Source organism: Pseudoalteromonas apostichopi (assembly GCF_030297135.1).
Classification (GTDB): Bacteria; Pseudomonadota; Gammaproteobacteria; order Enterobacterales; family Alteromonadaceae; genus Pseudoalteromonas; species Pseudoalteromonas apostichopi.
In genome coordinates, this window is the sequence record NZ_AP028065.1 from 1,384,112 (window position 1) to 1,499,454 (window position 115,343).

The window sequence follows — 115,343 nt, forward strand, 5'->3', positions numbered from 1 at the left end:
ATTTCAGCATCGGTAATAACCAAGCCTGAGTCAGCTGTCGATAAATCTATTGATGAAATACGTGCACCAACAACTTGAATAACTTCAGGGCCTGAGCTTGCAACACTTGCTAAATCAAAGTTTGCCTTTGAGTTAGCACCTAAAGAAACACGCACTTTGTCTTCAGCAACAATATTACCGTCTTTTAGAATCTGAATGTCATAGTTACCTGAAGGTAATGATGCAAAGCGGAACGTTCCATTTTCTGAAATATTTAAAGTACGTTCTAAACCTGTTGCTGGGTTTTTAACTTTTACAGTGTAAGAAGAGGTATTTGCCACATTCTGAACAGAACCAATTACGTCCGATGCAGATGCAGGAAGGGCTAAACCTAGCGATGCAGTAACTGCTATCGCTGTTATGCTTTTCCGAAACATTGATTTCATTTTTGTATCCCTGTTTAAATTATAATTATTTGCGCCTATAAAATAGGCACAATTACATTAGTAAAATGAAACAAGAATGTAAATTAAAAAACACAAATATATTACAAAAAAACCATATTTATTAGAATCAGGGACTAAATGTAACTTTATGTAATCACAGGGCTTTAACTGGTATAATTTCAGAAACATAAACAATACAGAGATGGATTATATTAAAAACATCAAAATAAACCAAAACATTTAACATTAAAACTAGCAAACTTTGATTCGGCATTCAGCTTAAACATACCTATTATTTAATAAAAAAGCCTAATACATAAATATTAACAATTACATTTTTTCACAAAAAAGGCCCTAACGGGCCTTTTTCAATATTCAACATTTAATTTTAACTCTGATATTGTGAATTAGTATTACTTAATCTCAACACGCTGTGAGCGCATAACAACTTCGTCATTCAGCTCAATACCGATCCCTGGCTCTTCTGATACTTGGAAGAAACCATTTTTAGGCTGTGGATCTTGAATACATAACTCACGGTTCCACTTTTTAATCGCATAGGTGTGATGTTCGTGAATTAAGAAGTTAGGAATTGCGGTTTCTAGGTGTAACGAAGCTGCGGTTGCTACTGGTCCACCACACACGTGAGCTTGAATGCGCACATCGAAAATATCTGCATAATCACACACTTTTTTAGTTTCGGTGAAACCACCACATAGACCTAAGTCTGGCTGTAGCACATCAATACTTTGATCTTCTAGGTATGGACGCACACCCCAGCGATTATACAAACGTTCACCGCCCGCAATTGGCACGGCAACTTTGTCGGCAACTTTTGCATGTAATGAATGATTTAAGTAGTTCACTGGCTCTTCGTAATACATACAATCGAACTCTTCAGCAATCTCACCTATTTGAATTGCTGATGTCGCACCTGGTAAGCTGTGACATTCAAAAATAATATCAACTTCGTCACCGACCGCTTCACGAATAGCTTGCATACGCGCACGATATAACTTCATTTCTGCACGAGAAATAATGTTAGTACGATCATAATAAGTATTGCCGTTTTTATCGTACTGAATTGGATCAACTTTTACCGCATCATAACCTTCAGCCATCGCCTTAAGCGCTGCTTCTGCGTATTCTTCTGGGTGAACAAGCGCTTTAAATTCGCTGTCCCAGTCAAACTGTAATTGTGATGCGTAAGTACGTAGCTTATCGTTAACTTTACCGCCTAATAGCTGATAAACAGGTAAACCTAATGCTTTACCTTTTATATCCCAAAGCGCAGTATCAATGGCGCTCATTGCTGCATACACAACAGGACCACCACCTAAACCCCAAAAGCTTTCGCGTAGCATTCGTGACCACAGTTTTTCTGTTTGAAATGGGTCATGACCAATTAAAAAGGCATCAGCCATTTCTTTGATCATTGCCGCTGCTGCGCTATGACCTAAATCATAAGCAAGACCCGCTTCCCCCACACCGCTAATACCTTCATCAGTGTGAATACGCACAAAAACAGGTGTCCAAGCTGGTCTTTCTGGACAATGAATATCGAACACTTCGACGCGATTAACTTTCATGGCTACTCCTTACTGAGCAAAACTAGGATCAAGACGATAAGCTTTACGTAGCATTGCTGGCCAAGCTAACTGGCCACCGGTGCTGCCGCTATGCACGACATTCGCTTGATTATAAATATTATCGATAATAGGTTGTGGTACTGGGATTGCCGTTTGGCCACTGGCTTGAATAGCCAATTGAATTTCACAGGCGCGCTGCAAATCATAAAAGCGCATAAAGGCATCACCTACTGTTGGTCCCACGGTTAAGCCACCATGGTTAACCAATAGCATGTGATTAGTGGTGCCTAAGTCATCCTGTAAACGCTTTTTCTCGTCACTGTTTACCGCTAACCCTTCGTAGCCATGATAAGACAATGATGGTAATGAGAACATTGAGTATTGGCTTAGTGGTAACAGGCCTTTTTCTTGCGTTGCAACGGCAATGGTCTCTTTTGTATGTAAATGAATTACACAGTGAGCGTCATCACGTACTTCATGAATAGCACTGTGAATGGTAAAACCTGCCGGATTAATTTTAAACGGCGTGTCATCAAGAATATTGCCAGCTAAATCTACCTTCACAAGATTTGATGCAGTCACTTCGTCAAAACTTAAACCAAATGCATTAACTAAATAGTGATCTGTGCCTGGTAAACGCGCCGATAGGTGGGTGTAAATTAAATCACCCCATCGAAAATGATCAACTAAACGGTAGCATGCAGCTAGATCAACACGTAGCTGCCATTCTTGTTCAGATACTTTATTTTTTAAATCGAGTTTTGGTAAGTCAAACATGGAAAACCTTGTATATGTGACACTGCACAAATAGATGTATAGAAGTCTAAATTACTATTAATGGATGATCAATAGTTGATACAAAAAGGCCACATCAATTGATGTGGCCTTTTTCACTCAATTAGCGCTTATTTTACTTGCGATAAGTAATCAGCAATTGCAGACATTTCTTCTTCAGATACATTTGCAACCATCGCTTTCATTGCAGCAGTCATACCGTTACTACGCGCACCTGATTTGATATCTTTCATTTGGGCTAGTAAGTACTCTTTATTTTGACCGTTTAACTTAGGGTACTGAGGCATGATAGGTGCTTTACCTTCTGCACCATGACAAGTTTGACAAAGCTTAGCTGTGTAAAGTGTTGCACCATCGGCAGCCATAGTATTAAAAGATAGGCTTGCAGCCATTGCAATGCCAGCCCCACATAAAATTTTCGTGATCTTGCTCATTTGTATCTTCTCTTTTTTGACGGGTTATTAAACATTTTCTTTAGTGTAGACCATGATTTAACAATATTGCACCCGAAAATTGTAATGGCAATCGAAACAATAACTACCAAATTAAATCATCAGGTACTTCAAAATCAGCATACGGATCATCTTCATCCTTTTGCTTATCTTCAGGCTCAACATGGAACACTATATAATCTTCGCTGACTTCAGCGACTTTTCGTGCTGGTTCGTCTTCCAGTACAAAAAATTGGCCTTCTAAAACACAAATTGCTAAACGGCCACCAGCTAGGGCCTTCTGTGTTTTTTCGTTTACTTCGAGCTCTTTCACTTTATTTTGATAAGTGAAGTTAAATGTACGATCTCCACGGATCTCTTCTTGATTGTGATGCTCTAAAATCTGCTTAACGCGAGCCACTTGCTCACGTTGTTTCTGCTCTTCTAAACGCGCTTGATTAAGCTCATCAGCTTTTTTCTGTTGCTCTAGCTTAGTTTGCTCTATATGTTTTTGTAGATCGCTAGGATTACTCGTTGCGCCTTTCTTTTTCTTCTTTTGCTGCTTGCGCTTCTCTGTTTTGGCTACTTTAGCTTTGTGTGACGTAGTAAGGCCAGCCTTAAGTAATTGATCTTGTAATGAACCCATGACGAAATTCCAATTTATTAATGCGTATTAGGGTTATTTTAATCAGCTCTGCCAACAAATAACAGTACTGAGCCCACTTGATTCACAGCAATCGAGTATATTGCAGTGAGATTAACACGCGATGAAATCATGACATATTGATTTAACGCAAGATTTATAATTTTAGTCGCCTTTGAACTTGTAAAAAACCCTGTACCCGATAAGCTAGGGCTTTTCCTCTCGGGAGCTTAAAATGCAGCTGCGACATTTGTTACTTTGCTCTGTATTTATTTTCTTTGTTTTATACGCCCCACAACCCTTGCTTGGATTATTTGCCAACTATTTTTCTGTATTGCCAGCCACTGCAGGTAGCTTAATGACAGCGACCATGCTGCCATTGGCTATCGCCCCTTTAGTGTATGGCTTGTTTTTAGCAAAACGAAATCCGTTAACAATTTTAAAGATTGCTATGTTTGTGCTAGCAATAAGCTGTGTCGCTTTTACCTTAGCACCTAGTTTTGAATTGCTATTACTGGTTCGCTTTATTCAAGGGCTCACTCTCCCAGCGGCTCTCACAGCCATGACCAGTTATATTGGTGTAACTTATCAGGCCGACCAATTACAGCGTAATATGACCCTATACATTGGCAGCACCATCGTCGGCGGTTACTTTGGACGTATACTCGCGGCCTTATTTACTGACTTTTTGAGCTGGCAAAGCTTTTATTATGTGATTGCGTTAGGGTTAGTACTGTTTGCAATCACCATTCCAAAATCAAGCAAAGGTGCGAGCATTCATGCAGCCAAATCGCCTCTGTTGTATCTAAAACAATTAAAAGATCCGCAGGTATTAAAGCTATATGGAGCGATTTTTTGTATGTTCTTTTGCTTTGCAGCGCTATTGAATTATTTACCTTTCATCCTACAAGACAGTTTTGCTATCACTAATACCCGAGATATCGGGCTGGTTTACAGCGGTTACTTGCTTGGTGCACTCGCATCCATAGCTACACCTTGGCTGTTACGAAAGTCATCAACACCTTGGCGTTTATTAACTTGGGTATTTGTATTCTATAGTCTGACCATGGTGCTACTGATGAGTCAGCAGTTAATACTTTTTGTTATTGCTTTTACCGGCTTTTGTGGCGCAATGTTCGTGATCCACTCAAGTGCGGCGCCATTAGTAAATAAAATCAGCAGTGCACCTGCAAGTGTCACCAATGGGGGTTATGTATCGTTTTATTACAGCGGTGGCGCACTCGGTTCGTTATTGCCTGGACTGGTATATCAGCAACACGGCCAAGTTGCCTTTATGACCGTGCTACTTTTAGTTTGCTTAGTGGGTTTAAGCTTAGTTTATTTGGCTGGAAGAAATACGATACGAGGCTGATGCCCAGTACTTGCAAAAAATAGCTCTAAGTCATCTTTTTTCATCAACCATGTCGCGGTATTTTCAAAAGGGTGACAATGAAAAAGCTCGTTGAACCAAATTTCTTGGTCTAGCCAAAGGGTAACATTATTTTGTTTGTCGTTTAAAAGTGCCAGCATAGAAACACAGCCCGGTGGCACTTTCAGATAACGCGCTAACCGCTCATCAGATGCAAATCCTAAACGAGATAACCCTTGCTGCTGAGCAATGGCTTTTAAGTCAAGCTGCTTGTCATGGGCAGTGATCACTAAAAAATGCCGCTTGCCTTCGTTATCTCGTAAAAACAGGTTTTTTAATCGTGTGCCCGGTCTATCGAGCATAAATTTATCGGCATCTAAACTACCATGTAACGGTGGATGCTCAATCACATCATAGTTAATATCTAATTGAGCTAGCGTAGCAGCTAACTTATTTTTATCTGCATACATTTACAAACAACGTCCTCGTAATTGCACACTTAAATCACGCCATAATACTTCGTCAATAACGTGTTTATCGTCGCAGTACTTCCGTTCTTTAAGTTCTTTATTTAATAATTCGACCGCTTGATCTTCGAGCATAAGTTTTAAGTTGCTCGATTCTTCAAATACTTCTTGCTCGGCAAAGTCTTTAAACTGCCTGCGTGTCATTGGCTTATCAAGGTTAATTGGCTGTCTTCCTTGTGCTTTAACTGACACCACATAGGCAAAAATTTTATTGCCTTGGTCGTCATTTTTTTCATAAAACTGCTTATTATTAATTTCAAATGGAGGTGCTTCTCCTTGGCTTGCGCAACCGGTAAGTAAAACAACCAAAAGCCATGCTATTTTTTTCATTATTGGATAAGCCTTGTACAGTGAATGCGCTTTAGTCTACCAAAAATAAAACAATAGAGTAAAAATTCGAACATTTTAAAAAAAATACTTGACCAAATATGTAAAAATATTTAAAGTTCACCCCGCTTGAGACGCAAGACTTAAGCATCCTGTATTTTAGGAATGTGGGGCTATAGCTCAGCTGGGAGAGCGCCTGCCTTGCACGCAGGAGGTCAGCAGTTCGATCCTGCTTAGCTCCACCACTTTCCTACCTTTCTTTAGGCAACCTGCCGAATTTAACAATCAAAACTAAGTTATCTAACCAATTTTTATATTTCTAGTCGTTTATACGTTTTACTTTATTAAAGTAAACTTGTTTTAGACATAAAAAAACCGAGCAGAGCCCGGCTTTTAAAATGATCACCTGTTATCGGTTACTCACGAATTTGACCTTCGCCATTCACTAAGTATTTTTCAGTCGTAAGTGACTCAAGACCCATTGGACCGTAAGCATGTAGCTTAGTTGTCGCAATACCAATCTCAGCACCTAGACCTAGCTGTGAACCATCAGAAAAACGCGATGACGCATTAACCATCACAACAGAGGCATCAACGCTGCGTTGGAATAGCTCAGCCGCAGCTTGGTCTTTAGTACAAATCACTTCAGTGTGGTTTGAACCAAACTTAGCAATATGATCAATTGCACCAGCAAAATCTGGCACAACTTTGATTGCGATTTCTAAATCTAAATACTCTTCACCAAATTCATCATCAGCAAGCACAGTAGCATTATCAAAGTATTCAGCAGCTTTAGCATCTGCGTTTACTTTTACGCCTTCTTGACGAAGTACCACTGCACATAGATTTAAAAACTCATCTGCAATATCTTGGTGTACCACTAAACCTTCTAGGGCATTGCACACACCGGTACGCTGAGTTTTACCATTTAATAATAAGTTGATAGCGACATTCAGATCAGCGTCTTTATCGACATAAAGGTGACAAACACCTTTAAAGTGCTGAATTACTGGAATGGTACTGTTTTCTGTTACAAAATTAATTAAACCCTCACCACCACGCGGGATGATTAAATCAATAGTGTCACGTTGTTGCATCAGTTCCATTAGTAGACCACGGTCTGGATCTGGGATCACTGAAATCAACGCTGCTGGTAAACCATGCTTCTCAAGTACTTTGTGCATCACACTAGCGATCGCTTGTGAACTACGTAGTGCTTCTTTACCACCACGTAAAATAACACCATTACCTGATTTAAAGCATAATGCACCAGCATCAGCCGTCACATTTGGACGTGCTTCATAAATCATGCACACAACACCAAGTGGTACGCGCATCTTGCTGATCTTGATACCATTCGGGCGCTCTGAAATTTCGCGTAATTGACCCACAGGATCATCAAGACTAACAATGACTTCAATACCTTCAGCCATCGCTTCAATACGCTCATCGTTAAGCGTTAATCGGTCAATCATAGATGCAGCAAGGTTATTATCACGTGCTGCCGCTAAATCGCTTTCGTTTTCTTTGATGATAAAGGCTTTGCTTTCACGTATTGCCTGTGCCATCTCAGCTAAAACTTGATTCTTAGTAGCAGTATCAAGTAAAGCTAACTGGGTTGCAGCTTTGGCAGCTTGACTCGAAATATCCGTAATTAAACTCATGACTTCTCCAATAATGCGATATCTTTCTCTGAAACAACTGGGCCGATTGAATCTTGCATTTTTTCGCTAAATTCACTTTGCTCGTTGTCAGCAATAAAATTCAATAAACAGCTACTGTAATTCGCTGTTGCTTTTGCTAGACGCGTACCATCATCACTACGAACTAGTATAGTATCGCCTACGCCAAATTCTCCGTGCACCGCAACGATCTCGTCGCTACGAATACAGCCGTCTTCATCTTTTAATGATTCATCAAATGAACCTTCGACTACAACCTCACCTTGCTCATTCGCTGTGTGAGTCATCCAATGCACAGCCTCTTGCATTGGTTTTTCATATGGTGTGAAGATAGTACCTGGGTTGTCACCCGCTAGTAGTCGATTAAACGTCTCTTCTTTAAAACCATTTAAGATAAAAGTTGTAATACCATGTGAAGTGGCTTTTTCAGCCGCTTCGATTTTCGTTTTCATACCACCTGTACCAACGGCACTGGTTGCACAACCGGCCATGGCATAAATTGATTCATCAATATTTTCAATTTCAGGAAGCAACACAGCATCTTCATGTAAATTCGGATTTTTGTCATAAAGACCATCAACATCCGAAAAAATCATCAATGCATCTGCATCCGCAGCTGCGGCGACCATTGCCGACAGGTTATCATTGTCGCCAACTTTTAAATCATCGGTCGTTACCGTGTCATTCTCATTAATGATAGGTAATACACCATGTTCAAGTAAGGTGAAAACTGTTTCACGAATACTGGTATAACGCTCACGGTCACGTAAGTCACCGTGGGTTAATAAAATCTGTGCCGAAGGAAAATCAAAAAATCGATCCCACATTGCCATCATTTCTGTTTGACCGGCAGCAGCCATTGCTTTTTTCATCGTCACTGAACGTTTTTCTTGTTCTGGGAATAAATGCGAACCAGCAGCTACCGAACCTGATGATACTAAAATCACTTCGATACCTTGCGCTCGACAGCGAACGATGAACTGTGCAATGGTCAGTAAATAACGTGAGCGACACCCGTCTTGTTCGGGTGCGATTAATGCGCTACCTACTTTTAGTACTATACGTCGCCAATTTAACTTTTGCATAACTGTTCAACTTTCCATTTTACTATCTGTTCAGTGCCAATTTGCCACTGATTAAAAGACTCGCGTTTAGCACAACTAAACGCACTGACTATTATCACTTTGCCAAACGACTTATCTATGCACACGACTACGCCACGCAAATACTGCGATTAGATATAGCACAACTTTTATTCAGTCAGTAGACCAAACGGTTATAAACCATAAGTTGATAAAAAAAGATAAGTGTTGTTTATGTATCGCTGTAAAAAGCTGTGTGCGGCTTTTATTAATAACAACATACATAGAGCCTATACAATCTGGTACACCAACAGATAGGGTGTAGATTGTATGACCGAGATTTAGCTGCCACGATGGGAGCTAAACATTGACCAGATAATGAACTTTAATTCTATTCAACACGTAATAAATACACACTGAACACTAACAAGCTCATTTCTATTTAATTAGAAAACAAAGTGTATAAAACACTAAAACTGTTACAAACAATTGATTATTTAGAGGTAGAACTCTGAAAGTATAAGACAACGCTTATAAATATTTAGATATCAAATTGTTTGAACACGAAATATAATACGGGAAATCAGGGTCAAAGATCAAGTGTAAAAAGTAATCATGGCTTTTATACTTACCATAAATGGTAAAAATAGACATTTTTTAACAGTAACTTAGGACGCAACATCTTCGATCTGATGATTTTTCATTAACAAATCAGATTTTTGTTTTCAAAATAGTCCAAAAAGTAGTAATAACGACTAAAATCGTATTTGAAGCAACAAGTTTGCTTGTATCCATGACGGTGAGTAGGCTTTAATAGATAAGTATTTTTTAAAAGTTCAGCGGCTGTTTATCGTCTTCAAACACGATTATCTAAGGTGTTGGTATTTTTTAAATAGTAGTAACTAAAGGATAATTCATTCTATGTCAGCAATTTATATAGCAGGGATCGCCTTGTGCTCTGTATTAGCACAGTGGGTAGCATGGGCGTTTCGTGTACCGGCTATTTTATTTTTACTACTAACAGGTTTAATACTTGGACCATTTAGTGGTGTGCTTGAACCTGACGCACTGTTAGGGGATTTATTATTTCCTGTGGTTTCTTTAAGCGTAGCGGTGATCTTATTCGAGGGTTCACTTACCCTGCACTTTAGAGAGCTCAAAGGTATCGGCAAGGTTGTTCGCAACCTCTGCTCCATCGGGATGATCACAACTTGCTTGGTGGTAAGCCTAAGTGCTTATTGGATTTTAGAGCTGAATTGGCGGGTTGCCGCTGTACTTGGTGCAGTTCTTGTCGTTACTGGTCCTACGGTTATCGCACCGCTGTTAAACTCTATGAGACCTACTCAAGATATCGATCGTATTTTACGCTGGGAAGGCATAGTAATAGACCCAATTGGCGCATTATTCGCTGTACTCGTATTCGAAGCTGTAATGCTTGTAGGTCAAGGCGAAGTACTAAGCCATACCATTATCGCCCTATTTAAAACTTTAGGGGTGGGTTTAACAATTGGTGTGGTTGCAGGTTGGCTTACTACATTACTGATACGCCGCGAATGGCTCCCTTTCGAATTACATAAATTTGGTATTTTAGCTTTAGTCTTAATTAGTTTTACTGTGTCTAACCACTTAAGTCATGAATCTGGTCTATTGGCTGTAACCGTATTTGGTATTTGGCTTGCTAATCAAGATGAGCTCGAAATTGACTCAGTACTTGAGTTTAAAGAAGACCTTTCGATGATCTTAATTTCATCGCTATTCATCTTACTTGCAGCCCGCCTACAGTTATCTGATTTAATGATGCTACATAGCGATGTATTTATTTTCTTAGCTATCGTGCTCTTCGTGGCACGTCCAGCATGCATTGCAATATCAACCTTTAAAACCGATTTACCGCTAAAGTCTCGCTTAGTGCTATCGTGGATTGCGCCACGAGGCATTGTTGCAGCGGCGGTAGGCTCTGTATTCGCTTTAAGTATGGTAGAAGCAGGCATTGCCGACGCCGAAAAAATAGTGCCACTCATATTCACTGTGATCATAGTAACAGTGGTACTACAAAGCCTGACAGCAACGCCATTAGCTAAACTATTAAAAGTACGCCAGCCTGCTCCAAATACCATATTAATTATTGGTGCAAACCATGTAGCACGTGCTATTGCTTGTGGCTTAAAAGATCAAAACATTCCGGTGCACTTGTCTGATCCTGCATGGGAAAACTGTAAAATGGCGCGCATGGACGGCTTACCTTGTTACTATGGTAACCCGCAATCAGAACATGCAGAGCGTTATTTACCATTAACGACGATTCGTAGCGTATTAGCGCTATCGCCTAACCGTCATCACAACGCATTGGGCGTGCAATATTTCTCGCATTTACTCGACGAAAAAGACGTGTTTTCACTGCGCTCTTCAACTAACCATGCTAAAGCAAACAAAGACAGTGCGACGTTCTTATCACGTCAGATTTTGTTTGGAGACAATGGTGCGTACGCTCGCTTAAGTAGCTTAATAGCCAAAGGCGGCAAAGTCAGTGCAACTCGCATTTCTGAGGAATTTAGTTGGGAGCAATACAAAGAGATCAATAGCGAAGCAATCCCACTGTTCATTTTAAATGGTGAAAAAAATGATGATGACGATTCGCCAATTAAAATTCGCCCATTTACGACAAGTATGGAAAAGACACCACAAGTAGGTGAGCGTATCGTTGCGCTACAACCACCTAAGTTGTCGGTGTTAAAAGACCCAAACAACGGCAAACCAAAAGAAAGTAAAGAAGAGAAATAATACCAATTCGCTTAATTAAATAGTCTATTTTGAGGCAAGAAAACCTTGTTGATAACAAGGCAAAAATTTCGTTATTTAGTTGTTCTAAATGAGAAATTTTTAACGCAGGTAGCGACAGGTTTAATCCCTCAAAATGATTAAGTATTATTGCGGATTGGTATAACAAGAGGCCAGCATCTGCTGGCCTTTTTATTTGTATGTTTCTACATAGGTAAACGCGCGCGCTCAACGACGCTGTCTGGCATCTTTTCAGCAAGCTTCGCTAGTAAGTTTTCGATTTTTTTGTGAGTAGCTTTATCAGCAACCATTGAATGAAATAACCAACGGTAGGCATCTTCATAATCACGTGGACTGCCATAACCTTGGTTAAACAGATTTACTAAACGCATTTGCGCTTTTAAGTTGCCTTGCGCAGACGCTTCACGCAGATAGGTTACCGCCATGGCTTTATCTTGCTGTACGAGCCGTCCTGTATCATAGTAGCGGCCAAGTTGCTCTAATGCAGCGCTTAGCCCTTGTTGAGCGGCCTGACGCATATAATAAACCCCTAATTCTACATTGCGGTCTACACACACCGCATAAGCTAACATATCACCATACAAGAACTGATACGATGGTAGTGCCATTTTATTGGCTCGTGCTTCGATATCTTGTACTAACTGGCAATCATCTGCCTTTACACGTGCTAGGTGTGCATTTTTATTGATCAAGCCAATTAACTCGCTCTCTGAGTACAGAGGTACTGCTGCAATGGGCTCTTCAGCCATGCTCAGGCTGGAAAAGAGTAATGTTAAAGGCAATAAAACACGCATCAAAATCACTTAAAAAAAGTCGGTCTTAGCAAATAATATACAATTATCATTCCAGAGTGAATTTTAGGCACAAAAAAAGCTGCCGAAGCAGCTTTTTTAGTCACTATGGCAATTATGCAAACGGGTTGCGTAATACCATCGTCTCTACACGGTCAGGACCTGTAGAGATAATATCAACTGGAACACCAGTGATTTCTTCAATACGTTTGATGTAATCAAGTGCCGCTTGTGGTAATTGATCAACTGACGTTACACCTACTGTGTTTTCAGACCAGCCAGGCATTTCTTCGTATACTGGCGTTACTTTCTCGTAACCTTCAGCAGCTAATGGTGTAACGTTCGTTACAGTGCCATCTTCTAACTGGTAACCAGTACAGATTTTTAATGTTTCTAAACCGTCTAATACATCTAGTTTAGTTAAACAGAAGCCTGAGATGCTGTTGATTTGAACTGCACGGCGCATTGCTACTGCATCTAACCAACCTGTACGGCGTAAACGACCTGTCGTTGCACCGAACTCATGGCCTTTATCACCTAAGTGCTTACCAACTGGATCTTGTTTATCAAGACCGTCATAAAGCTCTGTAGGGAAAGGACCTGAACCTACACGTGTCGTGTATGCTTTGATAATACCTAATACGTAATCAAGGTGTAGTGGACCAAAACCAGCACCAGTTGCTACACCACCAGCAGTCGTATTTGATGATGTTACGTACGGGTATGTACCATGGTCGATATCAAGTAATGTACCTTGTGCACCTTCAAATAAGATGTTATCACCAGCTAAACGAGTTTGATCAAGAAGCTCAGTAACATCAACAACCATTGCTTTTAAGATATCTGCGATAGCCATTGCATCGTCAAATGTCTTTTGGAAGTCAACTGGTTCAGCTTTGTAGTAATGCTCTAATGTGAAGTTATGGTATTCCAATACTTCTTTAAGCTTGCTAGCAAACTGTTCAGGGTTGAATAAGTCACCTACACGTAAACCACGACGTGCTACTTTATCTTCATAAGCTGGACCGATACCACGACCTGTAGTACCAATTGGCTTATCGCCACGTGCTTTTTCACGGGCTAAATCTAATGCAATGTGGAAAGGTAAAATTAATGGACATGCTTCGCTGATTAATAAGCGCTCACGTACTGGTACGCCACGCTCTTCTAGCATGCCGATTTCTTTCATTAATGCTTCTGGTGATAAAACAACACCATTACCGATCACACACTTAACATTGTCACGTAATACACCCGATGGAATAAGGTGTAAAACCGTCTTTTCACCGTTGATTACCAGAGTATGGCCTGCGTTATGACCACCTTGATAACGAACTACTAAAGATGCTTTGTCTGTAAGGAGGTCAACTACCTTACCCTTACCTTCGTCACCCCATTGGGTGCCTAGTACAACAACGTTTTTACCCATTGCAAATTCACTTAGAAAAAATTAGGACGAGATTTTATCAGAAAACGAGGTGAAAGATCACCCCGTTTAGCTTATTTTTTCTGCGCCTGAATTTTTACCTTCTTTAATAATTCAACAACTACAGGCAGAACAGAGGTTTATAAAAAAGTTGAGGATGAAAATTAATCATTCACAGAAACAAAAAAGCCCTACAAAATGCAGGGCTTTTCATCACACAAATTTTAATTACTGTGCTTTTGTACCTTTCATATAATTAAAGAAGTCGCTATCTGGTGAAAGCACCATCACGTCTTGTTTATCTTTGAAAGTCTTCTTATACGCTTCTAGGCTACGCACAAAACCAAAGAATTCTGCATCTTTGCTATAGGCATTCGCGTAAATAGCAGCGGCATCTGCATCACCTTGACCACGAACAGTACGCGCATTACGCTCAGCATCTGCAAGCATAACTGTGACTCGACGGTCCACTTCGGCACGAATCGTTTCAGCTTTTTCTTGACCTTCAGAACGGTGCTCTTTAGCTACCGCAGTACGCTCAGCTCGCATACGTTGGAAGATTGAGCTACTCACTTCTTGCGGTAAGTTAATTTGCTTTACACGCACATCAAGTACTTCAATGCCTAGCTCTTGTGCACTTTCAGAAGCTTGTACTAATGCTTCTTCCATCAGTTCACTACGCTCACCTGAGACAATTTCTCTGATAGTACGAGAACCAAAGTTAGTACGCAGGCCATTATTCACTTTTTGCTTTAGTAGTGTTTCTGCATATTGCTTATCACCACGAGCACGAAGATAAAAAGCACTAAAGTCATTAATTCGCCATTTTACATATGAATCAACGATTAAATCTTTTTTCTCACTTGTTACAAAGCGATCTGGTGCACCATCTAGCGTTTGAATACGTGCATCTAAACGACGTACTTGGCTAAAGAAAGGCACTTTTAAGTGTAATCCTGGACCATATACCACCGCGTTGTCATTACTATCTTTTTCAACTTTGCTGAATAACAGAACGATTGCCTTCTCGCCTTCTTGTACAACAAAAATCGAAGAGAAAGACAGCACAACTGCAAGGGCAAGTATTACTAAACTAAAATTTTTCATCTTGCTTATCTCCCCTCATTGAAACGGTCAGTTGCGAAACGGTCATTACTTGAATTTACCGTACTGTTACGTGAAGTGTTTATTTTGTTGCGAAGATCTTTAATATCACTTGAGCTTGGTAATGCAACACGTGTCGCTGTACCTTGTTTTTCCATGATTTTATCAAGTGGTAAATACAGCATATTGTTACCACCTTTCACATCAACTAACACTTTAGAGCTGTTACTTAGCACTTCTTCCATTGCATCAATATATAAGCGATTACGTGTAACTTCTTTTGCCGCTTGATACTCTGGTAATAGCTTTTCAAATCGAGCCACTTCACCTTGTGCTTCAAGTGTAATACGTTCACGGTATGCTTCGGCTTCTTGTGTCATACGTGTTACTTGACCACGAGCACGAGGTTCAATTTCACGAGCGTACGCTTCGGCTTCACGGATGAAACGCTCTTCATCTTCTTGTGCAGCGATAGCGTCATCAAAGGCATCTTTTACTTCACCCGGCGGACGTGAATCTTTAAAGTTCACATCGCTCACAATAATACCTAGATTGTAAGGCTCGATGATTTTGTTAAGCTCATCCCACGTTTGTTGACGCACTAACTCACGACCAGTCGTTAACACTTGGTCCATTTTTACATGGCCAATAACATAACGTAGTGCACTATCAAGCGCTTGTTGTAAGCTGTGGTCAGCATCAGTAACACTGAACTTGTAAAGGTGTGGATCGATAACACGGTACTGTACTTCAAACTCAACATTAACCACGTTTTCGTCTTCGGTTAGCATGAAGCCTTTTGCAGATAGAGAGCGAACCGCTTCTATATCAACCGGAATCACACGTTCAATGAAAGTCATTTTCCAACGTAAGCCAGGCTCTGCAATACGGTCATATTGTCCAAACTGTAAAACAATACCGCGCTCAGCTTCTTTTACCGTGTAAATACCACTTAATGCCCATACGATGATGGCAATAATGAGGATGAAAGAAATGCCTGCGCCGCCAAGTCCGCCGCCGCTTTTACCTGGTTTATTACCACCAAATAAACCGCCAAACTTGTTGCCGAACTTACGCATTACCTCGTCTAAATCAGGTGGGCCTTGATCTTTTCCGCCTTTATTATTCCACGGATCTTTATCATTGCCATTATTACCCGGTTCATTCCAGGCCATAGCTATACTCCATTGTTATCTAAATGAATTAGGTTAAATCTATCAAATCTACAGCGTTTCTCATACTAAAAAAGACAAATGCCGGTGATTTTTAATTAGTCACTACGAAAGAGTCGAGCTCTTGTCCCATCTCTTTTTTCAAGCGATTCCAGTCTGCCATTGGTAAGCGTACCGATAGTAACCAGTTTCCTTGTTCATCGAAACTCTCTTGATGAACTGCGTTTAAGTTAAATAATGCTGCACGAATACGACCATATTGTGGTGCTAATTTTAGTTCATCAGCAAACATCTTCTTGGCAAGTAACTCATTAATTGCCTCAGACAGTAGCTCACAGCCTACGCCTGTTCGCGCAGATAACCAAACTCGTACTGGTTGACCTTCATCGTTTCTATCTATACGTGGCGCAACGTCATCTAGTGCATCTATTTTGTTATAAACCAATAACTGAGGCACTTCATCTGCTTCAATTTCTTTTAAAACAGACTGTACTTGCTCAATATTTTCTTTTCGACGAGGGTCTGCCACATCAATAACATGTAGCTGCAAATCAGCTTCACGTGTTTCTGTTAAGGTTGCTTTAAACGCTGCAACAAGGTCATGCGGTAAGTGACGTATAAAACCTACCGTATCAGCTAAAATAACCGGACCTATATCACCAATATCCAACTTACGTAAGGTTGGATCTAGGGTTGCGAATAACTGGTCGGCTGCATACACATCAGAATCTGTAATGCGGTTAAATAACGTTGATTTACCAGCATTGGTATAACCAACTAGTGAAACCGTTGGAATTTCATTTCGCGTTCGTGCACGCCTACCCTGCTCACGTTGAACAGCGACTTTATCTAAACGGGCACGAATATTTTTAATTCTTGCGCGCAATAATCGTCTATCGGTTTCGAGCTGGGTTTCACCCGGACCACGTAAACCTATCCCCCCTTTTTGTCTTTCAAGGTGGGTCCAACCACGGATCAATCGAGTAGAAATATGGCGTAACTGAGCTAACTCAACCTGAAGTTTACCTTCGTGAGTACGCGCTCGCTGCGCAAAAATATCTAGGATCAAACTCGTACGATCAAGAACACGACACTGGCAAACGCGTTCTAAGTTGCGCTCCTGTGACGGGCTAAGTTGATGGTTGAAAATGATGACATCTGCATTGTGGATTTTGACAGTTTCAGCGATTTCTTCTGCTTTTCCGGTCCCGACGAAAAGTTTCGGATGTGGTGCTTGACGACTGCCTTGCACAATCGCCAAACTACTAACACCAGCAGAAGATACCAACAACTCTAATTCGTGGAGATCTTCACGATCCCCCTCTTTAGGTAAGTCGATATGAACTAAAACTGCCTGTTCGCCGGCTTCATAACGGTCAAACAAGCATTACGCTCCTAAGTTTAAAAATTTCCAGGTTCTTGCTCTTCTGAATCATCACTTCCTTGAACACCTTGGAAGTTAACAGAACGCGCTGGAACAACAGTTGAAATAGCGTGTTTATACACCATTTGATTAACGGTGTTTTCAAGTAAAATAACAAATTGGTCAAATGACTGGATTTTACCCTGCAATTTAATGCCATTAACCAAAAAGATTGATACTGGAATGCGCTCACGACGTAACGCATTTAAAAATGGGTCTTGTAACGACTGGCCTTTTGCCATGTTATTTTCCTTCGTTCTAGGTGTTATTATAATTAAGTAGCTGAACTAATTTAACAAAGCTAAAAAACTTTCAGCTACTACTAGCTTAGCGAACTTACTACACGTTGCAAGTTTTCTTCATCACCCGAAGTCAACCAAGTTACATCAGGCCAACCTCTTAACCAAGTCAGTTGTCTCTTGGCTAACTGCCGTGTGGCTGCAATACCGCGAAAGACCATTTCATCATAGTCAATTTCGCCAGCAATGTAATCCCACATTTGTCTATAACCCACACAACGAATCGAAGGTAGGTCTGGGTGTAAATCCTTACGTTTATATAGGGATGAAACTTCATTTTCAAACCCCTGATCGAGCATTATTTTGAACCTTTTCTCAATTCGCTGATGTAATTCACTGCGATCATCAGGCGCAATGGCAAATTGATGGAAAGTATAAGGAAGCTCAGGCTGTTTTTGTTTTTGCAGCTCAGTCATTGTTTTACCTGTTATACGATACACTTCCAATGCGCGATTAATTCGTTGCGAATCATTTTCGCTTATTTTTTGTGCTGCATCAGGATCAATTTTCACAAGCTCTTTATGCAAATGTGGCCAGCCTAACTGCTTTGCTTCTTTTTCAAGCTCGGCACGTACTTCAGGTGATGCCTCTGGTAGCGGTGATAAGCCATCAATAAGCGACTTAAAATACATCATTGTACCGCCAACCAATACAGGTACTTTACCTTGCTTATGAAATAGATCAATCTTTTCAATGGCATCACGGCGAAAATCTGCTACTGAATAACTATCTGCTGGGTCAATAATATCGATCAAATGATGCGGCGCACGAGCTAGCTCTTCTGCATTTGGTTTTGCAGTGCCGATATCCATATCTTTATAGACTAATGCTGAATCAACACTGATTACTTCTGTGTTTAAATGCTCACACAGCGAAATTGCTAAGTCTGTTTTCCCTGCAGCGGTTGGTCCCATTAAAAAAATGACGGGTAAGTTATTCAAGCCTAAATACCTTGCTTAGTTTAAAAACTGAGATAGATCTATTTTAACTGCTTTTTGACGTAAACGTTGCATAGTTTGTGGATTATTTTCTAACCGAGTCACTTGCTCCATAAAGGCTTGACTTGCGTAATAGCGTTTTGGAATTTGCTGTGTTAACCATTCTAGCCATTTATCCAGTGAACTTAGCGATGATTTGCAGCCGCTAATCAGGCACTCAATAGCATGACTCACATCAAGTAAATACACACAAGGCGGGAGCCTTTTAACCATCACAAATTGCTTTTCAATAACCAAATCAAAACCGAGTAAGGTAAACCACGACTGCTGAGCATTTAAGGCGCTAATGTCATCAGCACTTGCATTCACTCGCACAGGCAACAACAAAGCTTTGCCATCAAGACTGCCAGCTTGTTCTACTTGCACTTGCCAGTCGAGTGCTAAAGCATACTTAAAGTGCGCAGCAAATAGCTGGTTATCTTCACTAAATACGCATTCGCCTTCTCGTACGTGAATGAGTTTGGCAAGCTTAGCTTGCTCAGCAACCGGTGCTGCAATGCTTGGTTCAGGGCGTACTTGGTCAAAATGCGCGGCATGTTGCTCACTGATCCCTTGATAAAAAGCATTCACATCTTGATGCGATGTTTTACTGCGCCCTTGGCTGTCGCTACCAAAACCACCTCCAGAACGACCTGTTGTACCAGAATAACTTGTTAAACGTGTCGGTTGTAATTCAGATTTGGGGTAATCATACTGCTCTGCTGGCACTGATTGATTCAAACTTGGCTGCGTGCTGCTTAGGTTTGTCTCATCAAACGAAGCATGTTGAAAAGCAGTGTCATTATGTTCGGTAAAACCGGCTTCATGCTGAAGCGGCACTACAACTTGTTTTATTGCCTGCAGAATAAAATCATGTACTAAGCGACCTTGATGAAACCGTACTTCATGTTTAGCCGGGTGCACATTAACATCGACCTGGCGTGGATCAATATCAATATAAATTACAAATCCTGGAAGCTCTTCTGATCCAGCAACTTCTTCAAAAGCTTGGCGAATCGCATGCAAAATGAGTTTATCGCGCATCATGCGATTATTGACATAGGTATATTGAGTGCTATTTGCTGAACCCACTGGTAATACCCAGCCTCGTAGCATCAAGCCTGCTTCACCTGATTGAATATGCAAACCCTGCTCACTGAACGCCTTACCAGCAACTTGCGCTACACGTGTTATTGCGTGCTCAGGGTTTGGCTTTGCACGGTATTGACGCACAACTTTGCCGTTGTGTGTAAGAGTAATAGATACATCAAAGCGACTCAACGCGATACGCTTTATTAGCTCATCGATATGTGAAAACTCAGTTTTCTCGGTGCGAAGAAACTTTCGCCGCGCAGGGGTATTAAAAAATAAGTCTTTTACCTCAATGGTGGTGCCATCGGGATGTGCAGTTGGCTTGATTTGCACCGCCATATCCCGTCCTTCAGCAAACGCTTGCCATGCGGCTTCTTGTTGTTTTGGTTTTGAACTCAAAGTTAGCCGTGATACTGAGCTAATAGAAGCGAGTGCTTCACCACGAAAACCCAGTGAACAGATGTTCTCTAAATCATCAAGTGACTTAAGTTTACTTGTAGCATGGCGCGACAAAGCTAATGTCAGCTCATCTTTATTAATGCCCGAACCATTATCGCGAATGCGAATCAGCTTATGACCACCGCGCTCAATATCGATTTGAATGCGCGTTGCGCCGGCATCTAAACTGTTTTCGACTAGCTCTTTAACAACAGATGCGGGGCGTTCAACCACCTCACCCGCAGCAATTTGGTTAGCCAATCGCGCGGGTAGTATTTCTATGCTCATAGTGTTCCTAACACGAAAATTGACTAGCTTTGAGGAATATCAAGCTCTTGACCAATAAACAAGGTATTCGATTTTAACTTGTTGGCCGTTTTTAGCTTACTAACAGAGGTGTTGTATCTGCTTGCCAAAATACTTAACGACTCACCGGGACGTACTTTATGTTTAGTCGGAAACTGCGCTTTTAACTTAGCAAATAACGAGTCATCTGGCGGGTTTTGCATATAGTAATTTTTAATCGAAGTGAAAATTGCTTTTGCTAAACGCTCCTGATGCTGCGCCGTTTTTAGCATTCGCTCTTCGCGCGGGTTCGAAATAAACCCTGTTTCTACCAAAATAGACGGAATATCCGGTGATTTTAATACTGCAAGACTCGCCGCTTGTGGACGCTTCTTATGCATTTTAGCAACTTTTCTTAATTCGCTAACCACTTCTTCCGCAACACTAAAACCAGTTTTCATTGAGTGATCCATCGACATATCTAGCAGTGCTTGTGCTAAATATTTTTCGCTAGCAGTATCTTTTAACACCCCAGCAGCACCACCTAAAAGCTCTGAGTGTTTTTCTTTATCCTCAATCCATTTACCAATTTCAGAATTAGCGCGACGCAGTGATAGCACCCAGACAGAAGCACCGTTTGGCTGTGGGCTGGTAAATGCGTCAGCATGAATCGACACAAAGAAGTCTGCTTTTTTCTTTCGAGCAATGCTAGTACGGGTGTTTAAATTGACAAAGTAGTCACTACGGCGAACCATGCGCGAAATCATGCCTTTTTCAGCATCTATCATTCGCTCCAGGCGCTTCGCTATTTGCAGCGTGATATCTTTTTCATACGTGCCTGACGGACCAATTGAGCCCGGGTCTTCACCACCATGGCCTGCGTCAATCGCAATGACGATATCGCGTTCTTGATGAAGCTCACGCTTTTTAACACTGGTATTGGTTGAAGCAACTGGTTCTGCCTTCGGCGTTTTATCCACAAGGTCAACCACTAAACGGTGTTTATATGGATCGGTCGGTAATAAAGCAAACACGACTGGTTTACTGGCACGAGCTAGTTCAAAAACAAAACGCACACTCTTGCTATCTTTTGGTTTTGAATAACGCAGTTTTGAAACGATCTGATGCTTTTTAGGAATAGCAGGCAAGCTATCTAGTTTGTCGGTATTTTTTAAGTCAATCACTAAACGAGCTGGGTTCTTCAACATGAAGTAGCTAAAATCTGGCTTATCGTTTAAGTCAAAGACCACACGAGTGCTGTCAGGTGAGGGCCACACACGTACGCTATTAATCGTATTTTGTGCAAGCGCAACTTGGCTCACAAACAAAAACATCAATATAGTTAATAGTTTAAATGTACAACGAGCCATTTTTACTAATACACCTTTATTTTTATATGTTTATTCTTACGCGCTCTTAAGTTGCTGAACAATTGCCTGACCACGGTCGGTTAAGCTGTTAATTAAAATAGCACGCGCCTCGCCTTCATAGCGCAGGGTGATATCAAGATCCGGTGTTGGAATAAATTCGCCGCCTTTTTCGGGCCATTCCACAACACAAATAGCCTGTGGTGAAAAATAGTCACGAATACCCATATATTCAAGTTCTTCAGGATCACCTAAGCGATATAAATCAAAGTGATAGACATCAGCTTTAGTTAATTGGTAAGGCTCGACCAGTGTATAAGTTGGACTCTTAACCTTACCTTGATGACCGAAACCTTGCACGATACCACGGGTTAATGTCGTTTTACCGGCACCTAAGTCACCATGTAAATAGATGACTGCTCCTTGCTCCATTAAGGCTGCAAGTTGCTTACCCATATTAACCGTTGCCGCTTCATCAGCGAGTGGAAAACCAACACTGTCGGTCATTATTACCTCATGAAAAACTAAAAACACATTACTTTATTAATCATACCAGAATATTTTTGTAAGGCGAGAGCCGCTCTTATGCCTAATTTGACAAAAAAAAGCCGGCAAAGTTGCCGGCTTTTTAGCTTAAACAGAATTTTGTTTACAGACCTAGCTTCTTCTCAAGGTAGTGGATGTTTGTACCACCGTTTTGGAAGTTCTCATCTGCCAAGATTTTCTTGTGTAGTGGTGTGTTGGTCTTGATACCGTCAATCACTAATTCGTTTAACGCATTGCGTGAACGAGCAATGGCTACATCACGGTTTTCACCATAACAGATCAGCTTACCAATCATTGAATCGTAATGAGGTGGTACGGTGTAATCTGCATAGATATGACTGTCCCAACGAATACCTAAACCGCCAGCAGGGTGGAATCGCGTGATTTTACCTGGTGATGGAATAAAGGTTTCTGGGTCTTCAGCATTAATACGGCACTCAATTGCATGACCACGAATAACCACATCTTCTTGTGTGAATGATAATGGCTGGCCAGCTGCAATTTTTAGCTGTTCTTTGATTAAGTCAACGCCAGTTACCATTTCTGTTACTGGGTGCTCAACCTGAATACGAGTATTCATTTCGATGAAATAGAACTCGCCGTTTTCGTATAAGAACTCGAACGTACCTGCACCACGATAACCAATTTCGATACATGCACGAGTACAACGGTCACCGATGAACTTACGCATTTCAGCTGTGATACCTGGCGCTGGCGCTTCTTCAACAACTTTTTGGTGACGACGTTGCATTGAACAATCACGCTCACCTAAGTGAACTGCATTGCCTTGACCGTCAGCAAGTACTTGAACTTCGATATGACGTGGGTTTTCAAGGAATTTTTCCATGTAAACCATACCATTACCGAAGAACTGCTTTGCTTCTTGCTGAGTAAGAGCGATTGAATCGATTAGTTCTTTTTCGCTGCGAACAACACGCATACCACGACCGCCGCCGCCGCCTGCTGCTTTAATAATTACAGGGTAACCAATACGTTTTGCGATTTGAATGTTGCGTTCGCTGTCTGCCGTTAATGGACCATCTGAACCAGGTACACAAGGTACACCTGCTTTACGCATCGCTTCGATTGCAGAAACTTTATCACCCATTAAGCGAATCGTGTCGCCTTTAGGACCGATAAACACAAAGCCACTTTGCTCAACTTGATCAGCAAAGTCTGCATTTTCAGAAAGGAAACCATAACCTGGGTGGATAGCAACTGCGTCTGTTACTTCTGCCGCTGCAATAATGCGCGGAATATCTAAGTAACTTTCAGTCGCTGATGGTTTACCAATACAAATTGTTTCATCTGCCAGTAACACGTGCTTAAGATCACGGTCTGCCGTTGAATGCACAGCAACAGTTTTGATCCCAAGCTCTTTGCAGGCGCGCAGTACGCGAAGTGCAATTTCACCTCGGTTTGCAATGACTACTTTATCTAACATAGAGTTGGCCTTTTGTTGCGCTATTATTCAATGATGAATAAAGGTTGATCGAATTCTACTGGCTCGCCATTTTCAACTAAGATAGCTTTTACTGTGCCTGCTTTATCAGATTCGATTTGGTTCATCATTTTCATTGCTTCAACGATACATAACGTGTCGCCAACATTTACTTTAGAACCTACTTCTACATAAGGTGCTGCTTCTGGAGAAGCCGCTGAGTAGAATGAACCAACCATAGGTGATTTAACTTGGTGACCAGTCGGTGCAGCTGGAGCAGCCGCTTCTGCTGCTGGAGCATCTGCTACTGGAGCTGGCGCCGCTGCAGGCGCAGGTGCTGCAAACTGTTGTGGAGCATATTGCATTGCAGGTGCTGCAGCCATGTTGTTACGATTGATGCGTACTGACTCTTCACCTTCAGTGATTTCTAATTCAGCAATACCAGATTCTTCTACTAGTTCGATAAGTTTTTTGATCTTGCGAATATCCATTGAACGACCCGCCTGTTAGTTATTTAAAAATTAATGTGTGTTTTGCAATTGGTTAACTGCAGCTTCTAGTGCCACCTTATAACCCATTGCTCCTAATCCAATAATGACGCCTTGTGCCACATCCGAAAAATACGAATGATGACGGAATGCTTCGCGAGCATGCACATTAGTTAAATGCACCTCGTAAAAGGGAATGTTTACACTGAGTAATGCATCCCGTAAGGCTACGCTTGTATGCGTAAATGCAGCAGGGTTAATAATAATTGCATCAACCTCTTGCCATGCATCGTGAATGCGCTCTATTAATGCAGCTTCACTGTTACTTTGGAAATGCGTTAAATCAACATTGAGACCTGCAGCAACCTGACTAAGTTCAGCTATAATCTCATCAAGAGATTGAGTGCCGTACTTTTCTGGTTCACGCTTGCCAAGCATGTTTAAATTTGGCCCATTTAGAACTAAAAGTTTGAATTTTGCAGCCATAATACGCGATATATCCTATAAGTAAGCAGTTTAACCATATTCATCATAAACCCACGCTTAACCTAAGCGTGCTGATGTAAAATAGCAACTATTTCTCACGTTAACCACCTATTATAGATATTTCGACGTAAATAGCAGCAAAATACTGGTCTAATCACTACCTACTTACGGCAAATGCAGGCATGACAAGGCACTCAAGTAAGTTAATCACTGTCTTTGCTTGTTGTGTAATTGAACATTTACAAGAAAAAGCGCTGATTTTTAGCTAATAAAAGCATTTTTCTTAGCTAGAAACAAAAACGCCACTCTAATGAGTGGCGTTTTGCTATTTTCCTGCACGTTTGCGTTTATTTGGCAGTATTTCTTACTTTTGCTAAATGTTCAGTAAAGTCTTTCGCGTTTAAAAACCCAGTTACACGTTGCTCTAAAAGCTCATTACCTTGGGTATCAAAGAACAAAATACTCGGTAAACCGAATACCGTGTACTCTTCCATTAATTCAATAGTTTTTGCATCACTTTCGGTTAAATCAATTTGGATTAACTCAAAGTGAGCAAACTGCTCTTGCACCTTAGCGTCAGGAAAGGTGTAGTGTTCAAACTCTTTACACGCAACACACCAATCAGCGTATAAATCGACCATCACTAAACGCCCTTCGCTACTTGCGGCAGCAATTTCTTCTTTCAATTCACTTAAATTAGCAACGTGTTTAAAACGATGTGTTTGTACGGCAGCTTCAGCAACCACCGCTTTACTAGGCCAGAAATAATTTTTCGTTAAACTAGCCCCTGTCACAACAAGTAATGTTGCAGCAAACCACAATGCTGTTTTTAGCTTGCCCTGCGATTGCGCACTTTGCCAGTGGTGTAAATACAGCGCTGTTGCAAGTGCTAATAAACCAGCCATCAACCAGATGAGTTCGATATCAATAATACGTTCAAGCAGAATAAGTGGCACAACCAGCATGATAAAACCGAATAAGGTTTTTACTTGCTCCATCCAACCACCGGCTTTTGGCAGTAATTTACCACCAGAAGTACCCAATAATAACAGTGGTAAGCCCATGCCTAAACTTAGTACATAGAGTGTTAAACCACCCACTAGGTAGTCACCACTTTGCGCCACGTAGAGTAAAGCAGCAGACAACGGCGCGGTTGTACAAGGTGAAGCTATCAAACCAGACAGTACACCCATCATAAATACGCCAACATAGTTGCCGCCTTTTTGCTGGTTACTAACCTGAGTGAGCTTATTCATCATGCCACTAGGTAATTTGATTTCGTACCAGCCAAACATCGACATTGCCAGCAATACAAACAAAATACTAAAGCTGATTAGCACCGTTGGATGCTGCAAATATCCTTGGACTTGACCACCTAATGATGCAACCACTAAGCCCAGTGCTGCATACGTAACGGCCATACCTTGTACGTAAACGAACGACAGCGAAAACGCTTTTTTGGTCGATAGATTCTGCTGTCCCGCGATAAGACTCGATAAAATTGGAAACATTGGAAATACACAAGGTGTAAAAGCAAGACCAACACCGACTAAAAAGAAAATAACAAGATTCGTCAATAAGCCTTGCGATGCCAGTTTATCGGTATATGACTGCTCACCAGCTGGTTTTGATGCTTCTTGAGAGGGCGCTGATGACGCTTCATTTGTATCAGCTGCTTGTGTTAATGCTGCTAATGCGTTCCCCGCATCTGCAGTCTCTGATACTCGCTCACCTGCAATCACAGATAACGGAATGGTTCTAACTTCTGGCGGATAACATAACCCCGCCTCGGCACAGCCTTGAAAACGAATTTTAACAACCGCCCCTTCAGTGACATTACTGACCTTAGTAACCACACTTAACGAGTCAAAGAAGACCTCAGTCTTACCAAAAAACTCATCTTCTATAATTTGCCCTTTACCAAGATCAGGTACTTCAATATCAGCGCCTTTAGCGATTATTTCGACTTTCTTTTTATAAAGGTAATAATCAGGAGCAATATCCCAGCCAATAAATAAGGTTTTGCCTTGCTGGTCAAAATCGAAAACAAAGGCCTGTTCAACCGGCAGAAATGTTTGCTCTGCGGGCTGCAGTAGATTTCCAAGTAAATTGTTATTACTTGCACTTGCCGGCACAAGCCACAGTGCACAAAGTAATAAAAGGAACGATCGCATTAATTAAGTACCTCATCCATCCAATTAAAATAGGCTAAATTGCCTGTAGCAACATCAACGACCTGAATTTCTGGTATCTCATAACTATGCAATTTCTTGATAGTTTGGATCACTTCATTCATTTTTTCTGACTTAGTTTTGATCAGTAACTTACTTTCTATAGCTTGAGTTATCTCGCCTTCCCACATGTAGATAGATTCAATTGTAGGCATAATGTTCACACAAGCCGCTAGCTTTTCTTTAACTAGATGTTGTGCCAACTGACGGGCTTCATCCTCATTTGCACAAGTAGTAAAAATAAGTCGAAAATGCGTAGTCATAAGGAACCTTTGTTTGATTACGTGAGTCGCACCATAGTAGCCGATAGTAACTATAATGTGTAGCGAGCAAGGCGATCCTAGGTTCCACCTTGAAAAATGACCTGCTCACCCCTATTTATATTTCACTGACTCGAAAGAGAATGACATTTTTTAGAGAGCCTTATGTTTAGATTTTTGTTTTTGTTATTTATTTTAGTGCCGATTGTGGAGATTGCATTACTCATTCAAGTGAGTGAAGTGATCGGTGGCTTTGCCACCATAGCGCTTGTGATTGTAACCGCGATTGTCGGTGCAAAATTAGTTAAGCAACAAGGTATAGGTGCGATTCAAAACGTGCAGTTACAAATGGCACAAGGGCAAATGCCTGCCAAAGAATTGTTTACGGGTTTATGTGTGATTATCGCCGGTGTTTTATTGATGACTCCGGGGATTATGACTGACTTTTTTGGCTTTTTATTACTCACCCCAGCAATACGAAACAAGCTAGCTGCAGGCCTTGCCAGTCAAGCCACTGTGCGCATGAGTTCGCAGACAAATCAAGGCTCTGCACACTTCCAATATCACAGTAAAACAACAACTCACGAAGAGCCAAACCACCAACCGACAACTATTGATGGTGAATTTGAGCGAAAAGATTAAAATTTTTTAATTTTTGTACTTGGATTTTTTTAAGCCACCCCCATTAATGAATGCAATGAAACGCAGCGGGTGGCTAAGCACTCCCCTGCAATAACACAAGATTTTTTCTGTACTGTTCAGAAACTGTTAGGAGAACTAAATAAATGAACATTCGTCCTTTACATGATCGCGTCATCGTTAAGCGTCTAGAAGAAGAAACTAAGTCTGCTGGCGGTATTGTATTAACTGGCTCTGCAGCTGAAAAATCAACTCGCGGAGAAGTTATCGCTGTTGGTAATGGCCGTGTTTTAGACAACGGTGAAGTAAGAGCGTTAGAAGTTAAAGCCGGTGACACTGTGCTGTTCGGCTCTTATGTTGAAAAAGTTGAAAAGATCGAAGGTCAAGAGTACCTGATCATGCGTGAAGATAACATTCTAGGCATTGTAGGCTAATCCTACTTTTCGTTTAGCAACCCGTTTACAGAATTTAAGAGGAATTAAATCATGGCAGCAAAAGAAGTACTTTTTGCAGGTGACGCACGTGGCAAAATGCTAACTGGCGTAAACATTTTAGCAAACGCAGTAAAAGTAACTTTAGGTCCTAAAGGCCGTAACGTTGTATTAGACAAATCATTCGGTGCTCCAGTGATCACTAAAGACGGTGTATCTGTTGCTAAAGAGATCGAGCTTGAAGACAAGTTCGAAAACATGGGCGCACAAATGGTTAAAGAAGTAGCGTCAAAAGCGAATGACGCTGCAGGTGACGGTACAACAACTGCAACAGTATTAGCGCAATCTATCGTAAACGAAGGCTTAAAAGCAGTTGCAGCGGGTATGAACCCAATGGACCTTAAGCGCGGTATCGACAAAGCAGTTACTGCAGCAGTTGAAGAGCTTAAAGCACTTTCTGTTCCATGTGCAGACACTAAAGCAATTGCACAAGTAGGTACTATTTCTGCTAACTCTGATAAAGAAATCGGTGACATCATTGCACAAGCAATGGAAAAAGTAGGCCGTGACTCAGGCGTTATCACTGTTGAAGAAGGTCAGTCATTAGAAAACGAACTAGACGTAGTTGAAGGTATGCAGTTTGACCGCGGTTACCTTTCTCCATACTTCATCAACAACGCTGAAAAAGGCGCTGTAGAGCTAGACAACCCATTCATTCTACTTGTAGACAAAAAAGTATCTAACATCCGTGAGCTACTACCTACACTAGAAGCAGTTGCTAAAGCAAGCAAGCCACTACTTATCATTGCTGAAGACCTTGAAGGTGAAGCACTTGCAACACTAGTAGTGAACAACATGCGCGGCATCGTTAAAGTGTCTGCAGTTAAAGCCCCTGGTTTTGGCGACCGTCGTAAAGCAATGCTTCAAGACATCGCTGTATTAACAGGTGGTACTGTAATTTCTGAAGAAATCGGTTTAGAGCTAGAAAAAGCAACTATCGAAGACCTGGGTACAGCGAAGCGCGTTGTAATCACTAAAGATGATACAACAATCATCGACGGTGCAGGCGAAGAAGACGGCATCAATGGTCGTGTTGCACAAATCAAAGCACAAATCGAAGAAGCGACGTCTGACTACGATAAAGAGAAACTACAAGAGCGTATGGCTAAACTAGCTGGCGGTGTTGCAGTAATCAAAGTTGGCGCAGCAACTGAAATCGAAATGAAAGAGAAAAAAGACCGCGTTGAAGATGCACTACACGCAACTCGCGCAGCGGTTGAAGAAGGTGTTGTACCAGGTGGTGGTGTTGCACTAGTTCGCGTAGCAAGCAAACTTGTTGAACTTGCTGGCGACAACGAAGACCAAAGCCACGGTATTAAAGTTGCACTACGTGCAATGGAAGCACCACTTCGTCAAATCGTAACGAACGCTGGTGACGAAGCATCAGTTGTTGTTAACTCAGTAAAAGGCGGTGAAGGTAACTACGGTTACAACGCAGCATCAGGCGAGTACAACGACATGATCGAAATGGGTATCTTAGACCCAACGAAAGTAACGCGTTCTGCACTTCAGTACGCAGCTTCAATCGCAGGTCTAATGATCACAACTGAAGCAATGGTTGCTGAAATCCCGAAAGATGAGCCAGCTGCTCCAGATATGGGCGGCATGGGCGGCATGGGTGGTATGGGCGGCATGATGTAATCACCCCTCCCAAGCACTTTGCTTAAAAAACCCAGCTCCGGCTGGGTTTTTTGCATTCATTTACTTGCTCTGTAAATAAACAAAGACCTTCTAACTTTACAAGTCATTTGAACCCGCAATAAATAGTTGCCTTTTCCTAATCACCCTTAATTTTGTATTTTACATACTTGTACCTAAGTATATACTGGTGCGAATACTACTAGAATGCTCCAAATACGTTCAGGATAACAATGGGTTCAGCTTTATCAAACGCCACTGTAATAACTTGCAATAGCGATCAAAATAATATTCATACTTTTATAAAAAATAGTACCGACTTCCTTCACTCTCGTGTGGAAAAACAACTAGGTGCAGTATTATTCGATAAAAATATGACCCAACAATCGTATTTAGAAATTTTAATCGCAATGCATAGTAGCTATTCTATTATGGAGGATGCTATATCAACCTATGGTGCCACAAAACATCTACTTGTTGGCCGCAGCAAGCTAAGCTGGTTAAATCAAGATATTGCTTATTTGCAAACATCTCAACACGCTCCACCTGTTAAATTATATAAACACGATGATTTAAAAAATATCTGCAACGTATCACATGCATTTGGAATGATGTATGTAATGGAGGGAGCCACCATGGGTGGAGGTCACATATTTAAAGCGCTTAAAAAGCATAATTGGATAAATGAGCTTGAAGGGATCCGTTTTTTTTATAGTTATGGTGAACTTAGGAATCAAAAGTGGGCTCAATTTATCCACGCACTAAAGCAGTATCATAACGACAACCCAAACTCAGCAGATGACATTTTATTGGGAGCAAATAAGGCATTTAGCTTAATCTCTCAAGCGCTTGGAGATATAAATTGAGCAATACATTTCAAGTCTCATTAGACAATTGCCATAAAGAACCTATTCATATTCCAGGCTCTATACAACCGCATGGGTACTTACTAGTTGTTGACCCTGAAACACTCAAAATATGCTATTTCAGCGAAAATATTTTATTGCTTTTAAATACACAAAAGGATCGCTTAGTAGGCTCACATATAACTAATTTCTTTGAAGCGAATACATCTAATATCATAGAAGAAAATAAAGCCCAAAAGGACTTTCATGCCATTAACCCACTCAAGATTGAGTTAAAAGGTAAATCGCCTGAGACCTCTATTAAAGGTGTTATTTCTCGTAACGATGAATACTTACTCATTGAACTTGAGTTTGATATAAAGAAAGAGCACTCAAGTATTGACCCCATGAATTACTTGATGAAGCAATCTCTTCACCTAATAGCTGACAAAAAAGAGCTAAACTCATCATTCGACACAGCAGTAGAAGAAGTTCGGAACTTAACAGGTTTTGATCGCGTTATGCTCTATCAGTTTGACCATGAATATAATGGTCAAGTCGTAGCAGAAGCCAAAAAAGATGAGTTAAACTCATTTCTACACCAGCATTTTCCTGAGTCAGATATTCCAAAGCAAGCACGCGCTTTATATTTGCGTAATCCTATAAGGTTACTTGCAGATGTGGATGCTGAAGTATCACCTATCTACCCACAAGACAAGCCTGTAGATTTAAGCACGTGTATAACCAGAAGTGTCTCCCCCATTCATTGCCAATATTTACGCAATATGGGTGTTAAAGCATCAATGTCTATCAGTATTATTATTGCTGGTAAATTATGGGGGTTAATTGCTTGTCACCACTATTCAAGCCATGTCGTCCCTTTTGAGGCACGACAAGTTGCACAGTATATGGGGTTGATGCTCTCATATATAATTTCCCTCAAAACACAATCAATCGAAGCGATTCAAGAAGCTAAAGCCACCGCCATCAGTGCAGAGATAGCAGAGCATATGTCTGAAGAAGTCTTTTTCATTGATGGCTTACGCAAACAAGTTCCTGCTTTACTTAGCATGTTAAGTGCTGATGGTGTTGCATGGCGGCTAGAAAAAGATATTGAAAGTTTCGGGGATGTACCCGCAAATGATGATATTTATCATTTATTTGAGTGGTTGAAAAGCAACCACTTAGAAGATGAACTGCTGTATCATAACTATCACTTGTCTAATGAAAATGCTGAATTTAGTAAGTTTGCTAATATTGCAAGCGGCGTACTTGCTATGCCTGTTTCTACTAATGAAAACCTATTTATTATGTGGTTTCGTAAAGAGGTGATTGAAACAAAAAATTGGGGGGGGAAACCTGAAAAGATAATCGAATTTCTTGACGACGGTAGTCACCGCCTTATGCCTCGTAGCTCATTTCGTTTATGGCAAGAGAATGTACGTAATAAATGCTCACCTTGGAAGGCAAACGAAATATCTTGCGCTATAAAGTTTCGCAATCATTTGGTTAATCATGTTATTGAAAAATCTGAGCGCCTTAAAAAGTTAAACAACTTATTAGAAACTAAAGTTAATGAGCGAACTATCGCTTTAAAAGCGGAAATACTCACTCGACAACAAGCCGAGCTTGACCTTGAAATCGCACTTAGAAAATCTGAAGAGTCTAACCAAGAGTTAGAACGGTTTGCTTTTGTTGCGTCTCATGATTTACAAGAACCCTTACGAAAAATACAAATGTTCGGCGATCGCCTGCAAAACTCTAAAGAACAGATTGGAGAAAGAAACGCTTCTTATATCTCTCGTATGATGGATTCTGCCGAAAGAATGCAAAAACTTATCAAAGGAGTATTGAGTTTTTCTAGAATCAATCGAAAAGGCGAAGAGTTTCGTCACTTTTCAGCATCAGATGTTTTTCATGATATTCTTGATGATCTTGAGTTAATTATCGCTGACAAGGACGCGGTGTTTCACATAGAAGACATTGGTGAAATCTATGGCGACAAACGACAAATCCAGCGTTTGTTTCAAAACTTAATTCTCAATGCGCTTAAATTTAGTCACCCACATCAAGCACCCATTATAGGGATTAAGTCAGTTGAGCGAACAGACGAGCATCTTGTTATCGCTGTCATTGATAACGGAATAGGTTTTAATAGCGAGTTTAAAGACAGAATATTTAACCTTTTTGAACGGGTTCACTCTAAACAAGCATACGAAGGAACAGGGTTAGGCTTAGCTATTTGTAAGAAAATAGTCGAACGACACCATGGGACAATTACAGCAGAAGCAAATATCAATGAAGGCTCTCAGTTTTACGTCACCTTACCACTAAGAGAAATAAAACTAAGTCAGTTTTAGTAATTTACCGCTACGATTGTGGCGGTAAAACTCTATTAATATGCTCTTTAAGTTGTCTAATTTCATTTTCAATAGACTCAAAACGCTGACTTTGCATATGTGAGTCTTGATCGGTTATAGAACTTATTTTTGCTTTTACATGCCAGATTTCTAAGATATCACTTCCCTGAATTGAATATGTTTTGTACTCAGGGTTATCACTCTTAAATAAGTAACTGACGGGGTCTGTCTTGTGGCTAAAGAGGCGTTTTGCGACAATGCCATCTTTAGTGACAGCAACACAAACTGAACCATTCTCTAACTGATTAATATCCTTGACTTGTTCAGTGATCAGCGTTTCTCTGGGGCGGATAGTTGGCATCATGCTATCGCCTTCAACTTCGAATAGTCGATAATTGCCATTTTCAAACCCCGGAATTTTATAAACATCCAGAGTTTTAATATAGTCTTCATCACTACACTGTTCTATATAACCAGCTTGAGCTTCTTCATTGACAAGTGGAATAAATGAAGTCTCTAAGGCTTTTTGATAACTCTGGAAACTCGAGTCATCAAATCCTTCTATACCAAAAATAAGCCAGTTACAATCTACATTAAACACTTTGCTGATTTTAATAATAGTACTGAGAGATAGGGTCGACTTGCCAGCCTCCAGTTGTGATAGAGCCCCCTGAGTTATACCTATTTTATCGGCAAACTCTTGTTGAGAAAGGTTCAAACTTTCGCGAAGAGCTACCACTCTATTAGTACTAGTAAGATTTACTGTCATTGGGTTATTAATAAACTTATGTTTGTATTATGGGTATAAGCAAGTTAATATAACACCTACTTAACTAAAGTATATACTATTCGATTAACTAATTATTTAATTTGTTGTTTTATTTATAAGTATCTACGTGAAAAAGATAAGCTAATCAGGAGTTGCTAATGTTTAACGACAAATTATTTATCAAAAAGTTACGCTCTGTGAGCTATATTTTAGTTGCGGATGATGACCTCGATGATCAAGAACTCATCCGTGATGCCCTGGTTGAAAATAATGTCGATGAAAATAAAATTCAATTTGTTGATGACGGCATGCAATTACTTGAGTCACTCGATAAAAATAAAATTCTACCAAGCCTTATTTTATTAGACCTAAACATGCCACGAAAGGGTGGAAAAGAAGCGTTAGTCGAACTAAAAAAATCGGAGCGTTACCGCCATATTCCCATCATAATTTTTACGACTTCTGATTCAGAAGTTGATATTAAGCAATGTTATAGCTTAGGTACTAACGCCTTTATGACCAAGCCTTCTAGCTATTATGATTTAGTTGATTCAATGAAAATGCTAACTCAATATTGGCTTGTTCAAGCTAGGATAGTCTTAGACTAAGGCGAAATATTTAGCCTTACCTGCTCAAGTCAGCACTGCTTGCCAATTCTTTTATCAGCTTCCTTACAACGACAAACAAATCACTCGGTAACATGCCTCTTTCGCCTTCACGCTCTGCGGCAATATCACCAGCTTTTGCATGTAAGGTTACGCCTAAGCAAGTTGCATGCTGAGGAGTAAGCCCCTGTGCGATCAGGGCCGCTATGATGCCTGTTAAAACATCGCCACTGCCGCCAACCGCAAGTGCAGGATTTCCATCTGTACACACCCATGTTTGGTTAGTGTCAGCAATTAAACTACCAGCACCTTTTAGTACACAAGTAGTGGTATAGCTATGTGCGAGCTGCTTTACCGCATGAAAGCGATTTTCTTCAATATCGCTTGCGTGACAATTGAGTAACCTTGCAGCCTCACCGGGGTGTGGTGTTATAACTGTATTAACTAATGGGAATGACGAAGCATGCTGAGCCATTAAGTTAAGTGCATCAGCATCAATCACCAGAGGTTTATTATTAGTGAAACAATACTGCATGACAGTTTCAAATGTTGTTTCTGACCAAGTGTCTTGTCCAAGCCCAGGGCCGATGGTGATACAACTTGCCCATTCTAATGCACTAATTAAGTTTGTATCAGTCACCATTAATTCTGGTCGGCCAATACTGACTGGCAAAATAGAACTGCTGTGAGTATAAACCTTCACCATACCTGCGCCAGTCCGAAGAGCGGCTTCTGCGGTCAAACGAATTGCACCCGCTGTCCCTGCGTTACCACCAATACATAGCAACTTACCATGGTTAGTTTTGTGACTGTTATTATCACGTCGAGAGAGCGGTGATTGACTTTGATAATTGATAAGCTCAGCAGTGGGTGCTGTCAGTTTTAAAAAGGTATCTCCAATACCTAAGTCAGTAAACTCAAGATTACCTGCATGTGCTCGTCCTTGCCCTGTCACTAAACCTTGTTTAATACCCACAAAGGTAACAGTGAGTGCCGCTTTTATTGCGATCCCCTGTATTACACCTGTGTCTGCATGAATGCCTGATGGTAAATCAATGGCAACAATCGGCTTTTGACTTTCATTAGCGGCTTTAATCAACTCTGAGAAAGGTTCGCGCACCTCGCTTTGAATACCTGTACCGAGCAAACCGTCAATGATGATATCTGCTTGTTCAATAGCGCTAACATCCGTTGTTATTGCTCCCCCAGCATTGAGCCAAGCTTGCTGAGCACTCAGCGCATCACCTTTGAGAGGTTTATCTTGTAAGCCAGCAATAACTGTAACCTGCTTACCCGCTTGTTTAGCTAAGCGGGCAACAACATAGCCATCACCCGCATTGTTACCAACGCCAGCTAATACAACGAATGTACTTGCTTTAGGAAAATAGCTGATAGCTTGCTGATAAGTAGCCAGCCCTGCTCGCTCCATAAGCTCATATAAAGTTACACCAGAGCGCTTAGCTGCTGGGCCTTCATTTTCACGAACTTGTTCTGCTAAAAATACCGACTGCGAGAGCACAACTGACATGTCTATCCTTAAATTGGCCTTTTAACCAGCATATAAGTACAGGCTAATGTAGTCAATGAGCAGCTTTAAGGAATAAAAAACGGCGCGTAACTTACATTACGCGCCGTTTCTTTAAAACTCGTAGTTACTTACTCTGTATCTGGCAAGTTACGGCCGTAGAAGATTTCTTGCATCTCGCGAGTCAGCTTTGAGTAGATAACTTCTTCTTCTTCTTCAGATAAATCCGCTGTAGAAACACCGAATAAATAAGTATTCAGGTCAGTTTCTTTTAACATCATCTTAGTATGGAACAAGTTCTCTTGATACACATTCACGTCCATCATTTGGTACGCTTCTTTAGTATCTTCAGTCATGTAGTTCTGAATTGAGTTAATCGCGTGATCGATATAGTGTTTAACACCATCTACGTCACGCGTAAAACCACGTACACGGTAGTCAATGGTTACAACATCAGACTCAAGGCTGTGAATTAAGAAGTTTAACGCTTTTAATGGCGAAATTATGCCACATGTTGATACTTCGATATCAGCACGGAACGTACAAATACCATCATCAGGGTGTGCTTCTGGATATGTATGAACACAGATGTGGCTCTTATCTAAGTGCGCTACAACTGTTTCAGGAAGAGGGCCCGGCGCTTCATCAACTTCATACGTCGTTTGCTGTTCAATTGGCTCTTCTGAGATCAAGATTGTCACGCTAGCGCCTTGCGGATCATAATCTTGGCGAGAAACATTTAGAATGTTTGCGCCAATAATATCCACAACTTCACCTAAAATATCGGTCAGGCGATCAGCACTGTACTGTTCGTCGATATATTCGATATATTCCTTACGCTGTTGTTCAGTCTTTGCGTAACAAATATCGTAAATACTAAAGCTTAAGCTCTTAGTTAAGTTATTAAAGCCATGAAGCTTAATTTTATCGAAGGGTTTATTCATGCTAAACCAACCTTAAAACGAGTGAACCTGCACCAGCAGAAATAAAAGTTCGCGGATTTTATACGAATTTTCTGCTCGGAAAAAGCGTTATTTTACCTGTTCTTGCACAACTTCATGACTATGCGTAATTTCTACTGTCTTATCAAGCATTAAGGCTACAGAGCAATACTTTTCAGCAGATAATTGAACGGCACGAGCAAGGTGCTTTTCTGAAACATTATCACCAGTGACCACAAAGTGTAGATTAATCTTGGTAAACACGCGAGGAGCTGACTCAGCACGCTCTGCTGTTAGCTTAACTTGCACATCAGAAAATGATTGTTTTGCTTTTTTTAAAATACTAACAACATCAACAGATGAGCAGCACCCAGCTGACATTAAGACCATTTCCATTGGGCTTGGCGCTGCGCTATCACTACCTGCATCAAAAACTACATTATGACCTGAATTTGAAAGGCCAATAAACGTATCGCCATCTACCCATTTTACATTCGCTTGCATGTGTTTTATCTCTTAAAGTTATTTTGTTTGATTGTAAGCAAGTCACTCACAGATGCAAGGGATAAAAGGTAAGCTATATGAAAGCGAGTAGCTTATTTCAAGCTACTCGCTGAAAGACTAGAATTTTGTAGTTATTTATAAATTATGCGCTTTCTACAACTGCGCTATCGAATAAGTTTTTCACTAATCCGGCAAATTCGTCAATAAAGGCATGTTGTTCAACGGTTACTGTGTGATTTGTAACGCTACTTAGCACTTCTTGTAAGTCGTATACAATACCGTCGACTTCACGGACAATTTGGCTGCGTTGTTCGGTATTAAGCTCTGTGTGTTGTTCGCAAAGTAACATGACGTTTTCTGCTATCACGTCTTCAATCAGCTCTAACACTGTTGGAGCTCCTGGTTTAATTTGACCCGGCTTCTCAAAAAGCGCTAAATTTTGAGTGAGATACATGACAAGATCATCATACCCTTGCCTATCTAAAACCATACGACTTCACACCTAATAAAAAACTACCTCTTTAGATTTAAGCAGAAAGCGCTTTTAATTGCTACCTTTGCCACGCATCTCATACAAAAAAAGCAGCCAAAGCTGCTTTTTATAGTTATTTACGATTACTAATCGATTTTTAAGCCTGGACTTAATGTCGCTGGCATCGCTACTTTTTCAAGCTCAACCGAAGCTACGGGGTATGCACAATAGTCAGCGGCATAATATGCGCTTGCTCTGTGGTTACCCGATGCTCCAATACCACCAAATGGAGCTGCACTTGATGCACCTGTGATAGGCCTGTTCCAGTTTACGATACCCGCACGAATACGACGTAAGAAATGGTCGTAATCTGCTGCGCTGTCACTCAACAAACCAGCTGATAAGCCAAAGCTAGTATCATTAGCTTTATCAATAGCGGCATCAAAATCGGTAAAGCGGAATACTTTAAGAAGAGGTCCAAAGTGCTCTTCGTCTGGGAAGTTAGCGACATTTGTACACTCTAAAATACCCGGTGTTACAAAGCCGGTATTCTCTTTGTGAGTTAGCTCAACTAACACCTCAGCGCCAAGCTCAACAAGTTGCTGTTGTGCTGTGACCATACCAGCTGCTGCCGCAGCAGAAATCATTGACCCGATGAAAGGTTGCTCTTCTGCGTCGTAGTCACCGACTTTAATAGCTTTAGTTGCTTTAATAAGACCCGCTAAGATGGCATCACCTTGCTCGCCCGCAGGTAAGAATAACTTACGCGCGCAGGTACAACGTTGACCTGTAGAGATAAACGCTGATTGAATAATATCGTGGATAGCCGCTTTAGTGTCAGCAACATCAGTAACGATAAGCGGGTTATTACCACCCATTTCTAGCGCTAAGATTTTACCCGGTTGACCAGCAAACTGTTCATGTAAAATATGGCCAGTGCGCGAAGAGCCAGTAAAGAATAAACCGTCGATCCCTTTATGAGATGCAAGCGCTTTTCCCGTTTCTACTTCACCTTGCACAAGGTTGATTACACCTGCAGGGAGACCCGCCTTTTGCCATAACTTTAACGTTAACTCAGCAACTGCTGGCGTTAACTCAGACGGTTTAAATACCACGGTATTACCTGCTAATAATGCAGGTACAATGTGACCATTTGGTAAGTGACCTGGGAAGTTATAAGGGCCAAATACAGCTACAACACCATGAGGCTTGTGGCGGATCATCGCACGACCTTGTGGCATTGGGTTTTCAACATCGCCTGTACGCTCTAAAAATGCTTTTTCAGAGATAGCAATTTTACCCACCATCGCACCTGCTTCAGTGCGTGTTTCCCAAAGTGGTTTACCTGTTTCTTGTGCGATAGCAATCGCTAATTCTTCGCTGTGCTCTTTAAGCGTTTCTGCGAATGTTTTTACAATCGCTAAACGCTCTGCAAATGTTTTATCAGCCCAGCTGTAAAACGCTTCACGTGCAGCAGCGACTGCGCCGTCTACTTGTTCAGCAGTGGCAGTATTTGCTTGCCAGATAACATCATTATTTGCTGGGTTTACAGATTGAAAAGTATGACCAAGGCCTGCTTGCCATTGACCATTAATAAATTGCGCTGCATGAGTCATTAATATGTCTCCTGAATTCTATAGTTCTGCTAGTGATACTGAATCACCCGCTTCTAAGTGAAGTGCTTTTGCTAATTCACTTGAGATTGTGATGCTCTCGGCATCGCATGATAGGCTAACTTGAGTCACGGTTGCTCTAAAATCAGCAATTTTATCATTTGCTAACAATACCGTGGTGTCGCCTTGGCTTTCACCTATTTCAACTTTAACCGTGTGGGCATTTCTTACTGTAGCAATGTTATCTACTTTTGCTTCAACAGTTGGGCCTGCATCAAAAATGTCTACATAACCATTAAAGGTAAAACCTTCGCTCTTTAATAGTTCAATCGCAGGGCGTGTGTTGTCATGCACTTGACCAATCACAGCTTGTGCATCTTTGCTCAGTAAGTTAACGTAAATTGGGTATTTAGGCATTAACTCGGCAATGAATACTTTCTGGCCAATACCCGTCAAGTAATCAGCCGTTGGAAAGTCCATTGAGAAAAAGTGCTCTTCTAGCCATTGCCAAAATGGGCTTTCGCCGCTTTCGTCTGAAACACCACGCATTTCAGCAATTACGGTGTCTGCAAAACGCTCTCTATGTTGATTAATAAACATAAAGCGCGCTTTTGAAAGCAATTTACCGTTATTGTTTTTACGGTAGCCATCTTTTAAGAATAATGTGCATAGCTCAGTTGCACCGGTGTAATCATTACACAGGGTTAAAATATCAACGGCTTTATACACGTCTAGCGTACGAGATGAATGAATAACTTTGCTTAAATGATAATGATAAAAAGCATCATCTAAACCAACAGCGGCTTCAATACCCGAAGTCCCTACAACTTCACCCGTTTCGCTATCTTCAAGAACAAACAAGTAACCTTCATCACCTGGCTGCTGCGCTGCTTTTGCAAATGAGCTGACAGAATGATCAATTTTCTTTTGTAATAACTCTTCATTATTAGGCAAAGACGTAAAGCCATGGCCTGACTCATCAGCAATCTTTACTAACGCTTGGTAATCGCTTTGCTGGATTGGGCGAAGGATCATCATAAGTCCGCTTGCTCCCTTATAAATAACGGTAAATTAAGAAATGTGGGCAAGCTTAGCTTGCCCTGAAATGACAGTTTCGTTTAGCTGTTAACGACTTTTGCAACTGCTTTTTCGAAACGAGCCATACCTTCGCGGATATCAGCTTCTGGAATTACAAGTGACGGAGTGAAACGAACAACATCAGCGCCAGCCACTAAAGACATAACGCCTTCTGCGGTACCAGCCACTAAAAACTCTTTTGCACGACCTTTGAATTGCTCTGTTACTACAGCACCAATTAATAGGCCTTCGCCACGGATTTCAGTGAATACATTGTACTTTTCGTTAATCGCAGTTAGTAACTCACGGAATAACGCTGATTTTTCTTTAACGCCATTAAGTACTTCTGGCGTATTAACAGTGTCGAATGCTGCTTCTGCTACTGCACATGCTAGTGGGTTACCACCGTAAGTAGAGCCATGAGTACCTACTTTTAAGTGCTTAGCAATATCAGTTGTGGTGATCATCGCACCGATAGGGAAACCACCACCTAACGCTTTTGCAGTCGTTAAGATATCTGGCGTTACATTTAGACCTTGATAAGCATAAAGCTCACCCGTACGACCAACACCTGTTTGTACTTCATCAAAGATTAGTAGTGCATTATGCTTAGTACATAACTCACGAACACCTTCAACAAACTCAGCTGTTGGAGAAATGATACCGCCTTCACCTTGCAGAGGCTCCATCATTACCGCACACGTGTTGTTTGAGATAAGCGCTTCAAATGCCGCTAAATCGTTGTAGTCACAGTGAACGATATCACCCGGTTTAGGACCGAAACCATCAGAGTATGCAGCTTGACCGCCTACCGTTACAGTAAAGAATGTACGGCCGTGGAAACCTTTGTTAAATGAGATAATTTGTGACTTTTGCTCACCAAAGTTATCAAGTGCAAAACGGCGTGCTAGTTTAAGTGCTGCTTCGTTTGCTTCTGCACCAGAGTTAGCAAAATACACTTTTTCTGCGAATGTTGCGTCAGTTAGCTTTTTAGCTAAGCGAAGAGCTGGCTCATTAGTCATGACATTTGATAAGTGCCAAATTTTTTCGCCTTGTTCTTTTAATGCACTTACAAGAGCTGGGTGACAATGACCAAGACAGTTAACAGCAATACCACCAGCAAAATCGATAAATTCGCGACCTTCTTGGTCCCATACGCGAGACCCTTCGCCTCGAACTGGAATAACACTTGATGGTGCATAGTTAGGAACCATTACTTGATCAAATAATTCGCGATTGACTGTCATTTTATATCCTCTTAATTGTAAGCACACACAGAGCAAGGTGGCGCTCTAAAGCCAAACCAAGCCATTTTACTTAGCCGATTGAGCTTAGCGCAAAATCACCAAAATAACTCTTTGGTTCAATTTTCATTCATCCATTATTCCAGAAAATTTTCGTCCTGTCTCTTAGAAAACTTTCATGTAGCCCTTGAAAATAAAGGGCTTGAGATATTTTTTCATGGATAGTGAATAACTATTTGAAGGCTGTTTTTTGGTCTAATTACTATAAAAAGGCGTACGGCTAGTGAGCCAAGCACAGGCTGATGACAAAAAATTTGTCGCTGCAGATTGATAAACAATGAATGAATAGTCGCAAAAAAATTAACAATTTTTTTAATTAATTTGAATATGAAAGCGATCAAAATTGCATTTTGCTAGCTGATTAAGTTCTTCCTTGGTGAAATCGAAGTGCGTAAACCAACGTTCAGTTTCGTCATTTTCGACCAATTGATGCTCATTTAAACTTAAATACTGCGCGTAACAACGAGCTTTTAAAATCACCTTAGTAAGTGGCAAATATTCATCGTTTTTAGCTAAGGGTGTAGTTAATTGCTGCATTACCGCATTAAATGGCAAATATCTAAAGTCCATTTGCTCAATCACGGTCGCTGTTATCTTCATCGACTGCTTATTTAGCAAGGTGCTTAAAAATAATGGATCAGGTTTTAGTTCTAATAAAGCAGTGTGTAAGTCTTTCTTTTGCTCATCACGGGCTTTCGTTACTTGACGCTGCCAAACTAATTCGAAAATACGAAGGTATATACGTACTAGCGCTATTTTACCCACATCGAGTAGCATACCTAAGGTAAACGCGTGCACCTCATTTACACCATTTAATTTAGCAAGTTCTTGAGCTGCAATCGCACACGCCATTGAGTTATCACGAAGTCGACGTTTTAGTAGTGGAAATGGCTCTGTGCTGTGTGGCATCCAATGGCGTACCGCAAAGGTTGGCACCACAAACTTTAAATTGTCTAAGCCTATGTAACGCAGCGCTAATAATGGATTATCAACTTGAACTGAAGTGTGTTTATTACGTTGTTTTCGATAAAAAGGTAAATTCACAAACGCAACGAGCTCACGACCTAACCAACTTAAGTCTTTAACTAATGGCTCTAGTCGACCCACTGAGGCTGAACGCACAGCTAGAATATCTAGAATAGCAGGTACACTGTCTTGGATACCGATAGTTTCGTGGATAACTGAATCAATATCTTCAAGCTGCTTTTGCATGGCAGCTTCAATTACTTGGTGTAACTGTTTACTCGCCTGAGCACGGTATTTATGGTGAGCTGTACTGCTCTTTTGACGCTTTTTCTCGGCAGCGACCTCTACTTCTAATAGAGTACGCTGCTCCATTGACTCGCCATAATCAATTTCTAAGGTATGAATAAAGCCAATTTGACGCTGTGCAAAACTGTGACCAAGCAAAAGATCGTGTGCGCGCTCATTAAGCACCATCGCAGTCCTTTGTTGTCGGGTTTCTTCGGTCATTTGCACAGGCGTATTGTCGTTCATATTTGTTAATTCACTAGCCTAAGGTTAGAAGCGAGTTAAAAAGTTAGCAAGTAATTCAAGCCCTTGTTGGGTCAAAATTGCTTCGGGATGAAATTGCACTCCTTCAAGTGCTAAATCATTATGCATGATCCCCATAATTTCATCAAAATCAGAATTTTGTTCTGTCCATGCGGTAATAGTGAAGTCACTAGGCAGGCTTTGTTTATCCACCACTAAAGAGTGGTATCGGCATACCGTCAGCGGGTTGGCCAAACCGTTAAACACACCTTGATTGGTATGCTTAACTAACGAGGTTTTCCCATGCATCACTTGCTTGGCACGAATAACATCAGCACCTAGAGCCTGAGCAATAGTTTGGTGCCCTAAGCAAATACCAAGAATTGGCAACTGCCCTTTTAATTGTTCAACCACTTGCAGAGAAATACCTGCTTCATTTGGTGAACATGGCCCAGGTGAAAGTACGATATGCTCTGGGTTAAGCTGTTTAATTTCAGCAATGCTAATCTCATCGTTTCGTTTAACTAATACATCTTGGTCTAAGCGCTGAAAATATTGCACTAGGTTGTATGTAAACGAATCATAATTGTCGATCATTAACAGCATTGCGTGTAACCCAAAATTACTCAGTCAAAATAATGAAGGCGCATTTTACCCCAAGCACTCATAAATGTCGGCAAAAAATGGTTTATTTCTCAGCGATTAAATGCGCTGTAAGGGCAGCTCTTTCTTGCTCATCAAGTTTTTTCGAGCATTTATTTGCAAAGTCATAACGAACTAATACCGTTTTACCAACTGCACAGCAATTATCTTGCTGCCAAGCTTCTTGGCGAAGTACAAATGAACTAGAACCGACATGCTCAACACTGGTTTTCACTGTAACATCGTGACCATAAAACAACTCACCCACAAAGCTTACTTCAACCTTGGCAATGATCAGTTTCCACTCATAAGGGTTTAAATCGGGCGTAAAAAACCTGAAAATAGGCGCTCGGGCGGCTTCAAACCATACAGGGAGTACGGTATTGTTGATGTGCCCTAGCACATCTGTTTCGCTAAAGCGTGGTGTGATAGTTTCAGTAAACATAGTAACCCTATAAAAAATATAAACTAAAGGTAGCTCATGACGGACTTTATTCGCGTATACGAAAACGCCCTCAGCAAAGAATTTTGCGACAACTTTATCACGGTATTTGAACAAAGCCCGCATTTAAAACAAGGCATTACCTCAGGTGGTGTCGATCTAGCGAAAAAAGACAGTCGCGATTTATACCTTAATAACCACCCTGAATACGCTGAGCAACTAAAGCATATTCAACAAACGACCGCGGGTTACGTCTTCAAATACCTTGAAGAGCATATTTTTATGATGATTGGTGCCTTTGGTTTAAAGGTTTACCATCCGCAAACGGGCAAACCTGTTGACCTAACACAAGACAATTTTGAAGAAGTCGGTAAACCACAGTTGCCACTATTAGTGCAGCAAATTTTCCGCATGGGTCCAATTCAAGCACAAAAATACGATATCAATAAAGGTGGCTACCCTTATTGGCATAGCGAGGTATACCCGCAAGCTGGCCATAACGAGGCCCTACATCGCGTGCTGTTATTTATGTTTTATTTAAATGATGTAGAGGAAGGTGGGGAAACTGAATTTTACTATCAACAACGAAAAATATCACCCAAACAGGGCTCTATGGTCGTAGCACCGGGCTACTTTACCCACACTCACCGTGGTAATAAGCCTATTTCAAATGATAAGTATATTTTAACGTCGTGGGTTTTATTCAACCGCGCAGAACAAATTTATGGACAACCACAATCCTGACGGTAAGCAATAATAATCTAAGCTAAAAGCTGTAAGTTTTAAGCTTTAAATTAAAAGAGCGCGGCATTTGATGCCGCGCTTTTTGTTTGCTTTGATAAATGAGAGCACAAGTAATGGCTATGTTCACTTGGAAATTTCTGTAACTACTAAATTTATGAAAATAAAATTTTAATTGCCGATTTCATGCATTTTGCACTTTATGAACCAGCTATTCTCATTCAAATGGCTTTAAACTGGCTAACTATCTTAATAGTTATCTTGTTACTTCCTTTAAATTTCACCATTGCTTCAGCACCTTTCAAGGCTTACAGCTTAATACTTTTAAAACGGCAAATAAATCTGGGCGCTGAGACCACCTTCTGGGCGGTTAAGTAGTTGTACTCGGCCGCCGTGCATATCGACAATACGTTTAATTATCGCAAGACCTAAGCCACTGCCTTCACTCCCACGAGCGGCATCACCTTGTTTAAACGGTTCAAATACGGTTTCAAGTTCGCTTTCAGGAATCCCCGGGCCGTGATCATTAACTACTACCATGGCAAACTTTTTATTACTGCTCACGCGGGTTTCGACCTCTATATCACCATCTGAATAGCGAATTGCATTTTCAATCATATTAGTAACAACACGCTTTATCGCCACCATACTTACTGGCACTTCGCTTAAGCTTGGATTCTCTTTAAAGGTAATAGTACGGTGATGTTTTTGTTCTGCTTCGACGACTTCAGAAACGATCGCATTTAAGTCTTCTAGCTCAAGTTCTTCGCGCTTGTGGTGACGTAAATATTCAATGAATTGGTCGATAATGGCGTTCATATCTTCAATATCATGAATGATCCCTTCTCGAAGGTAATCTTCATCATCCGACATCATTTCAGTCGCTAAACGAATCCGTGTAAGCGGCGTACGCAAATCATGAGAAACGCCTGCCATTAATAATCGACGGTCATTCTCAAGCGCAGCAATACCCCGTGACATTTGGTTAAATGCACGGGTTACTTCAATGACTTCAGTAGAGCCTTGCTCTTCTAATTTGGTAGAAAAGTCGCCCACTCCCACTTTAACAGCCGCTTGTTGCAACGCTTTTAAAGGTCTATTTAGATGGCGGGCAAACAACCAGCCACCGAGAACACTTAAAAAACCAATACTTGATAGATAAAAGGTTAAGAACTTTAGGTTGTTTTCTTGCAATCCAGTGAGCGGCACACGCACCCAGTAGCCTGGTGCTTGCGGTGCTTCAACCCAATAAACAAGAGGATCTGTTTGGCTAATACGCACCCGTGCAGAGCCGTTAAGCTCTTTCGACATGCTTCGCGATAGCATCGAGTATTCACGAGTTTCAGCCAAGCCTTCACTCATTGCTTGGCGCTGGGTCATGACTTCAATGCCGGTGATCTCAAAAAACTTGTCAGAGGCTTCCTTACTTACCTCAACCCCCTCTTCCCATTCAATAAACACGGTTTTCACCTGTTTAGATAGGATCAGGTTTACTTGTTCTATAGTTGGTTTAACAACATAAAAACTGACCGTGATATAAGAGACAATTTGATTGATTAACAGCAGGGCCGCAACCAAAAATACCGTTTGTCCAAACGCACTACGTGGAAACATGCCCATTACTGTTATTTTTCACCGTCTGGCACAAATACGTAGCCTAAGCCCCATACTGTTTGTATATAACGCGGATTAGCCGCATCGACTTCAATCATACGGCGTAATCGTGAAACCTGAACATCGATACTGCGCTCAAGCGCACTATAATCACGACCACGCGCTAAGTTCATCAGTTTATCGCGACTAAGTGGTTCACGAGGATGAGTTACCAACGCTTTTAATACTGCAAACTCACCACTGGTTAACGACATTGTTTTGTCACCATGGCTCATTTCGCGGGTCGCAAGGTTTAGCGTGAAGTCGCCAAAGCTAATTTCGTTTTCTTCAGCAGCAGGAGCCCCAGGCACTTCTTTAGCACGACGACGTAAAATTGCTTTAATGCGCGCTAACAGTTCACGCGGGTTGAATGGTTTAGGAATGTAATCATCAGCACCTAGCTCTAAACCGATTATGCGGTCAACTTCATCGCCTTTGGCTGTAAGCATTACAATTGGAATGTCATTTTCTTTTTGACGTAAACGACGGCAAATTGATAACCCATCTTCACCTGGTAACATTAAATCTAATACAATCAAGTGGAAATTTTCACGCTCCAGCAAGCGATCCATCTGCTCTGAATTTGCTGCTGTGCGAACAATAAAGCCTTGTTCTACAAGGTAACGCTCTAGCAAACTGCGTAAGCGCATATCGTCATCAACAACCAATACTTTTGTCGTTTCGTGTCCCATAACTTTCATTCTTTTTGTAATATGTTACTTATTAATATAAATGAAAAAGTTAAGAATAAAAATCGAATTACGCGCTTAGATTGTTACTGAACATTTCAAAATCTGACTCGACAAAGTTTATACTTTGCGGCTGGTTTTCTTTTTAGGCTAAATAAAAATGGCAAAGACAAATTTAATAACCCGAGAGGGGTATCAGCAATTACAACAAGAACATGATTACTTATGGCATGAAAAGCGCCCTGAAATTACTAAAATTGTTACTTGGGCAGCAAGCTTAGGCGACCGCTCTGAAAACGCAGATTATCAGTTTAATAAACGTGTTTTACGACAGATAGATCGCCGTGTACGCTATCTTCGTAAACGTATGCCAGATCTTAAAATCGTTGACTATAACCCGCAGCAAGCGGGTAAAGTGTTTTTTGGCGCTTGGGTCGAAATTGAGAATGAACAAGGCGATACAAAGCGTTTCCGCATTGTCGGTCCCGACGAAATTTACGAGCGCAAAGATTACATTTCTATTGATGCTCCTATGGCTCGAGCGCTACTTGGTAAACAGGTTGATGATGATTTTTCGGTGATGACGCCTGAAGGCGCAAAAGAATGGTATATCAACGAGATAACTTATCCTGATGCGAAATAATTTTTCCCAGAAAATTCAGAAAGCGTTAATTATTGATTGTTTAGTCTGAAAATGTGATCTATAACTAAAGGTACTCAAGATAAATCATTACTTGAGTTTTAGAAGGTAGTAAGTATGTCAAACGCAATACAACGCATCATGAGTAATGCCATTGTATTCGCACTATTAATAAGTGTGAGTTTGATATCTTACGCCAGTGATATAGAAAGCCACTCAGACAGTGTTACGCCAACCGCTCACTTTATTGCGTGCGATAGTGCAGAGCCTGCCAACTTAGATACCGACCTCGATAAACATACTTCTGCGTTCGTCGCTAATGTAGCCCAACCACTGCCAGATGCACGTATGGTTTCGTATGTTCACTCTTCTAATAAGGTGTCTGTTTATAGCGCGCACCAGCGAGGGCCGCCTGCTTTTAATTAACTTAAATTTTCAATTTCAGTTTTATTAAAATGTATGGTGACCAAAATGAATAATTTCAAAGAATTACGTCTTCAAGATATCTCTAATGGCGCATTATCTAATGCAGTGAATGAAGTTGAGCCAACACTAGATCTCACTTCTCCAGCTTTAAAAGTACTTAATAGCTTTACTAAAAAAGACCCTTTACGTGCACATTACGGCACCACAATTGTCGATGCGTTAAAGCAAACTAATAGCTGTTGCTCAGATTTTATTTTAGTTGTAGATAGCGAGGACAAACTACTTGGCCTTACATCTAGCGCTGACTTACAAAGCTCAAAAATTATGATTCTTGCACAGCGCTTGAACTTACACCGTGACGAAATCACCTTGCATGATGTGATGACTCCTCTTGGCAATTTAGCGGGGGTAAGCCTGCAAAGCATCAGCTATGCATGTATTGGTGATGCTCTACAAACAATGGAGCACCAAGGTATGATGTTCCTATTAGTAACCAGTGCTAAACAAGAAATTTGTGGTTTGATTTCAGCTCGTGAAATTGCTAAAAAACTACATATCCCAGTTAATATCAACCCAATTGCTAATAGCTTTAGCGAAGTATTACAACATGTGGATCACCCACACTAAGCATTAAAATCTGCGTTGTGTAAGACTATTTTTGCAGGCCTTAAAAGCAGTGCTTTTAAGGCCTTCTTATTGTGATATTATTCAGGCAATTAATCTTCAGTTTTACTGATTTTCTATTTTTAAAAAAGGTTTATGCATGAGCAATATCTCTGCACGCTTAGCGACCGAGCTAAATGCCCAGCAATCACAAGTTGTTGCTGCAATCAAACTACTTGATGAAGGTGCCACAGTCCCTTTTATCGCCCGTTATCGTAAAGAAGTAACTGGTGGCTTAGATGACACGCAATTACGTTTACTTGAGCAGCGTTTATCGTATTTACGTGAATTAGAAGAGCGCCGCAGCTTTATCCTTGCCACTATCGAAGAGCAAGGTAAGCTAACTGCCGAGCTAAGTGATGACATTAATAACGCTGACAGTAAAACTGAGCTCGAAGACTTATATCTGCCTTTCAAACCTAAACGCAGAACGAAAGGACAAATAGCTATTGAAGCAGGCATTGAACCGCTTGCCGATGCGCTATTTAATAACTCAAGCCTTGACCCAGAAGAACAAGCTAGTAGTTACATTAATGCTGAAGCAGGCTTTGCTGATACAAAAGCAGTGCTTGATGGCGCTAAATTTATTCTAATGGAGCGCTTTGCTGAAGACGCCAAATTACTTGCTAAATTTCGTAGTCATATTGCACAACACGGTCAAATTGAAAGTGCTGTAATCGCAGGCCATGAAAATGAAGGCGTGAAGTACCGCGACTACTTTGAGCATCAAGAACCGCTTAAGAAAGTACCATCACACCGTGCACTTGCTATGCTTCGTGCTCGTAATGAAGGCGTATTACAACTGAGTATCAACCCTGAGCCAAGCGCAGAAAATCCAGCGCAAGTATGCGCGCAAATGATTGCTGATCATTACCGCTTAGATGTTAGCAACTCTGCTGCAAGCAGTTGGCTAATGGGCGTAGTGCAATGGGCATGGAAAATTAAGTTAAGCCTACATCTAGAGAATGAATTTTTAGGTGCAATGCGCGAAAAAGCAGAAACCGGCGCAATTGACGTTTTTGCTAAGAACTTAAAAGACTTATTAATGGCCGCTCCTGCAGGCCCACGCACCACGTTAGGTCTCGATCCTGGTTTACGCACAGGTTGTAAAATTGCCGTTGTAGACAGCACTGGCAAGCTGTTAACAACACAAACGATTTTCCCGCACGCTCCACAAAATCATTGGGATAAATCGCTTCGTACTTTAGAACAATTATGTCGCCAGCATAAAGTTGAGCTAATTGCTATTGGTAATGGTACGGCTTCACGTGAATCTGACAAGTTAGTAGCAGAACTGATTAAAGCAAACAGTGAACTAAAACTAAATAAAGTAATGGTCAGTGAAGCAGGCGCATCTGTTTATTCAGCGTCTGAATTTGCAGCCAATGAGTTCCCTAACCTTGATGTTTCACTACGTGGTGCGGTGTCTATTGCGCGCCGCTTACAAGACCCACTTGCCGAGCTGGTAAAAATTGAGCCTAAATCAATCGGTGTAGGTCAGTATCAACACGATGTATCGCAAAGCCAACTAGGGCAAACGCTAACTTCAGTAGTCGAAGACTGTGTAAACTCTGTAGGTGTAGACTTAAACATGGCATCAGTGCCATTACTTACTCGCGTATCAGGCTTAAACAAAACGTTAGCACAAAATATTGTTAGCTACCGCGATGCGAATGGCTCATTTAGTAAACGTTCTGAACTGAAAAAAGTTGAACGCTTAGGTCCAAAAGCCTTTGAACAAGCTGCCGGTTTCTTACGTATCAGTACAGGTTCAGATCCTCTCGATAACTCGTCAGTTCACCCTGAAGCCTACCCTGTTGTTAAGCGTATTTGCGAGAAAAACAGCTTAGATGTAAACAGCCTAATTGGTAACTCTGACATCCTAAACAAGCTCGTTGCTAACGATTACACAGACGAAAAGTTTGGTTTACCTACCGTTACCGACATTATCAAAGAACTTGATAAACCGGGTCGTGACCCGCGCCCTGAGTTTAAAACAGCGGAATTTAAAGCCGGTGTTGAAACCATTAACGACCTTAAACCTGGTATGATTTTAGAGGGTGTGGTGTCTAACGTTGCTAACTTCGGTGCCTTCGTTGATGTGGGCGTACACCAAGACGGTTTAGTGCATATTTCTGCTATTACCAATAAGTTTATTTCCGACCCACGTGAAGTGGTTAAAGCTGGTGATATTGTAAAAGTAAAAGTAGTTGAAGTAGATGCTGCACGTAAACGTATTAGCTTTACTATGCGTTTAGACGATGATGTTGATACCAGCAATAAAGCCGCACCAGCGAGCAAACCTAAGCCTGCAGCTAAAGCGAAAAGCGCACCAAAGCAAAAACGCGAATTTGGTAATGTTGCGATGGGCAATGCGTTTGCAGATGCATTTGCCAATGCAAAAGTGAAAAAGTAATCCCCAAATAGATTAATCAAACTGGTATCAATCGATAATAAAAAACCGCGTGAGTTTAAACTTACGCGGTTTTTATTTTTATACCAACTCACTGAATTAAGTTCGTTGATATTAAAGGCTCTATAAACTGAGCCTTTATCACTATTACTTACGACGACGAAGTGCAAGTAATGGCAGTAGTAACACAATGAAGTGACCCATTGAGCCGCTTGAAGAGCTCTTTGTTTCCGCTTCAGTTTCTGGTGTTACTTGTGAAGCATATTCACAGCTACCATCATCTTCATTCGCTGTTGCATCATAGTTAGTCGCTGCTGCATCAGTACAACCAAGTTCTACACCATCAGATTCAACCATAAGTAAGAACTCTTTGCTTACTTTGTCAGCTGGATTTGCTTTGTCTTGTACTGTAACTGTTACAACAGTTTCACCATGGAAATGTGCATCTGGGATTAAGTTAAACGACATTCCGTCAACTTCAGCCGTTACATTCTCACCCGTTACCACAAGCTCATTTGGCGACTGATCTGCGTCAACAACCATCACATCAATACCATCGATACGGTCATTTTCGGCTACCGTCATATCAGCAATATCACTCATTTTCAGGTTACTTTGTACACCGATAGAATGCATTAATGAACCACCATCTTGGTTACCTAGTTGGTAATCAAGAGTGATATCTTGCATAGTACCTTTTGCATCAGGCATAACCGTTGCAGTAAAGTTAAACTCAACTTCACTTTGCTCTGGACCAACATAATCAAAACAGATCACTAAGTCATCTTGTAAGATCTTACCAAGGTCGTCATAACCAACCACATTGCTTAATGCACCGTCTTTAAAGCCAGCAGTTGTAGAATAAACACTGTCGCCACCTTCAATAAAGATGGTCCCTTCGTCAACACCTGCGCCTAGATTATCGTAGGCAAATATAGCTTCGAACATCCCTTCGTGGTCATCAATACCACTACGTAAAATCACTTCATAGTCGAACGTGTCACCGGTATTTTTATCAGTCACATTATCGAATTCCATGAATACGAGATCACCTAAGTCAGGACGCTCTTCTTTATATTGCGTAGCAATCGTTAAACCTGTTGGATCAGTTGGATGGCGAAGGTTTTCGATTTCAAATGAACCACGCCAGAAAGGTGCCAATGCTTCAACTAAGAAACCAGGACCACGATGCGCACTCATCATCCACCAGATAGGTGTGAATTGCATTGCACCTGTTGGATGTAAACGCACTTCGTTATTATTTACTTGATTGTAAACTTCAAACTTAGCGCCTTCTTTATAGAATAACCAATCGATTGGAACATCAAAATAAACGTTAGAGCCACCTTCGTACCAAGCAGCTTCCGGTTGAATGCGGAAATCACCCCATAAATCGATGTATCCCCCTGTTGAAAATTCATCAATCATTGGCGTTTTACACATCTCATTCGTGATATTGTTAGTTACCACATAATCACGTTGTACGTTGCGTGTTGCGTCTTGAGTACCTTGAATAGTTAACGTGTTACCTTCTACAACTAACGAAGCTTCAACTGCTTCATTGTTTGAAGTTAACGTTTCAGGCCAAACTTGCATACCATCAGGAATCGTTAATGACAGTGAATAGTCACGCGCTTTAGATTCATAGTTAGCTTTAAGTTTTACATTAACGTTAACTAGATCCATAGCGCGAGCTGTGTTTTGGTCGACATTTAAGGTAAGTGCTTCTGCATCACGCTTTAAATTAACCGATGTGAAACCAAGCGTGCCTTCAGCACCCTCGGCATTGCCTAATGCAAAGCCACCATAATAAACATCATTCGGCTGCGCATCTGGTAAATCCCAATTTACGGCAATTTCATAGTTACCATTACCACTGTGTTGCTGAGGCGCTGAAACACTGAACTCACCGGTATTTTGCTCTTTAACAATGGCGTAGTGCGTCACTGTTTGATAGCCTACATCACGTAAACCCGCAAGTGCAGCGGTCGCAAACCAGTATTTACCAGGCTTAGGATCGATAATATTACAGTAGTTATCTTCAACGCTGCTTGAAGAATAACAAATCATCTCTTCATTGAGTGCTTTGATTAATGCAGAAGAATCTTCCGCAATCTCTTCATCAGAAACCATGAATGAGCCGCTTTCATTAGCATCATAACCCACTATCAAGTGTGCTTTTTTAATCTGCCAACGTGGTTCAACAATATCTGCAAGATCTGTAGTTTGTTCAGTAGAAGCCACTTTAACCATTAAGCGCTTTGTACCTTCTGGTACTTCAAATGCTTGAATATCCCACGCTTTCTCAACACGATCTTTAGTTACATAAGGTGCAACACCCAAGAGGTTCGCAGTAACTTCTGTTGGTTTTACAAGGCCATAATAAGTCGGCGTAAATTCACTGTAGCTATCGGTATTAACAACGATTGATTCTGATGCACTTGCGCGTGCCATATCGATATCAACCATGGTTGGTAACTCATCAATGACGTTTTTCGCAACCAGAGTGAAGTGAGCGTCAGGTAAGTCGCCATCAATGTTCTTGAATAACACTTTACCGTTGAACCAAGCATCTTTATTTAAGATATTGTCCCAAGGTGCACCCTCTTCAACAGGATCAAGCTTAGACTCGATGATATTTGGCAACTTCATGGTGACCATCACATCTTGTGTTTCACCTGCTTTAAGTGTGAAATTACTTGGTGTTACGCTAACTTCTACACCAAAACTTTCTTCTTCGCCTTCAACAGCCCAGCCATAAGCCGTTGCATCCCAAGTACCATCTTTTGTTGCCTTAACGGTACGCATCCATGAACATTCTAATTCACAGTCTTGATTAACTAATGAAGGAAGGTTAAGCCATTCTACTAAACCACCATTACGAGGGTTCGCATTATGGTAGTTCTCGATAGTCTCATCCATAATAAGACCAGCATTGGCAGCTTGTGCTACATCAATCGCACCACCACCAGCCATAAAGTTATAGTATGGGTCAACTAGAGTAACACCATTAGAAATGCGTACTTTATTAGCCGTCATCATTAGTGCTGATTGAATTTCTGCAGGCGTCCAGTCAGGGTGCATTTGCATCAATAACGTCATTGCACCAGTAACATGTGGCGTAGCCATTGAAGTGCCACTCATGAATGTCCAATCTGATGCACTTGGGTAAGCTGTAAATGGTTGGTCATCAGCATTCGCTGCATAAATATCAACACCTGGAGCTGTCACGTCTGGAACTAGGTTATTGATGTAATAACTTGGCCCCATAGAACTAAAGACTGCAAGTTGATTACCCGCTTCCTCATCAAATGCATAGTTATTTTCTGGTTCGCCAATCGTTGCAATCGCAGCGCCATCAGGGTTGGCATTGACCCAATTACGAATTGTGAAACGGGCGCTAGATGGTAAGTGAATGCCCGGGATCACATAATTATCAGCAACAATGCTCTCAGCCGAGCTCGTGTTTAATAAGATGAAGCCTCCAGCTCCTCCAGCTGCAACATTCTTCGCTTTGTCTACACGAGCAATGTCACCACGTAAACAAACGACAATTTGATCAGCAGTAAATGTTCCTGTAGGGAAAGGTGCATTACAACTTGCTGCATTGTAATTATCATTTACGTTAGGGTCATCGTACTTTTCCGCAAGCACAACTTCACCTGTAATACCTCCAGAGAAGCTTTTACCAGTGTACTCGCCAGCATAAGGAGTGCGAGCACCTTGGAAGTTATTAATAGTTTTAACACCTAAATCCATCACGCGGTCATGAGTTGATGCACCCACAGTAGTTACCCAAGGTGATGTGTGGTCCGCTGAAATATAATAAGGACCTGAGTTACCCGCTGCCGCTGCCACTGAAATGCCCGCTTCACGTGCGCTTAAGAAAGCCATTTCCATTGGGTCTTCCCACGGGAAGCTTTCACTACCACCAATTGAGAAGTTAATTGCATCTACACCATCTTCAATCGCATCTTCAAATGCAGATAAAATAGCTGACTCAGGACAACCTGAGTAAGGATCGCCAGAACGGCCTGCATAACATACTTGGTATGAGATTATGTGTGCACGAGGAGCCACACCACTGGTACTTTCAAACGTAAATGGTAAGTTTTCACCATCACTTACTTTCTCACCTGTTGCAGCTTGAAGCGGTGTGTTTTCGATGTAATTACCCGCCGTAGTGCTTGCTGTGTGAGAGCCATGACCATTATAGTCTTCACCATTTTCAGGGCGGCGATCTGCACGTGCAAATTGATAATCAGCATTCATTGCTGTGACTTCTGGATACGAGCGAACACCAATTAGCTTGTCATTACATAGCTCAGGCTCTTCCTCACAGTCGCCAACAAAATTACCTGCACCTAATGGGTTTTTCTTACTATATTCTTCGTCGCTTGCAAATGCTGGATGGTCTGTATTGATACCTGTATCAATAATACCCACAACCATACCTTCACCTTTAACACCCACCGATGAAGCCGGTGTTGCACCCTGCCATAATTGATCAGCACCAATAAACTCAGGACCACGGTCTGTGCGTAATTCAAAAATACGGTTAGGAGTAATACGCTTTACGCCTGATTGTGTCGCAAGTAGCTCTGCATCAGCTTGTGTCATTTCGACCACTACCGCGTTATTTGCAAGAGTAAATTGCTTTTTAATCGCAATATTGGCACCTATTGCACGCGCCTTACTTAATACTGCTGTTTGACGTTGCTTTAAAAAACCTTGATACGCACGTACACTTTGCGACGCTGTATCAATACGCTCTCTAACCATTAAAGAGCGAGATTCAGTAATAGCTGTAGCGCTGAAACCTTGAATATCACCTTGATAACTTGCCACAGGCTCATCATGCATTTGCACAATGTATGTTTGAATTCCTGTCACCCCATCTTGAGGTTGAAAAACATGTTCCGGCTGCTGACTTTGATAGTGCTGGTTTAAGCGTTGAGCACTCCCTTTGAGTAAGCTTGGATGATCTTCGATTTTTTTTTCTTGTTGATAATTCGCGATATCTTCAGCTGTAAATGTTGGCTGATAAAAGCCTTTATCTGACACTTTGTTAAAGCCAGGCTCTGCCGCAGCATAACCTGTAGCGCCGACATACAAGGCTGTTAGTACGGCTACTGAGCTTTTCTTCAAGTGTGTGATTTTCTTATTGCAAGGTTGCATATGATTCCCACTGATTTAATTCTAAACAGCTCATAAGTTACTTGAGCTGACACACTAAATTATTTAGCAGGCAAACATATACAGAGAGGGGTCTGCATGGTCAAACCAAACTGTACACAGTTATGATACAAGGTTAACAACAAATAAACATGAGAGTGTTAATAACAAACGCATTGAAGGATGTTTATACAAAATGTAGCGTTTTGTACAAAATACGATTACAGAAACAAAGTGAGTAGTGAAAACAGCTAGGGAAAGGCATCCCTAGCAGCTAAAAAATTAGAAGTTATAACGAACCGAAAGTGCAAGGTCTGAGTAATCATTTGCATCACGATAGCTTGCGCTTATCAGCCAAGCTGGTGTAAAGGCATAGTTTGCCCCCACATGAAATACAGCATTATTTTCGCTCTCTTCGTCGTGCAAACGCTCGTAGCCAACGCCAGCGTTGATCTCAAATGAATCAGTTAATAGATGTCTGATTTGCGCGTTAGCAGACAAAATATCTGCGGTTTCTGAATTTGAGTGATTCTCTGAAAAGCTATTAAAAACTTGATCTTGGTATGAGACAACTTCTTTAAAATTAAGGTCAGTTTCTATCTTTAACTGGCCAATCTTTGCTGAAAAATCAACTTTAGTGCGATCGGATAGCGAATAAATATAACCTAAACCAATTTCGTATCGGGTCATGTCAACATCATAATCGAAAGTATAAGCTATGACAGTATCACCTAAATAATTATCATTGCTATCGTAAACACCTGAGCCATTGAATTCATTCGTTGCAGTCACATCATCATTTAAAATTGAATAATGACCTGTAACATACCAATTCTCAGCAAACTGCTTACTGAAATTAAAGCCATAACCTTTAGGAGATAGCTCATCGAAGTCATCAATTTCTGTCTTTTTATATCCGGCTTCAACAAAGTCATAGCTTAGAAGTGAGGTGTTTTCTGCCATGACAGCGGTAGAAGCAAGTGATAATGCGCAAGCAAGAAGAGTGTATTTCATTTGTTAAATCATCCTAATTATAAATCGTGGACAATCTACCAAAGCGAGCAAGGACCCGCAATGGAAACAATATTCGTTTTTGTAGTCTAAATGTAAGAAACTGTTAGAGTCATTAATAAATTAAGTGAGTAGTTATGTAGTATTTAAACTTCGTTAGCGACAAGTTTTAATCACAAAGTGATTAACTGATACTGTTAATTGATATTAGTTAAATAAAGGCAGAGAACTGGTTTTGGTTCGTGGGCGAGGTAGCCGCTTGATAAAAATTAGCAATACGTGCGGCACGCTCGTCTACTTCTACATCACGCTTGGCTGTTTTAGTTTCGCTGGTTTGAGTAGCGCTATCTTCGGCATACTCACTGTTTATTTTGAAGGTCGATTTGCCTGAGTCAGCATCGTCATCAACTGATTGACTGGCAAGCTCAGCTTGCGCTGCCATAAGCTTTTGTGTGGCATCGGCAGCAATTGAGCGATCAGCACTTGAAGGCTCTTGAGGTGCAAGCGCAGCTGCACGCACCGTTTGCATTTTTTCAATTGTAGCTTTTGGGTCGCCTTTGATTTCAGCAACGTCAATTTGCACCTCGCCGCCCACGGCATAGTTTGTACCATCAGGGCCGCGTTGATACTCATAACTTGGTGAGCCAGCATATTGCCCCCCTACGGTTGCATGCGCTTGTTCATGAATACGCACTTCGGTATCGCGGGCTTTTAGCTCTTTAATTTGCTCAGTGTCTTGTTGCTCTTGCTCTGCAACCTTTTGCTCTTTTTGCTGCTCTTGTTTAGCTTCTTGCTGTTCTTGCTCTGATTGTTCAGGCTCACCCTGCTCACCACCTTGCTGACGTTCTTCAATCACTTTGTCTTCAGCTAGACGACCTTTAGCATCATACGTACCAGCTTCAGAACCTGGCTGCTTGGTTTTGTCGCCATCATTCAGGGTTTTATTTTCTGCGTTACTCGGCTTGGTAGCAGCAGGAGGCGGGATCACTTCACGTAACTGATTATCACGGCGAGCACTTTCGGTGTGCACATTCGCTGTGTTGATATTAATCGAAGGAAACGGAGTGACGATATTCATAAGTACTAAACTTTAATATCTATTAATGTACCGAGCACTTCATCAGCAGTCTGAATCGTGTTGATATTGGCTTTTGCATTAAACTCTTCAACTTTTAAATTAACAAGCGACTCATCGATTGGGGCAGGTTGTGAAACTGGCGGAGTTACAGCTTCATTTGGAGTTGCCGCTTGTAATTGGCGTTGTTGAGCTAATTGGGCATCATCTTGCTGATCAATTGAGGCACGGCTAATCTCTGCGCTCGCCTTTTCGATACCTTGACTAGCACGGTTATAACCTTCTACCGCATTATTAAAAACAGAACTGATTGGCATAACACCCTCCAACAGTGAGATCTACTTGTTAAGTATCGCTCATAAAACGAGCAAAATAAAGCTAAATCCCGCTATTTTTCTGGCCTCTCAGCGAGTTTTGCTTAACACATTGATTTCAGTGCTGATATAAATGCTGCTTTATGAGAAATAAATGGCGCATGTGAGGCTTTATCTAAAACCTCATATTCAAACTGAGGCTGTAAAGCATGCATTTTTTCAATCGCACGATAAGGTACTAATGAATCTAAACGGCCGAAAATACCACGCACAGGTACGCTAAGGTTAGCGAATAGCTCACGCAAATCATCCTGCTGTAAAATGTCTAAGCCAGCACTTAAAGCCTGCTCTTGTGGCGCTGGATACTGGTTTAAAAGTGCTTTTAGCTGCTTAATATCGTCCCTAGCTGATTCACTGCCCATCGCTTGTATCGCCAAAAACCGTTCTATCGTTTTTTCTCTGTGGCTAACCAGCTGATCTTTAAAGGCGTTTAATACTTCAGGCTTGATACCCGGCCATTCGTCGGTTTGCGCAAAAAATGGCGTTGAAGAAACCAACACAACCTTTGCTACCTTGTCTGGCCAATGTGCAGCAATATACAAAGCAAAAAGACCACCTAAAGACCAGCCAACAAGAATAGACTTTTCATTTAGCTGTGTACTTAGTTGCTCAGCTGCAGCGTGCAAAGTGTAAGGTGTGGGAATAGACTGTGCGTTACCAAAGCCAGGTAAATCGAGACAACGGACTTCACCATCATGAAAAAACTCAAGCTCAGGTTTGATCACTTGCCAAACCCCTTGGTTCATTCCCCAGCCATGTAATAGCACCATCTCATTTTGCATAATTTGTATTTCCCAACCACACTTAGCGCTCATAATAGCGTTTAAAGGAATGAATGCAATGTCTCACTTACCTCATGCCTTAAAACTAGGGCTAGACGCACTATTCCCCAACTTTTGCATTAGCTGCCAAAATCACATACAGGCTGATCAAGCTTTGTGTCAGTATTGTTTAGATGACCTTAATTTATTTGACCTTACACGCCATCCAAATTTGTTACACCGACCAGATATATGTGATGCATTTCCTGATAGTAATTTTGATCATTTAATTGCCTGTGCTTGGTATCAAGCGCCTTTGAAACTTTGGCTCAAGCAATTGAAATTTAACGATCAGCAGTATTTTCGTGTGGCACTACAACAAGTAATAGAGAGGCAGCTGCAATTAGCTCGTCAGGTTAATATAAATTGGCCCGATCTTTTTATTGTGCTACCACTGCATAATCAGCGCTTTTTAGCACGCGGTTTTAATCAGGTAAGCCAAACTTGGCTGCCTGTTTTAAAAAAGCAGCAATGTACTGTTAGCTCAGCTCTTTACAAGCAAAAAGCAACCAAAGCGCAATCACAGTTAAGTAAAACGAAAAGAGTTAAAAATCTACAAAATGCGTTTGTTTGTCAGCAAGATTTAACAGGAAAAACCGTGGCAATTATTGATGATGTGATGACCTCTGGCGCAACCATAAATGCTGCGACAGAAGCCATAAAAAATGCAGGGGCTAAGCAAGTGTGGGCTATGCTCACTTGCTTAACTGGATTAGACAACCTGCGCTAAGATTAATTGTGATTATTTATCACCTGAGGCATGAAAGGCATTACCAAAGAATAATGCATTGCTCAGTAATCGGCTGGTACCATACCAATAACCACGGAACACTGGGTTATCGGTCATGCCTATCACACTCCCTTTACCATAAGAGTGCGCAATTAAGCCTGCCGCACCAGCTACTTGTTCTACGTTTACGTCATCAGTAAAGCCAGCTAAAAGCGGTTTATCTGTGTAAGTAAGCACGTTCACAAAAGGTGCGTCTGATTTCTCAAGTAGCCAAGTACTATTCTTAAACACAGGTAATGTATTGCGATTCAGCGAATACGTAAGTGGGTGAGATAAATCCACTGAAGTATTAAAAATAGCACCCGCAATACGCTGACGACCAGCTAAGTCATCTTTATCGGCATAGGTAAGCCCTGTTGTATCAAATGCACTGGCTACATCACGACGAGATAAGTAATTAGCCTTTAGTAGTTGCTGATCAGCTAAGAATTTAGCACCGCCTTTATGTCCCCAAATAACACCGCCTTTACGAACCCACGATTTAATAGCCACTTTAGTCGCATCATCAAGACGATTGAAATTTCCGTGCGCTAGAATAATATGACTGTAGTTTTCAAGGTCGATGCGATTTAAGCGCTCCATTTCGATAATGCTTGGCGCTGTGCCAACGAAACGATCTAAGTAATACCATACTTCACCAAGTTCATACTGGCTGGTTCCCTGACCTCCCACTAGTAATACTTTAGGCGCTTTCACAACCGCCATTGCACGAGAACCTAAATCAGCACCTTTAACCGTTAAGCCTGAGCTAATTGGTGTTATTTCAATGCCAAACTCATTCTGCGCTTGGTTTAAATAGCTAACCCAGTTGCTATCAGTTTGCAGACCTGCAGGAACAAGAATACTACCTGGCTCAAAAGCTATTTCACCTGAAGGCGTTTTTGCTGTAAGTGGGCTTAATGCCACCCGTGCTTTCACACCTTGTTCGAGTAAACTATTAAGCATTTTTGGCGCTAGGTAATCATCCCATTTGAATGCATAAGCATAGCTTTGTGGTAAAGCGGCAAAGCTTGATTTAACACTTTGCTGCCAAGGCATTTTGGCAACCTTTAAGCCCCAATTACTGCTTACCTTTGCAAATTCTAAATTAAAGGCATGAGCAAGTGTCCAGCCAGATACATCATAAAATGTATTATCGACAAAACGCTGTTGCTCACTAAAAATCGCTTTAATTAAACGAAATTGCGGCTGTGCTAAAGGCACATAATAGCTCTGCTCAGAAAAGCTTTGACCGTTCACTTTTAGCGGCTCTTCTAACATGTACGCATTGATTTGATGTTGTTTTAATAAATCAAGGAAGTACTTCATGCGACTTTGATCAGCGCCGCCTTTCACCACATACCCTTTAAAGTCTTCATCACCAGCAAGGTCAACAGCTTTGTTGTAAAATTTGGCTTGATAATCAAGTAAGTCTGTACGGTTATCAAGCGCGGCTTGGAACGTCGATAGGCTCGTTAATAACTGATTTTTAATCGTAAACGGGAAGCTTAATGGGCCGTTGATGGTTTCTTGTAAGTGACCACGTGAGCTCGCTTGTTCAAATAAAATACCTACACCGCCATTTACATCTGGGTAAGTTGAGCCTTTACCATAGTAAAAGTCATCAAAGCTTTCTTCAGTGAAATAAAGAGCATTATGCTCATCAAGTGTCTTTGCATGATAGTTTGCAATTGCTTTAGTTAGCGTGACATTTTCTTCAGGAGTGATTGGGTGCTTACGAGTTGGGATCCCAGGCTGGAAAAAGTATGTGCTGTTTGGGCCCATCTCATGGAAGTCAGTTAGGATATTGGGCTTCCATTGATGAAACTGCGCAATGCGTGCACGTGATTCAGGGTGCTGTAGTAACAACCAGTCACGATTTAAGTCAAATAAATAGTGGTTAGTACGGCTACTCGGCCAACTTTCAATGTGCTCGCGAGTTTGTGGATCTGATGATAACTGCATACCACGGTTACTATTCGCCCAATTTGCAAAACGTGCTAAACCATCTGGGTTCAATGATGGGTCTAGTAAAATAACCGTGTTGTTTAGTAAGGCATCTATTTCTGGGCCTTGTGCAGCGGCAAGGTAGTAAGCAACGAGTAGCGATGCATTACTACCTGATGACTCATTCCCATGAACACTGTAACCCATCCATACAACCGCAGGTTGTTTGCTTGAGTCACTCGTTCCACCATTTAAGCGAGCTAAGTGAGCCTTGCGGATTTGCTCTACCTGACCCAGCTTTTCTGGTGCTGTGATGGTTAGCATCACAAGCGGACGCTGTTCATGTGTGCGACCGATTACTTTGAAGTTCATTCGATTACTTTTTTCAGCAAGAATTTGCATATATTGCACAAGCTGATCGTGACGTACATGCCACTCACCCACTTCGTAACCTAGCACCTGCTCTGGGGTAGGAATAGTTGGGTCAAATTTCACATCTTCTTCAAAGTAATAAGAAAGAGGTTTTGCTAATGCGCTGACGCTCACTAGCATGGTTAATATTGTTATTATAAAACGCATAGATAGCACCCGTAATTATTTGATGTTTTAACGCTACCATTCGATAAAATAGATGCAACTTTTTACGCTCAACACTGGCGACAATACGATGAGCGGAGTATGATACTCAGTATCCGAGTAATTTAGTCAAGTATAGTCCGTTTTATGATCTCTATTTCTGAATCTGCACAATCTCATTTTGCTAAACTTTTAGCAGACCAAGCTGAACAAACGAACATTCGCGTGTTTGTAGTAAACCCAGGTACTTCGCAGGCTGAGTGTGGTGTTTCTTACTGCCCAGAAGACGCCGTTGAAGCGACTGATATTCGTCTACCATTCAATGGCTTTGATGCCGTTGTTGATGCAGAAAGCGCCCCTTTCTTAGAAGAAGCTGAAATCGATTTTGTAACTGACAAAATGGGAACTCAGTTAACACTTAAAGCGCCAAATGCAAAAGCACGTAAACTTAGCGATGATGCGTCACTGCAAGAGCGTGTTCAACACATGCTTGAAACTGAAGTTAATCCACAGCTCGCTAATCACGGCGGTCAAGTTAGCCTAGTAGAAATTACTGCTGACGGAATCGCAGTACTGCAATTTGGCGGTGGCTGTAACGGCTGTTCGATGATTGATGTCACACTTAAAGAAGGCATCGAAAAAGAAATGATCGCCAAGTTTGACGAAATCAATGGTGTAAGAGACATTACTGATCACCAATCTGGTGAACACTCTTACTACTAACTGGTATTTAAAGCATGCTTAAAAAATGGGTATTTCGCTTGGGTAGCGACCCCAAGTTAAGCTTAAAACGCTTTCTTCGCGGCCTAGCACTATTTGTGCTGGCCGTGATTTTTATTGCTATAGGTTATTATGGGCCCGCACTATTTCAATTAATTGGTCTGATCATTTTAGCTGTGGCGATATTCTTTGCAGCCTGGGGCTACTTAGGTATTTTTGCCAACCGCTTTGCACAAGTCTTAGAACGATCTTCACCGAAAGATCACGACCCGGATCTATGGAAGTGATTTAATCTAATAATTGCTGATTATTGATAATTTTACGGTAGCGAATCCACAGAGTTAACCCTCGCATCAACATAAAGCTCGTCATAGCAAACCACAAACCATGGTTCTGCCAGCTACTTACCAGCCAAAACAGTCCAAAGAAGCCCACCAAAGCACTAAATAGCATTGTATTTCGCATGTCTTTGGCACGTGTTAAACCCACAAATACGCCATCAAATAAGAAGCAACCCATCGCCGCAATAGGTAAAATAATGACCCAGGGAAGGTAAACAGTCGCGAGGCTGATAACCTCTGGCACATCGGTAAGTAAACGAATTATTGCCTTGCCAAAAAATAAAAATATAAGACTATAAAACACGGCAAATAACCCGCCCCAAAACAGGCTCAAATTAACCCATAGCTTAATCTGCTTAGTGCTTTGTTCTCCTTTAGCTTTTCCGACCTTAGCTTCACTTGCATAAGCAATACCATCAAGTGCAAAGCTCACCAACATTAAAAAGTTCAGCAATACAGCATTGGCCGCTAAAGTTGTTTCACCGATACGTGCGCCATAAAAAGTCATAAAGCTAAAACACAGTTGTAGCGCCAGTGAACGAATAAATATATCACGATTTAAATTCACTAAATCAAGTAACTTAGCAACACTTAACCATGCTTTCACGGCAAGGTTAACACCCTGCTTTTTGGCAAGTTGTGCAACTAACATAAGTGCAAAAACAAGGGCAGTATAATCAGCAATTAAAGATGCCCACGCAGCTCCAGCCACACCCCAATCAAGAAACACCACAAAATAAATATCAAGCACGATATTAGTAATATTGGTGATAAGTAATAAATAAAATGGCCCGCGGCCATAATGCACCCCTAACATCCAACCAAGTAAAACCAAATTACACAAAGCAGCAGGCGCACTAAAAATACGAATTGAAAAATAGCTATTTGCTTGTTCTAAAACAGCGTCATTGGCATTTGATAAATATGCCATTAAGGATTGAATAGGTATACTCAGCGCTATTAATAACAGCGCAACCGCTGTTGCTAGTAACAAGCTGCGCTTTAATAGCTCAGCGAGTAAGGTGTGATCGCTTTTACCATAGGCCTGTGCAACCAACCCTGTGGTGCTCATCCGTAAAAAACCTGCTAGCCAAAATAATAACGAGATAACTGCTGAACCGAGTGCTATACCAGCCAAATAGTGAGCGCTTCCTAAGTGACCGATTACAGCGGTATCAACTAAACCTAACATTGGCACGGTAATATTTGATAAAATCATCGGACCGGCTAATAACAGTAAACTTTTATGGTGTGCCTTATGACGTTTAAGAAAATGTTTCATTTAGTATTTGCAGTCCTGTTAGGTTTATCTTTGCGTGCCCATGGCGCTGTCATTCTACAGTATCACCACGTCAGTGAAACCCTTCCTGCGGTAACCAGTGTCAGCAGCGATACATTCACAGAACACATGCAATATTTGCAAGATAATAACTTTAAAGTTATTCCATTAGATGAACTCATCACCGCATTACAAGCCGGCCAGCCTCTGACAGATAAAACCGTCGCGATTACCTTCGATGATGGCTATAAAAATAACTATGAAGAAGCGGCACCAATCTTAGAAAAATTTGGCTATCCATATACTATTTTCGTTAATCCCGAGTTGATTGATGAAGGCAAAAGCTATGTTATGACATGGCAACAGTTAAAAGAGCTATCTAATAAAGGCGCCATAATCAGCAATCACACACAAGTCCATAATTACTTACATCGCAAACAGCCAGGCGAGAGTGAAGAGGCGTGGTTAGCTCGCACTAAAAAAGATATTCTATCTGCTCAGCAACGCATTAAAGAAGAAATTGGTCATGATTACAAATATCTTGCTTACCCTTATGGCGAGTTTAACAATTCATTACAACAGTTAGTTAAATCTCTAGGCTTTGTTGGTATAGGTCAACATTCGGGTGCTGTAGGTATCCATTCTGACTTTACCCGATTACCACGCTTTCCGGCGTCGGGCTTTTATTCAAAACTTGATACGCTTGCCACTAAACTAGACTCGCAAGCATTCACTATCAAACAGCTCACCTACTCAGATAGCGTAACGCATGAAAACCCGCCAAGTTTAAGTATGCAATTTGATATGCAAGACTTTCATAAAAGTCAGTTTGCTTGTTATGTCTCTGGAATTGGTCAAGCCGATTTAACGTGGCTTAGTAAAGATACGGTGAAGATCACCTCACCTGAAAAACTGAAAAAAGGCCGCTCTCGCTTTAACTGTACGGCCCCATCTATCGCGAAAAAAGGAAACTACTACTGGTTCTCACAACCTTGGGTTATTTTACCTTAACAGCTTGTTTTAGCATTTGTGCCGTTACCTTATCAAGACGAACCACTTCATTAGCCGCATTGAGCTCCACTGCGGCTTTTGGCATCCCCCATACCACAGACGATAATTCATCCTGAGCTATTGTGTAAGCCCCTGCTTGATTTAGGGCCAATAAACCTCTTGCGCCATCACTGCCCATACCGGTTAGTAACGCAGCCACTGTCGCTTTCGGACAGGCTACCTCCAAAGAGTTAAATAGCACATCAACAGAGGGACGATGTCGATTAACCAACTCACTCGAGTCAAGCTGACAAAACAAGCCGCCTGCTTTTTTTACAACACTCAAATGCTGATCGCCTGGTGCAATATATGCCCAGCCAGTTTGTAGCTTATCACCATGTTCAGCTTCTTTAACGTTGATTTTACAGGTTCTATCCATGCGCATCGCAAATGAAGTACTAAATACAGGAGGAATATGCTGTGTTATAACAATAGGTGGGCAGTTTTCTGGCATGCGTACTAGCACTTCTTTAATCGCTTCTGTGCCACCTGTTGAAGCACCTATTGCAAGCACGCTATTAGCTTTAAACTCAAGTGTTGCTAAAGAGCTATCGTCTTCAACTTTTGACTCTTTAAAGGCACGCACTCTAGCACCAGCTGCTGTTCGCACTTTTTGATGTAGTAAATGCGCATAACGTTGCAAATTTTCAGTGACATTAATAGTTGGCTTGGCAATAAAATCAACTGCACCAATTTCGAGGGCTTCCAAAGTGATTGGGGAGCCTTTTTGAGTAAGCGTTGAAATCATAACAACCGGCATAGGACGAAGACGCATCAAGTTTTTTAAAAAGCTTAATCCATCCATTTTTGGCATCTCGATATCAAGGGTTAAGACATCTGGATTAAGGCGCTTAATTAAATCTCGGGCTTGATAAGGGTCTTCTGCCGCACCAACGACTTGAATGTCTTGCGCTTGCTCGAGTACTTCCTTGAGTAAACCACGGATCAAAGCAGAATCATCAACTATGAGTACTTTGATCATATGCTCTCCTAAAATAATTCAATATCCGTTTCTGCATCTTGTTGCTCAATATCGTGTAAGTATTTAATTTCACGTTTCTCGAGTTGATCAGAGTGCAATTCACGCATCTTTTTAACCTGTGCCTTGCCTGTTTGTGGATCAAACATCACCTTACGTGGCCAAGGCCCGCCAACATCATGGGATACTAAATCTAAACCTTCTTCAAGTACATAGGCATTTGCAAAACGAATATTGCCAACACCAATATCTGTCATTGAACGAATAATTTTTCCACCACCAAATAGTTTAACTTTGAGATTGCGTCTAGAAGCACCATTTTTTAGGATTTCATTGATCAAGTATTCCATAGCCCAGTTGCCATAGCGGCAGTTAAGGCTGTGTGCGTTGCTAGGATCAACGCCTTTTTCTGCTGGTAGCATAAAATGGTTCATGCCACCAATGCCTAAACCTTCATCGTAAATACAGGCTGCAATACAAGAACCTAGCACGGTTGTGATCAGTTCATCTGATTTTGAAACATAAAACTCGCCAGGCAATACCTTAGCAACGACTTTGTGGCGCTTACCATCCCAAAACCGCTTAACGTGTTCAAAACCAGGCAATACAGGTTTAAAATGACTACTCATAGACCACCTTTTTGATAGATCGTTTGGCCTAAATTCTTAAACTCTTTGTGGTCCTTACCCAGTGTTTCGGAATGCCCTAAGAATAAGTGACCGGAATCGGTCAACAAATCATAATAACGTTTAAATAGGGTATCTTTGGTCGGCTTATCAAAATAAATAACAACATTGCGACAAAAAATAACATCAAACGGCCCTTTCATAGGCCAGCTCTGTAATAAGTTTAGACGTTTAAAAAAAATATTTTTTTGTAGTTCGGGTTTTACTTTATATAACTGTTCATCATGGCTTTTTAAAAACCAGCGTTTAAGTTGGCTTTTGTCTAAACCATTCACATTCGCTGCTGTGTACGTACCAGCCTGCGCTTTAGCGAGCACATTTGAATCTAAGTCAGTGGCTAGGATTTTCACATCCCAGTCAGATGGAAATAAACTGCTTAAGGTCATAGCAATAGTGTAAGGCTCTTCGCCGGTTGAGCAGCCTGCAGACCACACCCTTACACGTTTTTGCTTAGCATTACTTACCAGTAGTTTTGGTACTATGGTATTTTTTAGATAACTAAAATGATGGGGTTCACGAAAGAAAGAAGTCAGGTTAGTCGTTATTGCATTAATAAACTCACTGAACTCTTGCTCTTTGTGCTCTTCGAGAAAATCTAAGTATTCTTTAAAGTTCTTAAGCTTATGTTGGCGAATACGTCTTGCTAAACGCGAGTAAACCATCTCGCGTTTATGCTCCGCTAAGACAATGCCGCAAGCATCGTACACTTGTGACGAAATAGCTTTAAAATCACTATCCGTTAATAAAAACTCTTTCATGTGTTTGACCCTGCAGCTGTAACATTAGATGCAATTAACTAGTTAGAATTTTGTTGGGAAGAGTTTTAAAACTCTTCCCACTCATCACTAGGGTCAACAAAGTTATTGCCTTTTGGCGCCGAGCGTACTGGTGAGCTTGGCTGTTTAGCGGCAGGCGCTGAACTTGCACGGCTGGTTATATCCATCTCATTATTTGATAACGAGAAGAAGTTTAATAAGCGGCGCATATCATTCGCTTGCTCTGCCATTGATTCTCCAGCGGCAGATGCTTCTTCAACCAAGGCAGCATTTTGCTGAGTCATTTCGTCCATTTGGGCAATAGCTTTATTAACCTGCTCAATACCAGAGCTTTGCTCTTCAGATGCTTGGGCAATATCAGAAATCATCGCTGTAACTCTTTGCACCGCTGTAACAATTTCTTGTAATGTTGAACCTGATTCATTAACTAGTAATGTACCATCTTCAACTTTTCCAACACTGTCTCGGATCAATTCTTTGATTTCTTTTGCTGCAGCTGCTGAACGTTGCGCTAAGTTACGCACCTCACCAGCAACAACCGCGAAACCACGGCCTTGTTCACCTGCTCGCGCAGCTTCAACAGCCGCATTCAACGCTAGTAGGTTTGTTTGGAAGGCAATTTCATCAATTACACTGATAATGTCTGCAATCTTCTTACTTGATTCATTAATTGCTGACATACTGGTGACAGCGCGATTTACCACTTCACCACCTTTTTGTGCCTTAGTGCGTGTTTCTTCAGCAAGTTCATTTACTTCTTTTGCATTATCAGCATTTTGACGAACCGTACTGGTCATCTCTTCCATGCTTGATGCTGTTTCTTCAAGTGATGAAGCTTGCTCTTCAGTACGTTGACTTAAATCAGCATTACCTTGTGAAATTTCTTCTGCGCCACTTGCAACCAGCGTTGCTGAGGTATTAATGCGATTAATTACTTCAGTAAGCTTATCAGCCGTGGCATTTGCATCACGTTTTAGCTTGTCGAACGAACCTTGGTAGTCTTGCTCAATACGTTTTGATAAGTCACCGTTCGCCATGGCATCCAGCATGTTGCCAGTGTCTTTTACTGCATCATCAACAATGCTAACAAGGCTATTTAAGCCCTGCGCTAGACGTAAGAAGAAACCTTGTTTACCCGCTTCTTCAACACGCGCTTCTAAGTCACCACTCCCCGCAGCAGCGACGAGGCCTGCAATTTCTTTTTCAATAGCGACTTCCGCGGTTCTATCTTCCCACTCCACTACCGTACCAATACGTTCGTTTTCTGGGGTGAAAATAGGGTTTGCAACCAAGCCAAAAGTACGCCCACCCACTTGAATTTCAGTGCTATAAGTATCACTTAACTTAGCAAGCATGTTGCGTTGATGTGCTGGGTTCTTATGGAACACATCAATATTTTGACCAATCAAATTATTACTGTTGAAATTAGGTAAATCTTTTCTTAAATCACTTTCAGCAATCTTCATCATGTTCAGAACAGCTTCGTTCATGTAAATAATGTTGTTGCCAGAATCAGCAATCATGGTATTCGTTGCCACACGGTCAAGTGCACGACGTACTCGCAGGTTTTCTTCTGCTGCACGCTTTTCAGCTTCGGCTTTATTTACGCTATCAGTAATATCTTGCCACTCAACAATAGTACCTAAACGCTTACCTGATGCGCTCACCCAAGGTGTTGCAATCAAGCTAAAAATAAGCCCTGCTAAACGCAATGTAGTTTTGTATGGTTCAGATAATGTTTTTAGCAGCTCACGTTGGTGTGACGGTTGTTTATGAAAATCATCAACGCAGGTTCCAACTAGGTTTGCAACTGAAAAGCTAGGTAGCACAGTTTGTAACGTTGACTCACGAGCTTGCAGCATTTGCTTTACTTGCTCATTAACGAAAATAATTTTCAAATCGTTATCGGCAATCATCACATTTGCTTGGCATACACGCAGCGCATTTGATAAGTCAGCATCACGTTTTGACTGACGTTCAAGCTCTTTTTGTGGTGTAATATCGGTAGCAAGCTTGATGACTTTAGTGACATTGCCATTGCTATCAATAATCGGGTTATAGGTGCCTTGAATCCAAACTTGCTTGCCATTTTTACCGACACGCTTAAATTCATCAACAAAGAATTCACCGCTGCGTAATCGTTGCCAAAACTGTTGATATTCAGGGCTTTGCGACTCTTCTTCAGCAACAAACATAGAGTGGTGTTGCCCTTGAATTTCTTCGAGTTGGTACCCCATGGTGTTTAAGAAATTAGCATTGGCAGTAATGATCTGCCCCGATGGTTGAAACTCAATCATCGCTTGCGACTTTCTCAGTGCCGCAATAACTAAATCATTTTCCGACTCAACATTTTTAGGACTGCTAAACCATCCCATACCCTTCACCTTCTTGTTAATCTACCCAGTTAAATGTCCATTGTTTTTTGTAGGTCAAGTAATGCGACCATCTTCTCACCCACATTGACTAAACCCGCAACAAATTGCGCGTTGTCTGAGTCAGACAAATGTGGCACTGCCTTCGCTTCATGCTCTGCAATGCTATAGACATCCGAGACGGCATCAACTGCGATGCCCATAATTTTACATGTATTTTCAAGCTGTACTTTTAGAACGATTACAACGGTTAACGGCCCGTACTCTATGGCTGATATACCAAAACGAAGCCTTAAATCAATAATTGGCACTATAGTGCCGCGCAGATTAATAACCCCTTTGACGAAATCCGGTGAGTTAGGGATCACCGTAATTTCTTCCCAACTGCGAATTTCTTGCACCGTTAAAATATCTACACCGTACTCTTCTTCGGCCATAAAGAAGGTTAGGAATTGTTTTACATCTTGATCTTGTTCAAGAGTTAGCTTGTTATGCAGGTCGTCGTGTTGTGCAATCATGACGCCTCCAAATTCGCTTTTGATTCTATAATCAATTCCTGGCTCCCTGGCTTTCTAAGCCCAGATAATTTAATCAAACCACTAATATCAACAATCAAAGAAACACGACCATCGCCTAAGATTGTAGCCCCAGAAACGCCATCAACTTTTTGATAGTTTGCCTCCAAACTTTTGATTACGACTTGTTGTTGAGATAATAAGTCGTCAACTAATAAACCTACTTTTTGATTGTCGCTTTCAACAACAACCAGTAAGGTTTTATCAAGCGTTTCAATTGCCCCTTGGTGGTTAAAAATATTGTAAAGCCTTAAGATTGGAATATATTCATCACGTAAGCGCAGCACATCTAAGTCTTTACCAACCCGACTTACCTTACTGATATCGATTTGCAATGATTCGATAATCGAAATTAGCGGGATAATATAAGTATGCTCAGCAATACGTACTAACTGCCCATCTAAGATAGCCAATGTTAGCGGTAGGCGAATTGTAAATGTCGAACCTACGCCCGGTGCTGAAGCCACTTCCACAGAACCGCTCAACGCTTCGATATTGCGCCTTACTACATCCATACCAACGCCACGACCCGATAGGTCGCTTACTTGATCGGCTGTAGAAAACCCTGGTAAGAAAATCAGCTCGTTTACTTCGTTATCAGACAACTCATCAGTTTCTGAAATTAGGCCGTTTTTAATTGCCTTTTCACGAATTTTAGTGGTGTTAAGACCTTGGCCATCATCCATAATTTCGATAACAATATTGCCACCTTGATGAAACGCATTGAGCGTGACAGTACCAACAGGGTTTTTACCCGCAGCAACACGCTTATCAACAGTTTCTAAGCCATGGTCTAGGGAGTTTCTCACTAGGTGAACCATAGGATCAGAAAGCTTCTCCATCACGGTTTTATCTAGTTCGGTTTGCTCACCAAGTAACTTTAGCTCAACTTGTTTATCAAGCTTTTGCGAGATATCTCGCACTAAGCGAGGGAAGCGACTAAACACAAAGCTTATTGGCAACATACGAATACGCATGACGTTTTCTTGTAAGTCACGAGTATTATGTGCCAGTTGCGCTAAGCCCTCTTGTAGAGAAGCAATCGTCGCTTCAGTGATTTCTTGCTCACCCAATTGGCTTAACATCGCTTGGGTAATAACTAATTCACCCACCATGTTGATGAGTGAGTCAACTTTATCAATACCAACCCTGATTGAGGTTGATTCTGCATTGGCAGTAGTTGCTTTAACTGGCGCAGGCTTTTTGGTATCAGTAGTTGGTTTAACTACTGCAGGCTCAGCCTCTTTCGCTGGTGCTGCATCTTCTGTAGCAGTTTCAGCTGCCGAAATATCTTCATCACCAAACAAACCACCGCATAGCGTGATGGTAATATCAGCGTCATCCTCAACCCATTCAAAAATTTCTTCTATACAGCTTTGCTCTTTGTCTGTGGTTAAGAAAAAGCGCCACGATAAGAAACAATCTTCAGGGGCAAGGTTAGTGATATCAGGCACATCATCTTGAAAAGCTTGTGTTTCAAGTTCACCCAACTCCGCTAATTCACTGATCATGTACAGTGGTTCATTACCGGTTTTAAATAAATGATGGTGTGGTTTGAAATCGATTTGATAGGTATTAAAACTGTTTTCGCTGACAGCTTCTTGCGCTTGAGCAGGTTCTTTACTTGCAGCACGCATGCCGAGAATTTCTTCAAACTTAATACGAAGTTCATCAGCTTCAGTTAGGTCTGGCTGCTGCTCAGCTTGCAAAGTTCTAAGTAAAGCTCGTAAACAATCAACTGATTTTAAAAGTAAATTTACATGCTCAGCAGTAAGATCACGTGAGCCTTCACGGATTTGATCTAACAGGGTTTCGAGAACATGAGTAAAATCTGCAACGGCACTAAAACCAAAGGTTCCACTGCCTCCTTTTATCGAATGCGCAGCGCGAAAGATTGTATTTATTGTCTCTAAGTCTTCTTCGCCAGGTACTAAGTTTAATAACTCAGCCTCCATAGCATCGAGTCCTTCAAAGCTTTCTTCGAAGAATACTTCAAAAAATTGGCTTAGATCTATACTCATGCCCCGCTCCTATTATTAGCGAATCACTTTTTTCAATACCGCTAACAATTGCTCAGGATTAAATGGCTTAACAATCCAACCAGTTGCTCCAGCAGCTTTTCCTTCAGACTTTTTATCAAGCCCCGACTCTGTGGTCAGCATCAGTAAAGGTGTGAACTTATAATTAGGTAAGCTACGTAATTCACGAATAAGGGTAATACCATCCATTACCGGCATATTCACATCAGAAATAACTGCATCAAAGCCTTGTTGCTTTGCGATGTTTAATGCTTCACTGCCATCTTTTGCCTCTGTAACATCAAAGCCAGCTTTTTTAAGCGTAAAACCAACCATTTGGCGCATAGATGCAGAATCGTCTACTGCTAAAATTCTTTTCATAAAAACCTCTTAATTGGCATTCTCAAGCACAAGGTAATGACTTAAGCCCAAACTATTAATTGCCTGTAGCAAAGGTTTGCTCTCGCCAACCCAAATAATTTTGTGTTGCACAGAAAGCAAGTGCTTCTGTAATGCACATAAAAGCTGAATTGATGCTGTGTCAGCACGTGTCACTTCACTGATATCCAGACAAATATCATCATTTGCTGACAACTCTTGTAGCAAATCTTGATGGAGCGTTTCGACCTGACTAATAGCTAATTCTGTAGGGAGCTTTAACATTACTTCTTCTTTCCCTGCTTTAAACAATTCATAACAAAAGCTTAGACTGACTAAATAAAAATGCCATAATTTGAATCAAAAAATAGTAAAATTTTTTAGTAGCTTAGACATATATGTCAAAAAAGGAAGCTTTTCTTTTGCTGAAATTGACTCACCAAGCAAAGAAAATTTACTTTGCGTAATAATCTGCTATTTTTTTGAACTCATCAGTCAAAGTTGTGGCATTAATCAAGGGCACACTTCCTTGTTTAAATTCAGGCTTAAAAATGGCACGCACAGAACCATCACCATCAACCATCACCACAGAAGCACTATGATCAACGGCATACTCTTGCTGATCACTGTCGTTAATTGCGTAAATTAAGCCAAGCTCTCTAACAAAGGGGAAAAGTTGTTTGTGTGGGCCTGATACAGCAAGAAATTCAGGGTTAAAGTAATCAATGTAAGCTTTGCGTTTTTCGGTTGTATCACGCTTTGGATCAACAGCAACAAACCATACTTGCACTTTGTAACCTTGGCTTAATTGCTTTTGCACTGCAGTTAATTTCGCCAGTGTCATTGGGCAGATATCAGGACAGCTAGTGTAGCCTAAAAAGACCAAGTTCCAATGCCCTATAAATTGGCTATTATCTGCAGGTTTACCATGTTGGTCAGTTAATAAAAACGGACTAATCGGCTTTGCTGGCTCGTAAACGAGCGCTTCAACTTTAGGAGCGGTGTTATTTTTGCCACAACCGGTTACAAATAATACCGCACTGAAACATAAAAAAGCGACGATTCGTGTCATAAAACTAACCATTTATCAATAAATAAGGCGATAAAGAGTAGCATTAAATGCACAATTGAAAAACGAAATAAATCCATTGCGGTATCATCTTTTGGGGCAATTTTTAGTTTTAATGCCTTATAGATGAAGACCGCATTTAGAGCGCTTGCCCCTAGCAAGTAAATTAACCCTGACATACCAATTAGATAAGGCAGTACACATACCAAAGCTAGCAAAATGCTATAACCAACAACACAGGTTTTACAAAATTCAATACCGTGAGTAACAGGCAGCATAGGAATTTTTGCACGCTCATAGTCACTTTTACGCGCAATTGCTAATGCCCAAAAGTGTGGTGGAGTCCAAGTAAATATAATCATCACTAATAACCATGGCGCAGCAGCCATATGGCCCGTTTCAGAAACCCACCCTAAAAGCGGCGGCATCGCACCAGCTAACCCCCCAATAACAATATTTTGAGGTGTCGCGCGCTTTAAAAACGAAGTATAAATAAATGCATAACCAACGAGTGCAAACAAAGTAAGGATTGCCGTTAATGTATTTGCCCACACCATAAGCATAACAAAACCTAGCACACCGATGGTCGCCGCAAAGCTCAAAGCATGCTGTTTGCTTAGGCGCCCTTTTGCCACAGGGCGATGACGTGTACGTGCCATTTTACTGTCGATTTCACTATCAACAACATGATTGATTACAGCAGCAGCGGCCGATAACAAACCAATACCAAGCAAACTTGCAAGCTGTACAAACACTCCACGCCCAACATCGGGAGCCAATGCCAAACCAACCCAAGCAGTTAGTACAAGCATGGCAACTACTTTAAATTTACTGATAGCTAAGTAATCTTTAAGTAACTCTGAGCTTTGGCTAAATAATGATTTTTCTGTGCTTAGTAATATTGCCATCACAGCCTCCTAGGTTCTTATTTTCAAATGGAAGCATAGTCTTACCATGCTAAGCAGTAGTAGTGCGGCCATTAGATTGTGCGCAAGCGCAACACTTAATGGGAAGTGCCAATGCACAACAGCTAGGCCTAAACAGATTTGGCACAGCAAAGCGATTAATACGGTGACTGTGCAGTGCTTAATTTTTCGAGAGTAACATCTTGAATATATGCGCCACATGATCAGTGCTAACACCACACAAGTAACCAACGCCCAAATACGATGCAGTAAGTGAATTGACATACGCGCTTGCTGCGATAACACACCATATTCATAGGTACTGTGCTCGAGCGGCAGTTGAAAAACGCTCTTCAAAGAAAACGGTTGTCCGTAGCTACAAAGCGGTAAGCCATTACAATGCGGAGCGGCATAATTTGCAGCAAGCCAGCCACCCAACGCAATTTGCAGTATTAGTACCACCAAACCCACAAGCGCTAGACGATAGTATGGCTTTGCACCGCTATCATTACTCGCTACGGGTTTCGTTTTTAAGCGTAGATACAATAAAAACACCAACGACAAAATACTAAAACCGCCAAGTAAATGTCCCATTACAACCAAAGGCTGTAAGTTCATAGTCACAGTCCACATGCCCAATGCGGCTTGGAAGATCACCAGTAGTAATAGTGCCAGTGGCAATTTAACCGGCGTATTTGGATATTGGCGTTTTAACCATGCAAAAACAAACAAAGCTAAAATTAATAGGCCAAGGGCACCAGCAAAATAGCGATGGATCATCTCTTTCCAAGCTTTTGCTGCCTCAAACATCATATCAGGGTAGTTTTGTTCAACATGTAACAGAGCAGTTTCATGTTTTGGCACAGTTAAAAACCCATAGCAACCAGGCCAGTCTGGACAGCCAAGCCCAGCATCACTCAGCCGTGTATAAGCACCAAGCCCAACAACCAAGATAGAGAAGAAAACCGTAATTAAGACTAAATATTTATAATTTTTATACATCTTTATCCCCTTGATGAGGTTTAACTTGAACGCGCGTAGTTAAGTAGTTTTTTTAAGTCTTTAAGTAAGCCTTTTTGAATAAGTCTGTTTTGTTCAGGCTCAGCCTTGTAGGGGTAATGCAAAACCACTAAGCCCATGTGATCAACCAAATATAAATCTCCCGCTTTGAGCGCTGGACTTACCACCAATTGACGCCAGTTTGCCGATATCTGCTGTTGATTTGTCAGTACCGCCACATCCACTTTTTGCTGATTTTTACCTAAAGCGACGTATAGGTTATCTAGGCTTGCTAATTGGTTTTCACATACTTCATTGCACTCCTTTGGATAATTAAGCGCAATAGTCCATTGTTTGGGCTCACCTTGTTGCCAATCAGCTAATTTAACTTCTTCACTTAAAAGCTCACCATGATTACTCGAACCACTTGGTAACCACTCAAGCTTCAATGCTGCATAAGCAAGTGCCAGCGGCACAAAACAGCATAAAACGAATAAACTAAGCGGGTTTATTTTCATAACCTCTCCTTCTCATCGCAAAATAAGCAATAACCACACAAGCTAAGCCAATTAATAACCACTGTACGGCATAGGCGTAATGTTTATCTGGCCCCATCACGACACTCTGATAATGCGGAGTTGCGATACCATCAGCTTCATTGCGATAACCAATAAAGCCTTGTAAGGGCATTGCTAATTGAGTACTCAAAATTGCTAAATCAATACCTTGAATTCGCTTTGGCCACCCTTGTTCTGCACCAATCTCATCGGCAAGCGTAAAACCTTGCAAGTTGCCTTGTTTCAATTGCACTGTGGCCGTAAAACGTGTTGATTCTGGCCACACAACTGTTGGCAATTGGCTCCGGTTTGTAGGGGCTTTTAGCCAACCAAAGTTAACAATTAAAGGTGCGGTTTCACCTGCAATAGTCATAGCTACAAGTAAGTCATAGCCCACTTGTCCCTGATAGATTTGATTATCAAGCAGCCAGTACTGTTGTTTATTTACCTCGCCAGAGACCTTAACTTGCAAACCCGTTTTATTTAGCTCTGTAGGTAGACTTTGCAGCGCTTGCCAGCTCAAAATTCCTTGTTCTTTCGAAACGGCCAACTGGCTTAGTTGCTGCTGTTTTTGCTCGCCTCGTTGGTATTGCCAAACGCTTAGTCGTAAACAAATAAGCACTGCTAGTATCACAACGCAAATTGCGATAATTGAGCTAAGCTTTTGTTTACGCCATAAAATTAACTGCATTTGGATTACCTAATATGATTAAAATCATTATTGTTTTGTTATTACTTTATATTCTGTTCAACCTATTTAGAGCGCTGTTTGTGATGATGTCAGCAAAAGAGCACTCGAAACCTATGTCGCATTACCTAGGTCGTCGAGTGCTGTTTTCAGGTATTGTGCTGATCCTCATTATTGCCGCAATGAAATTGGGCTTTATTCACACCAACCCCTCGCCGCTTCACAAAGCTACAGCACGTACACAAATACAAATAAACACAACCACACCACATCAACAAAGTGCCAATACCAAGCAGCCGCTTGAAAGGCAAAATGCTTTTCACTCGTAAAGTGACCTTTAAAAATTCTTAGCAAAACCACGAATAAAATGATGGTTCCTAATGTCACGTGCATACCGTGAAAGCCCGTTAACAAGAAAAAGGTATTCCCATAAACACCCGCATCAAGGGTTAACCCTAAATCACGATAAGCATGCATATACTCGTAAACTTGTAAGCCAAGGAAAATCACACCTAACAGCACGGTTAAAGATAAAAATACCTTAAGAGCGCCGCGTTTATTATTTTCCATAGCAACATGAGCAAAGTGAATTGTGACCGAAGAGGTAAGTAGAATAAGCGTATTGATCAGGGGGAGACCTTGCCAGCCCATAGCCTGTGTTGTCTCGCCCGATGGCGTGGTTAACAGCGGCCATACAGCTTCAAAGGTTGGCCAGAGTACTTCGTTGGTCATGGCATTATTACCAGCGCCCCCAAGCCAAGGCACTGAAATCATTCGAGCGTAAAAAAGAGCGCCAAAAAATGCCATAAAAAACATGACCTCAGAGAATATAAACCAGCTCATACCTTGTCGGAATGAGCGGTCCATTTGTGCTGAGTAAAGCCCTTTATGAGACTCTTCAATAACGTTTTTAAACCAACTAAAAACCATATAAATTAATATGGCAATGCCAAGATACAATACATACTGGCCATTACTGCCTTCACCACTGACTTGCATCACAGTTAAACCAGCACCGACAGCAATTAAAAACATCGCGATGGCGCCCACTATTGGCCAAGGGCTTTGTGCTGGAACATAGTATTTTTCGTAGTTTTGATTCATTTTGTTTGCTCCCAATTAGCAATTAGCTTGGCGGCTTTTAATCGTTTTTAGCCACAACATGCCCGCTAATATCAAACACGGTATACGACAATGTCAGTTCCTCAACATCGTCGGGTAACTCAGTATCAACATAAAACAACAAGGTAAATTCCATTTCTTCACCGGCTTTCATTGGCTGCTGATCAAAGCAAAAACAGGCGATTTTATGTAAATACTTTGCCGCTTTTCCCGGTGATACCGATGGAATTGCTTGCATGACTTTGTCTTCATTACTGGTATTTTTTGCTGAGAATTTAACTTCACGCATGGCACCAGGTTGTACCGCCACGCTGTATTGCTCAGACTGCACCTTAAATGGCGCGCCGCTTTGAGCGTGAGTCGTAAAGCTGACATCAACTTGACGCTGTGTATTTATTGATTCACTCGCGTTCGCTTTTTCTAATGATGGCTTACCATTCAACCCTGTAACGTCGCAAAACACGTCGTAAAGCGGCACCATTGCAAAAGCAAATGCGAACATGAGCAAGCATGTAATCAGCAGTTTTTTTAGCAAAGGTGCATGGTTCATTACTTAATCTCCGGCGGTGTTTCAAAAGTGTGATAAGGCGCTGGAGAATCAACTTCCCACTCTAAACCTTCAGCTCCATCCCATACTTTGGCTGGCGCTTTCTCACCACCTCGAGCACATTTAAATACCACCAACACAAACAACAGTTGCGATAAGCCAAATGCAAAACCACCAATACTGATAATGGCGTTAAAGTCAGCGAATTGCAGAGCATAGTCAGGAATACGACGCGGCATACCGGCAAGGCCAACAAAGTGCATAGGGAAGAACAGCACGTTGACACTGATTAGCGATAGCCAGAAATGCCATTTCGCCAGCGTTTCGTTGTACATGTTGCCAGTCCATTTCGGTAACCAATAATAGGCTCCCGCCATAATTGAGAACACGGCTCCTGTCACGAGCACATAATGGAAGTGTGCCACCACAAAATAGGTATCGTGATACTGGAAATCTGCCGGTGTAATGGCAAGCATCAAGCCAGAGAAACCACCTAATGTGAATAACACAATAAAGGCGATGGCAAACATCATCGGAATTTCAAAGCTAATTGAACCGCGCCACATGGTGGCTACCCAGTTAAACACTTTAACGCCCGTTGGCACAGAAATGAGCATTGTGGCGTACATGAAAAACAACTCGCCGGCTACAGGCATGCCTGTGGTAAACATATGATGTGCCCAAACGATGAAGCTCAGCAGCGCAATGGATGAGGTTGCATACACCATAGAAGCATAGCCAAATAACTTTTTGCGTGAGAAGGTCGGCACAATAGTCGAAATAATCCCAAAGGCTGGCAAAATCATGATGTACACTTCGGGGTGACCGAAGAACCAGAAAATGTGCTGGAACATCACAGGATCACCACCACCGGCTGCATCAAAAAAGCTTGTTGCAAAGTATTTATCTGTCAGCACCATAGTGACAGCCCCAGCTAAAACAGGCATAACAGCGATCAATAAGAATGCTGTGATTAACCAAGTCCAAACAAATAGCGGAAGCTTCATCCAAGTCATACCCGGCGCTCTTAGATTGACGATAGTCACGATAACGTTAATCGCCCCCATAATTGAGCTAATACCCATGATATGTATGGCAAATACAAACAGTGCAGTGTTATCGTTACTATAAGTGGTGGAGAGTGGTGCGTAGAATGTCCAGCCAAACGCAGGACCACCACCTGGCATCAGTAACGAAGCCAACAGGATTAAAAATGCGAAAGGTAATATCCAAAAGCTCCAGTTGTTCATGCGTGGCAGTGCCATATCAGGTGCACCAATCATCATAGGCACCATCCAGTTAGCAAGCCCAGTAAATGCGGGCATAACGGCGCCAAATACCATGATCAAACCATGTACCGTGGTCATTTGGTTAAAAAAGTGCGGATCAACTAACTGTAATCCTGGCTGAAATAGTTCAGCGCGGATCACCATAGCCATCGCTCCACCAATCAAGAACATGGTAAGAGAAAAAATCAGGTATAAACTCCCGATGTCTTTATGATTGGTGGTGTAAAGCCAACGCTTAAAACCTTTAGCAGGATGATGATGATCGTGATGCGCATGCCCAGTTGCTTGCTCATTAATAACGTTACTCATTATTTCGCCTCCGCTGCTGCATCAATCGCGGCTTGAATTTGACTCGGTTGGATCACATCGCCGGTATCATTACCCCATGCATTTCGCTTATAGGTAATAACCGCAGCAAGTTGCTTAATTGAAAGCTGCTTATCAAACGCTTGCATCGCCGTACCAGGGCGGCCATGTAACACGATATCTATGTGATCTTTTACATCACCTAATACAATGGGACTGCCTTTAAGTGCAGGAAACACGCCTGGTAAGCCCATACCAGTAGGCTGGTGACATGCAGCACAACTTGCCATATACACTTGCTCACCTAAGACCATAAGCTCTTCTTTAGGTAATGTTTGATCAAGCAAAGCAGCATCAGCGGCTGCTGCATTAGCCTTTTCTTCCTTAGCATCTGCAAGCCAATTAGCAAATTCATCTTCAGGTAAGGCTTTCACCACAACAGGCATAAAACCATGATCTTTACCGCATAGTTCTGCACATTGACCACGGTAAACACCTGGTTCGTTAATACGTGTCCACGCTTCATTGATAAATCCAGGGTTTGCGTCCTTTTTAACTGCAAAATCAGGAACCCACCACGAATGGATAACATCGTCTGAGGTCATTAAAAAGCGGACTTTTTTATTGATAGGAAGCACTAGCGGTTTATCTACCTCAAGCAAATAATGCTCCGTTTTTTCTGCCTGATTGTCTATTTGATCTTTTGGTGTAGATAGGATTGAGTAATAGGCTATATCTTCACCCATATATTCGTAATGCCACTTCCATTGCGAGCCTGTCACTTTAATTGTGATATCAGCTTTAGAGGCATCTTCCATAGCAATGAGAGTTTTTGTGGCAGGCACAGCCATGGCTATTAAGATGACAAATGGAATGGCAGTCCAAAGTATTTCAACTTTTGTACTTTCATGAAATTGGGCAGGCTTGGCCCCTTTAGATTTACGGTGGTGTATTAAAGCCCAAAACATCACCGCAAATACGATGATGCCGATTACACAACAGATAATAAATATCGTCATGTGTAACTCATAAACATTATTACTTATATCAGTCACCCCTTTTCGCATATTGTATTGACTATTTGCCAATACAATTTCTGGGAGTGCAACCAATATAAGCCACAAGGCGTAACGCAGTTTACCCATGTGACGGCTCCTTTAGATGCTATTGCAAGACGCAAAGCGAAAAGGCGATACAGCAAGGTGCCCATTCGTTTTTTTTATTGTTCAGAGCGACTACGTATCATTTTAACTCACTTATGATACTGGCCCCCTGTCTAACACCTCGCACATTTTTGTGTCTTTTTATTAATCAGGTGTTAATACATTGCTTTAACCAATTAGTTAAAAAATGACCAATAAGCAAGTTTTAGTGATAATAAATGTTTATTTTGGTGCAGAAATAACAACTATAATCAGCGCGTTATTTAATGTTATGGTTTACGAAGAATATACAAAAAGAGAGGAAAACTGCGCCATATAAGGCTTTAAATAAAGAGTAAGGATTCACAAATCCTAATTAAGTGGCAAAATCACAATGGCGCACCAAATTGAGTCAATTTAGCGCACCAAATAAGGGACAACTACATCCAGTCAGCGTTACGAATGACTCCTACAGCTAACCCTTCAATATTGAAAGATTCATGCTCAAGGTCAACCTCAATAGGTGAGAACTCTTCGTTTTCAGCGTGTAAAAGTACTTTCCGACCTGCTTTTTCTAGCCGCTTAACAGTTACATCTTCATCAACTCGAGCTACAACAACTTGCCCATTTTCAGCAACTTGCGTTCTATGTACTGCAAGCAAGTCACCGTCCATAATACCAATATCTTTCATACTCATGCCATTTACACGTAGTAAAAAGTCAGCGGCTGGTTTAAATAACGTAGGGTCAACTTGGCAATGACTTTCGACATGCTCCTGAGCCAAAATTGGCTCACCAGCTGCAACACGGCCAATCAAAGGTAAACCTAACTGCTCAGGTTCATCTTCTTCAATCAACTGAATACCACGACTCGCTCCAGGCTTCATTTTGATCATGCCTTTTTTTGCCAGTGCTTTTAGATGTTCTTCAGCGGCGTTGGCACTTTTAAAACCCAATGTTTGAGCTATTTCAGCGCGTGTTGGCGGCATGCCTGTATCTTTAATAAAGACTTTAATTAGTTCTAAGATTTGCGATTGGCGTTTAGTTAATGGGCGCATACAACTGGTTTTCCATACAGTACATTTAACTGTGAGTATATACAGTTATTTGAAAATCGCAAATTTAAATTAACTCCATCATATTGCTACAAAACTAACATTGAACCGCAATGAAAGATGCCATAAGGTATTAGCTTTAATTCGCATGTTAAGGAAACACAATGAGTATTTGGCACCATCCAATCACGCTGGAGCAATGTAAAGACTTGGAACAAGGAGTAACCGGGCAAGGCACTTTAATGAAAACGATGGGTATTGAGGTGACTGAAATTGGCGATGATTATTTAGTGGCCACCATGCCTGCAATTCCTGAACACCATAACCCTATGGGCATGGTTCATGGCGGAGCAAACGTTGTGTTAGCAGAAACAGTGGCAAGCTATGCAGCTAACTTTGTGATTGATTTCAATAAATTCTATGCTGTTGGTCAAGAGATTAATGCCAACCACATAAAAGCGTCTCGAAAAGGGACATTAACGGCAACGGCCAGACCACTTCATTTAGGTAAGCGCACCTCTGTTTGGGATATCAAAATTACCAATGCTGCTGGGGAGCTGTGCTGCGTATCAAGAATGACCGCAGCAGTCGTAGAGCGCTAAATTCAGTTTACTTTTCGACTGGATAAATAGTAATTTCAATCCCTGCGCCAATTGCTGAGATACGTAACAAGGTATCTGCATGCAGGGGTTGGTTAAAGCACTTTGGCGAGTTACCCGATTCAAAACCTAAATCAAATGTACGTTTTGAACAAGATAACCACTGCTTTAATGCATTGCGCGAGCAAGATTCAATTAATTCGCAAAGCTGGTTAATCGCTTTGTCTGGAGAGCTGATATCTGCAGTTGCTTCAATGCGTGCAAGTTGACGGTATTCATCTTGGTCATAATGTAAAACCATAGCGTTTTTCTTCAAATCAGCAACAAGCGCACTAATATCGTGCTTTGATTCAAGCTCCAGATCTACATTTAAAAATTGAATTTCCGACATACTCTCGTTTTTATCCTCTATTGATATCGACTGAAACTTTAACTCAGTTTTGTATATATACCAAATCTAGAATACAGTTAATGCGACATTTTGCCGCATTGGCAATACAGCTAAACAACCTAAAATAGCGCCCATATAACAATAATAACGGGGTGGTAATGAATAAACGCATGTTCAAATATGCTCGTAAAGGGCATAAATGGCTAGGCTATTTACTTGCTTTGCAGATCTTTTTTTGGCTATTAGGTGGGCTTGTAATGAGTTCATTGCCGCTTGAAAAAGTGCATGGAAAACATCTAGCAAATCGCAGTCTAAGTAACCCTTTCTTAGTGTCAGACTACTCTGCTTCTATCGATAAAATAACGGCACAATTTGAACAAATTGAAAGTATCAAGTACAGCCACTTTTTAGAGTCGCCAATCATAGAAGTCACGGCACCGAGCGGCTCCTTTAATTTTGATGGCAGAACAGGTGATAAAATGCCTGCGCCGAATAAAGCACAAATAATTGAAAACGCGAGAACTCACTTACTTATTAACGCAAATATCACGCAAGCACAGCTGTTAACCAAAGGACCAAGAGAAGTGGCTCACAAGGCCAATGTTTGGCAAGTGAGTTTTGATGATTGGCTGACAACAACCTTATATTTAGATAGCCAAACCGGTAAAGTCATTACAGTGCGCAGCTCCCTATGGCGCATTTTCGACTTTTTCTGGATGCTACACATCATGGATTATGATGAGCGCGAAAACTTTAATAACCCACTTCTAATTAGCTTTTCGGCCACCAGCGTACTGTTTTGTATTACGGGGATTATTTTATTGCTACAGAACATTCGCTTAAAACGTAAAAAGCCTGCTAAACGTGCTGGTCAATCAAAATAGGGTTGCCATCTGGGTCGGTGATAATAAAACTCGCGTCACCGGCTTTTTGTATTTCTAACCCTTGTTGCTGAAAATGCGCGGCTAATTGCTCAAAAGTGGCAAACTCTACAAGTGCCTCAGCATTTTGATCCCAGCCTGGGTTAAAGGTCAGCATGGTTTTATCAAACATGCCTTGAAACAAACCTATTAAATGTTCACCATTTTTCATTATTAACCAATGCTGCTCGATTTCGCCGGCAAATTCTTTAAAGCCTAGTTTTTCATAAAACTGCTTTGAAGCATGGATATCTTTCACATTTAAACTTACAGAAAAGGCACCTAATAACATAGTTGTAATTCCTCTAATAAAACGGCCTAACAACTATAGCTGAGTTGAAAAACTTTTCCTTTTTAGAATAGTAGCTCTAAAATGGCTGCTCCTGTAGTTCACTGATGTGATGGATATGCGTTTATTTCTATATTTAACCCTTTGTTTAATTTTTACTTTCCCTGTATCCGCTAAACAATTTTCGAGCTTTTACAGTGCAAAAAAGCACTTAATTAAGAATCTACCGAGCAATAGTAAAAGCTTATATTGTGGCTGCGATATAAAGCGCCAAGGTAAAAAGCTTGTACCAGACCCTGAAGCTTGTGGTTATATTCCAAGAAACGCCATTACCCGCTCAGGAAACGAAAACGCTCGAGCAAAAAGAATAGAATGGGAGCATATAGTACCTGCGTGGGAGTTTGGTCATCAATTACAATGCTGGCAGGATGGCGGACGTAAAAACTGCATTAAGGTCAGTGAAAAATTTCGTCAAATGGAAGCCGACATAAATAACCTCGCTCCAGCTATTGGCGAGATCAATGCAGACCGTTCTAATTTTCGCTACGGAATAGTCGCAACATCTAGTGCCAGTTATGGAGCTTGCCCAGTAAAAATCGATTTTAAGCAACGTGTATTTGAGCCACCGATTTATGCAAGAAAGCAAATAGCCGATACCTACTTTTATATGCAAAAAACCTATGGCTTAAAAATATCTAACAAACAACGTAAGCTATTTGAGTCATGGCAGAAGCTCAAAGTAGCTGAAATTAGTAACCGTAAGTCTTTATAACTAAAAGCACATTCATTTACATTTGAGGCGCTACAATTTATTGCTTTCAGATACAGTAATTGCTAATTTTTAAGAAATACTATCGGAAAGGAAGCAAATATGTTTAACAATAATAAACTCGCCTTAGCAATATTTTTAGCAGTCTCAGGCGCGTCTCTATCTGGCTGCGGTGGCGGCGGTGGCTCTTCGAGCAATAACAACACAACAAACCCGCCACCAACAAGTTCAGAACCCACTTGGACCGCTGGTGTTTTTGAGCCATCAAGTGAATTTAAAGATCAATGCGCCGTACCACGAACAGGCAATGATCCTTATAACAATAATCAGCCTTACCCAGATACTGCTGGCTCTGAGTTTACCGAGAAGATGTGGTTACGTTCATGGAGTGACGAAACCTACCTTTGGTACGACGAAATAGAAGACAACAATCCTGATAATTTCAGCTCTGTCGCCGCTTATTTCGACCAGTTAAAAACATTCGAAACGACGGACTCGGGTTCTTTTAAAGATAACTTTCATTTTAGCAGACCTACTGAAGAGTATTTTAAAGAAGCTCAATCTGGGGTTGTTTCAGGTTATGGAATTAACTGGGTATTTATCAGTAATGTTCCGCCACGAGAGCTACGTGTTGCCTATTTAGAGGATGACTCACCTGCTGCAAATGCAGGGTTACAACGCGGTGATACTATTTTAATGGTTGACGACGTTAGTATTGACACTAATACCCAACAAGGCGTAGATATTTTAAATGAAGCGCTATTTGGGCCTACGGCCGGTGACGCCCATAACTTTGTTGTACGCAGTAATGATGGTACTGAAAAATCCTTTACTCTAGTAGCCGGTAATATTGCTCAAACGCCCGTTCAGAATGTTGATACCTTAACAACTGAGAACGGTACAAAAGTTGGGTATATGCAATTTAATAGCTTTATCAGCATTGCTCAACCTGAACTGATAAGTGCTGTGAATAAGTTCAAAGCTGATAATATTGATGAGTTGGTTATCGATTTTAGATATAACGGCGGCGGTTTATTAGCGCTTTCATCGCAGCTTGCATATATGGTTGCGGGTCCTGCTAATACCGATGATTTCTATTACTATCAAACGATTCAAAACGACAAACAGCCGCAAGATGATCCATATCCATTTATCGACCTTGAAATTGATTACTCTACCTACAGAACAACGGGTAATAGTCTGCCAGATCTAAATTTATCAAAAGTGTATGTGTTAAGTACCGATAACACCTGCTCTGCATCTGAGGCGTTTATTAATGGTTTAAAAGGCATTGATGCGGAGGTAATCTTAATCGGTGGCACCACCTGCGGGAAACCCTATGGTTTTACACCAACACATAACTGCGCAACCACTTATTATACAATCCAATTTTCAGGCGCAAACTATAAAGGCTTTGGGGAATACGCCGATGGATTTAAACCAACACCTTCCCCCCAGTTTGATGCGGACATAAAAGGCTGCGAGGTTACAGATGACTTTGATCACAAACTAGGTGATAGCGAAGAGAGCTTATTAGCAACCGCGCTTTATCACATTGAAAATAATACCTGCCCAATTGTGGTGGAGTCCTCAAGTGCTAAGCAACCAAGCTTTACATCACAAGCAATTCAAGAAACAGGGCTACCACTTACAATTAAGCAGCCGCTTTACAAAAATAATATGGATTTAACCCGTCCGCTACCAGCGAAGGAAGGTAATAATGAATAAAACACTGTTATTAACCTGCACTTTACTGGCAAGCTTAGCGGGCTGTAAAAGTACCCAAGCGGAGCAACCGCAAGATGCTACGCTTGTTCGCGTAAATCCAGGTGTGATTACGGAGTTACAGCAGGCTATTCAATCCGCCAAAGGTGGTGCTATCGTCACACTAGCCGACAATGTATTTACTAAAAGTTCAGAGCTATTGATTGATCACGGCACCAACAAAGGGCCGGATGGCCTCCCTATTATGGGCGCTCATGCAATTCCTTCTGAGAAATTTGTTTTACAAAAATCAGGTGAGCAATGCCTACTTTACTACCCTAAAAAAGAGCTACGTATTCCACTACCTAATGTAGAGTGCAAAGTAAACTAACAAAAGGCGCAGCAAAAGCTGCGCCTTTTTTCATTATAGCGTTTGGTGAGGTCCAAACACCTCATAATGAATTCGTTCACTTGCAACCCCTAAACTTAGCAGCTGCTCTTTTATCATTGCCATAAATGCGATTGGACCACATAGGTAAAAGTCAGCCTCGCTAATTGGTAAGTTATCAGCAATGTGATTTACATCCATTAAGCCCGCAAAGTCCCCTCCCTTGCCATCCTTAAACCAGGTAACACAATGTAATGAAGCGTGCGCTTGCTGTTGCTTAAATAAATACTCTTTAAAGGCAAACTGCGTTTGACTATCACAAGCATGCAAGTAATGGATTGGCTTGCTATGTTGATTGCTCAATAATGTTTCAAGCATCGCCATCAATGGAGTTTGACCAACACCCGCCGAAATTAGCACAATAGGGGAATCAATTTCACGAAGCACAAAATCGCCTGCGGGTGGATAAATTTCTACTTCATCACCCTCACTTAAACTGTGTAAATAATTAGACACTAAACCTTCTTTTTTCACGCTAATGCGATAATTGCGGCCATTACTTTGCTGCGATAAAGAGTATTGCCTAACTTGAGTTAAATCACTCTTCGCTGGCGTTACTTTAATCCCTAAATATTGACCCGGTAAATACGCTACAACAGGCTTTGCATCAGTAGGCGTTAATGTAAAACTACAAATTTGCGCAGATTCCATACGTTTTTCTGTAATCGTGAAAGTGCGGGTACCAAACCAGCCGCCCGTTGCCTTTTTGTTTTTTTGATATAACGCCATCTCCTCGTTGATACATACATCAGCCAATAGGGAATAGGCTTCACGCCAAGCATACTCGACCTCAGGCGTAAATTGCTCAGGCAGTAACTCTTTTAAAGTTGCAATCAAATGCCCACCAACAATGGGGTAATGTTCTGGCAAAATATGGTAACTGGTGTGTTTATGGTTAATACGCGCAAGCGTACCTTTCAATACTGCCAAATTATCAATATTTGCAGCATAGGCAGCCAAGGCATTAAACAACGCAAATTGTTGAGTACCTGATTGCTGGTGAGTCATATTAAAAATATTTCTAAGCTCTGGATTGTAGCTAAACATACGATCATAAAAATACTCAGTAACTTGAGGTCCTGCTTCTGCAAGCAACGGCAAAGTACTTTTAACAATCTGGATCGTTTTTTCAGATAACATAGTTTTTCCTATTAGAGAGTTTAACCGCGGCGACCATCAACACGACGATTCACTAAGATGGGCGCACAATGAAATAAAAATAAGCTAAAGCCAACAACCCACAACAAAGCACTTAACTGCCATGTAAGATGGTGACCTAAAAAAGGAGGAAGTACCGAGCGTACAATGGCAGCGAAAGCAATCAATACGAATGCCATACTAATAAACGTAGGGACTTGCAGTGCCCTGCCAGTATGGCCATGAGATACACGCACCATCATGGCAATTATCATCAAGCCAATGGTGCCGACAGTGATCAGGTGAAGTGCGTCTTTGAATAAAATACTGGCACTATAAAAACTTAATGCAATGAGTCCTAAACCCACAGATAAAGCCCAATAAGCTAAGTGCAATGACCAAAGCAGAGGTACTTTTAAAACCCCTCTTTGCCACCACAAAACACACCTTGTGGCATGTAAACTAGCAAGCCAAGCAAAAATCCAACCAGTGCTCATCGCACTAAAAAACAGCTGACTCATAAAGAACCATGTAATGGCAAAAAATGAGCTAAACACAACTAATTTATCAAGCTTTGGCGTTCTAACTTGCTCACTCAAGTTAAGACCTCGCGCGGTAAAAAACGGCACGACTCGACCAGCTAGAACGCCAACTAGAAGAGTCATGATCAGCACGCCAGTATCAACAACACTAAGCGCAAGCGACATTTTATTAAGCACAACTAAGCTCAAAAAAATCATATTTAGCGCACAAAGCAAAGATGTGATAACGATAAATAAATAGTTGTGGTTACTTTTCGCTTGTATCAGCATGTCAGCTAGAATAATAATCCCAGCCAGCCACCATGCTAGCTGCAATATACTTACAATATAAAGGTTTAGCTGTTCGACCCCAGCAATATCAATAAAAAAACTAAGCCTTGCAGCAAGCCAGATAACACTGAGCAAACAAAGCTTAATGCCACTGACACTAGGGACGCCTGTCCATGTTTGCGCAGCGGTTAGCAAAAATCCCATAGCAACTATGCCAGCAAAGCCAAACAACATTTCATGAGCATGCCAAAGGGTTGCCGGCAATGCTAAATACCAATGCGCAACTCCCGCCAAAATTAATAACCAGTAACTCATTGCAAACACAGCTAGAACACTAGCAGCCAAGAAAAAAGGCCTAAATGCTAATGCCCATAACGGCCACTGATTGATTTGATAAAATTTAATACTACTTGGCATAGGTTCAGTTAAGTTAATGACTTTCATTAGGGCTCTCAGCGTTTAATTTCCTTAGCTATTGCACAGTTCGAGCCAAAAATAAAAACCAATAAATATCAATACATTAAAATTAAATACTTGATAAAAATGTCAAAATGACACACTATCAAAAGCATCAAAAAAACATATTCAGGTCAAATTGACATGCCACTCAAAAAATCAATTCTTGATGTTGCACTTGCCCTTACGAAAGCAAGCAGTGTTGATCACAATTTCAGCTATTTATTGAGTTGCATTAATGATTGGGTTGAATGTGATGCAGTCGCCTTATTATTAAAACAAGGCGATGTATTAAAGCCCGTAGCCCAGCAAGGACTCTCGGACGATACGTTAGGAAGGCGTTTTAAAATTATGGAGCATCCTCGCTTATTTGAAATATGCCGAGGTACTGAGCCCCTTAAATTCGCCAAAGATTGTGGTCTCCCTGATCCCTATGACGGCTTATTAGAAAGCCAGCATGGCGACTTTCCAGTTCATGCCTGCATGGGCGTGCCGCTATTTAGCACAAAAGCTAGTAGCGAACTGCTTGGCGTTTTAACCTTTGATAGCTTAGATGAACATGCCTTTGACGCTTTAACTATTAACGAGCTCAATCAATTGAAACAACTTGCAGCAGGCTATGTTGAGCATGCCCTGACCTTGCAGCACTTTAGGCAACACGCACAGCATAGCCACCAAGTTGCACAGCAGCTTAATATCGAGGCACTCACGCGAGAAGGTGTTGAAATTATTGGCAATAGCCAAGCCATGACGACTCTTAAAAATGATATCCAGCTGGTTGCTGCCTCAGAATTTAGCGTATTAATTCAAGGAGACACTGGGGTTGGTAAAGAATTGGTTGCGCGTAATATCCATTTAAACTCTAAGCGCCGTGATATGCCGTTGATCCACCTAAACTGCGCATCATTACCTGAAAATTTGGCAGAGAGTGAGTTTTTTGGTCACAGTAAAGGGGCATTTACTGGCGCACATACTGCTCGTCAGGGTAAGTTTCAACTCGCCGATGGCGGTACCTTATTTTTAGATGAAATTGGCGAACTTCCGCTCGCTATGCAAAGTAAGCTATTACGCGTTTTACAAAGCGGTGAAGTACAAACGGTGGGGGAAGACCAAAGCCGCTATGTCGATGTCAGAGTGATTGCGGCAACCAACCGAGATTTAAAGCAAGAAGTAGCTGCAGGACGCTTTCGTGCAGACCTTTATCACCGATTAAGCGTCTACCCATTGCATGTTGCACCATTAAAAGAGCGCGATAACGATGTTATTTTACTCGCGGGTTTTTTTATTGAGCAAACGTCTAAAAAGCTTGGCATTAAACAACTTAAACTCAGTATTGATACACAATTACTACTACGCCAATATGATTGGCCTGGAAATGTGAGAGAGCTTGAACATGTCATTAGTCGTGCTGCACTCAAAGCAAAGCAACATCAATGGCAACAAAGCATTGTCACAATCGAGCCTCAGCATTGTGATATTGATAAAACTGCGATTGCTACACCAAGCCCAGATGCTGTTAACGAACAAAAAATCACTGGCTTATCGCTCAAAGAGGCAACCGATGCTTTTAGCTATCAGCTTATCATGCAGCAACTTGAACTACACAACCTAAACTGGGCTGCCACAGCGCGCAGTTTAAGCGTTGATAGAGCCAACCTTGTGCGCCTAGCCAAACGGCTAGGCATTAGCATTAAAAAATCTGTTTAAGCTTTTAACGCTTTAAAATAGGCTTTTAAAAGTTGGCTAAATGCTTGTACTTTGGCTGTGCGATGTACCAAATGGTGTGTCACCAGCCAAAGGTCTGTTGGCCAGCTCAGCTCTTTAGGAAGTACAGGCAGCAAATCAGGGTATTGGCTCGCCACTTCATGCTGTAAACCACCGATCCCCAAGCCTCTAACAATAGCCCGCGTGGCTTCCGAGGTTTCAGATACACGTAACTTAATTTGCGCTGATTCAATATGCTGATCAACCCATGCAAAATAAGGCACTTTACCGTTATAGCCAGCCACTCCAGAAACAAAACTATGCTGCTGTAACTGCTGAATATTCTTTGGCATGCCGTACTTTTCAATATAACTTTTTGAGGCATAAAACCCCGACGAAAGCTCAGCTAAATGCTGAGCAATATAGTCGCCTTCATCAGGGCGAGGGCCTGCTCGCACAGCGATGTGCGCCTGACCATGATCAAGGCGTAAACGGTTTTGATCAAGAATAACTTCGAGCTGCACTTGTGGATGCAGATTTTGAAACTGCTCACACACATCACTCAGCACATCAATAAAACCACTGACAGTGGTTAATAATAAACTCCCTCGCAACTGACTGTCAGCAGCAATTATATCGTTGTGAAGTTTATCAAGCTCAACGTTAATCGATTTAGCTGTAGCAAATAACTTAGCGCCAATTTCTGTCACTGTATAACCACGGGCATGGCGGTGGAATAGCCGCGCATCAAGGTTGTCTTCTAAATTATTAATTCGTCTTAGAACCGTGCTGTGATGAACCCCCAGTGATTCGGCAGCAGCGGTTAACGTACCGAGCCTTGCCACCTCGTAAGCAACTTTTACATCTTGCCAATCATCAAATTGAATCGCCATAGCGGCTCCTTGTGTGCATATACGCACATAAGTTTTGCGTTTATTGGGCTTTTCTGCAAGCTGTTTTTTGCTACAGTGAACGTATCAGCCGTGAGTGTATCAACAACAGTGAAGCTTAAAAAAGGAAGCCATCATGACAGCACCAAAAATTATTGCCCTAGCAGGCAGTCTACGTAAAGACAGCTTTAATCAAAAACTGATTAATGAAGCTGCACGCTTCGCCCTCGAAAGTGGTGCAGAAGTAGAAGTGATAAAACTAAGCGATTTAAACTTGCCTTTATTTGATGAAGATATTGAAGCGCAAGGCACGCCAGCTGGCGCACAATTGTTAAAAGATAAGCTTCGCGCTGCTGACGGCATTTTATTAGCTAGTCCAGAGTATAATGGTTCAATTACAGCACCACTTAAAAACGCAATCGATTGGGCATCCCGTACAGAGCAAGGCGCGGTTCCAGCATTTCGTAATAAAATCACGGCGCTTTATGCAGCTTCGCCAGGTGGTTTAGGCGGCTTACGAGGTTTAAATCACGTACGTGATATTTTATCAGGAATTGGCAGTATCATACTTGCTGATCAATTAGCAGTTTCTGCTATCCACACAAAACTAGATGAACAAGGCCGCATCAGCGATGCTGATACAGCCGAGCAAGTTGCGAGCCTTGCCCAGCAACTTGTGAGCGTAGCGAGCAAATTAAATAAATAATTGCTAACTTAGTTTTGTCGCTGCTAGCTTAGCAGCGATAAAATCTTCGTGGGTTACATACAGTAAGCTTGCAACGCGGCGAATAACCATTTCTTCATGCTTATCTAAATTGCCATCTGCGTAGGCTAAACGCCACAACAGCTCGATGATATCAATACGCTGCTCGGCACTGCATTGGGCATTGATTTGTTTTGAAAACTGAAAATAATCTATCGCATCATCAAGGTGCTGAGACGCACTTGCAACTAACTCTTGAACCTCTTCATCGGTAAGAGAAAAGTACTTCTTTAAGGTCTCATTCAGGGTCTGTTGCTCATCATCTTGTAACTCATCATCTGCTCGCATAACCTCAATTAATAACGCAGCAACGGCGGTTTTTAGGTCATGCTCAGAAATATTAGATTGGGTATCGTTCAAAGCTGAAAACAGCTGTTTTATTTTATTGAGCATCACATTTTCCCTTTTTGGGTGTTAAACTACATGTAAGACATAACGTTACCTTAGTTTGACTATGGATGCTAATTCAGGTTCAACATCACGATGAAACAAGGTATTAATCACATGGAGTTAAGTGTTTATGAGTGAAGTGAGAAGTACACAAGCACTATTAATCAGCGCCTTTTTAATATTAGCGGGGTGCAGTTATGCGCAAGCTGCAAAAGGCGAAACAGAAAAACTCTATGATTTTGACGAGAAAGTCCATTATAACCAAACTGCATTAGCCGACGGCCGCTACCACCTCGAAATTCAGTCTGACGACTACAAGCACTTTCGCAATCAAAGCGTATTCTTACTGCGCCATGCAAACCGCTTATGTAGAGACAAACCATTTATGCTAAGAGTGACTGATGGGGTGCAGGAGTATGAACGTTTTCCAACTAAACCACGCGCCTATCAGCCACCTTTAACGGTTGTTTTACAGTGTGAAGACGAAGCTAAATAATACTAGTCTTCATATCCCCACGGCGCGCTTGGCGGCGTGATAGGTTTAGTTAAGTCAAAATCAACGCGAAACTCACGTCCTTCACGTACTAAGCGATAAGTAAATTGCTTAGGATAAATATACATTTGCCACGTGTTACCCATTGATTGGGGAATACCTTGGCTAACAAACAACTCTTTTGAATATTGATCAGCCGGGAACGACTGCGCGTTAGCAAAGCCAGCATCAAGGGTATGACCACCATACATGGTTGATTTATCATCGCTGCCATCTTTATGGCGATGGTCATGCTTTAAACTCAAACCACTGCCAGTTTTTGTGATGATCCAAGTACGAGATGCATCATCACCCACATGAAATGGCACTTGTAACTCACGCTCGTTACAACGACGTACATGCATTACTAACTTTTTGCCCGCAAACGAGCTTGGACCAGCCACGTTATCAACGCTCACTTTACCTTCGTAAGCTTTACCGCAATGGGCTGCAATGTTGTCAAAAAAGCCATCATGGCTTGGAATTGACACTAACGGCGCAGGTCGTGCAGCCGCTACTAATGATGCTGCCACGAGCATCGATGCCACTAAGTATTTCATGGTGTGTTCCCTAAATAAAATTTTGCTTAGGCTAATGGTTTAAAGCTTAGAAAGAAAACAATTACGATAAATAACAAAAAACGCGGCCTTGGCCGCGTTTAGGTTCACATGGAAAAACAGGTTATTGCCAAGGGCGCTCTGCTGCTAGTTGCTTCTCAAAAGCACCAATTTGGCTGTTAAGTGTTTCAGTCACACCGATAAAATCTAAGCCACTTAATAAACGCTCTTTAATGTCATGGCGAATATCAAAGTGAATAGTGTCAAACTTATCGCTACGAAGTTGTTGGTTTTCTAAATCAACTTCGATATGAATATCATCATGCTGTTCACTCAGCACAAATAATTGCTCAAGTGTTTCTGCAGGTAATGCGATAGCAAGCATTTGGTTATTGCCGCAGTTATTAAAGAAAATATCGGCAAAACTTTCCGCTAAGATAACTTCAAAACCATATTGCTTTAATGCCCATGGCGCGTGCTCACGCGATGAACCACAACCAAAATTGTCGCGAGTTAAAAGAATTTGCGCACCTTGGTAACAAGGGCGGTTCAAAATAAACTCAGGGTTTGGCTCGCCGTTATCTAAATAACGCCAATCGTAAAAAAGCGCCGCATCAAAACCATCACGGCTGGTCGACGTTAAAAACTGCTTTGGAATAATTTGGTCAGTATCAACATTGTTTTTATCTAACGGGGCCATTAAGCCACTAAAAAATACGCTCATTAGGCTTCTCCTCTGATATCAACAAAACGACCGTGAATTGCCGCTGCCGCTGCCATTGCTGGGCTCACTAAGTGAGTGCGTCCACCGCGACCTTGGCGTCCTTCAAAGTTACGATTTGATGTAGAAGCACAGCGTTTACCGGCTTCTAATCTGTCGTCATTCATTGCTAAGCACATTGAACAACCAGGCTCACGCCATTCAAAGCCAGCTGCTTTGAAGATATCTGCAAGACCTTCGTCTTCAGCTTGTTTTTTTACAAGGCCAGAGCCTGGAACAATCAGTGCTTCAACACCCGCTGCAACTTGCTTACCTTCTACAATTTGCGCAGCAGCACGTAAATCTTCAATACGGCTATTCGTACATGAGCCAATAAATACGGTATCAACAGTTGCTGAAGACAATTTATCGCCAGCTTTTAAACCCATATATTTTAGTGCGCTGCGAATTGCATCGGCTTTAATTAGATCTGGCTCTTGCTCAGGATCAGGAATGAATTCATCTACGCCAATGACTTGCTCAGGGCTGGTACCCCAAGTAATTTGCGGTTGAATATCAGCAGCTTCCAATTCAACAACATGGTCAAATTGTGCGCCTTCATCTGTTTTTAGCGTTTGCCAGTAGGCAACAGCACTATCAAAGTCAGCACCTTTTGGTGCAAATGGGCGTCCTTTTAAATAATCATAAGTTGTTTGATCTGGTGCGATTAAACCCGCTTTTGCGCCCATTTCAATACTCATATTACAAAGCGTCATACGGGCTTCCATAGACAGCGCTTCGATTCCTTCACCACAAAATTCGGCAACATAGCCAGTACCACCAGCAGTTCCTAATTTACCGATCACTGCCATGATTAAATCTTTTGCAGTAACGGTTGGACGAAGGCGACCATTAATTTGAATTTTTAACGACTTGGCTTTTTTCTGCTGTAGCGTTTGAGTGGCTAGTACATGCTCAACTTCTGAAGTACCAATACCGTGCGCTAGTGCACCAAATGCACCATGGGTAGAGGTATGGCTGTCACCACAAACAATGGTTGTGCCAGGTAAAGTTATGCCTTGCTCAGGCCCCATTACATGCACAATACCTTGGTTAATAGAATTTAAATCATAAAGTTGAATACCAAACTCTTTACAGTTTGCATCCAGTGCCATTAATTGGTTTTTCGACACTTCACTGGCTGCATCTAATGAGCGGCTTTTTGTTGAAACGTTATGGTCCATGGTTGCAAAGGTCTTTTCTGGGCAACGTACTTTGCGGTTTTTCTCACGTAAACCAGCAAAGGCTTGCGGCGAAGTAACTTCATGAACTAGGTGACGGTCGATATAAAGTAAATCGGTTTGATCATTAATACTGGCGACTACATGAGCTTGCCAAATTTTATCGTATAAGGTTTGGGCCACTTGCTATTCCCTCATTTTAGTTACGCTGAGTGACGAGCTCAGCGCAAACAATTTTTAATTAAATACGTGCCACAATTGCCGCAGCAACATCACTGGTGGTGTATCCTGCATTTGGGTAGATATCTGGCGTACCAACACCGGCCTCAACCGCTTCTGCTACCGCTTTTTCAATCGTGCGAGCCGCTTCATCTTGACCTAGTGAGTAGCGCAGCATAAGCGCAGCACTTAAAATTTGTGCGATTGGGTTTGCAACCCCTTTACCCGCGATATCTGGTGCTGAGCCACCAGCAGGTTCATACAAACCAAAGCCAGACTGATTTAAACTCGCTGATGGCAATAACCCCATAGAGCCTGTGATCATCGCGCACTCATCAGACAAAATGTCACCAAATAGGTTATCGCAAAGTAGTACATCAAACTGGCTTGGCTGTTTCACTAATTGCATTGCCGCGTTATCAACATAAATGTAGTCTAGGCTTACTTCTGGGTAGTCTTTGCTCACTTCAGAGACCACTTCACGCCAAAGTACGCTGGTCGCTAATACATTCGCTTTATCAACTGAAGTAACGTGATTACTACGCAGCTTTGCAGCTTCAAATGCAAAGCGTGCGATGCGCTCAATTTCTTTACGTGAATAGGTCTGGGTATCGAAAGCTGCTTCTTGATCACCTTCGCCACTACGGCCTTTTTCACCGAAATAAATACCGCCGGTTAACTCACGCACACATAAGATATCAAAGCCTTGTGCACTGATATCTGCACGGAGCGGTGACGCAGCACTTAGTGCTGGTAATAATTGTGCTGGGCGTAAATTACAGAACAAACCAAAATGCTTACGCAGTGGCAGCAGTGACGCGCGCTCTGGTTGCTCGTTCGGTGGTAAGTTTTCCCACTTAGGGCCGCCTACCGAACCAAATAAAATCGCATCAGCATTTTCGCATGCGCTCAATGTGCTTTGCGGCAGTGCCTGACCAAACTCATCGATGGCAGCACCACCAATCGCGTGGTGATGACGAGTCAAAGTAAAACCAAATTTTTCGCTTACAGCATCCAAGACGGTTTCTGCTGCAGCCATAACTTCTGGACCAATCCCGTCGCCTGCTAATACTGCGATACTGTAATTCGATTGACTCATCCTGCTTTCCTCTGTTGTTTTAAATCAGACACTTTTTGTGCACGATAAATTAAGTTATAAACACGGATCATGGCGCGTACTGACGCTTCAACCACATCCGCTGCAATGCCCGCACCGTGATAAGGGCGACCATCGTATTTAGCAATAATGTTCACTTGCCCAAGCGAGCTGGCGCCTTGGCCTGTTGCTTCTAGGTTGTATTCAATCATTTCGACCGACATACCCGTTAAGCGCTCAATTGCTAAGAATGATGCTTCAACAGGGCCATTACCTGTTGCCGCCTCTTGCTTAGACTCGCCATCAATTGTCATACCGATTGTTGAGCTCGCTACTGATTGTGAGTTAGACGTAGAGTTAACAAATTCAAGTTGATACTTCTCGTCTTTATCTTTGATTTGATTGAAGTAAATCATCGCTTCTAAGTCGTAGTCATACACAGTGCCTTTTTGGTCTGCTAATGCTAAGAAGCTAGTGTATAAGCTATCCATGTCGTAATCAGATTTTTGATAGCCTAACTCCTCTAAACGATGCTCAATAACATGACGACCTGAACGCGAAGTCATGTTTAATTGGTTATTAGGTACACCGACACTTTCTGGCGACATAATTTCGTACGTGTTTTGCGCTTTTAATACGCCGTCTTGGTGAATTCCTGAACTGTGTGCAAAGGCATTTTCGCCGACAATTGCTTTGTTTGGTTGCACAGGCATATTACAAATCTTCGCGACTTGGCGCGAAGCACGATAAATTTCTTCACTGCGAATATCGGTATGCACTTTTAAGTGGTCTTCACGCATCTTCATGATCATCGCCACTTCTTCAAGCGAACAGTTACCTGCACGTTCACCAATACCATTAATAGTACATTCGATTTGACGCGCACCGGCTTGTACCGCAGCAATTGAGTTAGCAACCGCTAAACCTAAATCATTATGGCAATGCACACTTAAACGCGCCTTGTCGATGTTTGGTACATTGTTCATTAAGTGATGAATCATCGCTGCATATTCGTCAGGTGTTACATAGCCTACGGTATCAGGTAAGTTGATGGTTGATGCACCCGCATCAATGGCACTCTCAACGATGCGGCATAAATCCCAGTGTGGCGTGCGGCCAGCATCTTCACATGAAAATTCAACGTCATCCGTGTAGTTACGAGCAAGTTTAATCGACTTAACAGCCATTGCCGTTGCATCGTCTAAACTCATACGTAATTTGTGCTCAAGATGTAATGGGCTGGTTGCGATAAAAGTATGAATACGGCCCTGCTCTGCCGGGCGAAGTGCTTCACCACATGCTTCAATATCTTTTGCTACAGCACGTGCTAAGCCACAGATAATTGGCCCTTTCACTTCAGTCGCAATTCGCTGTACAGAGCGAAAATCTGCCGGGCTAGATACCGGAAAACCTACTTCCATTACATCCACATTTAAGCGGCTAATGGTATGCGCAAGTTGAATTTTGTCGTCTTCGGTTAGGCTTGCTTTTAATGCTTGCTCACCATCACGTAACGTTGTGTCAAAAATCCAAACCTTATCTTTCATAAACTGTCCTCGTTCCCAATGACCCATTAGCGAGATAAAAAAAACCCCGCGGTTGCGGGGTTTTTTAATGTTCTACAAATGCAAATACACTAAGCCCCGCTCACTGATTTAATCAGTAAGAGGTTTAGTTTTAATGTAATTGAATGTGTAATTTGCATCTTAATTTACTAAATGTGTGTTCAGTGGCTGTATTTTTAACATTCAAAAAACCAGCTTGCAAGCATAATTTTTCCACAAAATCGATTTTCAAATCCCAATTTTAGAAATAAAAATCCACAACAAAGCAATTAACGGGTTAATTAACCCAACTTAAATGTATTGAACGTTTAAAATTTCGGACGGTAAAGCTTCTATTGCTTAGATTAACTTTTGAGATTGATTACTATCACGTACATATAAAGTGGCACCGCGCGCAATGTAACGTAATTGCCAGATCAGGCGTTCAACCAGCTCTTCGCGCTGCGCCCCTTCAATATCGAGGGCCTCGGCACCGGCGTTAAATACCAAAGTCACCATAGCTTCAGCTTGGATATATGCATGAGTTGGATCGCATGGTGTTTCGCTTTCAAGATAATGTGCTAGTTCTAAAATGAAATGTTTAATCTCACGAGCAACCGCGGCACGAAATGCTTTTGAAGTCCCTGAGCGCTCTCGCAATAACAATCTAAATTGGTTGCTTGAGTTATCTATAAATTCCATAAAGGTAACGATTGATGTGGTGATCACACTGCCGCCACTCTCAATACGACGGCGAGCTTGGCGCATAAGTTGGCGAAGTGTTAAACCAGCTTCATCAACCATGGTCAATCCGAGCTCATTCATGTCTTTAAAGTGACGGTAAAAAGAAGTTGGTGCAATCCCTGCTTCGCGGGCAACTTCACGCAAGCTTAAATTAGAAAAACTATGATCAGCACTCAATTGATTGAATGCTGCTTCGATCAGTGCTTGTCGTGTTTTTTGTTTCTGTTGCGCTCTAACACCCGACATGGAAACTCCCAGAGTGAACTTTTAATAATTTTTTCGGTTAATGAGACAGTCTAATACTTGACGCGGAGAGAATGAAACACTATTTTAGCGTACAACTGTACGCCGAGATTTATTCAGATGAAAAAACCACCGATTATTTGGACCAATGTGCTATTTTTTAGCCTTACATTTTTGGCCGCGATCACCCTTGTTCCTTGGTATGGCTTTAGCTACGGATACACCAGTACACAGTGGATAGCCTTCGTTGGCTGTATGTTCTACGCCGGACTTTCTATTACTGCTGGTTATCACCGTTTATGGGCACACAAAGCCTATGATGTGCACCCTGTTATTGAAGTATTTTTTGCTTTAGGCGGTGCTTTTGCTCTGCAAAATAGTGCGTTGCACTGGAGTAGCGATCACCGTATTCATCATGGTCAAGTCGATGATCCAATCAAAGACCCATATGCCGCCACAAATGGTTTTTGGTATAGCCACATAGGTTGGATGTTACGTGATTATCAAGGCGAGCAATACGGGAACTATAGTAACTGTCGCGACTTACAAAAAAATAAAGTTGTTATGTGGCAGCACCGCCATTATATGAAGTTAGTCGTCGCGACTAATTTTGGTATTCCTTTATTGCTAGGTTTAATGCTTGGTGATGTATGGGGGATGTTATTACTGGTTGGTTTACTGCGCTTAGTATTAAGCCAGCATTTTACGTTTTTTATCAACTCACTTGCACACATCTGGGGCTCACGTCCATATACAGAAAAGAACACGGCGCGTGATAATGGTTTTTTAGCGCTATTCACTTACGGTGAAGGCTATCATAACTTCCACCACATTTTTGCAAGCGACTACCGTAACGGCATTAAGTGGTATCACTATGATCCAACGAAGTGGATGATCCGCTCTTTAGCTGCAATTGGCCTTGCTTCAAAATTAAAGCGCACACCTATTGAGCGAATTGAAAAAGCCAAAGCAGAAACCTTGATGAATAAGACCCAAGGTCGCCTCGCAAAATTGCCTTTAGCGCAAGATAAGCTTACATTATTACAATCTGAGTACGATTTACTGCTGAAAAGACTGCAACACTTCTGTGCCCTGCAAAAACGCGTGTTAGAAATCAAACGAAATAAAATGATGAAGCAGTGCGAAAAATCAGCATTAATGACACAATATCATGAGCTTGAAGCCGCTTGGGAAAACCAAAAGCAGGCTTGGCTTGCACTAAATGCGAGGTTGTTAAAAGCCTCTTTTAGTTAACATAGGAGCGGCTGTGGCCAAACAACAAGTAAAGCAAAAAGATACTCCATCTTATCAATATGATGCGATCATCATAGGTACAGGTCCTGGCGGTGAAGGTACCGCCATGAACCTATCTAAAAGCAACAAAAAAGTCGCTGTTATTGAGCGTCAAGAAGCAGTAGGCGGCGGTTGTGTTCACTGGGGTACTATCCCGTCAAAAGCATTACGTCATTCTGTGAGCCGTTATATTGAATATAAAGCAAACCCGCTTTTTAATATTAGTGAGCGCCCTAACCGCTTAACTTTCCCAGATATTTTGCGCCACGCAAGTAACGTCATTTCAAAGCAATCTAATTTACGTAGCAGCTTTTATGAGCGAAACCGCATTCATATGTATCAAGGTGATGCTGAGTTTATTGATAAACACACTATCAAAGTGACGCACCTAGACGGTTCGTTTGAAACTCTTACCGCACAAACGATTGTTATTGCTACTGGCTCGCGCCCTTACCGTCCACCGGGTGTAGACTTTAAACACCCACGTATATACGACAGCGATACGATTTTAGGCCTTGAAGATGACCCTCATCGTGTGCTGATTTATGGTGCCGGTGTGATTGGTTGTGAATACGCCTCTATTTTTAAAGGCTTAGGTGCCAAGGTTGACCTGGTGAATACCCGCGACCGCCTACTGGCCTTTATGGATGCAGAAATTTCAGATGCTCTAAGCTATCACTTTTGGAATAGCGGTATTGTTATTCGTCATAATGAAGAGTTTGATCGCGTAGAAACTCGCGATGATTGTGTGGTAATGCACTTAAAATCAGGTAAGCGCGTAAAAGCTGACTGTATTTTATTTGCCAATGGTCGTACTGGTAACACAGACACACTCAATCTTGAAGCTGTTGGCCTAAAAGCGGATGGTCGTGGCCAGCTTAGAGTGAATGAAACATACCAAACAGAAGTCGACAACATTTATGCTGTCGGTGATGTAATTGGTTACCCAAGTCTTGCCAGTGCGGCATTTGACCAAGGCCGTATTGCAGCCGATGCGATTGCATGTGGTAACTGTGATGAGAAGCTGATCATTGATATTCCAGCAGGTATTTATACAATTCCTGAAATGAGCTCAGTCGGTAAAACAGAGCAAGAGTTAACAGCAGCAAAAGTCCCTTACGAGGTAGGTCGTGCTCAATTCAAGCATTTAGCGCGTGCGCAAATTGCGGGCACTGAGGTAGGTAGCTTAAAGATTTTATTCCATGTTGATACCAAAGAAGTACTTGGCGTGCACTGCTTCGGTGAGCGTGCCTCTGAAATCGTTCACATCGGCCAAGCAATTATGGAGCAAAAGAACGGCGGTAATAACATTGATTACTTTGTAAATACCACGTTCAACTACCCGACCATGGCTGAAGCCTATCGCGTAGCCGCATTAAATGGTTTAAATCGTTTGTTTAAGTAACGAAAAAGCCCGCTTAATGCGGGCTTTTTTATGACTAGCTTTTGCTTATTTGTGGTATTTACCACTGAATTCATGAACGGCGTTGATAAATACACCTGCGTTTTCTGGGTCTACATCTGGTGTAATGCCATGACCTAGGTTAAATACATGGCCAGAGCCTGTACCAAAGTCTTCTAGGATAGTCGCAACTTCTTGGCGAATTCGCTCAGGCGTGCCATGCAGCATGGCTGGGTCCATGTTACCTTGTAGCGCTACTTTATCGCCAACACGACGTTTTGCATCACCGATGTTAATTGTCCAGTCTAGGCCTACTGCATCACAGCCAGTTGCTGCAATTGCTTCAATCCACTGACCGCCATTTTTAGTAAATAACGTCACTGGCACTTTACGGCCATCGTATTCACGAATTAAGCCATCAACAATCTTGTGCATGTATTGTAATGAAAACTCATTGTAGTCACGTGGGCTTAATACACCGCCCCATGAGTCAAATACCATTAACGATTGCGCACCCGCTTTAACTTGCGCGTTTAAGTAGTCAATCACTGAGTCAGCTAATTTATCAAGTAATAGGTGCAGGGTTTGCGGCTCTGCAAAAGCCATTTTCTTGATTTTACCGAATGTTTTGCTGCTACCACCTTCAACCATGTAAGTTGCAAGTGTCCAAGGTGAACCAGAGAAACCAATTAACGGCACTTCACCTTTTAATTCGCGGCGAATCGTACTTACCGCATTCATCACATAACCAAGCTCATCAGTTGGATCGATATTTGGGATTTTTTTAACATCTGCTAATGAAGAAATCGGACGTTCAAATTTCGGACCTTCACCTGTTTCGAAGTAAAGACCTAAGCCCATAGCATCAGGAATAGTTAAAATATCACTGAATAGAATTGCAGCATCAAGCGGATAACGACGTAATGGCTGTAACGTTACTTCACAAGCAAGTTCAGCGTTTTTACATAAACTCATAAAGTCGCCTGCTTGGGCACGTGTAGCACGGTATTCAGGTAAATAGCGGCCAGCTTGGCGCATCATCCATACCGGTGTGACATCAACAGGTTGCTTTTGTAGTGCACGTAAATAACGATCGTTTTTTAATTCGCTCATGCGTATAGAATCCTAGAACTGAATGAAATTGAGCAGATTGTATCACCATATTGCGCGTCTCACTATGGATAGATAATCAAGGCTAGATATAGATCATGTTTTTTAAGCCAGTCTAAGCCTACCGTGCGTTTTTTGCACAAAAACAAAATAAATTTAAAACTTTTCATTAATAAATTTGCAACATCCAAAAAAGCTTGGTATAACTTACCCCGCGTTAACAAAAACAATAATAAAAATCTTATAACAATAAGAACAACAATCTTCCCATAATAATAAGAACGCTTGTTTAACAAGTCTTAGAAAAAGAATTAAACCACCAACTTTGGTGGTTTTTTCTTTTCTAAATCAGTAATTTACACACCCATTCCTTAGATAAAAATTGCAAAATTAATACTAGTAGTTTTGAATCAATTCCCATACACTGCAATTAGAGAAAAAAAAGTCCACTCTAAAAAACAAGGGTGCTTCTTAGCCTATTCAATGCTAAAAAATATGCCTTTAGGATGACTTTTACAATCTGTTGCAATTAGACACTAAGAATTTAGTTGATCTTTGTGTCATATTTCCTTTTTATATATACAAAGGAAAACCTACTCAGCGAGGAGATGAAATATGCTGACGCGTTTGGAAAAAGCTCAACAAAAGTGGGGCGGTAGTCACTCTGTAATCGACAAATGGCTTACAGAACGTCAAGAGCTGCTTGTGTTGTTCTGCCGTATTGCAGGCTTTTCACCGTATGAAAAGAAAGATCACGCCCTTCCTGATCAACTGCAAATTCAAAACTTTTGCCAAATTCTGATGGATTACCTTTCTGCTGGCCATTTCGAAATTTACGACGACATTGCCAAAGCGTGTGAAGAAAAAGGCCCTGATAGCCAAAAGTTGGCTAATACCTTATATCCTCGCATTTCTGAAACCACAGATGTAGCACTCGATTTTAACGACAAATACGCAGAAGTAGAGCAAGACGACCTGCTTGATGAGTTTGATAAAGACTTATCAACGTTAGGTGAAGCCCTTGAATTACGCTTTGAATTAGAAGATGAGTTAATCGACAACTTATATTCAAATCACACCAGCTAACATCAGTTACACAGCAGAGAAATACTCTCTGCTGAAAGTTTCTTTTTGCCATCTCCAAAAGAATCATCTATTCCATTTCGTAACAAATATTTGAAATATTTTTTTCAATGCGATACTCATACTATAAAAACATGAGGCTCGCTATGAATAAACGGTCATTTTTAAAGTCACTCTCAATCCTTGCAGCAGGCGCAAGTCTAACATCAACTCCCTTAATGGCTGCACAAAATAGCAGTACCCAAACATTAATAAAGCCAAAAATACTGGCAAAGGGAGGCACTATAGGTGTGTGCAGTCCATCAGCAGCCACCGCGCAGCAGGCTGATATCGTACTAGCAAAGGGCGTTATAGAAGCATTAGGCTACAAGGCTAAGCTTGCACCAAACATTCTGGCAAGACGAGGGCACTTAGCTGGCACAGATGCAATGCGAGCTGGCGATTTGAATAGCTTATTCAGTGATAAAGAAGTTGATGCCATTTTGTGCTTACGTGGAGGTTCAGGGGCCGCCCGTATTTTACCTTTGCTTGACTACGCGATGATCCGTAACAATCCAAAACCACTGATGGGGTATTCGGATATTACTGCTCTGCACAACGCGTTACTCTCTCAAGCTGGATTAATCAGCTTTCATGGCCCAAATGCATCAAGTGACTGGAACCCTTTTCACGTAGCGCAATTTAAGAACATGTTCGAAGCGCGTAAGCTGATGTATTTCCAAAACTTACCAAAAGCCGATGATGAGTTAGTTAACACACAATATTTGACCCAAACGATTACTCCAGGTAAAGCTACTGGACAATTAATAGGTGGCAACTTAACGGTGCTGACTGCCCTTGCAGGTTCGGACTATTTACCTGACTTTAATGGCGTAATTTTATTTTTAGAAGATATCGATGAAGCGCCGTATCGAATTGACAGAATGATGAGTACACTAAAACTCATGGGCGCACTTGATAAGATTGCAGGCTTTGTATTTGGTGATTGTAATGACTGTAGGCCTGGCCGAGGTTATGGCTCATTAACCCTTGACGATATTTTTGCAGATCATATAAAACCGCTGGGAATTCCTGCTTATCGTGGAGCCATGATTGGCCATATTAAACGCCAATTTATTTTACCTGTTGGCACTTTGGTTGAGCTTGATGCAAATAATGGCACATTAAAAATGAAAGAAGCGGCATTTAGTTAATAAACTTCACGCGTAAAAAAAGGGCCTATAGGCCCTTTTCTAGTGAGTTAAATATTACTCAGCTGGAACAGCTTTATCATCGCTTTGGATTTCAAGTAATTCTACTTCGAAAACAAGCGTTGAGTTTGCTGGGATCTTACCAAGATCACGCTCACCGTATGCAAGATCAGATGGAATCGTGAACTTGTACTTAGAGCCAACTGGCATTAATTGTAAACCTTCAGTCCAACCAGGGATCACACGATTAAGTGGGAACGTTGTTGGTTCGTTGCGTGAGTAAGAGCTATCAAATTCAGTACCGTCAATTAAAGTACCTTTGTAATGTACTTTAACAACGTCAGTTGCTACTGGCTTTTCGCCTTCACCTTCAGTGATTACTTCGTACTGTAAGCCAGACTCAGTTACAGTAACGCCTTCTTTCTTCGCGTTTTCAGCTAGGAATTTCTCGCCTTCAGCTTTGCTCTTTTCAGCTTCTACTTTCGCTTTTTCTTCTTGCTTGGTACGAATGCTTTGATCAAGCGCCGTTAATACTTCACGAATTTTTTCGTCATCAAGTTTAGCGTTACCTGCTAGTGCGTCTTCAAAACCACGCTTAAGAAGTGCTTCGTCTAGTTCAACACCCAGTGCTTTTTTATCTGCAAGATCTTGGTTTAGGAAGTTACCAACCGACGCACCAATACCGTATGCTTGTTGTTGAGCTTCAGTCTCTAGTTTAACTTCAACTTGCTGTTCTTTTTTTGCTTCCTGATTACAAGCTGTTAGCGCTAAAACTGACGCTGCAATCAATGACAATTTAATCGTCTTTCTCATTTTATATCTCCGACACACTTTGCAGTTGTCAATTATTGTATTATTACTAGTTAAAGATTAACGACCTACATGGTAGGCTGCTTGTCTAATAACTAACGTCATGCAATTGCATGATCAGCGATTAGACTAACAACCTAGGCCTTCAACGAGACCTAGTCTAACCTCTCAATCACTAAGAGTTAAGGGGAAATACTCGTAATATGTCGATATTTCGTACTTTTTTGTATCTGCTCAGCCTTTGCTTAGTTGCAGGCTGCTCTGAGCAACATGAGCAATCTACTGCACGCTATGAGCATGCGGCTAGAGGAGCATTTGCTTCCGCGCTTTCGCACGATGGCAAATACAGCCTAATCTCATCAATACACCATGGGGTTGCACTGTGGGATAATCAACAGCAAGTGTTAAAATACCAATGGTTCCAACAACAAGCTCAAGATAGCCTCGTTCACACCGTAGCTCTTTCTTACGACAATAGCCATGCTGTTACCGCCGAGAAGTCCACATTCGCAGTGTGGGACATTGCTACGGGAAACAACACAGGTTATTACAAAATTCACGCCTCAACCATTAGAGATATCGCGATAAGTAACCAAGGGCGCAGCGTATTATACGGCCGCGCCGACGGTGTAGTCGTTTACCTCGACTTAGAGAGTGGAAGGCGCATAGAGTTCCTTGGTCATCAAGAAAAAGTTAATGTTGTTGACCTATCACCTAACGGCCACTACGCCATCAGTGGTTCAAATGACTACGTTGCTTACTTTTGGGATACTCGTACAGGGCAGGTGATCCATCGCTTTAATCATCCAAGTCGCGTTACTCAAGTCGCCCTTGATCCACAAGGTCGTTACGCATTTACCGCAGACAGTATGAAGCAAGCAAATGTATGGCGGCTGACTACAGGTGATCTTGTTAGCAAACTGGCGTATATTGCGCGTCAGAAAATTTTTACCGCCGTCCGTTTTAACGATGAAGGCACTTTAATTGCCACCGGTTCACCCAATCGATTAGTCGATTTATGGCAGCTTGAGTCTGGTAAAAAATTACAAACGTGGCAAGTTATTCCTCGTGAAGGAAGCCGCCCGAAATCAGCCGTGGTGTTAGATGTTGCGTTTACTGATAACAACCAAGCGTTATTAACCGAAAGCTCCAGCGGATTCGCTGAAAGTTTTAATCTAAGAGAATCAAATGAATACAATTGAAAATCGTCTAATGGAACTTGAAGCGAAAGTCGCTTTTCAAGATGAAACAATTGAAATATTGAATGATGAGCTTAAAGCGCACCAACAGCAGTTGGCAAAAATGAAACGCCAGACTGAGTTACTTGCAGAGAAGATCAAAGAATCACAACAGCCTTCTTTGATGTCGCAAATGCAAGAGCCGCCACCGCCGCACTATTAATTAGGTAGGATAGAGCCGGGAATTAATCGCCCGGCTTAAATACACCAATCACTTGCTCAAATTGGCGTGTTGAGGCTTGCACAGCCTGTTCTGGTTGCGTCATTTTGTGGCCACACTGTACGCACTCCACTTTTTCCACATCATGTTCTTTATAAAGCATCATAGTGTCCATAGCCTTACACTCAGGGCATGATGCGCCAGCAATAAAGCGTTTCTTTTGTCTCATAGATGATCTCCCGTGGCATGTAGGTGGCTATTTTAGCCTAATAACTCTCTGTTTGATACGATTGCGAAGCCTAATGTGATCCGTGTTATGATAGCGGCAATTTAATTAGTGCTGTGCAAGTAAACTTTCATGATCCAAATTTCAGACATCGAACTTCTACGTGGTGGTAACGCCTTATTAAAAGGTGCCTCTGCAACCTTATTCCCAGAGCATAAAGTCGGCCTTGTTGGCGCTAATGGCTGTGGTAAATCAACGCTGTTCGCGCTATTAAAGTCTGAATTGCAACTCGATGCCGGTGAATGCCAAATTCCTAAAGACTGGTCAATAGCCTCTGTAAAGCAAGAAACACCCGCGCTCGAAATCAGTGCCCTCGATTATGTATTACAAGGCCATCCTGAATATTACGCGCTAAGAATTGCACTACGCGAAGCTGAGCAAAATAATGATGGCGATGCGCAAGCTAAAGCACATATTGGCCTAGAACATATTCAAGGCTACAGCATTGAAGCAAAAGCCGGCGAACTGTTACACGGTTTAGGTTTTAGTAATGAGCAAATAGACAACCCGGTGAGCGCCTTTTCGGGTGGTTGGCGTATGCGCTTAAACTTGGCGCAAGCGCTTATACGTGATGCCGATTTATTGCTGCTGGATGAGCCAACCAACCACTTAGACCTAGATGCCGTGTATTGGTTAGAACGTTTTTTACGGGCCTACACAGGCACTCTGGTGCTCATTTCCCATGACAGAGAGTTCCTCGATGCCGTGGTTGACCAAATTTGGCACATAGACTCACAAAAAATAAACGTTTATAAAGGCAACTACTCGCAATTCGAACGTCAAAAAGCAGAGCGCTTATTACAACAACAAGCGATGTTCGAAAAACAACAAGAACAGATTGCTCACCTTGAAAAGTTTATTACTCGCTTTAAAGCAAAAGCCAGTAAAGCTAAGCAAGCACAAAGCCGCGTAAAAGCGCTAGAGCGTATGGAAAAATTGGCCCCAGCCCATGTTGACTCACCCTTTGATTTTGAGTTTGCTGAGCCAACGGCCCTGCCAAATCCATTAATGACACTCGACCAAGCCAAAGCAGGTTATGGCGACATCACCATTTTACATAGCATCAAGCTAAATCTTGTTCCAGGTAGTCGCATCGCCCTGCTTGGCCGTAATGGCGCGGGTAAGTCAACACTCATTAAATTATTAGCTGGCGATTTACAGCCTCAAGCTGGTGAAGTATTTCAGCATCAAGGCTTAAATATTGGTTACTTTGCTCAGCATCAGCTTGAGTCACTTGATTTAAAAGCCAGTGCTGTGACCCATTTACAACGTTTAAACCCGCAAGCTCCAGAGCAATCACTGCGTGACTTTTTAGGTGGCTTTGCTTTTTTTGGTGATAAAGCACTTGAGCCAGTTGCGCCATTTTCTGGCGGTGAAAAAGCCCGTTTAGTATTAGCCATGCTGGTATATCAAAAGCCAAACCTTCTGTTACTGGATGAGCCAACTAACCACCTAGATTTAGAAATGCGCCATGCCCTAGTGATGGCACTACAAGGCTTCGAAGGTGCTATGGTTACCGTATCGCACGACCGTCACATGCTAAAAAATACCGCTGATGAGTATTACCTCGTTGATAACGGCGAAGTAACACAATTTGGTTATGACCTTGACGCCTATTACCAATGGCTACTCAATGCTAACAAAGAAGCTGCTAAAAGCACTGAAGACAATGCCTCGAAAGCACATTCAAGCGTTAACCGTAAAGAGCAAAAGCGCTTAGAGGCAGAATTTAGAAAGTCAGTACAGCCGTTGAAAAAGCAAATCGAAAAGCTTGAAAAGCTACTTGATAAGTATTCTACAGAGCTTGGAGAAATCGAAAATGCACTTGCTGACAATGACTTATACAATGATGAAAATAAAGCCAAACTGACAGAGCTGCTTAGTAAACAAGCAAACTTAACCCCGAAGCTAAATGACGTTGAAGAAGAGCTACTCATGGCACTTGAAGAGCTTGAAGAAAAAGAGCAGGCCTTTGCCGATGAAAACGCTTAACAGCGAGGAATTTTGGCAGTTTGCATGTCAGCTTTACAGCAAAGATGGCATGCAAACAAAGCTACTAGACTATCAAAACCAGCAAGGCAAAAATGTGAACCTTTGCCTACTGCTTTATTATCTGGACTCATTAGAGCTTGCTGTAACCCCACCTCAACTAAGTGAGCTTGAGTCATGCATAGCCGAGTTTGACCAGCACGCTTTACAACCCTTACGTGCAACACGCGCCTACCTTAAAACTATACAAACCGAGCTTCCAGACTACCCCACTATTCGCAAAGAGTTACTCAGCGCAGAACTCAAGCTCGAAAAACAGCAACAACAATTACTTATAAACACATTAAATAGTATGACACTCTCTCGGTGTCCTAATACTAACAATATAATGCTATATATAAGCGATAAGCGATAAGCGATAAGCGATAAGCGATAAGCGATAAGCGATAAAATTTCTCCTACCATTTAATTAAAAATCAAGCTAACAACATTAAAAGACCATCCAATCGCTCTGCTTAACTCTCAACGCCCCCATTAAACTTGATCCAAATCAACTATTAAATCGCCTTAGTTAGCATCAGGAAAATTGCTTGATCTGGATCATATCAGCCGTCCTCAAGCCAGCCTATGATTAACTCATAGACATTAGGAGGCACAACCATGAACGTATTCTTCAGAGATTTTTTTAGCGACCCAGTTTTATTTATGTCATTCGGCATTTTGGCAGTTGTTATCGTTTTATGCCTTTTCTATGTTGGTTACTTTATTAAAAAAGTTCACGACGCAGAAGTTCCTAAGTAAGAATTAAGCACGACGCACAAAGCCCCTATTCAATTTATTGTTTAGGGGCTTTTTATTTGTATATAGCTAAAATCTCGCAGCGGTTCTCAAAAAGCAAAAACTTGCTACAATAGGCGCTTATTTTGTTTCGAAAGTGTCAGCTATGTTACCTGAGTTTAAGCCTGCGTGGTGGATGCGCAATCGCCATTTACAAACCATAATGCCGCGCTTTTTTCGCCCTTTTCATAATACCCGCTACGACTTATCGACAATCGATACCCCTGATGGTGACTTTTTAGAACTAGCTTGGGCAATCCCTCATAACGAACAAGCCCCACTCGCCATTGTATTGCATGGTTTAGAAGGCAACATAAATAGTTTTTATGCTAAAGGCATGATGAAAAAACTAAAGCAGCAAGGCTTTGCAGTGGTGTTAATGCATTTTCGAAACTGCTCACGCGAAGTTAACCGTTTAGCACGCGCTTATCACAGTGGAGAAACAGAGGACCTACGCTTTTTCATCAGCCACCTTAAGAGCAAATTTCCAAAACGCCCGCTTTTTGCTGTGGGCTTTTCATTAGGTGGTAATGTGCTTGCAAAATATTTAGGTGAGCAAGGTGCTAAATCGAACTTAACAGGCGCAGCAGTTGTGTCTGCGCCATTTGACTTGTCATCGTCTTGTGAAGTTATTCGCAAAAGCTTGGGCAAAATATATCAAAAGTATTTGCTCGACCGTATGAAAAAATCAATGCAAAGAAAGCTGCCACAAATCGAACAGCAAATTAACTTAACACCTGAAAAACTAATGGCGATTGATGACTTATGGCAATTCGATAACATGCTCACAGCACCACTACATGGCTTTGCTGGCGCTGAAGATTATTATCAACAAGCTAGCGCAAAACCATTTTTGAAAAGCATTGCAACGCCGACGCTTATTGTGCACGCCAAAGATGACCCTATGTTATCAATAAAAGCTGTGCCAGATAGCTTAGATGTGAGTGAACATGTTACGCTGCGCATCTCTGAACAAGGTGGTCATGTTGGCTTTATTAGCGGCAAAAACCCTTTTAAACCCAAGTATTGGCTTGAAAGTATTGTTCCAGAGTATTTTCAACAATTAATTAAGAAAGAGCAGCTATGATCATTCCTCACGACCGCCTTGATAAAGA

114 protein-coding genes and 1 tRNA gene (2 of these 115 running past the window's edge) are annotated in these 115,343 nt (G+C 41.5%); 38 read left to right on the top strand and 77 right to left on the bottom strand.

The features are described from left to right. From QUE86_RS06145 to QUE86_RS06165, 5 genes are all read right to left on the bottom strand, one after another. Positions 1–425 carry the 5' end (the start) of a TonB-dependent receptor gene (locus QUE86_RS06145; protein WP_130050397.1) on the bottom strand. Its footprint begins 2,596 nt before the window's first position, so only the first 425 of its 3,021 coding nucleotides appear in the window; the start codon lies at positions 423–425; its stop codon lies beyond the left edge, outside the window. Positions 426–838: 413 nt separating this feature from the next. After that, positions 839–2,014, bottom strand: a complete 1,176-nt coding sequence (locus tag QUE86_RS06150; protein ID WP_167658405.1) for a mandelate racemase/muconate lactonizing enzyme family protein — start codon at positions 2,012–2,014, stop codon at positions 839–841. 9 nt (positions 2,015–2,023) lie between these two features. Then, positions 2,024–2,791, bottom strand: a complete 768-nt coding sequence (locus tag QUE86_RS06155; RefSeq protein WP_130050395.1) for a class II aldolase/adducin family protein — start codon at positions 2,789–2,791, stop codon at positions 2,024–2,026. A gap of 128 nt (positions 2,792–2,919) precedes the next feature. Next, on the bottom strand, positions 2,920–3,243 hold the full coding sequence (locus QUE86_RS06160) for a c-type cytochrome (RefSeq protein WP_130050394.1): 324 nt from the start codon (positions 3,241–3,243) through the stop codon (positions 2,920–2,922). Between the two features lie 103 nt (positions 3,244–3,346). Further along, on the bottom strand, positions 3,347–3,886 hold the full coding sequence (locus QUE86_RS06165) for a DUF2058 domain-containing protein (RefSeq protein WP_130050393.1): 540 nt from the start codon (positions 3,884–3,886) through the stop codon (positions 3,347–3,349). A 232-nt stretch (positions 3,887–4,118) separates the two neighbouring features. On the opposite strand from QUE86_RS06165, the gene QUE86_RS06170 reads away from it, so the two are divergent. Beyond that, positions 4,119–5,255, top strand: a complete 1,137-nt coding sequence (locus QUE86_RS06170; protein ID WP_130050392.1) for an MFS transporter — start codon at positions 4,119–4,121, stop codon at positions 5,253–5,255. Here QUE86_RS06170 and QUE86_RS06175 read toward each other — a convergent pair. Next, entirely contained in the window at positions 5,222–5,722 is a 501-nt protein-coding gene (locus QUE86_RS06175) for a prolyl-tRNA synthetase associated domain-containing protein (RefSeq protein WP_130050391.1), read from the bottom strand. The genes QUE86_RS06170 and QUE86_RS06175 overlap by 34 nt on opposite strands. Beyond that, on the bottom strand, positions 5,723–6,109 hold the full coding sequence (locus QUE86_RS06180) for a putative periplasmic lipoprotein (RefSeq protein WP_130050390.1): 387 nt from the start codon (positions 6,107–6,109) through the stop codon (positions 5,723–5,725). It lies immediately after the preceding gene. A gap of 166 nt (positions 6,110–6,275) precedes the next feature. Here QUE86_RS06180 and QUE86_RS06185 point away from each other — a divergent pair. Further along, a tRNA-Ala gene (locus QUE86_RS06185) sits at positions 6,276–6,351 on the top strand. A gap of 171 nt (positions 6,352–6,522) precedes the next feature. Here QUE86_RS06185 and QUE86_RS06190 read toward each other — a convergent pair. Both QUE86_RS06190 and proB read right to left on the bottom strand, forming a co-directional pair. After that, positions 6,523–7,770, bottom strand: coding sequence for a glutamate-5-semialdehyde dehydrogenase (locus QUE86_RS06190; protein ID WP_286259943.1), 1,248 nt, complete (start codon positions 7,768–7,770; stop codon positions 6,523–6,525). Then, positions 7,767–8,873 (bottom strand): glutamate 5-kinase, encoded by a 1,107-nt coding sequence (gene proB, locus QUE86_RS06195; RefSeq protein WP_130050388.1) that lies wholly within the window; start codon positions 8,871–8,873, stop codon positions 7,767–7,769. Before proB ends, QUE86_RS06190 begins: the two co-directional genes overlap by 4 nt. Before the next feature lie 918 nt (positions 8,874–9,791). On the opposite strand from proB, the gene QUE86_RS06200 reads away from it, so the two are divergent. Continuing rightward, on the top strand, positions 9,792–11,651 hold the full coding sequence (locus QUE86_RS06200; RefSeq protein ID WP_250661334.1) for a cation:proton antiporter: 1,860 nt from the start codon (positions 9,792–9,794) through the stop codon (positions 11,649–11,651). A 203-nt stretch (positions 11,652–11,854) separates the two neighbouring features. Here QUE86_RS06200 and QUE86_RS06205 read toward each other — a convergent pair whose 3' ends face one another. From QUE86_RS06205 to cutA, 15 genes are all read right to left on the bottom strand, one after another. Beyond that, positions 11,855–12,463, bottom strand: coding sequence for a tetratricopeptide repeat protein (locus tag QUE86_RS06205; protein WP_130050386.1), 609 nt, complete (start codon positions 12,461–12,463; stop codon positions 11,855–11,857). 112 nt (positions 12,464–12,575) lie between these two features. Then, entirely contained in the window at positions 12,576–13,889 is a 1,314-nt protein-coding gene (locus QUE86_RS06210) for an adenylosuccinate synthase (protein ID WP_130050385.1), read from the bottom strand. Positions 13,890–14,114: 225 nt separating this feature from the next. After that, positions 14,115–14,993 carry a protease modulator HflC gene (hflC, locus tag QUE86_RS06215; RefSeq protein ID WP_130050384.1) on the bottom strand — a complete coding sequence of 293 codons (879 nt, stop codon included), beginning with the start codon at positions 14,991–14,993 and terminating at the stop codon, positions 14,115–14,117. A 5-nt stretch (positions 14,994–14,998) separates the two neighbouring features. Continuing rightward, a complete protein-coding gene (gene hflK / locus QUE86_RS06220; RefSeq protein ID WP_130050383.1) occupies positions 14,999–16,165 on the bottom strand; it encodes an FtsH protease activity modulator HflK in 1,167 nt (388 codons plus the stop codon). Between the two features lie 91 nt (positions 16,166–16,256). Next, positions 16,257–17,546: a ribosome rescue GTPase HflX gene (gene hflX, locus QUE86_RS06225; protein ID WP_130050382.1), complete on the bottom strand. Its 1,290-nt coding sequence runs from the start codon at positions 17,544–17,546 to the stop codon at positions 16,257–16,259. Positions 17,547–17,563: 17 nt separating this feature from the next. Beyond that, positions 17,564–17,827 carry an RNA chaperone Hfq gene (hfq, locus tag QUE86_RS06230; RefSeq protein WP_130050381.1) on the bottom strand — a complete coding sequence of 88 codons (264 nt, stop codon included), beginning with the start codon at positions 17,825–17,827 and terminating at the stop codon, positions 17,564–17,566. Between the two features lie 80 nt (positions 17,828–17,907). Further along, on the bottom strand, positions 17,908–18,825 hold the full coding sequence (gene miaA, locus QUE86_RS06235) for a tRNA (adenosine(37)-N6)-dimethylallyltransferase MiaA (protein ID WP_178926327.1): 918 nt from the start codon (positions 18,823–18,825) through the stop codon (positions 17,908–17,910). A 15-nt stretch (positions 18,826–18,840) separates the two neighbouring features. Continuing rightward, positions 18,841–20,679, bottom strand: a complete 1,839-nt coding sequence (gene mutL / locus QUE86_RS06240) for a DNA mismatch repair endonuclease MutL (RefSeq protein ID WP_167658410.1) — start codon at positions 20,677–20,679, stop codon at positions 18,841–18,843. A gap of 23 nt (positions 20,680–20,702) precedes the next feature. Then, positions 20,703–22,010: an N-acetylmuramoyl-L-alanine amidase gene (locus tag QUE86_RS06245; RefSeq protein WP_233786811.1), complete on the bottom strand. Its 1,308-nt coding sequence runs from the start codon at positions 22,008–22,010 to the stop codon at positions 20,703–20,705. A gap of 72 nt (positions 22,011–22,082) precedes the next feature. Next, entirely contained in the window at positions 22,083–22,550 is a 468-nt protein-coding gene (gene tsaE, locus QUE86_RS06250) for a tRNA (adenosine(37)-N6)-threonylcarbamoyltransferase complex ATPase subunit type 1 TsaE (protein ID WP_130050377.1), read from the bottom strand. Positions 22,551–22,692: 142 nt separating this feature from the next. After that, a complete protein-coding gene (gene accC, locus QUE86_RS06255; RefSeq protein WP_130050376.1) occupies positions 22,693–24,033 on the bottom strand; it encodes an acetyl-CoA carboxylase biotin carboxylase subunit in 1,341 nt (446 codons plus the stop codon). A 23-nt stretch (positions 24,034–24,056) separates the two neighbouring features. Further along, positions 24,057–24,521, bottom strand: coding sequence for an acetyl-CoA carboxylase biotin carboxyl carrier protein (gene accB / locus QUE86_RS06260; protein WP_130050375.1), 465 nt, complete (start codon positions 24,519–24,521; stop codon positions 24,057–24,059). 30 nt (positions 24,522–24,551) lie between these two features. Then, on the bottom strand, positions 24,552–25,004 hold the full coding sequence (gene aroQ / locus QUE86_RS06265; RefSeq protein WP_178926330.1) for a type II 3-dehydroquinate dehydratase: 453 nt from the start codon (positions 25,002–25,004) through the stop codon (positions 24,552–24,554). A 347-nt stretch (positions 25,005–25,351) separates the two neighbouring features. Beyond that, positions 25,352–27,178, bottom strand: a complete 1,827-nt coding sequence (locus tag QUE86_RS06270) for a protein-disulfide reductase DsbD (protein WP_286259960.1) — start codon at positions 27,176–27,178, stop codon at positions 25,352–25,354. Next, entirely contained in the window at positions 27,178–27,498 is a 321-nt protein-coding gene (gene cutA / locus QUE86_RS06275) for a divalent-cation tolerance protein CutA (RefSeq protein ID WP_130050372.1), read from the bottom strand. Before cutA ends, QUE86_RS06270 begins: the two co-directional genes overlap by 1 nt. A 162-nt stretch (positions 27,499–27,660) precedes the next feature. Here cutA and QUE86_RS06280 point away from each other — a divergent pair, with 162 nt between their 5' ends. The 5 genes from QUE86_RS06280 to QUE86_RS06300 all read left to right on the top strand — a co-directional run bounded on the left by QUE86_RS06280 (position 27,661) and on the right by QUE86_RS06300 (position 33,468). Continuing rightward, positions 27,661–28,137 (top strand): FxsA family protein, encoded by a 477-nt coding sequence (locus QUE86_RS06280; protein ID WP_130050371.1) that lies wholly within the window; start codon positions 27,661–27,663, stop codon positions 28,135–28,137. A gap of 143 nt (positions 28,138–28,280) precedes the next feature. Then, positions 28,281–28,568 carry a co-chaperone GroES gene (locus QUE86_RS06285; RefSeq protein WP_063701599.1) on the top strand — a complete coding sequence of 96 codons (288 nt, stop codon included), beginning with the start codon at positions 28,281–28,283 and terminating at the stop codon, positions 28,566–28,568. Between the two features lie 51 nt (positions 28,569–28,619). Then, positions 28,620–30,266: a chaperonin GroEL gene (gene groL / locus QUE86_RS06290; protein WP_130050370.1), complete on the top strand. Its 1,647-nt coding sequence runs from the start codon at positions 28,620–28,622 to the stop codon at positions 30,264–30,266. A 230-nt stretch (positions 30,267–30,496) separates the two neighbouring features. After that, a complete protein-coding gene (locus QUE86_RS06295) occupies positions 30,497–31,129 on the top strand; it encodes a biliverdin-producing heme oxygenase (protein ID WP_167658414.1) in 633 nt (210 codons plus the stop codon). Then, positions 31,126–33,468: an ATP-binding protein gene (locus tag QUE86_RS06300; RefSeq protein WP_286259965.1), complete on the top strand. Its 2,343-nt coding sequence runs from the start codon at positions 31,126–31,128 to the stop codon at positions 33,466–33,468. The genes QUE86_RS06295 and QUE86_RS06300 overlap by 4 nt, the downstream gene beginning before the upstream one ends. Before the next feature lie 10 nt (positions 33,469–33,478). Here QUE86_RS06300 and QUE86_RS06305 read toward each other — a convergent pair whose 3' ends face one another. Beyond that, positions 33,479–34,237 (bottom strand): XRE family transcriptional regulator, encoded by a 759-nt coding sequence (locus QUE86_RS06305; RefSeq protein WP_130050352.1) that lies wholly within the window; start codon positions 34,235–34,237, stop codon positions 33,479–33,481. 158 nt (positions 34,238–34,395) lie between these two features. Between QUE86_RS06305 and QUE86_RS06310 the strand changes: the two genes are divergently transcribed. Beyond that, complete coding sequence (locus QUE86_RS06310) at positions 34,396–34,845, top strand: response regulator (protein WP_130050351.1); 450 nt, start codon at positions 34,396–34,398, stop codon at positions 34,843–34,845. Positions 34,846–34,861: 16 nt separating this feature from the next. Here the strand turns inward: QUE86_RS06310 and QUE86_RS06315 are convergent, their stop codons facing one another. The 10 genes from QUE86_RS06315 to QUE86_RS06360 form a co-directional block, all read right to left on the bottom strand. Beyond that, positions 34,862–36,370 carry an NAD(P)H-hydrate dehydratase gene (locus QUE86_RS06315; protein ID WP_286259968.1) on the bottom strand — a complete coding sequence of 503 codons (1,509 nt, stop codon included), beginning with the start codon at positions 36,368–36,370 and terminating at the stop codon, positions 34,862–34,864. Between the two features lie 128 nt (positions 36,371–36,498). Next, positions 36,499–37,311 carry an adenosylmethionine decarboxylase gene (gene speD / locus QUE86_RS06320; RefSeq protein ID WP_130050349.1) on the bottom strand — a complete coding sequence of 271 codons (813 nt, stop codon included), beginning with the start codon at positions 37,309–37,311 and terminating at the stop codon, positions 36,499–36,501. Positions 37,312–37,398: 87 nt separating this feature from the next. Beyond that, entirely contained in the window at positions 37,399–37,812 is a 414-nt protein-coding gene (locus tag QUE86_RS06325; protein WP_130050348.1) for an OsmC family protein, read from the bottom strand. A gap of 142 nt (positions 37,813–37,954) precedes the next feature. Then, on the bottom strand, positions 37,955–38,302 hold the full coding sequence (locus QUE86_RS06330; protein WP_054563480.1) for a DUF3802 family protein: 348 nt from the start codon (positions 38,300–38,302) through the stop codon (positions 37,955–37,957). A gap of 128 nt (positions 38,303–38,430) precedes the next feature. Next, a complete protein-coding gene (gene astD / locus QUE86_RS06335) occupies positions 38,431–39,900 on the bottom strand; it encodes a succinylglutamate-semialdehyde dehydrogenase (protein WP_175083053.1) in 1,470 nt (489 codons plus the stop codon). An 18-nt stretch (positions 39,901–39,918) separates the two neighbouring features. Next, entirely contained in the window at positions 39,919–40,935 is a 1,017-nt protein-coding gene (astA, locus tag QUE86_RS06340) for an arginine N-succinyltransferase (RefSeq protein ID WP_130050346.1), read from the bottom strand. Between the two features lie 80 nt (positions 40,936–41,015). After that, on the bottom strand, positions 41,016–42,221 hold the full coding sequence (locus QUE86_RS06345; RefSeq protein WP_286259978.1) for an aspartate aminotransferase family protein: 1,206 nt from the start codon (positions 42,219–42,221) through the stop codon (positions 41,016–41,018). A 369-nt stretch (positions 42,222–42,590) separates the two neighbouring features. Next, positions 42,591–43,751: an HDOD domain-containing protein gene (locus QUE86_RS06350; protein WP_286260344.1), complete on the bottom strand. Its 1,161-nt coding sequence runs from the start codon at positions 43,749–43,751 to the stop codon at positions 42,591–42,593. Positions 43,752–43,799: 48 nt separating this feature from the next. Then, positions 43,800–44,378 (bottom strand): anthranilate synthase component II, encoded by a 579-nt coding sequence (locus QUE86_RS06355; RefSeq protein ID WP_054552416.1) that lies wholly within the window; start codon positions 44,376–44,378, stop codon positions 43,800–43,802. Positions 44,379–44,460: 82 nt separating this feature from the next. Next, positions 44,461–44,859, bottom strand: a complete 399-nt coding sequence (locus QUE86_RS06360) for an acyl-CoA thioesterase (RefSeq protein ID WP_130050344.1) — start codon at positions 44,857–44,859, stop codon at positions 44,461–44,463. 36 nt (positions 44,860–44,895) lie between these two features. Here QUE86_RS06360 and QUE86_RS06365 point away from each other — a divergent pair, with 36 nt between their 5' ends. Continuing rightward, positions 44,896–45,600: a 2OG-Fe(II) oxygenase gene (locus QUE86_RS06365; RefSeq protein WP_054563475.1), complete on the top strand. Its 705-nt coding sequence runs from the start codon at positions 44,896–44,898 to the stop codon at positions 45,598–45,600. Between the two features lie 321 nt (positions 45,601–45,921). Here the strand turns inward: QUE86_RS06365 and envZ are convergent, their stop codons facing one another. Further along, a complete protein-coding gene (gene envZ, locus QUE86_RS06370) occupies positions 45,922–47,217 on the bottom strand; it encodes a two-component system sensor histidine kinase EnvZ (RefSeq protein ID WP_054562852.1) in 1,296 nt (431 codons plus the stop codon). 5 nt (positions 47,218–47,222) lie between these two features. Beyond that, entirely contained in the window at positions 47,223–47,942 is a 720-nt protein-coding gene (ompR, locus tag QUE86_RS06375; protein ID WP_130050343.1) for an osmolarity response regulator transcription factor OmpR, read from the bottom strand. Between the two features lie 157 nt (positions 47,943–48,099). On the opposite strand from ompR, the gene greB reads away from it, so the two are divergent. From greB to QUE86_RS06395, 4 genes are all read left to right on the top strand, one after another. Continuing rightward, on the top strand, positions 48,100–48,582 hold the full coding sequence (gene greB, locus QUE86_RS06380; protein ID WP_130050342.1) for a transcription elongation factor GreB: 483 nt from the start codon (positions 48,100–48,102) through the stop codon (positions 48,580–48,582). Positions 48,583–48,696: 114 nt separating this feature from the next. Further along, a complete protein-coding gene (locus QUE86_RS06385) occupies positions 48,697–49,005 on the top strand; it encodes a hypothetical protein (RefSeq protein WP_286259986.1) in 309 nt (102 codons plus the stop codon). A 45-nt stretch (positions 49,006–49,050) separates the two neighbouring features. Further along, positions 49,051–49,632, top strand: a complete 582-nt coding sequence (locus tag QUE86_RS06390) for a CBS domain-containing protein (RefSeq protein ID WP_130050340.1) — start codon at positions 49,051–49,053, stop codon at positions 49,630–49,632. A gap of 136 nt (positions 49,633–49,768) precedes the next feature. Next, on the top strand, positions 49,769–52,084 hold the full coding sequence (locus QUE86_RS06395; protein WP_178926340.1) for a Tex family protein: 2,316 nt from the start codon (positions 49,769–49,771) through the stop codon (positions 52,082–52,084). A 144-nt stretch (positions 52,085–52,228) separates the two neighbouring features. Here QUE86_RS06395 and QUE86_RS06400 read toward each other — a convergent pair whose 3' ends face one another. The 5 genes from QUE86_RS06400 to bioH form a co-directional block, all read right to left on the bottom strand. Beyond that, positions 52,229–57,259, bottom strand: a complete 5,031-nt coding sequence (locus QUE86_RS06400) for a S8 family serine peptidase (protein ID WP_286259991.1) — start codon at positions 57,257–57,259, stop codon at positions 52,229–52,231. A gap of 279 nt (positions 57,260–57,538) precedes the next feature. Continuing rightward, positions 57,539–58,270, bottom strand: a complete 732-nt coding sequence (locus QUE86_RS06405) for an outer membrane beta-barrel protein (RefSeq protein WP_054562858.1) — start codon at positions 58,268–58,270, stop codon at positions 57,539–57,541. Between the two features lie 208 nt (positions 58,271–58,478). Beyond that, the gene (locus QUE86_RS06410; RefSeq protein ID WP_055020524.1) at positions 58,479–59,345 is read right to left on the bottom strand and encodes a putative metalloprotease CJM1_0395 family protein; all 867 of its coding nucleotides are present in this window, start codon (positions 59,343–59,345) and stop codon (positions 58,479–58,481) included. 5 nt (positions 59,346–59,350) lie between these two features. Continuing rightward, a complete protein-coding gene (locus QUE86_RS06415; RefSeq protein ID WP_054554434.1) occupies positions 59,351–59,659 on the bottom strand; it encodes a hypothetical protein in 309 nt (102 codons plus the stop codon). A 101-nt stretch (positions 59,660–59,760) separates the two neighbouring features. Beyond that, positions 59,761–60,498, bottom strand: coding sequence for a pimeloyl-ACP methyl ester esterase BioH (gene bioH / locus QUE86_RS06420; protein WP_286259997.1), 738 nt, complete (start codon positions 60,496–60,498; stop codon positions 59,761–59,763). A gap of 58 nt (positions 60,499–60,556) precedes the next feature. Here bioH and QUE86_RS06425 point away from each other — a divergent pair, with 58 nt between their 5' ends. Continuing rightward, a complete protein-coding gene (locus QUE86_RS06425) occupies positions 60,557–61,267 on the top strand; it encodes a ComF family protein (protein ID WP_286260002.1) in 711 nt (236 codons plus the stop codon). Between the two features lie 12 nt (positions 61,268–61,279). On the opposite strand, the gene QUE86_RS06430 is transcribed toward QUE86_RS06425, so the two are convergent. Then, complete coding sequence (locus QUE86_RS06430; RefSeq protein ID WP_286260004.1) at positions 61,280–63,832, bottom strand: M14 metallopeptidase family protein; 2,553 nt, start codon at positions 63,830–63,832, stop codon at positions 61,280–61,282. A 144-nt stretch (positions 63,833–63,976) separates the two neighbouring features. Here QUE86_RS06430 and nfuA point away from each other — a divergent pair, with 144 nt between their 5' ends. Both nfuA and QUE86_RS06440 read left to right on the top strand, forming a co-directional pair. Beyond that, entirely contained in the window at positions 63,977–64,552 is a 576-nt protein-coding gene (gene nfuA / locus QUE86_RS06435) for a Fe-S biogenesis protein NfuA (protein WP_054554437.1), read from the top strand. A gap of 14 nt (positions 64,553–64,566) precedes the next feature. Continuing rightward, positions 64,567–64,836, top strand: a complete 270-nt coding sequence (locus tag QUE86_RS06440; RefSeq protein ID WP_167658426.1) for a hypothetical protein — start codon at positions 64,567–64,569, stop codon at positions 64,834–64,836. 1 nt (position 64,837) lies between these two features. Here the strand turns inward: QUE86_RS06440 and dinF are convergent, their stop codons facing one another. Beyond that, positions 64,838–66,172 (bottom strand): MATE family efflux transporter DinF, encoded by a 1,335-nt coding sequence (gene dinF, locus QUE86_RS06445; protein ID WP_130050332.1) that lies wholly within the window; start codon positions 66,170–66,172, stop codon positions 64,838–64,840. Here dinF and QUE86_RS06450 point away from each other — a divergent pair. After that, entirely contained in the window at positions 66,149–67,180 is a 1,032-nt protein-coding gene (locus QUE86_RS06450; RefSeq protein ID WP_233786765.1) for a polysaccharide deacetylase family protein, read from the top strand. The two genes, dinF and QUE86_RS06450, sit on opposite strands and share 24 nt — an antisense overlap. Here QUE86_RS06450 and QUE86_RS06455 read toward each other — a convergent pair. The 13 genes from QUE86_RS06455 to QUE86_RS06515 all read right to left on the bottom strand — a co-directional run bounded on the left by QUE86_RS06455 (position 67,167) and on the right by QUE86_RS06515 (position 79,224). Beyond that, a complete protein-coding gene (locus QUE86_RS06455) occupies positions 67,167–68,201 on the bottom strand; it encodes a protein-glutamate methylesterase/protein-glutamine glutaminase (RefSeq protein ID WP_167658427.1) in 1,035 nt (344 codons plus the stop codon). The genes QUE86_RS06450 and QUE86_RS06455 overlap by 14 nt on opposite strands. A gap of 8 nt (positions 68,202–68,209) precedes the next feature. Next, complete coding sequence (gene cheD / locus QUE86_RS06460; RefSeq protein WP_130050330.1) at positions 68,210–68,827, bottom strand: chemoreceptor glutamine deamidase CheD; 618 nt, start codon at positions 68,825–68,827, stop codon at positions 68,210–68,212. Continuing rightward, on the bottom strand, positions 68,824–69,642 hold the full coding sequence (locus QUE86_RS06465) for a CheR family methyltransferase (protein ID WP_130050329.1): 819 nt from the start codon (positions 69,640–69,642) through the stop codon (positions 68,824–68,826). The genes cheD and QUE86_RS06465 overlap by 4 nt, the downstream gene beginning before the upstream one ends. Before the next feature lie 65 nt (positions 69,643–69,707). Continuing rightward, a complete protein-coding gene (locus QUE86_RS06470) occupies positions 69,708–72,035 on the bottom strand; it encodes a methyl-accepting chemotaxis protein (protein WP_130050328.1) in 2,328 nt (775 codons plus the stop codon). A 29-nt stretch (positions 72,036–72,064) separates the two neighbouring features. Continuing rightward, positions 72,065–72,550, bottom strand: a complete 486-nt coding sequence (locus QUE86_RS06475; protein ID WP_130050327.1) for a chemotaxis protein CheW — start codon at positions 72,548–72,550, stop codon at positions 72,065–72,067. Then, a complete protein-coding gene (locus QUE86_RS06480) occupies positions 72,547–74,628 on the bottom strand; it encodes a chemotaxis protein CheA (protein WP_286260015.1) in 2,082 nt (693 codons plus the stop codon). Before QUE86_RS06480 ends, QUE86_RS06475 begins: the two co-directional genes overlap by 4 nt. A gap of 15 nt (positions 74,629–74,643) precedes the next feature. Further along, positions 74,644–75,006, bottom strand: a complete 363-nt coding sequence (locus QUE86_RS06485) for a response regulator (RefSeq protein WP_054562870.1) — start codon at positions 75,004–75,006, stop codon at positions 74,644–74,646. Positions 75,007–75,015: 9 nt separating this feature from the next. Continuing rightward, positions 75,016–75,288: an STAS domain-containing protein gene (locus QUE86_RS06490; protein WP_130050325.1), complete on the bottom strand. Its 273-nt coding sequence runs from the start codon at positions 75,286–75,288 to the stop codon at positions 75,016–75,018. A gap of 169 nt (positions 75,289–75,457) precedes the next feature. After that, entirely contained in the window at positions 75,458–76,075 is a 618-nt protein-coding gene (locus QUE86_RS06495; RefSeq protein WP_286260024.1) for an SCO family protein, read from the bottom strand. After that, a complete protein-coding gene (gene cyoE / locus QUE86_RS06500) occupies positions 76,072–76,980 on the bottom strand; it encodes a heme o synthase (RefSeq protein ID WP_130050323.1) in 909 nt (302 codons plus the stop codon). Before cyoE ends, QUE86_RS06495 begins: the two co-directional genes overlap by 4 nt. A 9-nt stretch (positions 76,981–76,989) precedes the next feature. Beyond that, positions 76,990–77,979: a COX15/CtaA family protein gene (locus QUE86_RS06505; protein WP_130050322.1), complete on the bottom strand. Its 990-nt coding sequence runs from the start codon at positions 77,977–77,979 to the stop codon at positions 76,990–76,992. 20 nt (positions 77,980–77,999) lie between these two features. Next, complete coding sequence (locus QUE86_RS06510; protein ID WP_167658432.1) at positions 78,000–78,494, bottom strand: redox-active disulfide-containing membrane protein; 495 nt, start codon at positions 78,492–78,494, stop codon at positions 78,000–78,002. Beyond that, complete coding sequence (locus tag QUE86_RS06515) at positions 78,475–79,224, bottom strand: SURF1 family protein (RefSeq protein ID WP_130050320.1); 750 nt, start codon at positions 79,222–79,224, stop codon at positions 78,475–78,477. Before QUE86_RS06515 ends, QUE86_RS06510 begins: the two co-directional genes overlap by 20 nt. Positions 79,225–79,238: 14 nt before the next feature. Here QUE86_RS06515 and QUE86_RS20030 point away from each other — a divergent pair, with 14 nt between their 5' ends. Then, a complete protein-coding gene (locus QUE86_RS20030) occupies positions 79,239–79,550 on the top strand; it encodes a DUF2909 domain-containing protein (RefSeq protein ID WP_167658433.1) in 312 nt (103 codons plus the stop codon). On the opposite strand, the gene QUE86_RS06525 is transcribed toward QUE86_RS20030, so the two are convergent. The 5 genes from QUE86_RS06525 to lexA all read right to left on the bottom strand — a co-directional run bounded on the left by QUE86_RS06525 (position 79,450) and on the right by lexA (position 84,685). Next, a complete protein-coding gene (locus QUE86_RS06525) occupies positions 79,450–80,325 on the bottom strand; it encodes a cytochrome c oxidase subunit 3 (protein ID WP_130050318.1) in 876 nt (291 codons plus the stop codon). The two genes, QUE86_RS20030 and QUE86_RS06525, sit on opposite strands and share 101 nt — an antisense overlap. A gap of 37 nt (positions 80,326–80,362) precedes the next feature. Then, positions 80,363–80,893, bottom strand: coding sequence for a cytochrome c oxidase assembly protein (locus QUE86_RS06530; RefSeq protein ID WP_286260029.1), 531 nt, complete (start codon positions 80,891–80,893; stop codon positions 80,363–80,365). Continuing rightward, entirely contained in the window at positions 80,893–82,488 is a 1,596-nt protein-coding gene (gene ctaD / locus QUE86_RS06535; RefSeq protein ID WP_130050317.1) for a cytochrome c oxidase subunit I, read from the bottom strand. Before ctaD ends, QUE86_RS06530 begins: the two co-directional genes overlap by 1 nt. Beyond that, positions 82,488–83,630: a cytochrome c oxidase subunit II gene (coxB, locus tag QUE86_RS06540; RefSeq protein ID WP_167658435.1), complete on the bottom strand. Its 1,143-nt coding sequence runs from the start codon at positions 83,628–83,630 to the stop codon at positions 82,488–82,490. The genes ctaD and coxB overlap by 1 nt, the downstream gene beginning before the upstream one ends. Positions 83,631–84,067: 437 nt before the next feature. Next, entirely contained in the window at positions 84,068–84,685 is a 618-nt protein-coding gene (lexA, locus tag QUE86_RS06545) for a transcriptional repressor LexA (protein ID WP_130050315.1), read from the bottom strand. A gap of 161 nt (positions 84,686–84,846) precedes the next feature. Between lexA and QUE86_RS06550 the strand changes: the two genes are divergently transcribed. Beyond that, the gene (locus QUE86_RS06550; protein WP_130050314.1) at positions 84,847–85,284 is read left to right on the top strand and encodes a PaaI family thioesterase; all 438 of its coding nucleotides are present in this window, start codon (positions 84,847–84,849) and stop codon (positions 85,282–85,284) included. Between the two features lie 7 nt (positions 85,285–85,291). Here QUE86_RS06550 and QUE86_RS06555 read toward each other — a convergent pair whose 3' ends face one another. Further along, entirely contained in the window at positions 85,292–85,672 is a 381-nt protein-coding gene (locus QUE86_RS06555; RefSeq protein WP_130050313.1) for a hypothetical protein, read from the bottom strand. A 158-nt stretch (positions 85,673–85,830) separates the two neighbouring features. Between QUE86_RS06555 and QUE86_RS06560 the strand changes: the two genes are divergently transcribed. After that, positions 85,831–86,556 (top strand): hypothetical protein, encoded by a 726-nt coding sequence (locus tag QUE86_RS06560; RefSeq protein ID WP_130050312.1) that lies wholly within the window; start codon positions 85,831–85,833, stop codon positions 86,554–86,556. Here QUE86_RS06560 and QUE86_RS06565 read toward each other — a convergent pair. Continuing rightward, entirely contained in the window at positions 86,531–86,884 is a 354-nt protein-coding gene (locus QUE86_RS06565) for a VOC family protein (protein ID WP_130050311.1), read from the bottom strand. The genes QUE86_RS06560 and QUE86_RS06565 overlap by 26 nt on opposite strands. Before the next feature lie 109 nt (positions 86,885–86,993). Here QUE86_RS06565 and QUE86_RS06570 point away from each other — a divergent pair, with 109 nt between their 5' ends. The 3 genes from QUE86_RS06570 to QUE86_RS06580 all read left to right on the top strand — a co-directional run bounded on the left by QUE86_RS06570 (position 86,994) and on the right by QUE86_RS06580 (position 89,745). Then, entirely contained in the window at positions 86,994–87,653 is a 660-nt protein-coding gene (locus QUE86_RS06570; protein ID WP_434784475.1) for an endonuclease, read from the top strand. A gap of 99 nt (positions 87,654–87,752) precedes the next feature. Further along, positions 87,753–89,378: a S41 family peptidase gene (locus QUE86_RS06575; RefSeq protein WP_130050310.1), complete on the top strand. Its 1,626-nt coding sequence runs from the start codon at positions 87,753–87,755 to the stop codon at positions 89,376–89,378. Beyond that, positions 89,371–89,745, top strand: coding sequence for a hypothetical protein (locus QUE86_RS06580; protein WP_286260039.1), 375 nt, complete (start codon positions 89,371–89,373; stop codon positions 89,743–89,745). The genes QUE86_RS06575 and QUE86_RS06580 overlap by 8 nt, the downstream gene beginning before the upstream one ends. A 33-nt stretch (positions 89,746–89,778) precedes the next feature. Here QUE86_RS06580 and hmpA read toward each other — a convergent pair whose 3' ends face one another. Together hmpA and QUE86_RS06590 are read right to left on the bottom strand one after the other, a co-directional pair. Then, a complete protein-coding gene (gene hmpA / locus QUE86_RS06585) occupies positions 89,779–90,942 on the bottom strand; it encodes an NO-inducible flavohemoprotein (protein WP_286260041.1) in 1,164 nt (387 codons plus the stop codon). Positions 90,943–90,962: 20 nt separating this feature from the next. Next, entirely contained in the window at positions 90,963–92,195 is a 1,233-nt protein-coding gene (locus tag QUE86_RS06590) for an NnrS family protein (protein WP_130050307.1), read from the bottom strand. Between the two features lie 156 nt (positions 92,196–92,351). Between QUE86_RS06590 and norR the strand changes: the two genes are divergently transcribed. Then, positions 92,352–93,914, top strand: a complete 1,563-nt coding sequence (norR, locus tag QUE86_RS06595) for a nitric oxide reductase transcriptional regulator NorR (RefSeq protein WP_286260043.1) — start codon at positions 92,352–92,354, stop codon at positions 93,912–93,914. Here the strand turns inward: norR and QUE86_RS06600 are convergent. Continuing rightward, on the bottom strand, positions 93,911–94,804 hold the full coding sequence (locus tag QUE86_RS06600; RefSeq protein ID WP_130050305.1) for a LysR family transcriptional regulator: 894 nt from the start codon (positions 94,802–94,804) through the stop codon (positions 93,911–93,913). The two genes, norR and QUE86_RS06600, sit on opposite strands and share 4 nt — an antisense overlap. A 133-nt stretch (positions 94,805–94,937) precedes the next feature. Between QUE86_RS06600 and QUE86_RS06605 the strand changes: the two genes are divergently transcribed. After that, positions 94,938–95,507 (top strand): NADPH-dependent FMN reductase, encoded by a 570-nt coding sequence (locus QUE86_RS06605; RefSeq protein WP_130050304.1) that lies wholly within the window; start codon positions 94,938–94,940, stop codon positions 95,505–95,507. A gap of 3 nt (positions 95,508–95,510) precedes the next feature. Here QUE86_RS06605 and QUE86_RS06610 read toward each other — a convergent pair whose 3' ends face one another. Next, a complete protein-coding gene (locus QUE86_RS06610) occupies positions 95,511–95,957 on the bottom strand; it encodes a tellurite resistance TerB family protein (protein WP_130050303.1) in 447 nt (148 codons plus the stop codon). A 127-nt stretch (positions 95,958–96,084) separates the two neighbouring features. On the opposite strand from QUE86_RS06610, the gene QUE86_RS06615 reads away from it, so the two are divergent. After that, complete coding sequence (locus QUE86_RS06615; protein WP_130050302.1) at positions 96,085–96,450, top strand: hypothetical protein; 366 nt, start codon at positions 96,085–96,087, stop codon at positions 96,448–96,450. A 2-nt stretch (positions 96,451–96,452) separates the two neighbouring features. Here the strand turns inward: QUE86_RS06615 and QUE86_RS06620 are convergent, their stop codons facing one another. The 6 genes from QUE86_RS06620 to fabR form a co-directional block, all read right to left on the bottom strand. Then, positions 96,453–97,046 carry a hypothetical protein gene (locus tag QUE86_RS06620; RefSeq protein ID WP_286260046.1) on the bottom strand — a complete coding sequence of 198 codons (594 nt, stop codon included), beginning with the start codon at positions 97,044–97,046 and terminating at the stop codon, positions 96,453–96,455. A gap of 121 nt (positions 97,047–97,167) precedes the next feature. Continuing rightward, complete coding sequence (gene leuD, locus QUE86_RS06625; protein ID WP_130050300.1) at positions 97,168–97,767, bottom strand: 3-isopropylmalate dehydratase small subunit; 600 nt, start codon at positions 97,765–97,767, stop codon at positions 97,168–97,170. Then, the gene (leuC, locus tag QUE86_RS06630; protein WP_130050299.1) at positions 97,767–99,167 is read right to left on the bottom strand and encodes a 3-isopropylmalate dehydratase large subunit; all 1,401 of its coding nucleotides are present in this window, start codon (positions 99,165–99,167) and stop codon (positions 97,767–97,769) included. The genes leuD and leuC overlap by 1 nt, the downstream gene beginning before the upstream one ends. Positions 99,168–99,225: 58 nt before the next feature. Continuing rightward, the gene (leuB, locus tag QUE86_RS06635; RefSeq protein WP_130050298.1) at positions 99,226–100,302 is read right to left on the bottom strand and encodes a 3-isopropylmalate dehydrogenase; all 1,077 of its coding nucleotides are present in this window, start codon (positions 100,300–100,302) and stop codon (positions 99,226–99,228) included. Then, positions 100,299–101,846 (bottom strand): 2-isopropylmalate synthase, encoded by a 1,548-nt coding sequence (gene leuA / locus QUE86_RS06640; protein ID WP_062564775.1) that lies wholly within the window; start codon positions 101,844–101,846, stop codon positions 100,299–100,301. The genes leuB and leuA overlap by 4 nt, the downstream gene beginning before the upstream one ends. A gap of 357 nt (positions 101,847–102,203) precedes the next feature. Further along, a complete protein-coding gene (gene fabR / locus QUE86_RS06645; RefSeq protein ID WP_130050297.1) occupies positions 102,204–102,833 on the bottom strand; it encodes an HTH-type transcriptional repressor FabR in 630 nt (209 codons plus the stop codon). 117 nt (positions 102,834–102,950) lie between these two features. Here fabR and QUE86_RS06650 point away from each other — a divergent pair, with 117 nt between their 5' ends. Both QUE86_RS06650 and sthA read left to right on the top strand, forming a co-directional pair. Then, positions 102,951–104,084, top strand: coding sequence for an acyl-CoA desaturase (locus tag QUE86_RS06650; protein WP_130050296.1), 1,134 nt, complete (start codon positions 102,951–102,953; stop codon positions 104,082–104,084). A 13-nt stretch (positions 104,085–104,097) separates the two neighbouring features. Further along, positions 104,098–105,528, top strand: a complete 1,431-nt coding sequence (gene sthA, locus QUE86_RS06655; RefSeq protein WP_062564769.1) for a Si-specific NAD(P)(+) transhydrogenase — start codon at positions 104,098–104,100, stop codon at positions 105,526–105,528. Between the two features lie 45 nt (positions 105,529–105,573). Here the strand turns inward: sthA and hemE are convergent, their stop codons facing one another. Continuing rightward, a complete protein-coding gene (hemE, locus tag QUE86_RS06660) occupies positions 105,574–106,638 on the bottom strand; it encodes a uroporphyrinogen decarboxylase (RefSeq protein WP_130050295.1) in 1,065 nt (354 codons plus the stop codon). Positions 106,639–107,250: 612 nt separating this feature from the next. On the opposite strand from hemE, the gene rsd reads away from it, so the two are divergent. Together rsd and QUE86_RS06670 are read left to right on the top strand one after the other, a co-directional pair. Then, positions 107,251–107,721 (top strand): sigma D regulator, encoded by a 471-nt coding sequence (gene rsd / locus QUE86_RS06665; protein WP_130050294.1) that lies wholly within the window; start codon positions 107,251–107,253, stop codon positions 107,719–107,721. A gap of 143 nt (positions 107,722–107,864) precedes the next feature. Beyond that, on the top strand, positions 107,865–108,911 hold the full coding sequence (locus QUE86_RS06670) for a S66 peptidase family protein (RefSeq protein WP_286260053.1): 1,047 nt from the start codon (positions 107,865–107,867) through the stop codon (positions 108,909–108,911). Between the two features lie 54 nt (positions 108,912–108,965). On the opposite strand, the gene fkpA is transcribed toward QUE86_RS06670, so the two are convergent. Then, positions 108,966–109,721, bottom strand: a complete 756-nt coding sequence (gene fkpA / locus QUE86_RS06675) for an FKBP-type peptidyl-prolyl cis-trans isomerase (RefSeq protein ID WP_130050293.1) — start codon at positions 109,719–109,721, stop codon at positions 108,966–108,968. A gap of 200 nt (positions 109,722–109,921) precedes the next feature. On the opposite strand from fkpA, the gene QUE86_RS06680 reads away from it, so the two are divergent. Together QUE86_RS06680 and QUE86_RS06685 are read left to right on the top strand one after the other, a co-directional pair. Then, positions 109,922–110,920, top strand: a complete 999-nt coding sequence (locus tag QUE86_RS06680; protein ID WP_130050292.1) for a WD40 repeat domain-containing protein — start codon at positions 109,922–109,924, stop codon at positions 110,918–110,920. Further along, positions 110,907–111,119 (top strand): SlyX family protein, encoded by a 213-nt coding sequence (locus tag QUE86_RS06685; protein WP_130050291.1) that lies wholly within the window; start codon positions 110,907–110,909, stop codon positions 111,117–111,119. Before QUE86_RS06680 ends, QUE86_RS06685 begins: the two co-directional genes overlap by 14 nt. 22 nt (positions 111,120–111,141) lie before the next feature. Here QUE86_RS06685 and QUE86_RS06690 read toward each other — a convergent pair whose 3' ends face one another. Further along, positions 111,142–111,345, bottom strand: a complete 204-nt coding sequence (locus QUE86_RS06690; RefSeq protein ID WP_054562906.1) for a YheV family putative zinc ribbon protein — start codon at positions 111,343–111,345, stop codon at positions 111,142–111,144. A gap of 129 nt (positions 111,346–111,474) precedes the next feature. On the opposite strand from QUE86_RS06690, the gene QUE86_RS06695 reads away from it, so the two are divergent. The 5 genes from QUE86_RS06695 to QUE86_RS06715 all read left to right on the top strand — a co-directional run. Continuing rightward, positions 111,475–113,394, top strand: a complete 1,920-nt coding sequence (locus QUE86_RS06695; RefSeq protein ID WP_239977954.1) for an ATP-binding cassette domain-containing protein — start codon at positions 111,475–111,477, stop codon at positions 113,392–113,394. After that, entirely contained in the window at positions 113,381–113,806 is a 426-nt protein-coding gene (locus QUE86_RS06700; RefSeq protein ID WP_286260057.1) for a TIGR02444 family protein, read from the top strand. Before QUE86_RS06695 ends, QUE86_RS06700 begins: the two co-directional genes overlap by 14 nt. A gap of 245 nt (positions 113,807–114,051) precedes the next feature. Continuing rightward, on the top strand, positions 114,052–114,192 hold the full coding sequence (locus QUE86_RS06705; RefSeq protein ID WP_074989877.1) for a DUF3149 domain-containing protein: 141 nt from the start codon (positions 114,052–114,054) through the stop codon (positions 114,190–114,192). A gap of 142 nt (positions 114,193–114,334) precedes the next feature. Next, the gene (locus QUE86_RS06710; protein WP_130050288.1) at positions 114,335–115,315 is read left to right on the top strand and encodes a hydrolase; all 981 of its coding nucleotides are present in this window, start codon (positions 114,335–114,337) and stop codon (positions 115,313–115,315) included. Beyond that, positions 115,312–115,343 carry the start of a YheU family protein gene (locus QUE86_RS06715; RefSeq protein WP_167658447.1) on the top strand. Its footprint extends 226 nt past the window's final position, so 32 of the gene's 258 nt are visible here — the first part of the coding sequence; the start codon lies at positions 115,312–115,314; its stop codon lies beyond the right edge, outside the window. Before QUE86_RS06710 ends, QUE86_RS06715 begins: the two co-directional genes overlap by 4 nt.

Coding starts and splice junctions, on each gene's coding strand:
- QUE86_RS06150 (WP_167658405.1), bottom strand. CDS start 2,014: ATGAAAGTTAATCGCGTCGAAGTGTTCGATATTCATTGTCCAGAAAGA.
- QUE86_RS06155 (WP_130050395.1), bottom strand. CDS start 2,791: ATGTTTGACTTACCAAAACTCGATTTAAAAAATAAAGTATCTGAACAA.
- QUE86_RS06160 (WP_130050394.1), bottom strand. CDS start 3,243: ATGAGCAAGATCACGAAAATTTTATGTGGGGCTGGCATTGCAATGGCT.
- QUE86_RS06165 (WP_130050393.1), bottom strand. CDS start 3,886: ATGGGTTCATTACAAGATCAATTACTTAAGGCTGGCCTTACTACGTCA.
- QUE86_RS06170 (WP_130050392.1), top strand. CDS start 4,119: ATGCAGCTGCGACATTTGTTACTTTGCTCTGTATTTATTTTCTTTGTT.
- QUE86_RS06175 (WP_130050391.1), bottom strand. CDS start 5,722: ATGTATGCAGATAAAAATAAGTTAGCTGCTACGCTAGCTCAATTAGAT.
- QUE86_RS06180 (WP_130050390.1), bottom strand. CDS start 6,109: ATGAAAAAAATAGCATGGCTTTTGGTTGTTTTACTTACCGGTTGCGCA.
- QUE86_RS06190 (WP_286259943.1), bottom strand. CDS start 7,770: ATGAGTTTAATTACGGATATTTCGAGTCAAGCTGCCAAAGCTGCAACC.
- proB (WP_130050388.1), bottom strand. CDS start 8,873: ATGCAAAAGTTAAATTGGCGACGTATAGTACTAAAAGTAGGTAGCGCA.
- QUE86_RS06200 (WP_250661334.1), top strand. CDS start 9,792: ATGTCAGCAATTTATATAGCAGGGATCGCCTTGTGCTCTGTATTAGCA.
- QUE86_RS06205 (WP_130050386.1), bottom strand. CDS start 12,463: ATGCGTGTTTTATTGCCTTTAACATTACTCTTTTCCAGCCTGAGCATG.
- QUE86_RS06210 (WP_130050385.1), bottom strand. CDS start 13,889: ATGGGTAAAAACGTTGTTGTACTAGGCACCCAATGGGGTGACGAAGGT.
- hflC (WP_130050384.1), bottom strand. CDS start 14,993: ATGAAAAATTTTAGTTTAGTAATACTTGCCCTTGCAGTTGTGCTGTCT.
- hflK (WP_130050383.1), bottom strand. CDS start 16,165: ATGGCCTGGAATGAACCGGGTAATAATGGCAATGATAAAGATCCGTGG.
- hfq (WP_130050381.1), bottom strand. CDS start 17,827: ATGGCAAAAGGCCAGTCGTTACAAGACCCATTTTTAAATGCGTTACGT.
- mutL (WP_167658410.1), bottom strand. CDS start 20,679: ATGAGCATAGAAATACTACCCGCGCGATTGGCTAACCAAATTGCTGCG.
- QUE86_RS06245 (WP_233786811.1), bottom strand. CDS start 22,010: ATGTTTTTGTTTGTGAGCCAAGTTGCGCTTGCACAAAATACGATTAAT.
- tsaE (WP_130050377.1), bottom strand. CDS start 22,550: ATGACCGACAGTGTTGGTTTTCCACTCGCTGATGAAGCGGCAACGGTT.
- accC (WP_130050376.1), bottom strand. CDS start 24,033: ATGTTAGATAAAGTAGTCATTGCAAACCGAGGTGAAATTGCACTTCGC.
- accB (WP_130050375.1), bottom strand. CDS start 24,521: ATGGATATTCGCAAGATCAAAAAACTTATCGAACTAGTAGAAGAATCT.
- aroQ (WP_178926330.1), bottom strand. CDS start 25,004: ATGGCTGCAAAATTCAAACTTTTAGTTCTAAATGGGCCAAATTTAAAC.
- QUE86_RS06270 (WP_286259960.1), bottom strand. CDS start 27,178: ATGCGATCGTTCCTTTTATTACTTTGTGCACTGTGGCTTGTGCCGGCA.
- cutA (WP_130050372.1), bottom strand. CDS start 27,498: ATGACTACGCATTTTCGACTTATTTTTACTACTTGTGCAAATGAGGAT.
- QUE86_RS06280 (WP_130050371.1), top strand. CDS start 27,661: ATGTTTAGATTTTTGTTTTTGTTATTTATTTTAGTGCCGATTGTGGAG.
- QUE86_RS06285 (WP_063701599.1), top strand. CDS start 28,281: ATGAACATTCGTCCTTTACATGATCGCGTCATCGTTAAGCGTCTAGAA.
- groL (WP_130050370.1), top strand. CDS start 28,620: ATGGCAGCAAAAGAAGTACTTTTTGCAGGTGACGCACGTGGCAAAATG.
- QUE86_RS06295 (WP_167658414.1), top strand. CDS start 30,497: ATGGGTTCAGCTTTATCAAACGCCACTGTAATAACTTGCAATAGCGAT.
- QUE86_RS06305 (WP_130050352.1), bottom strand. CDS start 34,237: ATGACAGTAAATCTTACTAGTACTAATAGAGTGGTAGCTCTTCGCGAA.
- QUE86_RS06310 (WP_130050351.1), top strand. CDS start 34,396: ATGTTTAACGACAAATTATTTATCAAAAAGTTACGCTCTGTGAGCTAT.
- QUE86_RS06315 (WP_286259968.1), bottom strand. CDS start 36,370: ATGTCAGTTGTGCTCTCGCAGTCGGTATTTTTAGCAGAACAAGTTCGT.
- speD (WP_130050349.1), bottom strand. CDS start 37,311: ATGAATAAACCCTTCGATAAAATTAAGCTTCATGGCTTTAATAACTTA.
- QUE86_RS06325 (WP_130050348.1), bottom strand. CDS start 37,812: ATGCAAGCGAATGTAAAATGGGTAGATGGCGATACGTTTATTGGCCTT.
- QUE86_RS06330 (WP_054563480.1), bottom strand. CDS start 38,302: ATGGTTTTAGATAGGCAAGGGTATGATGATCTTGTCATGTATCTCACT.
- astD (WP_175083053.1), bottom strand. CDS start 39,900: ATGACTCATGCAGCGCAATTTATTAATGGTCAATGGCAAGCAGGCCTT.
- astA (WP_130050346.1), bottom strand. CDS start 40,935: ATGATGATCCTTCGCCCAATCCAGCAAAGCGATTACCAAGCGTTAGTA.
- QUE86_RS06345 (WP_286259978.1), bottom strand. CDS start 42,221: ATGACAGTCAATCGCGAATTATTTGATCAAGTAATGGTTCCTAACTAT.
- QUE86_RS06350 (WP_286260344.1), bottom strand. CDS start 43,751: ATGACCGAAGAAACCCGACAACAAAGGACTGCGATGGTGCTTAATGAG.
- QUE86_RS06355 (WP_054552416.1), bottom strand. CDS start 44,378: ATGCTGTTAATGATCGACAATTATGATTCGTTTACATACAACCTAGTG.
- QUE86_RS06360 (WP_130050344.1), bottom strand. CDS start 44,859: ATGTTTACTGAAACTATCACACCACGCTTTAGCGAAACAGATGTGCTA.
- QUE86_RS06365 (WP_054563475.1), top strand. CDS start 44,896: ATGACGGACTTTATTCGCGTATACGAAAACGCCCTCAGCAAAGAATTT.
- envZ (WP_054562852.1), bottom strand. CDS start 47,217: ATGGGCATGTTTCCACGTAGTGCGTTTGGACAAACGGTATTTTTGGTT.
- ompR (WP_130050343.1), bottom strand. CDS start 47,942: ATGGGACACGAAACGACAAAAGTATTGGTTGTTGATGACGATATGCGC.
- greB (WP_130050342.1), top strand. CDS start 48,100: ATGGCAAAGACAAATTTAATAACCCGAGAGGGGTATCAGCAATTACAA.
- QUE86_RS06385 (WP_286259986.1), top strand. CDS start 48,697: ATGTCAAACGCAATACAACGCATCATGAGTAATGCCATTGTATTCGCA.
- QUE86_RS06390 (WP_130050340.1), top strand. CDS start 49,051: ATGAATAATTTCAAAGAATTACGTCTTCAAGATATCTCTAATGGCGCA.
- QUE86_RS06395 (WP_178926340.1), top strand. CDS start 49,769: ATGAGCAATATCTCTGCACGCTTAGCGACCGAGCTAAATGCCCAGCAA.
- QUE86_RS06400 (WP_286259991.1), bottom strand. CDS start 57,259: ATGCAACCTTGCAATAAGAAAATCACACACTTGAAGAAAAGCTCAGTA.
- QUE86_RS06405 (WP_054562858.1), bottom strand. CDS start 58,270: ATGAAATACACTCTTCTTGCTTGCGCATTATCACTTGCTTCTACCGCT.
- QUE86_RS06410 (WP_055020524.1), bottom strand. CDS start 59,345: ATGAATATCGTCACTCCGTTTCCTTCGATTAATATCAACACAGCGAAT.
- QUE86_RS06415 (WP_054554434.1), bottom strand. CDS start 59,659: ATGCCAATCAGTTCTGTTTTTAATAATGCGGTAGAAGGTTATAACCGT.
- bioH (WP_286259997.1), bottom strand. CDS start 60,498: ATGCAAAATGAGATGGTGCTATTACATGGCTGGGGAATGAACCAAGGG.
- QUE86_RS06425 (WP_286260002.1), top strand. CDS start 60,557: ATGTCTCACTTACCTCATGCCTTAAAACTAGGGCTAGACGCACTATTC.
- QUE86_RS06430 (WP_286260004.1), bottom strand. CDS start 63,832: ATGCGTTTTATAATAACAATATTAACCATGCTAGTGAGCGTCAGCGCA.
- nfuA (WP_054554437.1), top strand. CDS start 63,977: ATGATCTCTATTTCTGAATCTGCACAATCTCATTTTGCTAAACTTTTA.
- QUE86_RS06440 (WP_167658426.1), top strand. CDS start 64,567: ATGCTTAAAAAATGGGTATTTCGCTTGGGTAGCGACCCCAAGTTAAGC.
- QUE86_RS06450 (WP_233786765.1), top strand. CDS start 66,149: ATGACGTTTAAGAAAATGTTTCATTTAGTATTTGCAGTCCTGTTAGGT.
- dinF (WP_130050332.1), bottom strand. CDS start 66,172: ATGAAACATTTTCTTAAACGTCATAAGGCACACCATAAAAGTTTACTG.
- QUE86_RS06455 (WP_167658427.1), bottom strand. CDS start 68,201: ATGATCAAAGTACTCATAGTTGATGATTCTGCTTTGATCCGTGGTTTA.
- cheD (WP_130050330.1), bottom strand. CDS start 68,827: ATGAGTAGTCATTTTAAACCTGTATTGCCTGGTTTTGAACACGTTAAG.
- QUE86_RS06465 (WP_130050329.1), bottom strand. CDS start 69,642: ATGAAAGAGTTTTTATTAACGGATAGTGATTTTAAAGCTATTTCGTCA.
- QUE86_RS06470 (WP_130050328.1), bottom strand. CDS start 72,035: ATGGGATGGTTTAGCAGTCCTAAAAATGTTGAGTCGGAAAATGATTTA.
- QUE86_RS06475 (WP_130050327.1), bottom strand. CDS start 72,550: ATGATTGCACAACACGACGACCTGCATAACAAGCTAACTCTTGAACAA.
- QUE86_RS06480 (WP_286260015.1), bottom strand. CDS start 74,628: ATGAGTATAGATCTAAGCCAATTTTTTGAAGTATTCTTCGAAGAAAGC.
- QUE86_RS06485 (WP_054562870.1), bottom strand. CDS start 75,006: ATGAAAAGAATTTTAGCAGTAGACGATTCTGCATCTATGCGCCAAATG.
- QUE86_RS06490 (WP_130050325.1), bottom strand. CDS start 75,288: ATGTTAAAGCTCCCTACAGAATTAGCTATTAGTCAGGTCGAAACGCTC.
- QUE86_RS06495 (WP_286260024.1), bottom strand. CDS start 76,075: ATGACACGAATCGTCGCTTTTTTATGTTTCAGTGCGGTATTATTTGTA.
- cyoE (WP_130050323.1), bottom strand. CDS start 76,980: ATGGCAATATTACTAAGCACAGAAAAATCATTATTTAGCCAAAGCTCA.
- QUE86_RS06505 (WP_130050322.1), bottom strand. CDS start 77,979: ATGTATAAAAATTATAAATATTTAGTCTTAATTACGGTTTTCTTCTCT.
- QUE86_RS06510 (WP_167658432.1), bottom strand. CDS start 78,494: ATGAAAATAAACCCGCTTAGTTTATTCGTTTTATGCTGTTTTGTGCCG.
- QUE86_RS06515 (WP_130050320.1), bottom strand. CDS start 79,224: ATGCAGTTAATTTTATGGCGTAAACAAAAGCTTAGCTCAATTATCGCA.
- QUE86_RS20030 (WP_167658433.1), top strand. CDS start 79,239: ATGATTAAAATCATTATTGTTTTGTTATTACTTTATATTCTGTTCAAC.
- QUE86_RS06525 (WP_130050318.1), bottom strand. CDS start 80,325: ATGAATCAAAACTACGAAAAATACTATGTTCCAGCACAAAGCCCTTGG.
- QUE86_RS06530 (WP_286260029.1), bottom strand. CDS start 80,893: ATGAACCATGCACCTTTGCTAAAAAAACTGCTGATTACATGCTTGCTC.
- ctaD (WP_130050317.1), bottom strand. CDS start 82,488: ATGAGTAACGTTATTAATGAGCAAGCAACTGGGCATGCGCATCACGAT.
- coxB (WP_167658435.1), bottom strand. CDS start 83,630: ATGGGTAAACTGCGTTACGCCTTGTGGCTTATATTGGTTGCACTCCCA.
- lexA (WP_130050315.1), bottom strand. CDS start 84,685: ATGCGCCCATTAACTAAACGCCAATCGCAAATCTTAGAACTAATTAAA.
- QUE86_RS06550 (WP_130050314.1), top strand. CDS start 84,847: ATGAGTATTTGGCACCATCCAATCACGCTGGAGCAATGTAAAGACTTG.
- QUE86_RS06555 (WP_130050313.1), bottom strand. CDS start 85,672: ATGTCGGAAATTCAATTTTTAAATGTAGATCTGGAGCTTGAATCAAAG.
- QUE86_RS06560 (WP_130050312.1), top strand. CDS start 85,831: ATGAATAAACGCATGTTCAAATATGCTCGTAAAGGGCATAAATGGCTA.
- QUE86_RS06565 (WP_130050311.1), bottom strand. CDS start 86,884: ATGTTATTAGGTGCCTTTTCTGTAAGTTTAAATGTGAAAGATATCCAT.
- QUE86_RS06570 (WP_434784475.1), top strand. CDS start 86,994: ATGGATATGCGTTTATTTCTATATTTAACCCTTTGTTTAATTTTTACT.
- QUE86_RS06575 (WP_130050310.1), top strand. CDS start 87,753: ATGTTTAACAATAATAAACTCGCCTTAGCAATATTTTTAGCAGTCTCA.
- QUE86_RS06580 (WP_286260039.1), top strand. CDS start 89,371: ATGAATAAAACACTGTTATTAACCTGCACTTTACTGGCAAGCTTAGCG.
- hmpA (WP_286260041.1), bottom strand. CDS start 90,942: ATGTTATCTGAAAAAACGATCCAGATTGTTAAAAGTACTTTGCCGTTG.
- QUE86_RS06590 (WP_130050307.1), bottom strand. CDS start 92,195: ATGAAAGTCATTAACTTAACTGAACCTATGCCAAGTAGTATTAAATTT.
- norR (WP_286260043.1), top strand. CDS start 92,352: ATGCCACTCAAAAAATCAATTCTTGATGTTGCACTTGCCCTTACGAAA.
- QUE86_RS06600 (WP_130050305.1), bottom strand. CDS start 94,804: ATGGCGATTCAATTTGATGATTGGCAAGATGTAAAAGTTGCTTACGAG.
- QUE86_RS06605 (WP_130050304.1), top strand. CDS start 94,938: ATGACAGCACCAAAAATTATTGCCCTAGCAGGCAGTCTACGTAAAGAC.
- QUE86_RS06610 (WP_130050303.1), bottom strand. CDS start 95,957: ATGCTCAATAAAATAAAACAGCTGTTTTCAGCTTTGAACGATACCCAA.
- QUE86_RS06615 (WP_130050302.1), top strand. CDS start 96,085: ATGAGTGAAGTGAGAAGTACACAAGCACTATTAATCAGCGCCTTTTTA.
- QUE86_RS06620 (WP_286260046.1), bottom strand. CDS start 97,046: ATGAAATACTTAGTGGCATCGATGCTCGTGGCAGCATCATTAGTAGCG.
- leuD (WP_130050300.1), bottom strand. CDS start 97,767: ATGAGCGTATTTTTTAGTGGCTTAATGGCCCCGTTAGATAAAAACAAT.
- leuB (WP_130050298.1), bottom strand. CDS start 100,302: ATGAGTCAATCGAATTACAGTATCGCAGTATTAGCAGGCGACGGGATT.
- leuA (WP_062564775.1), bottom strand. CDS start 101,846: ATGAAAGATAAGGTTTGGATTTTTGACACAACGTTACGTGATGGTGAG.
- fabR (WP_130050297.1), bottom strand. CDS start 102,833: ATGTCGGGTGTTAGAGCGCAACAGAAACAAAAAACACGACAAGCACTG.
- QUE86_RS06650 (WP_130050296.1), top strand. CDS start 102,951: ATGAAAAAACCACCGATTATTTGGACCAATGTGCTATTTTTTAGCCTT.
- hemE (WP_130050295.1), bottom strand. CDS start 106,638: ATGAGCGAATTAAAAAACGATCGTTATTTACGTGCACTACAAAAGCAA.
- rsd (WP_130050294.1), top strand. CDS start 107,251: ATGCTGACGCGTTTGGAAAAAGCTCAACAAAAGTGGGGCGGTAGTCAC.
- QUE86_RS06670 (WP_286260053.1), top strand. CDS start 107,865: ATGAATAAACGGTCATTTTTAAAGTCACTCTCAATCCTTGCAGCAGGC.
- fkpA (WP_130050293.1), bottom strand. CDS start 109,721: ATGAGAAAGACGATTAAATTGTCATTGATTGCAGCGTCAGTTTTAGCG.
- QUE86_RS06680 (WP_130050292.1), top strand. CDS start 109,922: ATGTCGATATTTCGTACTTTTTTGTATCTGCTCAGCCTTTGCTTAGTT.
- QUE86_RS06685 (WP_130050291.1), top strand. CDS start 110,907: ATGAATACAATTGAAAATCGTCTAATGGAACTTGAAGCGAAAGTCGCT.
- QUE86_RS06690 (WP_054562906.1), bottom strand. CDS start 111,345: ATGAGACAAAAGAAACGCTTTATTGCTGGCGCATCATGCCCTGAGTGT.
- QUE86_RS06695 (WP_239977954.1), top strand. CDS start 111,475: ATGATCCAAATTTCAGACATCGAACTTCTACGTGGTGGTAACGCCTTA.
- QUE86_RS06700 (WP_286260057.1), top strand. CDS start 113,381: ATGAAAACGCTTAACAGCGAGGAATTTTGGCAGTTTGCATGTCAGCTT.
- QUE86_RS06705 (WP_074989877.1), top strand. CDS start 114,052: ATGAACGTATTCTTCAGAGATTTTTTTAGCGACCCAGTTTTATTTATG.
- QUE86_RS06710 (WP_130050288.1), top strand. CDS start 114,335: ATGTTACCTGAGTTTAAGCCTGCGTGGTGGATGCGCAATCGCCATTTA.